This window comes from Nonomuraea sp. NPDC049684, assembly GCF_044465345.1.
Lineage (GTDB): Bacteria > Actinomycetota > Actinomycetes > Streptosporangiales > Streptosporangiaceae > Nonomuraea.
The window spans coordinates 337,583-441,061 of sequence record NZ_JBITLO010000007.1 but is presented as its reverse complement, the minus strand read 5'-3'; the positions used below and the strand labels follow the sequence as shown (position 1 = coordinate 441,061).

Here is a 103,479-nt window from a genome sequence, read left to right as displayed (position 1 = left end):
TTTTTACCGGGTTGTTGTTGTGTTTTTGGGTGTCGGGGGGGGGGGGGGGTTTTTTTTGGGGGGGGGGGGGGGGGGGGGGGCCCCCCCCCCCCCCCCCGACGGTGCGAGAAGGCGGTCTCAGGTCAGCGCCGGCCGGCGCAGGGTCGGGTAGCCGGTGTAGCCGGCGTGATCGCCGCCGTACCAGTGCTCGACGCGGACGGGGTTGAGCGGGGCCCCGGCGGCCAGCCTCTCGGGCAGGTCGGGGTTGGCCAGGAAGGCCTGTCCGAGCGACACCAGGTCGGCGCCCGCGTCGAGCAGCCGTTCCGCCTCGCGCCGGGTGGCGCGGTCGTGCCGGGGCGGCTGGCCTGGCTGTACGCCTACGTCCTGTTCAGCGCCGGCGACCCCGGCACGGGCGCGCTCGACGTCGCCGCCGCCTCCGGCGACCGGCGGACCGCCGCCGCCACGCTCGCCCTGCGCGCACCGCGCCCGCGACCTGCACGAGCGCGCGCGGGACCTGGCCGCGCGGCAGGGCCGCCTCTACGGCGAGGTGCACGCGGTGATGGGCCTGGCCCTGGGCGCCCGGCGGTCCGGGGCTCTCGACGCCGCCGAGTCCTTCCTGGCCCGCCTGCGCGACGTCCATCCCTCCTCACCGGCGGGGCGCGCACCTGGTCCACGCCGAGCTGGGGTTCGTGGCCGAGCTGCGCGGCGATCACGCGTCGGCCGCCGCCCGCCACCGGCGCGGCCTGGAGATCGCCCGCTCGGCCGGTGAGCCCCGGACCCTGGCGCTCTCCCTGGAGGGGCCGGCCGGGGCGGCGGCACGGGCCGCGCTGCTGCTGGGCGCGGCCGACGGGTCGCGCGGCAGCGTGGGCGCCCCGCCGCCGGCCGCCGAACGCGGCGACGTGGAGAGGATCACCGCGTCCGCCGTCATCGTGCTGGGCCGGGACATGTTCGCCGCGACGTTCCTGCACGGCACAAACAACTTTCTTGACATCGCCGAAAATGCCGGGTCGAACTTTTCATGAGTCCTGCTCGGGCCGATGCGATCTCATTCGCCGGAACATAAGGCCAGGTAAGGGGCGCGCCTGAGGGGACGACGCCCCTTCCTTGATCTATTACTCCCGGTCAAAAAATCAGTATGACAGCCCCTTGCCCTCCCTGGGGATTTTGTTCATATTTGCGGGCAAGTCACCCCACCCTCAGGAGGCTCCAGTGAGCATCCATGGCTTACGGATCCGGCGCGCCGCACTGATCGTCGCCACCGCCGGGCTCCTCACCGGCGCGGTCACGGGCGTACCCGCCCAGGCGTCGCCCGCGCCGGCCCAGCCCGCCGCCGACCCGGCCGCCGCCGCGGCCAGGCTGGAGGGGCAGCTCGGCGCCCGCACCGCCGGCTCCTACTTCGACCAGGCACAGGGCAAGATGGTGGTCACCACCACCGATCCGGCCGACGCCGAGGCCATCACCGCCTCGGGCGCCGTGCCGCGCGTCGTGTCCCGCAGCGGCCCCGCGCTTGAGGCCATCATGTCCTTCCTCGACCGCACGGCCGCCGTCCCCGGCACCGCGTGGGCTGTCGACCCGGCCTCCAACCAGGTCGTCGTCTGGGTGGACAGCACCGTCGCGAGCAGCGCGCGCACCAAGGTCCAGATCGCGGTCCAGCAGGCCAACACCCAGGCGGCCGCCGCGCAGGGCCAGAGCGCCGAGGCGGCCACGCCCGCGGTGCGCGTCGAGAACGAGCCCGGCAGGTTCAGCCTCTTCATCCAGGGCGGCGACGCCATCTACGGCGGCCAGTACCGCTGCTCGCTGGGCTTCAACGTGGTCAGCGGTTCGACCTACTACTTCCTGACCGCCGGCCACTGCGGCAACATCGCCTCCACGTGGTACGCCAACTCCGCGAAGACCACGACCCTGGGCAACACGACGGGCTCCAGCTTCCCGGGCAACGACTACGCGATCGTCAAGTACACCAACACCAGCATCGCCCACCCGGGCGGCGTGGACCTCTACAGCGGCTCGCGGGACATCACCAGCGCGGGCAACGCCTACGTCGGCCAGTCCGTGCAGCGCAGCGGCAGCACGACGCACGTGCACAGCGGCTCGGTGACGGCGCTCAACGCCACCGTGAACTACGCCGAGGGCACCGTACGCCAGATGATCAAGACCAATGTCTGCGCCGAGGGCGGCGACAGCGGCGGCGCGCTGTTCTCCGGCGGCGTCGCGCTCGGCCTGACCTCCGGCGGCAGCGGCAACTGCTCCAGCGGCGGGACGACCTTCTTCCAGCCGGTCACCGAGGCGCTGAGCGCCTACGGCGTGAACGTCTTCTGATCGGCCGCTGACGGCGGGTGAAGCCGATCACCGTGCGGGCCGCGCCCAGACGCGGCCCGCACGTGTGCGTAAAGGAACCTATACAAAACAGACAAAACGCCCTAATGTGGGCATCGCCCCGGTCGGCAACGACCGGGGCGCCAAACCCCCTCCGCCGGCGCGCGCGACGACCGCCCACGGCGCCCCTTTTCCGGACAATTCCCCTTGCGGCCGCCGTCCGCCCCCCTTCCTTACGCTTCGTAACGACTGTGTTACTGTCCGCGTTATGAACAAATCGGCCACTGAGCGGCAGATCGAAATTCTCTGGCCCACCATCGGCGTATCGGTCACAGCAGACCTCGACGGACGCAACCGCGACCTCGCCGACGCGTTGTGGCAGACCCTGCCCTACCGCAGCCTGCAAGGCCACGCCCTCGTGGCGGGGCACCACCTCTACCACCTGGCCCCGATGCCCGAGTTGCTGCACGTCCCGGGCGTCCACAAGATCGACCGGCGGATCGCGCCCGACGGATCGGTGTTCTGCTCCCGCCTCCAGCACCTCGGCATCAAGTACGGCCCGCTGAGCGAGCCCATGCCCGCCACTCCCATCGGCACCGTCCGCGAGGAGGACCTCGACGCGCTCGCCGAGGCCGGGCAGGCGGTGTGGCAGTCGGTGTACTCCGGCGGCGAGCCCGTGATCGTCGAGGTGCGCAGGGCCGGCGACAGCGGCGGCCACCAGCTGCGGCGCCCGACGGCCCGGCACGCCGAGGCCGAGCAGCTCCTCGCCGAGCTGCACGACGAGATCGAGCGCATCTGGCTCGACCCGCCCCAGGAGCTGGTCGACCTGCACGAGGGCCGGATCGCCTCGGGCGCGGGCAGCTTCGGCACCACGCTGACCACCATGCTGTTCGTCAACGGCGAGACCCGCCCGCTCGGCTACTGCTGCTACTCCGGCCTGGTCAGGGCCGCCCAGCAGCAGCAGCTCCCGCTGGAGTTCCTGCAGCAGATGGCGCGCATCATGGCCGCCACCCCGGCCGAGTTCCTGGGCTACTGCGGGCTGAACAAGCTGCACCAGTTCACCGAGCGCGCGCTGGAGGTCGCCGACCAGCTCCAGGACCGCGAGGACTTCGTCGCGCTCATGAGCCACATGGCTCTGTACGTCAACTGCCTGGGCGCCTGGAACCTCCAGCTCTTCCCGTGGCAGGTCGACGAGCACCTGCGCGCGGACGGCTCGGTGGCCCCGATCTCCGGCTCGATGCTGGCGCCCTTCGAGAGCGGGACGGTGGCCCCGGCATGAGCCAGGCCGACCGGGCCGAGGTGGTGGTCATCGGCGGCGGCGTGATCGGCCTGTCGATCGCGGCCCACCTGGCCGAGGCAGGGGTCGAGACCGTCGTCCTGGAACGCGACGACCTGGCCTCCGGCGCCTCGCGGGCCACCGCGGACGTGCTGCGCTCCTACTTCTCCGGCGACCCGGTCAGCTCCGCGATGGCGGTGCGCAGCCTGTCGGCCTACCGGTCGTTCCCACGCTGGCCCGGCGCCGACCTGCCGATGCGGCAGGTGGGCTACCTCGTGCTGTTCACCGAACGGGAGCAGGTGAACAGGTTCGAGGACGAGCTGCCGGCGCAGCGGGCCGCGGGCGTGGACGTGTCGCTGATCGGCGCCGAGGAGGCCCGGCGGCTCAACCCGCTGGTCGAGGAGCCGTCGCTGCTGGCGGCCGCGTGGTCGCCGCAGGCGTTCGTGAGCGACACGGCCGCCATCGTGGAGGCGTACGCGGAGGGGGCGGCGCGGGCGGGGGCCTCGCTGCGCACCGGCTGCCCGGTCACCGCCGTCGACCCGGCCACCGGGCGGGTCGAGACCGCGGACGGCACGCTCACCGCGCAGGCGATCGTGTGCGCGGCCGGGGCCTGGTCGGGCTGGATCGCCTCGACGGCGGGCGTGGACCTGCCGCTGACCGGGCCGGCGGTGCAGGAGCTGCTCACCACGGGCCCGCTGCCCGAGGTGCCCGACATGCCGGTCACCCTGCACGCCGCCAGCGGGCTGCTGATCCGCCGGCGCGGCGACCGGGTCCTGATCGGCATGGGCAACCCGGGCACCGACCGGGACGCCTGGTTCGTCAAGGCCAGGGCCCAGCTCGCCGCCACCTACCCCGGCCTGGACCTGTCCGGGCTGGAGACGGCGGTGCGCGGCCCCAGGGACGCCAGCCCCGACCGGTCGGCGTTCATCGGCCGGCTGCCCGGATCGCCGGCCTTCCTGTACGCCACCGGCTTCTCCGGCCACGGGCTGTGCAATGCCCCGGCGGCCGGCGAGCTGGTCCGTGACCTGTACCTGGGCCACGACCCGGCGGACACGTTCGGCTTCGACCCGATGGAGCTGGCGGCCGGGTCGCGGCGACGCTCGCGCTGACACCGGGCCCGGAGTCGCGCCGCCCGCGCCGACGTCGCATCCTTTCCGTGATCGAGGCGTGGCGTTGCCGCGGGTTGGCACGGCAGCGGGTACGACCGGCACCGGGGGAGGCAACGATGACCACGAATCCGTACGCCACTGCGCCCGTCGGCTACGCGGCCGAGCCGACGGCCGCGCCGTACTCGATCGTCGAGCTCATGCCCGGCGCCCGCAACCTGGTGCACTACCTGCGGGTGGCGCCGGGCGAGCGGGTGCTGGTGCTGGCCGAGCACACCGTGGACCCGGTGGTCGTGCAGGCCATCGCGGCCGCGGCGGCCTACCGTGACGCCGACGTGCACATCCTGTCGGTGGCGCCGTTCAGCCCGGGGGGCTGGGACAGCGGCGCCGGGCACCACGTCGAGCGGGCCGCCGTCGGGGCGTCCGACGTCGTCATCGCCTGCACCTGGTGGGGCGAGGTGCACACCGCGCCGCTGTTCTTCGACGAGATCGCGGCCCTGCCGGTCCGGTTCGCGTCCCTGCACATGAGCGCCACGGCGGGCGCGCTGCTCACCGGCGCCCGCCTGCCCAACGAGGTCTTCTACGCCCTGGCGCACCGCACGCTGGAGAAGCTGGCCGCGACGAGCAGGATCCGGGTCACCTCCACGGCCGGCACGGACCTGACGCTGTCCGGGCTGACCCTCATGCCGGACGCCGAGCCGCCGGGCCCCGGCCAGTGGCGGCCCTTCCCGTACGGGGGCGTCAACTTCTGGCCCGCCGACACCGAGGGCGTGCTCGTCGTCGAGGACTGCACGGTGACCGGCGTGCCCGAGGAGCCGCTGAGCGTGCACCTGGCCGGCAACGTCGTGCAGAAGATCGAGGGCGGGACGGCCGCCGACCGGCTGCGCCGCTTCTCCCCCGGCGGCTTCTACCTGCGGCACGCCCTGATCGGGCTGAACCCGAAGGTCCGGGTGGCGGGCGGCAGCCAGTTCGAGCGGGAGAAGCACGCCGGCGCGTTCTACTGCGGGCTCGACGCGCTCACCGACGGCGTGGCCGTCACCACCGCGCCCGGCTTCGCCCACTGCGACTGCCAGGTCGACCGGCCCACCCTGTACGCCGACGACGAGCCGCTCGTCCTCGACGGCCGGCTGCTGCTGCTCGACGACCCCGAGATCCGCAGGGTGGCCGAACGCTTCGGGCCGCCGGACGTGATCCTCGACGACAACCCGGTCATGGTCCTCCCCCGCCGCTACAGCGGGGCGACGTCGAGCCGATGACCGCCCGACCGCACCAGACAGACAGGATGACCATGGAACCCGAGTTCGTCCTCGACCCGGCCACCCTCGACCTGCACGACAGCGACGAGCGGCTGCGCCGGGCCGGCCCGCTCGTCCCGGTACGGGTCGAGGGGGTGCTGGCCTGGGCCGCCACCAGCCACGCGACGCTGGAGGCGGTGCTGTCGCACCCGGCGATGACGCGCGACATCCGGTACTGGGACCCCGAGGCCCGCGCCGCGGCCCCTCAGGGCACGTCGCTGATGCGGCTCGTCACCGACGCGTCCATGCTCAACGCCGACGGCGAGGACCACCGGCGGCTGCGCGGCCCGCTGGTCAAGCTGTTCAGCGCGCGCCAGGTGCAGCGGATGGAGCCGTGGATCACCTCCATCGTCGGCGACCTGCTGGAGGACCTGGCGGCCAGGCCGCCGGGCGAGCCGGTGGACCTGCGCGCCGAGTACGCCTACCCGCTGCCGTTGCGCGTCATCGTCGAGATGCTGGGCGTGCCCGACTCCCACCGCGAGCGCCTGCGCGCGCTCACCGACGAGGTGGTGCAGCTCGACCAGAGCCCGCCGGACAGCCCGGAGGGACGCAGGGCGCTGTTCGAGCTGGTCGGCGAGATCATCGAGGTGCGGCGCGGCACGCCCGGCGAGGACCTGACGAGCGAGCTGATCGCGCTGCACGCCCAGGGCCGGCTGGACGACGCCGAGCTGCGCGACACCGTGCAGGTGCTGCTGATCGCCGGCCACGTCACGACGATCAACCTCATCGCGCACGCGGTGCGCGCCCTGCTGGGCCGTCCGGAGCAGCTCGCACTGCTGCGCTCGGGGGCCGTGCCGTGGAGCGCGGCGGTGGAGGAGGCGCTGCGCTGGGAGTCGCCCAACGCCTACTTCCCGATGCGCTACGCCATGGAGGACCTGGAGATCGAGGGCGTCCGGCTGCGGGCGGGCGAGGCGGTGCTGGCCTGCTTCTCCGCCGCCGGGCGCGACCCCGAGCGGTTCGGCGAGAACGCCGCCGACTTCGACGTGACCAGGCCGGCCGTGCCGCATCTGGCGTTCGGGCACGGGCCGCACTTCTGCCTGGGCGCGCCGCTGGCCCGGTTGCAGGCCGAGGTGGCGCTGCCGGCCCTGTTCGCGACGTTCCCCGAGATGCGGGCCGCCGGGCCGCTCGACGACCTGCCCCGGCTCACCTCGCTGCTGGACAACGGGGTGCGGGCCCTGCCGGTGCTGCTCGGCCCGCGCGCCGCCGGCTGAGCTCCGCCGGTTTCTCCGTGCGTGCGGATCTTCGCGGGCGGCTTTCTCGGAGAGTGCCGCATGTGAACGGGTCCGTTGCGGCGGGCGTGCCGGGCGTTCTTTGCTGAATATCCAGGTTCGGACAAGACCAGGATCGACCTTCCAGGGGTATTCATGCAGACGCCCATCGCCCCCATCGGCGCGCACGGCATGCTCGTGTTCCTGCTGCAGATCGGCTTGATGCTCGCCCTCGCCCTGGGGCTCGGGGCGCTGGCGGCCCGGTTCCGGCTGCCCGCCGTGGTGGGCGAGCTGTTCGCCGGGGTCGTGCTCGGGCCGTCGATCCTGGCGCACGTCGCGCCGGACCTCCACCGCTGGCTCTTCCCCGCCGACCCCGGCCAGTTCCACCTGCTGGACGCCGTCGGGCAGGTCGGCGTGCTGCTGCTGGTCGGGCTGACCGGCATCCACATGGACCTGAACCTGGTGCGGCGGCGGGCGGGCACCGCGGCCGGGGTCAGCGCGGGCGGTCTGATCATCCCGCTCGGGCTCGGCATCGCCACCGGGTTCCTGCTGCCCCGGATGATCGTGCCCGACGGCACCGACGAGACGGTGTTCGCGCTGTTCATGGGCGTGGCGATGTGCGTGAGCGCGATCCCCGTGCTGGCCAAGACGCTGATGGACATGCGGCTGCTGCACCGCAACATCGGCCAGCTCACGCTCACCGCCGGGATGATCGACGACGCGTTCGGCTGGTTCATGCTCTCGATCGTCAGCGCCATGGCCGTCAACGCGGTCAGCACCGGCACCGTGATCACCTCGCTGGCCTACCTCCTGGCCATCGTCGTGGTGGCCCTGACCGTCGGGCGGCCGCTGGTGCGCGGCGCGATGCGGCTGGCGGCCCGCTCGCCCGAGGCCGGCCCGACGGTCGGCATGGCGATCGTGCTGCTCGTGCTGGCCTCGGCCGGGACGCACGCGCTCGGCCTGGAGTCGGTCTTCGGCGCGTTCGTGATGGGCATGCTCATCGGCGGCGCGGGACGGGTGGACCCGGCCCGGCTGGCCCCGCTGCGCACGGTGACGCTGTACGGCTTCGCCCCCGTCTTCTTCGCCACCGCCGGGCTGCGGATGGACCTGACCGCGCTGACCCGTCCGCCGGTGCTGCTGGCCGGGCTCGCGGTGCTGGCGGTCGCGATCGTCGGCAAGTTCGTCGGCGCGTACGCCGGCGCCCGGCTGAGCCGGCTCAACCGCTGGGAGGCGCTGGCCCTGGGCGCCGGGCTCAACGCGCGCGGCGTGATCGAGGTCGTGGTGGCCATGGTCGGCCTGCGGCTGGGCATCCTCAGCGTCGAGGCGTACACGCTGGTGGTGCTGGTCGCGATCGTCACCTCGCTGATGACGCCGCCCATCCTGCGCGCGGCGATGGCCCGGGTGGAGCAGACGGCCGACGAGGAGATCCGCGAGACGGCCCACCGCGCCTGGACCACCACGGCGAGCTGACGGAGACGACGCTTCTCGCGGCACGCCCTACAGTTGCCCCATGTCCGAAATGCCGTCACGGGTGGAGCTGCACCCGCTCACCCTCTCCGACCAGGACGAGTTCTGCTCGCTCGTCCGGGCCAGCGCCGAACTGCACCGGCCGTGGATGCAGCTGCCCTCGACCGCCGAGGAGTTCCGTACCTGGATGCGCCGCTTCGACGACGGCCTCAACCTGGGCTTCCTGATCCGCGTCCGGGAGAGCGGCGCCACCGCGGGCACGGTCAACATCAACTCGATCATCCGGGGCCGCTACCAGGGGGCCTCCCTCGGCTACGCGGCCTTCGCCCCGTCCGCCGGGCGCGGCTACATGACCGACGGGCTCGCCCTTGCCCTGCGGCACGCGTTCGGCGACCTGCGGCTGCACCGGCTGGAGGCCAACATCCAGCCGGCGAACAAGGCGTCCCTGGCCCTGGCCCGGCGGCTGGGCTTCCGCTACGAGGGGCTGTCGCCCGACTACCTCTACATCGACGGCGCCTGGCGCGACCACGAACGCTGGTCCATCACCGCGCCGAACCCCTGGCAGCCCGATCCCTCCCTGCCGGAGGTGTGATCGGCTCGGGGCCCGTCAGGGCGCCGGCACCACCCGGGTGGCCGTCACGAGGTCGTGCAGGGCGGCCCGGTCGCGGCGGGTCAGCACCAGCACGACCGAGGCCCCGGCCAGGGTGTACGCCGCGACCAGCAGCGGCATGGCGACGGCCGACTCCGGCTCGCGGACCAGCCGGGAGACCGCCATGTGAGCGCACTGCCACGGGAGCAGCTTCACCAGGGCGCGCGCCACGATCCGAGCCGCGCCGGGCCGCCCCCCGCCGGCCAGTGCCACGACGAGCCCCGCGCGCCGCTTGCCCCACGTGGCCTGCCGCCGCCCCGCCTCCCTCCCGACCAGGTACGCCCCGAGTGGCAGCACGCTCAGCGCGGTGATCAGCAGGTCGGTGCCCAGGGCGCCGACCCCGCCGAACCCCGCTCCGGCCCGGCTCAGCGGCACGAACACGCCGGCCAGCGCCGTGAGCCAGGCGGCGATCACGAGATAGTCCCACCCGGCCGCCACCAGCCTCGGACGTAACGCCGTCCGGCCGCCTCGCGTCCGCTCCCGCTCGTTCAGCACGTGTCGCCTCCTTGACCATGATCCTCGAACGGCGGCGACGCCCCCGCGGGCCTCTCGTCTCAGCCGGAGACGTACGTGATGGAGCCGGTCCAGCGGTTGGCCGCGTCCTGGTAGACCTGGAACAGCCCCGTGTCGAAGTACGGGGAGATGCCGGTGTCGTACCGCCCGTCGGCGTCGGTGTCGGCGACGCTGATCGTCAGGCCGCTCAGGTAGCCGGCGCGGGTCCCGGCGTCGTACCCGGTGACCCACGCCGCGCCGGGCGAGGCCGTGAACGGCGAGTCCACCCCGACGGGCCGGTCCGCGCGCAGGCCGGCGGGCTTCACCGCGAAGGTCGGCCCGCTCGAGCGTTCGAGGCTCTGGCCCGTGTACGGGCCGGTGCCGTCGGGGTGGAGCCCGGAGGGGTGGCCGAGGACGTCGGCCGCGGGCGGGAGCGGCTGGTTGGCCGCGATCCCGAGGCCGCCGACGCTGTCGCCGAGGCGGGCGACGGTGGTCAGCGTGTCCGGGGCGGACAGGACGACGCCGTTGTAGACGGTGGCGAAGGCGTAGCCCCGGTCGAAGTCGTGGAGGTCTTCGAAGTCGTAGTGGGTGATGCCCTGCTTGCCGACGTACAGGCCGTAGGGAGTGGCGCCGTCGGCGTAGGCCGGGACGAAGACCCACTTGCCGAGCGCGCCCATCGGGGCCTCGATGTCGAACACGCAGTGGCCCGCGGTGGCCACCAGGTTGCGGTACTTCGACTGCACGGAGGTGCCGGTGCACCAGTGGGGCCGGCCGTCGCTCCCGATGAAGAACACCTTGCCGGACGTCGCGAACTCCTCGCCGGGCGGCGGGTTCTCGGCCCCGATCGGCTGGACTGCGATCGCGGGCCCGTCCGGGACGATCCCGGTGGACAGGCGTTCGCCCCCCGCCGCCGTGGCCAGCACGGTGTACGGCGTGGCGGCCCGCAGGTTGGCGGCGTCGTCGGCGAGCCAGAACCCGGCCACCTCCCGGGCCTTGTCCACGACGGTGGCCAGCGGGACCGTCGCGACGGTGGCCGCCCGCGCGGGCCCGGCCGCGACGAGGGGGGCCAGCAGGCTCAGCGCGGCGGCTGACACGATCGTTGCACGCCTCAAGGACATCTCCGTCCGGTAGAGCCGGCCGGACGGCCCGGCCGGCGAACACCAAGATCGTAAGCACGGCCGGCGGAAGAAGCCCACAAGTTTTAGATCACATGTTCGAAACGACGCGACGCTCGACACACGGACGGCCCGCCACCCGGAGGTGACGGGCCATCCCGGAAGGGGAGCCGCGCGGGTCAGGACCGCTTGCGGCCCACCGCGCACAGGTGGTAGTCGCCGTCGATCGGGGACGGGTCGGTGTCGGGGTCGGGACGCCACTCGCGGGTGTTGACGATGCCCGGCTCCAGCAGGTCGAAGCCGTCCAGCATGGAGGCGAACACCGACCGCCTGCGGGCGGTGAACGGCGAGGTCGCGTTGCGGTAGACGGCGCTGACGTCGTCGGCCTTGCTCGGCATGGTGTCGGGGGCGACGTGCGTCAGCACGATGTGGCTGCCCGCGGGCAGCAGGTCGCGGTAGCGGTGGACGACGCCGACCGGGTCCTCGGCGTCGGTGACGAAGTGCAGCAGCGAGACCACCAGCAGCGCGATCGGCCGGGAGAAGTCCAGCACCTCCGCCGCCCGCTCCATGACGGCCTCCGGCCGCCGCAGGTCGCCCTCCTGGACGGTGACGTCGGGCGAGTGGCCGAGCAGGGCGCGGGAGTGGGTGAGCACGACCGAGTCGTTGTCCACGTAGACGATCTTCGCGCCCTCGATCACCTCGTGCACGTGGCCCGCGGTCGGCAGCCCCGAGCCGATGTCGAGGAACTGGTCGACGCCCGTCTGCCGCAGGTGGCGCACGGCGCGCTGCAGGAAGGCCCGGCTGTTGCGGGCGTCGCCCCTGATCTCGGGGATGATCGACAGCACCTTCTCCGCGGCGGCCCGGTCGGACGCGAAGTTGTCCTTCCCGCCGAGGTAGTAGTCGTACATCCGCGCCACGTTGGGCACCGCGGCGCTGACGCCCGGCGGGACTCGGTCACTCATCATGTGCCAAACCTAGACGATCTAGGGCGAACGTTGGGATGATCTCTGCCATGTTAGGTCTCGACCCCGCGACGGGCATCAGCAGGACCAACCTCTGGGCGTGCATGGGGCTCGGGCTCCTCGGCACGGCGGTCATCACGTTCCTGCCGGCCGCGCAGCCGTACCTGCTCACCGACGCGCTGGGGCTGTCCGGCGACGACCTGGGCCGCACGACCGGCTACCTCCAGGTCGCCGCGGAGGCGGCGCTCATCCTGAGCCTGGCCTGGTACGGCGCGCTCGCCGACCGGATCGGCCGGCGGCCGGTCGCCGTGGCGGGGCTGCTGCTGTGCGCGCTCGGCGCGGCGCTCTACCCGTTCGCGGGGAACGTCGCCGTCCTGGTCGCGCTGCGGGTCGTGTTCGCCCTCGGGATCGCCGCCCTGAACGTCACCATGTCCGCGATCACCGCCGACTACGTGCGCGACCGGGCGCGTGGCAAGGCCTACGGCTGGCTCGGCCTGTTCAGCGGCATCGGCGCGGTGGTCGCGGTGCTGGTGCTGGTACGCCTGCCGAACATGCTGGAGGCCGGCGGCATGGCCCCGGCCACGGCGGCCCAGGTGGGCTTCCTGGTGGTCGCCGGGCTGGTGCTGCTGGGCGCGCTGGCCCTGCGCGGCACGCTGGCCCCCGGCCTGGCCACGCCCGCCGAGCCGCCCGCCGGGCAGCCGTCCGGGCAGCCGTCCGGAGAGCGGGCCGGAGAGCGGGCCGGAGAGCGGGCCGGGCTGGCGCGGCTGGTCGTCGAGGGGGTGCGGCTGGCCCGCGACCCCGGCGTGGCGCTGTCGTACGCGGCGTCCTTCGTGGCCAGGGCCGACCTGGCGCTGGTGGCGAGCTTCCTGTCGTTGTGGATCGTGGACTACGCCAAGGCCGTGCGCGGCATGTCCGCCACCGAGGCCCTGGCCAAGAGCGGCGCGATCGTGGGCGTCGCGTACATGGTGATCGTGGTGGGCGCGCCGCTGTTCGGCTGGCTCGGCGACCGGATGCGGCGCCAGGACGTCGTGATCCTGGCCCAGGCGCTGGCCGGGGCCGCGTACCTGTCGACGCTGCTGGTCAGCGACCCGCTCGGGCCGGGGATGATGCTGGTGGCGGCGGCCGTCGGGCTGGGCGAGATCGGCGTCATCACCACGGCGGGCCCGCTGCTGGCCCAGCAGGTGCCGGCCCGCTACCGGGGTTCCAGCTTCGGCGTCCAGACGCTCTGCGGCGCGATCGGCATCTTCGTCATCTCCGGCGTCGGCGGCTGGCTCTACGACCTGTGGCGGCCCGCGGCCCCCTTCGCGCTGGCGGGCGCGTGCGGCCTGCTGGTCGCCCTGTTCGGCCTGGCCGTGCGCCGCCGGGTGACCCCCGTCCCCGAGGCGGTCCCGGGGGCCGTGCCCGCGGCCTGACGGAAGGAAGAGGGCGCCCCGCGCAGGAGGCGCCCTCTTCGCGGTCAGGCGACCAGCCGGCGGTCGGCCGCCCGGACGGTCTCGCGCACCACGCGGCAGATGCCGGCGATGTGCCCGGCGTCCACCGTGGGCCCGGTGGGCAGGGACAGGACGCGGGCGGCCAGGCCCTCGGCCCGGGGCAGGGGCAGCGGGAAGTGCCTGCCCGGGTCCGACCGGTACGGCTCGACCTGGTGGCAGATCGGGGAGAAGTAGCGGCGGGCGTGCACGTTCTCCACCAGCAGCGCCTCCAGCACCGCGTCCCGCGACACGCCGGCGACGGCCTCGTCCACCTCGATGACCAGGTACTGGTGGTTGGCCCGTTCGCCGGGCGCCTGGCCGCGCACCACGACGCCCGGCAGCCCGGCGAGCAGTTCCTCGTAGACCCGCTGGTTGCGCCGGTTGGCCTCGACGATCGTGTCGATGGCCTCCAGCGAGGTCAGCCCCATGGCCGCGTGAAACTCGCTCATCCGGGCCACCGTGCCGGCCCCGGAGATCTTCCCGGCCGCGTCGATGCCCTGGTTGCGCAGCTCCCTGACCCGGGCGGCCAGGTCGTCGTCGTCGGTGACGATCGCGCCGCCCTCGACGCTGTTGACGAACTTGGTGGCGTGGAAGCTGAAGATCTCGGCGTCCCCTGACGTCCCGATCGGCCTGCCCCGGTAGGTGCAGCCGAGCGCGTGCGCCGCGTCGAACAGCAGGACCAGCCCGTGGTCGCGGGCCAGGCGCTCCAGCGCGTCCACGTCGCACGGGTAGCCGAAGACGTGCACGCCGAGGATGCCGCGGGTGCGCGGGCCGATCAGGCGCTCGACGTGGTCGGGGTCGGCGTTGCCGGTGATCTCGTCGGAGTCGCAGAAGACCGGGACGATGCCGATCCACTCCAGCGCGTGGGCGGTGGCCACCCACGTGAAGGAGGGGACGATCACCTCGTCGCCCGGCCGCAGCCCGGCGGCCCTGGCCGCGATCTGGATGCCGGTGGTGGCGTTGCACGTCGCCACGGCGTGCCGGGCGCCGGTCAGGTCGGCCAGGCGCGCCTCGAACTCGCGCACCAGCGGGCCGTTGTTGGTCAGCCAGAGCCGGTCGAGCACGCCGCCGAGCCGTTCCAGCAGGCGCGCCCGCTCCCCCGCGTTCGGCCGGCCGACGACGAGGGGCTCACCGGGGGCCATCGCCGTCCCCCTCCTCGCGCACGCCGACGAACAGCCCGGGGCTGTTGGGCCGGCCGTCGGCCAGCTTGAACGCGGGCCGGAACTCGGCCCGGCAGCCCGCCTCGGCGAACGCCTCCAGGTACTGGTCGCAGGTGAACAGGCTGGAGTACAGGACCTCGGCGAACTCCTTGAAACCCGAGGCGTCGGCGACCCTGAACCGCACCTCCAGCCGGCTCTTGCCGCCCTCCCTGCGCGAGTGCGTCATGCGGGAGATGACGAGCCCCTCCTCCACCAGCGTGTGGCCGCCGACGTGCCCGTCGAGGAAGTTCTCCGGGAAGTACCAGGGCTCGACGACGAGGACGCCGCCGGGCGCCAGGTGGGCCGCCATCCGGCCGACGGCCTCCACCAGCTCGTCGTAGGAGCCCAGTTCGCCGACGGCGTTGCCCATGCAGGTCACGGCGTCGAAGGTGCGTCCGAGGTCGAAGGTGCGCATGTCGCCGGCGTGCAGCGGCACGCCGGGCAGCCGCCGTCCGGCGACCTCCCGCATGTCGGGTGACAGCTCGACCCCTTCGACGTGGTCGAACAGCTTGGCGAAGGTCTCCAGGTGCGCGCCGGTGCCGCAGGCGACGTCGAGCAGCGAGGCCGCGTGCGGCGACCGTTCCCTGATGATCCTGTCGAGCTCGCGGGCCTCGCCCTCGAAGCTCTTGCCGCGGCTGCGGAAGACGCGGTCGTAGTACTCGGCGTGGTCGGATCCGTATTCCATGCAGATCTCCTTCAGGCCACCGCCGGGACGGGCTCGGCCGTCACGACCCTCGGCTGCGGGATGGGGATGATGAACTTGCCGCCGCGGCGCAGGAAGTCCTGTTCCTTGGAGATGATCTCGTCGGCGTAGTTCCAGGCGAGCAGCAGGTAGTAGTCGGGCTGCTGGTCGCGGGCCTGCTCGGGCGAGCGGCACGGGATGCGGGTGCCGGGCAGCAGCCGGCCGTGCTTGAGGCTGGTGGTGTCGCTGCAGAAGCGCACCTCGGCCGGTCCGAGCTCGCAGAACTGCAGCAGGGTGGTGCCCTTGGAGGGCGCGCCGTACCCGGCGACGGTCAGGCCGCGGCCGGCCAGGTCGCGGACGAGGTCGCCGATCTGCTTGATCACCTGGTGGGCGCGCCCGGCGAAGGCCAGGTAGGCCTCGTCGGAGTCGAGGCCGCTCTGCCGCTCCAGTGACAGCAGCCGGTTGACCGAGGGGCGGGTGGGGTGGTCCGAGCCCTCCCTGGCGGCGAAGACGACGATCGAGCCGCCGTGCACGGCCGCCCGCTCGACGTCCACGACGCGCAGGCCGTGCCGCGCGAACAGGTGGCTCAGCGTGGTGACCGAGTAGTACGACAGGTGCTCGTGGTAGATCGTGTCGAACTGGTTCTCCTCCAGCAGGTCCAGCAGGTACGGCACCTCGATCGCGACCAGCCCGTCGGGGGCCAGCACGGCGGTGGCGCCCTCCAGCACGTTGTGCACGTCGTCGATGTGGGCGAAGCACTGGCGGCCGAGCACCAGCTTGGCCTCGCCCTGCTCGGCGTGGATGCGGCGGCCCTGGTCGGCGCCGAAGAACTCGGGCAGCGTGCGCACGCCGCGGGCGTTGGCGATCTCGGCCAGGTTCTCGGCCGGGTCCACGCCGACGACGCGCTGCCCCTGCTCCTGGAAGAGCGCGAGCTGCAGGCCGACGTTGCTGCCCAGCTCGACGACCAGCTCGCCGGGCGCCAGGCCGGCCCGGCGGGTGCACCAGCCGACGATGCGCCGCATGTGGCCGGTCATCTGGTCGGACTCGGAGGTGACGTACACATAGTGCCGGAACAGCACGTCGGGCCTGATCACGTGGCGGATGGCCATCAGCCGGCAGTTGCGGCACACGATGACGTCCACGGGATAGGCGGGCTCCTCGGCCGGCAGGTCGGCGGGGTCGAGGAAGCCGTTGGCCAGCGGCACGGACCCGAAGGAGGTGACCTCCAGCCAGTCGTCGCGCCCGCAGACCCGGCACGTGTCAAGACGTCGGACAATGTCCTGCATGGCTTCTCCTCATGATCTTCAGTGGGCGGCCACGGCGAGCTCGCGGTGCTTGAGCGGTTCCCACCAGGACCGGTTGTCCCGGTACCACGCGACGGTCGCGGCCAGCCCGGTCTCGAAGTCGACCGATGGCGCGTAGCCCAGCTCCCGCTCGATCTTGGAGATGTCGAGGGAGTAGCGCAGGTCGTGCCCCGGCCGGTCGGGGACGTGCTCGACCATGTCCCAGCCCGCGCCGCACGCCTCCAGCAGGCGGGCGGTCAGCTCCAGGTTGCTCAGCTCGCTGCCGCCGCCGATGTGGTAGACCTCGCCGGCCCGGCCGCGGTCGAGGACCATGCGGATGGCCCGGCAGTGGTCGGAGACGTGCAGCCAGTCGCGCCGGTTGCCGCCGTCGCCGTACAGGGGCACCCGGCGGCCTTCGAGCAGGTTGGTGACGAACAGCGGGATGACCTTCTCGGGGAACTGGTAGTGGCCGTAGTTGTTGGTGCAGCGGGTGATCACGACGTCCAGGCCGAGGGTGCGGTGGAAGGCCAGCGCGAGCAGGTCCGAGCCGGCCTTGGAGGCCGCGTACGGCACGTTCGGCGCGAGCGGCGTCTCCTCGGTCCACGAGCCCTCGGCGATGGAGCCGTACACCTCGTCGGTGGAGACGTGCACGAAGCGGCCGACGCCGTGCCGCAGGGCCGCCTCCAGCAGGGTCTGGGTGCCCAGCACGTTGGAGCGCACGAAGCCGGTCGCGCTGACGATCGACCGGTCGACGTGCGTCTCGGCGGCGAAGTGCACGATCGCGTCCTGCCCGGCCACCACCTCGTCGGCCACGAGCGGGTCGGCGGTGTCGCCCTGCACGAAGCGCAGCCCCGGGTGGCCGGCCACCGGGTCGAGGTTCTCCAGGTTGCCGGAATAGGTGAGCTTGTCCAGGACGGTGACCCGCGTGCCCGGCGAGTCGCGCAACGTGGCTCTGACGAACTCCGAGCCGATGAAACCGGCGCCGCCGGTGACCAGGATCCGCAACTGTCCGCCTCCTGTCTGAGGGGTCGACGGCTACCGGGCGGCGGCGGTCAGCCGCTCCAGCTCCGCGACGATGTCGGTCGGGCTCGGCGTGGCCAGCCAGTCCTCGTGGATGGCGGCCGCGCCCTTGGTGAACGAGGGGTCCTTCAGCACGCGCAGCAGCTCGTCGCGGATCTCGGCCGCGGACTGCGTCTGGTGGTTGATCCGCACGCCGGCGCCGCGCGTGGTGACGTACCGGGAGGTTCGGGTCGAGGTGAGCTGTTTCTGGCACTGGAGCTGCCAGTCGATGCCGTCCTCGACGGGGGTGCCGACGAGCCGGTTGTGCTCGTCGGTGTCGCAGACGACCTGCGGGACGTTCATGGCCGAGGCGGCCGCGAAGGTGCCGATCGAGCCGTGGTGGATGATCGCCGAGCAGGTCGGCAGGAGCTGGTCGAGCGGCACGTAGTCGAACACGCGCACGTTGGCGGGCAGCGGGCGGTCCAGGTCGAGGAGCTGGTTGGCGTCCAGGGTGGCGACGACCTCGGCGTCCAGGCCGTCCACGGCCTCCATCAGCTTGGCGGTGCGGCCCCAGTCGCCCTTGAAGAACGTGCGCATCGACACGCCCAGCGAGATCGCCACCCGCGGCCGCTCCGGCGGTCGCCGCAGCCACTCGGGGACGACGCTCGCCCCGGTGTAGGGGACGTACCGGACGGGCACGCGATGCACGCCGGGGGTGGGCAGGCTCATCCCGGGCGGGAACGGGTCCACCGTCCAGTCGCCGAGCAGCAGGTTGTCGTCGACGGTCACGCCGTACCTGTCGGCCAGCGGGCCGATCACCCCGGTCATGGGGTTCCGCTCGCCGCTGCCGGCGAACCTGTCCGCGGCCCAGGCGGTGTAGTCGGGGGCCAGCAGCGTACGGGCGTGGGCGGCGCCGCAGACCCGGGCCGCCACCGCGCCGCACGGGAACCACGGGTCCCACAGGACGAGGTCGGGCCGCCACTCGCGGGCGAACTCGACGACGGCCTGCACGTCCTGGCGGGGCTCCGGCGGATGGTAGTTGCGCATGGTGAGCAGCGCGAAGTGGTAGAAGACGTCCCAGGGCGGGCGTTCGGCCTCGGTGATGCCGAGCGCGGCGACCAGGCGCTCCGACTCCTCGATCGTCGGGATGAGGCCGGCGAACCCGGGGTAGCCGCGGTCGTGCACCGACAGCGGCTCGGGCGCGCCGCAGGAGACCGCGGTCAGCCCGGCCGCGTTCACCGACCGGTGGAAGTCGGGCACCGAGACCCCGGTGTCGACGCCCGGCGGGGCGGCCACCACCACCTGGTGCCCGGCCGCCTGCAACGCCCAGGCGTAGGGCACGATCGGCAGGAAGTGCGCCGTCGCGGGGAAGACGGTGAACATCACGCGCATGGCGATCACTCCAGCGGCGAGTCGGGGGCGGCCAGGCCGGCGCGCAGGATCTCGCCGAAGTCGGCCACCATCGTCACGATCGTGCTCTCGGTGAACAGGTTGCTGTTGTAGGCGAAGTTGCCGAAGATCTCGCCGGAGGGGGCGATGTCGAAGGTGAGCAGCGCGCCGTCGGGGATGTCGGTGCCGTTGGGCTGGTCCAGCAGGCGTTCGCGGACCTCGGCGATCTCCAGGTCGCCGACGCGCTCACCGTCCATGCCGGTGGCGAACTGCCAGACCTGCAGCGCGCACAGCGCCTTGCTCTCCAGCGCGGCGTCGGCCATCAGCTCGGGCGCCTCGGCCACGATCTGCAGGAACGGGATCTCGTTGGCGTAGGAGTCCATGCAGGTCCGGCGGGAGCGCTCGACGACCTGCCGGAAGGTGGCGCAGCCGTCGAGGCCGGTGCGCAGCGGCAGGAAGTTGAAGAACGGCCCCACGGTCTCCTGGAACTCCGGCTGCCCGCGTCCGGAGCTGATCACCGGGACGACCAGGTCGGTGGCCCCGGTGATCCGGCTGAGCAGCACGTTGTAGGCCGCCAGCAGCACCATGAACGGCGAGCTGCGCATCGTCCTGGCGTAGCCGATCACCCGGGCGGAGACGTCCTTGGGCAGCGAGAACCGGTGGACCGGGCAGACCTTGGCCAGCCCGGCCGACCTGGCGTGGTCGGTGGGGACGGCCAGCATGCGCGCGCCGCGCAGCCGCTGCGCCCAGAAGTCGCGGGCGGCCTGGGTCTCGGCGCTTGCGGCCTGCTCCTGCTGCCGTCCGGCGTACTCGTGGTAGGGGCGGGGCTCGGGCAGCGGCGGCACGGCGTGGCCGCGGCGCTCGGCGTAGCGGGTGACGATGTCGCGGATGAGCAGCTGCATGGACCAGCCGTCGCCCGCGGTGTGGTGCACGATCAGCGCCAGCACCGCGTCCTCGTCGTCGAACCGGCCGAGGATGGCGCGCAGGTGCGGCAGCTCCTGAAGGCTGTAGGAGCCGGCCTCGACCTCGGTGAGCAGCTCCTCGGCCCGCAGCGCGCGCTCCTCGGGGGCGGCGGCCGGCAGGTCGACCACCAGCAGCCGGGCCGGCGCGGACGGCTGCCGCACCTGGTACGCCTCCCCCTCGCCCCGGGTGATCGTCATGTTGAGCGCGTCGTGCCGGTCGGCGACGTCGTCCATGGCGAGCTGGAGGGTGTCGACGTCGATGCGGCCGCGCAGGCGCCAGCCGACGACGATGTTGTAGCGGGCGCTGAAGGGCCCCTGGGCGTCGCCCTGGTCGAACAGGCGCAGGAAGTGCTGGGTGTAGGACAGGGGGTACCGGATCGCCGGCGGGGAAATGGTCATGCTGCCGCCTCCGTGCGGGCATCGCGTCGGCCGCTGCGCTGGAGCTCCACGGCCCGGTAGAGGGCGCTGATGTTGCCGCTGCCGAAGCTGCGGGCGCCCAGTCGCTCGATGAGTTCGAAGAAGAAGGTGTCGCGGGGGTGGGTGGAGCGGGCGAAGATCTGGTAGAGCTGCCCGTCGTGGTCCTCGTCGACGAGGATGTCGAGCCGGGCCAGGTCCTCCACCCGGTACTTCACCGGCCGGACCCGCTCGGCGAGCAGGCTGTAGTAGACGTCGGGGGCGGTCAGGAACTCCACCCCGCGGGCCGCGGTGCCCTCCACCGCGGCCACGATGTCGGCGGCGGCCAGCGCCAGGTGCTGCACGCCCGCGCCGCCGTGGTCGCGCAGGAACTCGTCGATGTGGCCGGGCGTCCTGGTCACGTCCGGCTCGATCAGCGTGAACGTCACCTCGCCGCCGCGGCTGCGGACGACCTTGGTGGTCATGGCCTGCGAGCCGACGGCGATGCGCTCGGCGAAGGTCAGGTCGAAGCCGAGCACCCGCCGGTACCACTCGACGGTGGCGTCGAGCTCCCCGGCCGGGACGCACACGGCCAGGTGGTCCACCTCCCGCAGCCCGAGGGCGGAGCCGGCCGGCCCCGGCCCGGCGGACGCGGTGTCGCGGAAGCCGGGCAGGGCGTGCTCGCGTGCCCCGGCCGGGCGCTGCACGAAGGTGTGCAGCACGTCGCCGAAGCCGTAGATGGCGGCCGTGACGAAGCCGTCGCGCCCGGCGGGGGCCGAGACCGGACGCGCGCCGCGCCGCACCGCCTCGTGGTAGGCGGCCGCGGCGTCGGGCACGCCCAGCGCGATGTCGGACACGCCGTCGCCGTGCCGGTCGAGGTAGCCGGCGCCGGGGTGGTCGGCGGCCAGCGGCTGGGTGAGCACGAACCTGATCCGGTTCGCGCCCAGGACGGCCGCGCGGGCCCGGCCGTCCTGGACCGTGGCGTAGGCCGAAAGGCCCAGGGAGCCGGTCAGCCGGGCGGTCTCGCCGTCCAGGTCGCCGACGTAGAAGCCGATGTGGTCCAGGCGCAGGTCGTCGAAGATCGTCGTGGTGGTCATGGGCTATCCGGCGTCCGTCCGGGCGGCGAGACCGCGCGGGCGCAGGTCCGTCCAGTGGGCGGTGACGTACTCGGTGCAGGCGTCGCGGACGGCCGGGCCGAAGGCGACCTCCCACCCCGCGGGCACGTCGGCGAAGGCGGGCCACAGGCAGTGCCGGCCCTCGTGGTTCACCAGCACGCGGAAGGCCGCGTCCCGGTCGTCGAATGGGTTGCTCATCTCGTCCCTCTCACTGGGTGCGCGCGCCGGCCTCTAGCCATTCGTCCAGGCCGGCCACGGTCGCCGCGTCGAACAGGTCGCCGATGGACAGGTTCACGCCCAGCGCCGCGCGGATCCGGCTGACCAGCCGCATCGCCAGCAGCGACTGGACGTCCAGGTCGAAGATGCTGTCGTCCACGCCGACCCGCTCGACGCCGAACACCTCGGCGAACACCGTGCACAGGACCTCCTGGCGGGGGTTCTGCGGCGCGCGGTAGGCCGAGCCGGGCTCGTTGTCGGGGTCGGGCAGGGCCGCGCGGTCCACCTTGCCGTTGGCGGTCAGGGGCAGCGCGTCCAGCACGACGAACGCCGTGGGCACCATGTAGTCCGGCAGCGACGTGCGCACGTGGGCGCGCAGCGCGGCCGGGTCGGGGGCCTCGCCGACCGGCACGACGTAGGCGACCAGACGCTTGTCGCCCTGCCGCGACTGCCCGGCCACGACGGCGACGTGCGCCAGCCCGGGATAGCCGGCCAGGACGGCCTCCACCTCGGCCAGCTCCACCCGGAAGCCCAGGATCTTGACCTGGTCGCCGGCCCGCCCGATGAACTCGATCTGCCCGTCGTCGTTCCGCCGGACCAGGTCGCCGGTGCGGTACATGCGCTCGCCGGGCCCGCCGAACGGGTCGGCGACGAAGCGCTCGGCGGTCAGGTCGGGGCGGCCGTAGTAGCCCCGGGCCACTCCCCGGCCGGCGATGTACAGCTCGCCCTCCAGGTCGCCGGGGACCGGGCTGAGGCGGTCGTCGAGCACGTAGAGCCGCACGTCCCGCATCGGGCCGCCGACCGGCACGCTGGTGCCCAGCTCGGTCCCGGCGGTCAGGGGGGCGTGGGTGGAGAACAGGGTCACCTCGGTCGCGCCGTACATGGCCCGCACGGTCGTCCCCGGGCAGGCGGCCAGCACCTGGCGGACGGCGGCGGGCACGATCACGTCGCCGCCGGTGAGCACCTCGCGGACGCCGGCCAGGCAGTCCGCCCCCTCCTCGGCCACGACGCGGAACAGCCCGGCGGTCAGGTGCAGCCCGGTGATCCGCTCCTCGCGGATCAGCCGGCGCAAGGTGTCGAGGTCCGGCTCGCCGGGCGGCGCGACGACGATCGTGCCGCCGTGCAGCAGCGGCACCCACAGCTCGTACGTCGAGACGTTGAACGCGTACGGCGCGACCATCAGGACGCGCTCGTGGGCGCCGGTGTCCCAGCAGGGGTCGAGGGCCAGGCCGAGCACGTCCCAGTGGGTGACCGCGACGCCCTTGGGGTGCCCGGTCGAGCCCGAGGTGTAGATGACGTAGGCCAGGTCGTCCGGGCCGGTGGCGACGCCCGGCTCGGTGGCCGGTTGCTGCGCGGTGGCGGGGTCGTCGTCGGCCAGCAGGGTCGCGGGGGCGGCCGGCAGGCCCGCGGCGGCCTTGGCCCGGTCGGCGACCAGGACGGGCGTCCCGGACGAGTCGACGATCCACTGCCGGCGGTCGGCCGGGTAGGCGCTGTGGACGGGCAGGTAGCAGCCGCCCGTCTTGAGGATCGCGAGGAGCGTGACGACCAGCTCGGCCGAGCGCTCCATCAGCACCGCGACCGGCGTCTCGGGGCCGGCGCCGAGCCCGCGCAGGCGGTGGGCGAGGCGGTTGGCCCGCTCGTCGAGCTCCCGGTAGGTCAGCCGCACCGGGCCCGCCGACACCGCGACCGCGTCGGGCGTGCGCCTGGCCTGCTCGGCGACGTGTCCGTGCACAGTTGTAGGCGACATCAGCGGGTTCCTCAGTCGTCGTGGAAGATGGCGTGGATGCCGGAGACGCCCGAGAGCATCGTGGCGAAGTCGATCTTGCGGGGGCGGAGCTTGCTGGGGTCGAGCGTCTTCTGCGCCCTGTCCCAGTACTCCTCCTTGTGCTTGGTGCGGTCGTAGAAGAAGCGCACGAAGTCCAGCAGGGAGTCCAGGAACTCGCGGTAGTCCTTCTCGTAGCGCGCCAGCACGGCCTCCTCCGAGGCCGGGTCGTTCAGGATCTCGTCCACCGCGCCGGCCAGCCCGTGGGCGCCGCGCAGCGCCAGGCCGACGCCGGTGGACAGCAGCGGGTCGATGAAGGCCGCCGCGTCGCCCACCAGGGCCCAGCCGGGGCCGTGGAAGCGGGTGCAGGTGTAGGACCAGTCGCGGATGCTGCGGAAGCCGCTGACCCGGGTGGCGCCCTCGGTCAGGGCCCGCACCTCCTCGGCGGCGGCCAGCTCCGAGGCGTACAGGTCCTCCAGGCTCTTGCCGGACTTCTTGTACTCCTCGATGGGGGTGACGTAGCCGACGCTCACCGTGCCGTCGTGCAGGGGGATGAACCAGAACCAGCCCGCGGGGCGGTTCTCGGTGACGGTGTCGCCGAAGCGCGTGCCGCCGTAGCGCTTGCACCCCTGCCAGTACGACCAGACCGCGATGTTGCGCAGGTCGTCGTGGTACTCGATGAGGTCGAAGCGGCGGGCCAGGAGGTGCTGCTGCCCGGTGGCGTCGATCAGCAGGCGGCAGCGGGCGGTGCGCTGCTCGGCGTCGCCCTTCACCGTGTACGTCACGCCGGTGACGCGCTCGCCGTCGAACACCAGGTCCTTGACCGTGGCCTCCTCGAACACCGTGGCGCCCAGCTCCCTGGCCCTGGCCAGCAGGAGGGAGTCGAAGTCGGCGCGGCGCACCTGGTAGGCGTACTCGTAGTTGGACGCCTCGGCGAAGCGGAAATCCCAGGTGCCCTGGTTCCTGCCCCACAACAGGGTGCCGCCGTACTTCTTGACGAACCCCATCTGGTCGAGCCGCTCCTTCAGGCCCAGTTCCTCCAGCGTGGGCATGGACCCCGTGATCAGCGACTCACCGATGTGGTAGCGCGGGAACTTCTCCCGCTCCAGCACCAGAACCCGGTGCCCGCGCTGGGCCAGCAGTCCCGCCGTACCCGAGCCGCCAGGGCCTCCGCCGATCACGACAACGTCGAACTCGTCATGAGTGTTGATCACCGTGCTCCTCCGTTTCGCCGCTCTGCGACTCGCAGTCAGGGTCACATTCACGTCGCGGGGCCCACATCCTTTGAATTGCTGTCTGAGCTCACGAAACACCGCATTTCACAAGATGTGCGGCGGGGTGGCCGCGTTCATCATGAGGCGAATGAGAACGGTCATCAGCGTCTGGATCGCCGAGCATCCCCTGCCGGACTACCTGGGCCCGATCAGGAGGATGGCCGCCGACTTCGAGGCCGTGCACCCGGACCTCCGGATCGAGATCACCGGGCACGGCTTCCGCGAGCTGCCCGCCGAGGTGGCCCGCGCGGCCGGCCGGGGGGAGCCGCCGGACCTGGCGGAGTACTACGCCACGGCCACCCGGCTCGCGCTGGACACCCGGGCGCGTTCCGGCGCGCCGCTGTTCACGCCGATCGAGCGCGCCGTCGGGGGGCGCGCGGAGATCCTCGGCGAGCCGGTCGTGCTCGCCGACCTCGAACCGGCCGTACGCGGCCACTACACCTACCGCGGCGAGCTCGTCGCCGCGCCCGCGACGGCGACCACGGCGGTGCTGCTCACCAACGCCACCCTGCTGCGCGCGGCCGGGATCGACGCGCCGCCGCGCACCTGGGAGGAGCTGGAGCGCGCCTGCGCCGCCGTGCGGGCGCTGCCCGGCGGCCCGCCGCACGGCGTCTCCTGGGCCAACCACGGCTGGCTGTTCCAGCAGGCCGTCGCCGGGCAGGGCGGCCTGCTGGCCGACCACGACAACGGCCGCGCCGGCCGCGCCGGACGGGTGGACCTGGCCTCCAAGGAGCTGCTGGCCTACGCCGCCTGGTGGCGGCGCCTGCACGCCGAGGGCCACTACCTGCGCGCGGGCGAGCCCGGCGACTGGGGGCCGGCGCTGGGGGCGTTCCTGGGGCAGCGGGTGGCGTTCACGATCGCGTCCTCGGTGGTGGTGGGCATGATCGCCGAGCGCGGGCGGGAGTCCGGGTTCGAGGTGACGGCGAGCCCGCTGCCGCACAACGAGAGCCTGCCGCGCGCCGGGCACCTGGTCTCCGGCCAGGCGCTCTGGCTGACCGACGGGCTGCCGCCGGAGCGGCGGGACGGCGCGCTGGCGTTCGTCCAGCACCTGCTGAGCGCGGGCAACGCGGCGCGGTGGCACCGGGAGGCCGGTTTCCTGCCGGTCACCGGGGCCGCGGCCGGCCTGCTGGAGCAGGAGGGCTGGTTCGACCGGCACCCGGTGCACCGGGCCGCGACCGCCCAGCTCCGCGCGGCCGACGGCTCCCCCGCCGCGCTGGGCGCGGTGCTCGGGGACTTCGCCGGGATCCAGGACCTGATGACGCAGGCCATGACCCGGGTGCTGGACGGCGCCGACCCCGACGACTGCTTCGCCGACGCCTCGCAGCGGGCTCAGGGCCTGCTCGACGCCTACAACGCCGACTGCCTGGACGGGCGCACCCCGCGCCGCCTGTCGGTGGGCTGAACCACCGCCGCCTTCCGGGCGGCGGCACCGCTCCCACGGCATCCGCCCGTGAAGTGAGCACTTCAGAAGAAGACCGTGCCGGCGGGCGATGCCACGCTCGGACATGGCGATGGGAGTTCCCGTATGTTAAGCCGACGGCGCTTGATCGTTCTCGGTGGCCTGGCAGGAGGCGCCGCGCTCACCCCGGTGTCCCGCGGGCTGTTCGGCGAGCCGGAACAGCAGGCGCAGCAACAGCACATGATGCGCATGCACGACCACGGGGGCCGGGTCCCCGCGGTCCGCACCGGCGCCACCGCGGCGCCCTTCAGCGTCGCGATGCCGGTGCCCCCGGTGCTGGCCCCCGTGGCCACCCTGCCGGGCATCGACTTCTACCGGCTGTCCATCCAGCAGGCGACCACCGAGATCCTGCCGGGCGTGAGCACGCCCGTGCTGACGTACGGCGGCCAGTTCACCGCCCCCACCATCCGCGCCCGCCAGGGCCGCAGGGCGCTGGTCACCTTCGACAACAAGCTCGGCCACGAGGCGAACGTGCACCTGCACGGCGGCCGGGTGCCGGCGGCCAGCGACGGGTACCCGATGGACCTGATCGCCGACGGCAAGTCGAAGACCTACGACTACCCGAACGCCCAGGCCGGCGCCACGCTGTGGTACCACGACCACACCCACCACATGGAGGCCGAGCACGTCTACCGCGGCATGCACGGCTTCTACCTGGTCGAGGGCGCCGACGAGCAGCAGCTCGGCCTGCCGTCCGGGGCCTACGACGTGCCCATCCTGCTGCGCGACGCGCTCTTCGACGACCAGGGCGGGCTGGTCTTCGACCCGGCCGACCCCTACAACCGGCCGACGCTGATCGCCAACGGCAAGGCCCAGCCGTACTTCAAGGTCGCGGCCCGCAAGTACCGGCTGCGCCTGCTCAACGGCTCCACCCACCGGATCTTCGAGCTGTCGCTGAGCAACGGCGCCCAGATGACCCAGATCGCCACCGACTGCGGCCTGCTGGCGGCGCCGGTGCCGACGTCCAAGCTGGTGCTCTCCTCGGGCGAGCGGGCCGAGGTCGTGATCGACTTCGGCGCGTTCCCGCTGGGCACGCAGGTGACGCTGGAGGACGTGAGCGGGTCCGTGCTCCGCTTCGACGTCGTACGGCGGGCCGTCGACCGCAGCCGCGTCCCCAGCCAGTTGCGCGCGATGGTCCCGCTGGCCGCGGCCACGCAGACCCGGCAGCTCACGCTCAGCCTGGACCCGGTCAACATCCAGGCCCTGATCAACAACCGGGCGTTCGACGCCAACCGGGTGGACATGCAGGTCAAGCGGGGAACCAGCGAGGTGTGGGAGGTCACGAACTCCGACACCAACGTCGGCGGCTCGGGCTTCGGCGTCCCGCACAACTTCCACACCCACCTCGCCCAGTTCCGGATCCTGGACCGCGACGGCACGCCGCCGCAGCCGGGCGAGGCGGGGTGGAAGGACACGGTGCTCATCCAGCCGGGCGAGACCGTGCGCTTCCAGGCCAGCTTCGGCGACTACCTGGGGCGATACGTCTACCACTGTCACATGTTGGAGCACTCGGCCATCGGGATGATGGGCCAGATGGAGATCATCAACTAGTTCCTCAAGGAGGACTGCATGAGCACCACGAACAGCACGACCGCCGTCGGCCGGTCCACCGGTCGCGGCGTCAACATCGCCCTCTGGGTCGCCCAGGTCCTTCTGGCGTTCCAGGTCGGCCTGGGCGGCGTGCTCAAGCTCGCCGGCGACCCGACCATGGTCGCCATGTTCGAGGACATCGGCGCCGGCCAGTGGTTCCGCTACGTGGTCGGCGTGCTGGAGATCGCCGGCGCGATCGGGCTGCTGATCCCGCGGCTGAGCGGCGTGGCGGCCCTCGCGCTGATCGGCCTGATGATCGGCGCGGCCGGCACCAACGCGATCGTGCTGGGCGGCGTCCCCGTGATCGAGGCCGTCCTGCTGGTCGTCCTGGCGCTGGTCGTCTGGGGTCGCTGGTCCCGGGTCAAGGCGTTCTTCGGCGCCAAGTGAGCTCACCCCCGCCCGGTACGCGATCGGCGTACCGGGCATCGACCTGTCCCGTGGAGGGAACATGACAGAGACGGCCAACCCGCAGAACCAGCTCCCCACCCCCGACCCCTCGCTGCAGACCCTGCAGCCGCTGGTCGGCACGTGGGAGATGACGGGCAAGGACTTCGGCACCGGCGAGGCGACCGGCGGCCGGCTCGTCTTCGAGTGGATGGACGGCGGCTTCTTCCTCGTCCAGCGCGTCGAGATGAGCCACGGCGGCGGCACGATGACCGGCGTGGAGTACATCGGCCACGACCCCGAGAGCGGCGCGCTGCGCTCGCACTACTTCGACAGCACCGGCAACAACTTCGTCTACGTGTGGAAGCTCGACGGGCGCGACCTCAACATCTGGTTCGGCGCGGAGGGCTCGCCGGCCGGGTTCAGCGGCGCCTTCAGCGAGGACGGCCGGACCATCAGCGGCCGGTGGGAGTGGCCGGGCGGCGGCTACGAGGCCACCATGACCCGGGCCGGCTAGCCCGGACCGATCTCGTGACGGCCGGGACGGGCCCGCCCGTCCCGGCCGACGCCGGTCCGCCTGCTCACTCCAGGTCGTCGCCGGGACCGGCGGCGGGGCGGGTGAGGCGGACCATGGCCCGATACAGGGCGGTGGGCGCGGGGGTCGGCTCCAGCGGGGGCAGGTCGGCGCCGGGGGCGGCGTAGGCGCGCAGCATCTGGCCGACGAGGCGGCGCCAGGTGTCCGGGGCGGCGTCCCCCGTGGCGGCGATGACACCGGCGTTGGCCATCAGCAGGATGACCATGTCCTGGTCGGTGAAGTCGGCCCGCAGCCGGCCGGTGGCCTTGGCGCGGGCGATGAGGTCGAGGAAGCCGTGATAGGCCGCGGCCCGGCGCTTCTCCAGGGCCTTGGCCGCGGGGAAGGTCATGGCCAGCACGTCGGCGAAGCCGCGGTCGGCGGCCTGCATGGCGCACACGGCCTGGACGTAGCCGACGAAGCCGTGCCAGGGGTCGGGGTCGGCCAGCGCCTGCGCGACGGCGGCGGCGTAGGCGTCCATGCGGTCGGCGAAGACGGCGTTGATGAGCTCTTCTCGGGTGGCGAAGCGGCGCGACAGGGTGGCCTTGCCGACCCCGGCGGCGCGGGCGATGCAGGCCATGGAGACGCCGAGGCCGTGGCTGGCGTACAGGCGGCGGGCGGTGGCCACGATGCGTTCGCGGTTGCGTTCGGCGTCGGCGCGCAGGCCCGGCCCTGGCTGCTCACCGGAGGGTGCGGAGGCGTGATCCATGCCCCCATCCTACCCAAGTGGAACGACCTACCCACTTTCTTTGTTACGCTGGCGGCACGAAACGGGTAGCCCGTTCCACTTTTCTGAGAGGTGCAGCTCATGCGTGCTGTCATGCTGAACTCCGTCCCCGCCGACCCGGCCGTGGCCGACCTGCCCGTCCCGCGGCCGGCGGCCGGCGAGGTGCTGGTGAGGGTCGCCGGCTCCTCCGTCAACGGCTTCGACCTGGCCGTGGCCGCCGGCTATCTGCAGCAGATGATGGAGCACCGTTTCCCGCTGGTGGTGGGCAAGGACTTCGCCGGCACCGTCGAGGCGCTCGGCGAGGGCGTCGAGGGCTTCACCGCCGGGCAGCCGGTCTTCGGCGTGGTGATGACGCCGTTCCTCGGCCCCGGCGCGATGGCCGAGTACGTGACCGTGTCCGCCGGTTACGGCATCGCCCCGCTCCCCCAGGGGCAGGCCACCGCCGAGGCGGGCGCGCTGGGCCTGGCCGGCACCGCGGCGCTGGACAGCCTCGACGCCGTGGCCCCGGCCGAGGGCGAGACCATGCTGATCTCCGGCGCCACCGGCGGCGTGGGCGCGCTGGCCGTGCAGCTGGCCGCCGCCCGCGGAGCCCGGGTGATCGCCACCGCCCGTCCCGGCGCCGAGGCCGGCTTCGTCACCGGGCTCACCGCGGCCGAGGTCGAGCTGGTCGACCACGGCGGCGACCTGCCCGCCCAGGTCCGCGCGCTGGCCCCGGCGGGCGTGGACGCCGTGCTGCACCTGGCGGGTGACGGCGCCGAGCTGGCGGGGCTGCTGCGCGGCGGCGGCCGGATCGCCTCGACCCTCGGCCTGACCCCGGACGCCGTCCAGGGTGTGCCGGTCACCGTGCACACCGTCATGGCCGACCCGAACCCGCGGACCCTGGGCGAGCTGGCGGCCCGGGTCGCGTCCGGTGCGCTGCGCGTGCCGATCAGCGCCACCTACCCGCTGGAGCAGGCCCCCGAGGCGTTCGCCGCCTTCCGCGCGGGCACGCTCGGCAAGATCGCCGTCACCTGCTCCTGACGTCCCCGGCCTGAGCTGAACAGCCGCCTCGGCCACCCCCCAGGCGCTAGACCGGGACGCGCGGGCTCTCGGCCGGCCGGCGCGGCTCGGTCTCGGCGCGCCGGGCCACCAGGCGCTCGCGCAGCCGCATCGCGGGCAGCTCGACCAGGTAGTAGCTGACCGTCGCGACGGCGACCGTGCCCACGAGCACGACCGCCAGCAGCTCCCAGAAGCCGGACTTGCCCATCACCATCGGCATCGGCACCGGCGGCGCGCCGAAGACGCTGCCGTTCTGCAGCCAGAGGTACTGCAGGATGAAGTGCCACAGGTAGACGCCGTAGGAGATGCGGCCGAAGAAGCGCATCGGACGGTTGGTGAGCACCGCGTCGATGACCTTCGAGTGCACGCCGGGCACCACCACCGGGGCGATGATCAGCAGCGCGAAGATCAGGAACAGCACCATCTCGGCCATCGCCTCGGGCACCGTGGCGTAGTCGGCCATGCCGGGCTTGCCGAACGGCCGGATGCAGTTGATCACGTAGACGACGGCCGCGCCCAGCCAGAACAGCAGCGGCCGGCGGGCCACCAGGCGGTAGAAGGCGGGCGTGGTGTCCTTGGCCTCCGCGTACGCCGACAGGATCGCCAGGCCCATGCCGATGGCCAGGAAGCCGGTGAAGCCGATCACCCAGAAGTACTCGTACGGGAAGGGACCCATCGACTCCAGGTGCGTGTACGCGGTCCAGGCCAGGCCGACGAGCACGAAGACGCCCAGCGGGACCAGCAGGCGGCGGGCCTTGGCGCCGGGGTCGGCGGCCTTCCTGGCGTACCGGTCGAAGATCCAGGCCAGGATGGGCAGCGCCAGGTAGAAGGTGACCTCGGCGGGCACGGTCCAGGTGGGCTCCAGCCCCGCGTAGCCCGCTTCGGGGCCCGGCACGTAGTAGTGCATGAGCAGCAGGGGGCTGAGCACGTACCAGAGGCCGTCGACGCTCTTGAGGTTGAGCAGCAGCAGCGCCGCCACGGCCACCAGCCAGTACGCGGGCAGGATCCGCAGCATCCGCTTGATCAGGTAGCCCTTGAGCTCAGGACGCGGCGTGCCGACGATCGTCGCCCTGGCGAACGGCCGGTACAACAGCAGGCCGGACATCACGAAGAAGGGCGGCAGCAGCACGTTGAGCCCCTGGATCAGCACGGGCCAGATGCCGACGGACGGTTTGTCGTAGAAGCCGATGACGCCGGCGGCGAAGGCGACGTGCACCACGATCACGCCCAGTGCCAGATATCCGCGCAGCCCGTCGAGCCGAGGGGCACGTTTGCCGGGGCCGCCCCTCTTGATGATCTCCGGTGAGGTCATGGCATGTTTCCTCGCAGTTCGCTCGCTGATGGGGCTCGGCGCCCCCTCGGCGCCATCGTCACGCGGGGCCGCGGGCGGCCGCATCTCGTGTCGTGCGCAATTTCCGGTGCCGCCGGACGGCCTTTTCCACACCTTCCTGAATGCCTTTCCCGCGAATTGCAGGAAGCGGTCCCGGCGGGGCAGGTAGCTGCCCGCGAATGCCCTGTCGTCCGTTCCTGGGGGCGCGCATCGTTGGGGCCATGAGAGAAGACACCGTCCTGACGTACTCGTCCTACCTGGCGCTGGAGGAGATCCTCACGGCGCAGCGACCGGTTTCCGAGAGCCATGACGAGACGCTGTTCATCATCGTCCACCAGGTGTACGAGCTGTGGTTCAAACAATTGCTGCACGAATTCGCCGAGCTGCAACTCGAACTCGCCGGCGGATTCACCGCGCACGCCATGCGGACTTTGCACCGGTCCTTGAAGCTGATGCGGCTCGCGGTTTCCCAGATGGACGTCATGGAGACGATGACGCCGTTCCAGTTCGCCGCCTTCCGCGGCAAGCTGGGCACCAGCAGCGGCTTCCAGTCGGCGCAGTTCCGCGAGATCGAGGCGGTGCTGGGCCGGCGCGACGAGCGCATGCTGCTCGGCCAGGCCGAGGGCACCCCGGCCCGCGCCCGGATCGAGGCGGCGATGGCCAGGCCCACGCTGTACGACTCGCTGCTGACGTACCTGTACCTGCGCGGCTACGAGGTGCCGCAGGACCGGCTGCACCGCGACGTACGGCTGCCGCTGGAGCCGTCGGAGTCGCTGCAGGAGCTGCTGCTGCGGGTCTACCGGGACGACACCGGCGCGGCCCAGCTCTGCGAGCGGCTGGTGGACCTGGACGAATGCCTTCAGGAGTGGCGGTACCGGCACCTGAAGATGGTCGAGCGCACCATCGGCGCCCGGCCGGGTACCGGCGGCTCCAGCGGCGGGGCGTACCTGCGGGCCTCGCTGACGCCGTCGTTCCCCGACCTGTGGGCGGTCAGGAGCATGGCATGAACGACATCTCCGGACGCCTGGCGCCGCACTACTCGGCCTTCCGCGCGGCGGACCGGCTGCTGCTCACCGGCCACTCCCACCAGGCCTGGCCGGACGTGGCGCTGGCCGGGCAGATCGAGGCGTTCGACGACGCCGCCAGGGACGTGGACGACAAGTGGGCCGCCGCGTTCAAGAAGGCCGACCGGGTCAGGGAGGGGTTCCGGCTCTTCCTCGGCGACCCGTACGCCGAGCTGGCCCTCGGGTCCAGCACGCACGAGCTGGTGCTGCGCTTCCTGTCGGCGCTGGACCTGCGCGGCCGGCCCCGGCTGGTCACCTCCGGCGGGGAGTTCCACACGCTGCGGCGCCAGCTCGCCCGCCTGGCCGAGGAGGAGGTGGAGGTGGTCGTCGTCCCGCCGGAGCCGGTGGGCACGCTGGCCGCGCGGCTGGCGGACGCGGCCGACGGGCGCACGGCCGCCGTCCTGGTCTCGGCGGTGCTGTTCGAGACGGCCAGGATCGTGCCGGAGCTGGACGCGCTCGCCGCCGCCTGCCGCCTGCAAGGGGCCGAGCTGCTGGTGGACGCCTACCACGCGCTCGGCGTGGTGCCGTTCTCGACGGCGGGCCTGGAGTCGGCGTGGGTGGTGGCGGGCGGGTACAAGTACCTGCAGCTCGGGGAGGGCAACTGCGTGCTGCGGCTGCCGGCGCACGCCGACCGGCTGCGGCCGGTGGTGACCGGGTGGTACTCGGAGTTCGCCGAGCTCGCCGAGGACCCGCGGGCGGGCGGCCGGGTCGGCTACCCGGCGGGGGCGGCCCGGTTCGCGGGGGCCACCTACGACCCGGTGAGCCACTACCGGGCGGCCCGGGTGTTCGACTTCTTCGCCGCGCAGGGGCTGACGCCGCAGGTGCTGCGGGCGGTCTCGCTGCGGCAGCGCGGGCTGCTGGCGGCGCGCTTCGACGAGATCGGCGCGCCCGCGCACGTGGTCAGCCGGGACCTGGACGCCGCGCCCGAGGAGTTCGGCGGGTTCCTGGCGCTGCGCTCGCCGTACGCGGGGCGGCTGCGGGCGGGGCTGGCGGCCCGGGGGGTGCAGGCCGACAGCCGGGGCGAGTACCTGCGGCTCGGGCCGGCGCCCTACCTGTCGGACGCGCTGCTGCACGCGGCCATGGACCGGCTCGCCGCCGAGATCCGCTCGCTGCCGTCCGACGGGACGGCCGGCGCGAGGCGGGCGGCGTGAACCGGCGGGGACGGCGGAGGCGAGGCGGGCGGCGTGAACCGGCGGGGGCGGCGGCGCACAACCGGCCACCCGCCCCCGGCCCTGGCGCCGGTCGCCTGTGTGCCGGTTTGTGGTGGTCAGGGGCGGAAGAGGGCCGGGTCCATGGGGACGAGCGACGGCGAGACGCGGACCGGGAAGCCGATCTGGTCGAGCACGTCGCGGCGCAGGTCCACGCCGGGCGCGAGCTCCACCAGCTCCAGCCCGCCGGCGGTGACGTCGAAGACGGCCCGCTCGGTGACGACCCGGGCCCACTGCCCGCGCCGCACGCCCTCGCCCAGCCGGTACGTGACGTGACCGGCCCGCGGCACCAGCTTGCGCACCCGCCCTTCGGCCAGGATCCGCAGCCCGCCGTCGGCGCAGCTCACCCGCAGGCCGTCGGTGGTCAGCGTGCCGGCGAAGACCAGCCGCGTGGCGTTGTGCGCGATGTCCACGAACCCGCCGGCGCCGGGGTTGGCCGCGCCGAACCGGCTGACGTTCACGTTGCCCTCGGCGTCGATCTGGGCGAAGGCGAGCGCGGCGAACGGGCAGCCGCCGCCGTCGATGAAGTCGAACTGCGAGGGCCCGTCGAGCAGCGCCCGCGGCGAGTAGTTCGCCGAGAACTGCCAGCCGCTCATCACGATGCCGCCGAACGAGCCGTGCTCGGTGGTGAACAGATGCTCCTCCAGGCGGCCGTCGTCCAGCAGGCCGTCCTCGGCCATGGCCAGGACGGCGTCGGAGGAGGCGCCGAACCCGAAGATCGACGTCTCCCCCGGCCTGACCTCCCTGGCGACCCGGCGGGCGATCACCTTGTCCGGGCCGGACGGCAGCCGCGGCACCCGCGCGACGGCGTCGGGCACGTGCCGCAGATAGCCGGGGTCGTGCCGTACGCCGGTGGTCATGGGCGCGTCAGGAACCACGACGACCCGGTCGACGAGCGCCCCCGGCACGCGCATCTCCCGCGCGGGCGACGAGCCCGCGGGCACGATCCGCGACACCTGCGCGATCACGGTGCCGCCGCACGCCTTCACCGCGAGGGCGATCGCCAGCGCGCTGGAGAACAGCGGCTGGTCCTCGAAGGACAGGTTGCCGTCGGGGTCGGCGGCGCTCGCCCGGATCAGCCCGGCGTGCAGCGGCCAGGTCGGGTAGAACAGGTACTCCTCGCCGCCCAGCTCGACCAGCTCCACCAGGTCGTCCCGGGCCAGGCCGGTGAACCTGCCGCCGCCGTGCCGGGGATCGGCGTACGTGCCGAGGCCGACGCGGGTCAGGTAGCCGGGGCCGCGCCGGGCCACCTCGCGCAGCCAGTGCATGGCGGCGCCCATGGGCCAGCTGTACGCCTCGACGAGGTCGTTCTGGATCAGCTCGGTCAGGGCGGGGCGCGCGCCGGTCACCGGGTGGCGCGGGTTGATGAACGAGGCGGACACGATGCGGCGCATCAGGCCCTTCCTGGCCACGTGGTCCATGCCGCCGATGCCGACGGCGTCCCCGGTGGCGCAGGGGAAGTAGAAGGTCAGCTCGCGCGGGGCGCCGGTGGTGGCGAAGCGCTCGCCGAGCGCGGCCAGCAGGGCGTCGGGGGTGAGCCAGCCGATGACGCCGGTGCTGGCGACGGCCTGGTGGTCCTCGATGAGCGCGACGGCCTCGGCCGCCCCGCACACCTTGCCCGTCCGTCCGCCCGCGACCGTTCCCGGGGCCTGGCCCCGGGACTGGCCCGAGGGCTGGTCCGGGAACGGGGTCGGGCCGGTCATGGGCGGGCTCCGAAGCGGGCCAGGCTCTCGCGGGCCGCGGCGGAGGCGCAGTCGGCGCCGAACATCCAGGCCGTGCGGGCGTCGAGCGTCTCGGCGGGCCCGCTCACCGCGTCGGTCAGCGCCCGCTTGGCGGAGGCGACCGCGTGCGGGGGCAGCGCGGCGAGCCCCGCCGCCACCTCCAGCGCGCACGCCAAAGCCTGCCCCGGCTCGGTCAGCTCGTCGGCGCCGCCGAGCGCGTGCAGCTCGCGGCCGGTCAGCGGGCGGTCGCCCCAGACCAGCCGCCGCGCGGCGACCGGCCCGACCCGGGCGGCCAGGCTCTGGATGCCCCAGGGCGGCACCCAGCCGAGCCGCACCTCCGGCAGGTGCCAGCGGGCGTCCTCGGCGGTGACCACCACGTCGCAGCCGGTGGCCAGCAGGAAGCCGCCGCCGAGCGCGAAGCCCTCGACGGCGGCCACCACGGGGATGCCGAGATGCTGGACGGCCCTGGCCACGCGCCCGGTGTCGGCCTCGTGCCGCACCATGCCCTCACGCGTCATCCCGGACAGCTCCTTCAGGTCCGAACCCGCGCAGAACCCCGGCGGCGCGCCCGTCAGCACGGCGGCGCGCACCCCCGGGTCGTCGTCCAGCTCGGTCAGCGCGGAGCCGAGCGCCGCGACCAGCCCGGACCCGAGCGCGTTGCGCACGCGGGGCCGGTCGAGCCGCAGGACGGCCACCGCACCCCGGCGCTCGCACGCCAGGCCCCCGTCCGACGGCCGGTCCATCAGAACGGGGTGGGCCAGGGGGCCAGCCAGGCGACGTCCACGACGCCGGGACGCAGGTGCGGCCAGGCGGCCACCTCGCGCCAGCCGTGCGCCGTCATGTGCTCGGCGATGCTGTCGAGGGTCGAGCCGCCGCTGTAGCGGGCCGTCACGCTGCCCTCGATGACGGCGAGCCGCAGCCGGCTCAGGTCGGTCCCGGCCAGCACCTCCAGCTCGGCGCCCTGGGCGTCCACCACCATCACGTTGCAGCCGTGCTGGATCTCGCTGACGGGGATCACCGGGACGACGTCCTGCCGGACGACGGCCATGGGCAGCAGCGGCGGCAGCATGCTGGACTGCTTGTCGTAGGGGGTGACGTTGAGCGTGGCCTGGCCGCGTTCCCGGCCGGCGCACGCGGCCACGACCTCGCGGGCCGGGTGGCCGTGCTCGGGCTCGGGCAGCCCGGCGGCCAGGTGGTGCAGCCGGAGCTGCTCGCGCAGCGCGGGCAGGTGGTCGCCGTTGGGCTCCATCATGACCAGGCGGCGGAACCCGCACCTGGTGAGCGCCTCCACCTCCTGGCCCCGGTGCGCGCCCACCTGGATCGCCCCTTCGGCCGGCAATCCCAGCTTGTCCAGCAGGTCGGGCAGGTGATCCTCCCATCGGGCGCTCACCCGCTCCGGTGCGACAGTCTGGTTGCGCATCTGGTCGTCTCCTCCCGGTGAACCGCTCAGGGCAGCGTCATCGTGGTCATCGTCGGTCGCGGCCGCGCGCCGCCGCATCTCGTGGATTGCGCGGTACGTCCGCCCGCCGTCCCGCATCGCCGTCCCGCATCGCCGTCCTGCATCGCCGTCTGAGGAGCAATCCGCGAGGTGCGGGACGGCCGCGCGGCGGACCACGATGGACGCGGCGACCGAAGGGAGGGCCCATGCGGCGAACTCGTGACCGTGACCTGAACGCCTACCTCGACCGGCTGGACGTCGGCGACCCCGGCGAGCCGTCGCTCCCGGCGCTGCGCGCCCTGCACCGCGCGCACGTGGAGCGGGTGCCGTACGAGACCTTGGAGGTTCAGCTCGGCCGGCGGATCACCGTGGACCCGCGCGAGTCGGTCGAGCGGGTGCTGCGCGGGCGCGGCGGCTACTGCGTCCAGCTCAACGGGGCGTTCGCCACGCTGCTGACCGCGCTCGGCTACGACGTCACCTGGCATCGGGCCGGGGTGCAGGCCGCCGTCCGGGCGCCCGCCTCGCCGGCGTCGTTCGCGCCGCACCTCGCGCTCACCGTCGCCCTCGACGGGCAGGACTGGCTGGTGGACATCGGGCTCGGCGACGGGCTGCACGAGCCGCTGCCGCTGCGGGCGGGGACGTACCGGCAGGGGCCGTTCGAGTTCCGGCTGTCCGCCTCGGACGTGGAGCCCGGCGGCTGGCGGTTCGACCACGACCCGCGCGGGTCGATCGCCGGGCTGGACGTCGAGCGGGCCCCCGCCGAGCCAGGGGACTTCGTGGAGTGGCATCCGTACCTGTGCACGTCGCCCGAGTCCCGGCTGGTGCGGGCCGCCGTCGTGCTGCGGCGCGACGCGACGGGCGCCGACTGCCTGGTGGGCTGCATGCTGCGCCGGATCGGCGCGGACGGCAGGACCGAGCGGGAGCTGTCCACCCGGCGGGAGTGGTTCGGGGCCCTGGAGGAGGTGTTCGGGCTGCGCCTCGACGACGTCAACGGCGCCGAGCGCGAGGCCCTGTGGACCAAGGTCCACGACGCCCACCTGGCCTGGCAGTCCCGCCGCCGCACCCCCGCCGCCTGACCCCGCCTGCTGACCCGCTGGTCAGCGGGCGGACGCGACCGGGGTGAAGAAGTTGACGAGATTGCCGTCGGGGTCGCGGAACAGCAGCGACCGGTTGCCCCAGGGCATCGTGGTGGGCTCGTTGACGAAGTCGGTGACGAAGCCGGTCAGGTTCTCGTACACGCGGTCCACGTCGTCCACCAGGAACTCGACGATCACGCTGTGGTTGTCGGCCGGGCGGGAGGATCCCGGGGCGAACAGCGGGACGGTCCGGGTGCCCGCGATCGCCAGCGTGGCGGTGCCCGTCCTGATCTCGGCGAAGTCCTCGGTGGACCAGGTCGCCGGCGTCCCGGTGGCCTGCTCGTAGAACCCGGCGAGGCGGGCGACGTCACCGGTGATGATGCGGATCGATACGAAGTTCATGACGTTCCTTCGGTGTTCGTGCAGCTCTTGGCACCCCGCACGGTACGACTGATACTGGACAGGTTCGGTCCACTATTCGCCATAGGCTCGGATTCATGTCGCCACCCACCGGTCGTGTGCTCACGCTCCTGGAGTTGTTGCAGTCGGGCGGCGTCCGGACGATGGCTGAGCTGGCCGACCGGCTCGGCGTGGACGGCCGTACCGTGCGGCGGTACGTCGGTCAGCTCGTCGACCTCGGGCTGCCGGTCGAGTCGGTGCGCGGCCGTTACGGCGGCTACCGCCTCGCCCGCGGCTACCGCCTGCCGCCGCTCATGCTCGACGACGACGAGGCCCTGGCCGTGCTGCTCGGCCTGATCGCCAACCGCCGTGCGAGCGGCGACGCGGGCGACACCGCGAGCGAGACGGCGAGCGGCGCAGTGAGTGGCACGGCGAGCGAGACGGCGGCCGCGAAGATCCGCCGGGTGCTGCCCGAACGGCTCGTCCGCAGGCTCGACGCGCTCATGGAGTCCCTCGCCTTCACCGGCCCGCCCGCCGGGCCCGCCGGCCCGGACGCCGCCGTCCTGCTCACGATCGCCGACGCCGTACGCCACCGCCGGCCCGTCTCGATCCGGTACGCCGACCGCGCTGGCCGGCGCAGCGACCGCACGCTGCACCCGTACGGGATCGTCAGCCACGCGGGCCGCTGGTACGTCACCGGCGAGGACCCCGGCGTCGGCGAGAACCGGATCTTCCGCCTGGACCGCGTCGCGGACGCCCGGGCCCTTCCCGGCTCGTTCGAGGCGCCGGCCGGACGCGCCGCGCCGGATCCGGCGCAGCAGGTCCTGTCAGGGTTCGCCACCGCGTCCTACCGGCACGAGGTGACCCTGCGGATCCACGGGACGGCCGAGCACCTCCGCACCCGCCTGCCCGCCTCTGTCGCCACCCTGGAAGAGATCGCCGCCGGCACCGCGGACGGCACCGCCGACGAGCCCGCCGGGGAGCCCGCGGACGGCACCGCAGTCGCCCCCGCCGACGAGCCCGCCGGGGAGGCCGGGGAGGCCGGGTCGGCTGGCGAGCGCTGGTGGCGTGTCGAGCTACGGGCCGAGCGGCTCGACTGGCTGCCCGCCGTGCTCGCCGCGCTCGACCGGCCGTTCGTCATCGAGCGTCCCGGCGAACTGCGCGACCTCGTCCTCGCCGCCGCCGACCGCCTCGCCGCCCGCGCCCGCCGAGCCTGACCGCCCGGCGTCACACTCCGACGAAGCTCACCGTCTCCGCCAGGTCCGCCCGCCCGGTACGCAGCCGCGGCACGCCCTCCCGCTCGAACCCCACCGCGACACCACAGAATCCTCCCGGGCCGGTCGGGGTCGTCGCGCTCGATCCCCAGCGCCCTGTACCGCTGGTCGGCCGCGGCGGCGAAGCGGTCCAGGTACGGCGAGGTCAGTCCGGCCGGGTACATCGGGTACTCCCGCTCGTCACCCGGGTCCCCGGCCTGCGCCCTGGCCGTCGCCCGCCGTTTCAGCTCGGCCAGCGGCTCGCCGGCCACGACGTACAGCCGCCACGGCTGGAGGCTCCCGCTCGACGGTGCCCGCGCCGCGGCGGTCAGCACCGTTCGAGCACCTCCTTGGGGACCGGCTCGTCGCTGAACGCCCGCACCGCCCGGCGGCCGTCCACGGCTTCGTACACGTCCATGCCCTCACGCCCTCTCGCCCGCTCGCTCAGCTGCCCGTGCGGGCGACGGCGTGGAGCCGTACGGCCGTCACCGTCGTGCCCGCGACCGCGGCCGTCACCAACCAGATCATGAACGTCGGGTAGCGACAGACCACCTGGATCCACATGATGTCGCCACCCCGCAGGAGCACCCGCGTGATCGGGACGATCGTGACGCACAGCGCGAGCGGGGCCGGCAGCGGCAGCAGCCGCCACCGCCGCCACCCCGCGCACACGACGGCCCAGCGCCGGGAGCGGGCCACGCCCCGCACGGCCAGCCCGACGGTCGCCAGGGCCAGCAGGACGAACACGATGTCGGTGGCGAGGTAGGGCGGCGAGGAGGGGATCTCGGGTGTGCCTCCCTCGACCAGGGCGACCAGGCCGTCCATGAGGGCGCGGGCGTCACCGAAGGCCGTCCCGGTGTTCGCCATGACCGCGATGCCGTATCCCCGATCCGGGGGCACGGCCGGGCCGGACGCGAGCGGCAGCGCGAGGCAGACCGCGGCGACGATGTCTGTGAGCACCCGCCCAACGCTATGGACCACCCGCGTTCCGCGACCATGGCGAAGTCCCTCCGCCTTTCCTGTGGAAAACCGCCATTCCCTCGCGCACCTCGACGACCAGCACCACGCCCCGGAAGCCCCTTCGCCGACCCGGGCGATTCCGCCCCCGACTGACGATTAATCCGTTTCGCCGGAAATGAAACCCTCGGTGCGCGAGTGCCGGTGATGGCTACCGTGGCGGAGTGCACACAGTGATCACGCGAGACGGCCGCGCCCTTGCCGTGGAGCAGTGGGGCGTCCCCGACGGGACCCCCGTCTTCTACCTGCACGGCACCCCCGTGGGACGCCTGGCCCGCCACCCCGACGACTCCCTGTACACCAGGCTCGGCATCCGGCTGATCACCTTCGACCGCCCCGGCCTCGGCGGCTCGACCCCGCTGCCGGGGCGGCGCGTCGTGGACGGCGCGGACGACGTCGCCGCCGTGGCCGACGCGCTCGGCCTCGACGAGTTCGCCGTCTACGGGGTCTCCGGCGGCGGGCCGCACGCGCTGGCGTTCGCCGCCCGCCATCCAGGCCGGGCCGTCCGGGTCGCCACGCTGGCGTCCCTGGCCCCGCGTGACGCCGAGGGCCTGGACTGGACGGCCGGGATGATGGAGGGCAACCGGCGCAGCGCCGCCGTCGCGCTCCAGGACCGCGACGCCATGATCGCCCACCTGGGGGCGGACTCGTCCGGGCCGCCGCAGTTGCCGCCGTTCGAGGCCGCCGTCCTGACGCGTCCGGAGGTCAGCGCCATGTTGAGTGCCGCGTACGCCGAGGCGGTCCGTCCGGGGCTCGGCGGCTGGGCCGACGACGTCATCGCCCTCTTCGGCACCCCCTGGGGGGTGGACCCCGCCTCCATCACCGTTCCGGTCCGGCTGTGGCACGGCGAGCTGGACGGGGTCGTGCCGGTCGCGCACGCCCGCTGGCTCGCCGCCCGCATCCCCACCGCCACCCTCACCGTCCAGCCCGGCGCCGGGCACGCCGGGCACTTCGACGCCACCCCCGCCACGCTGGAGTGGCTGCTGCACGGCGACGAACCCCTCCGCGACCAGGACGCGCTGGCGGCCGGCACCGCGTAGGCGGCCCGCCGTCAGTGGGGGATGGTGTCGATCAGTTCCCGGGCGCCCTGGCGGAGCAGCGCGACCGCGACGGACGTGCCGAGCGTCGCCGGGTCGAGCGGGCCGGCCCACTCGTGCGCGTCGAGCACGCGCTTGCCGTCGGGGGAGAAGACCCGGGCGCGCAACGACAGCCGGCCGTCGCGCTCGGCGCGGGCGTGACCGGCGATGGGCGAGTTGCAGTGGCCCTGGAGCACGTGCAGCAGCATGCGCTCCGCCGTGATCTCCCGCCACGTGTCGGCATGCCCCAGCCCGGCGACCGCGTCGACGGTCGCCGGATCGTCCTCCCGGCACTGCAGGGCCAGCACGCCCGCGCCGATCGGCGGGCACATCGTCTCCAGCGACAGCGCCTCGGTGATCCGGTCCGGCCGGCCGATGCGCTCCAGCCCGGCCACCGCCAGCAGCAGCGCGTCGGCCTCGCCCGCGTCCAGCTTCTCCAGACGCCGGTTGGCGTTGCCGCGCATCGGCACGCAGCGCAGCCGCGGGTGCGACGCGGCGAGCTGGGCCACGCGCCGCACCGACGACGTGCCGATCCGGGTGCCCTCGGGCAGCGCGTCCAGCTTCAGGCCGCCGGGGTGCACGAGCGCGTCGCGCAGGTCGTCACGCTTGAGGAAGGCCGCGAACACCGTGCCGGCCGGCAGCGGGCGGTCGGCGGGCACGTCCTTCATGCAGTGGACCGCCAGGTCGGCCCGGCCGGCCAGGAGCGCCTCGTCGACCTCTTTGGTGAAGGCGCCCTTGCCGCCGAGCGCCGACAGCGCCCCCTGCCACCGGTCGCCGGACGTGGTGACCGGCACGACCTCGGTGCGGATGCCGGGATGCAGGCCGGCCAGCTCCCGCCGGACGCGCTCGACCTGGGCGAGCGCCATGGGAGAGGAACGCGTCACGATGCGGATCAGCTCAGGGACGGCCATCCCCCGATCGTAGGGCGTCGCCCCCTGCGCCGCGGGCCGATCCGGCAGCTCGCCATGGATGGCCCGCCGAGGGGACGGCGGCTTAGGGTACGGATCACCAGATGTCACGGGGAAGAGGACGGGGACGTACATGATGGCCAATGATCCGGCGCGGCCGACGCTGATGACGCGGATGCTCGCGGCGTACAAGGGCGAGGTCCGCGCGGACGAGCTGGAGGCCTACCGGCGGGCCGGGGGCCTGGTCTACACCGAGCTGGAGCGCGCCGAGGAGCTGCGCTTACGCCTGGTTCAGGAAGGCGTCAACCTCTGGCACGGCCCGCAGTCCGCCTCCGGGCAGCTGCTGTGCACCTGGAACGCGTTCGTGCTGCAGACCATCGGCGAGCAGCTGCTCGACTCCGACTACAGCGCCGACCCGCGCACCGCCGGCTACGTGCCGCCGGTCACCAGCCGGCAGGTGGCCGCCTGCTTCGCCCAGGTGGAAGGCTGGGTGTCGCGCGCCCGGCAGGCCGCCGGCAACACCCGCTATCTGGTCGAGACAGAGCTCCAGCTACCCGCCGACCTGCCCGAATGGGCCGAGGCGGACCCGTGCCCGCTGCCCCACCTGCACGGCATGCTGGCCGCCACCCGCGCGATCCGGCAGCACGCCGAAGTGGCCTTCGGCGTGTTCGAGCAGACCGTCGCCGACGACCACGACCACCAGGCCGACCTGCAGCGGCTGCGCCAGCTCGTGGCCGAGGCCGCCACCGCCGCCGACTACGCCGAGGGGCTGCTCAAGGCCGATCCGCAGCCGAGCCTGCACGAGGCGATCGAGCAACGGCTGCAGCGGTCCCTGGAGCTCTACTACCACGTGGGCCAGCTCATCGCCATGCCCAGGCACATCGCCACCTACCGGACCACCGCCACCAGGCCCGCGGCGACGTACCGGTCTCTTGAGGCGAACCTGCGCGACCTCGACCCCTGGTGCCTGACCGACCCGCAACGGCGGGACTACTGGCAGGCCGACCCCAAGGCCCGGCAGGCCGTCAAGGAGATGTGGGAGTACGACCCCGACCCGGCCGCCACGCTGCACATCCAGGCGCAGATCGACGCCGCCTTCCGGGACGGCGCCATCGCCTACGCCGTCGACGCGGCGGGCAAGCCGCTCGGGAGCTACTACTGCTGCCCGTTCCCCGCCATCTATTCGGTGCGCAGGCCGGTGGTCATCGCCGGCAGGCTGCTGCGGCCCATGCAGCGCTTCACCTTCGAGGCGTCCGCCGAGGAGATGCCGAGCGGCGGGCCGTTCCGGCGCGAGATCATCGTGGCCGACTTCAAGCCGACGGACGAGATCGACTACTGCGACCCCGACGGGCTCCACGGCGACTAGTCATCGGACGGGCCACGGGAGAAAGGCGCCGCGAGACGGGCCGGGCCGGGCGTATCCAAGGACATCCGGCATCGGAGCTGCCTATATTTCTGGCAACGGAATTCTCCTGTTGGAGGCCTAGGTGTCCGATGCGTTCGCCAAGGATCTCAGCCGCCGGGTCGTGACCAGGATCGCTCCCGCCGAACTGCCGCTGTTCGACCAGACCTGGGACGCGCTCGGCAGCCGGAGCAGGCCGAGGTCGCATCGGGATCCGCTCGGTTTCGGGTTGCCGGGGGTGGACGAGCTGCTGGTGACGGCGATCGTCTCCGGCGTCGTCACCACGGTGCTGGCGGACGTGGGCAAGGACGTCGGCTCGTGGACCGGCCGGCTGATCGGCCGGTTGCGCCGCCGTCCGCGGGAGCTGCCCGACGCGCCGGCGTCGGGGCCGCCGCCGTTGCCGCCGGCCCGGCTGACGGAGATCCGCAAGGTCGCCTACCAGAAGGCGCGCCGGATGGGCATGTCGCAGGCGCAGGCCGACGCGCTGGCCGACGCGGTGGTGAGCGAGCTGGCCCGCAACCCGTCATGAGCGGCCGTCTGCCGTCGGCCACCACGTCCGCGTTCGTCCTGCTGATCAGCCTGGCGTTCGCGACGACCGCGATCTACCGGCCGGGGATCTTCGACCTGCTGTCGGTGCAGGGGGCGGAGGTCCCGGCGAAGGTCAGGGAGGCGTGCCAGCTCGCGGCGCTGAAGGGCCTGGACGATCCCGCCTGCGAGGTGATCAGCCGCGGGGCCCACCAGGATCTCCGGCTCGGCGTGCTGCTCTGCTTCGCGACGCTCGTCCTGCTCACCGGGCTGCAGTACTGGTTCGGGCCGGCCTGGCGGATCCGCCGCCGGCGGCTGCGTCCGGTCGGCGGCGAGGTCGGCGAGGAGTTGCGGCGGATGGCGGCGGAGGTGCTCGGCGGGCGCCGGGTCGTCTTCCTGCTCGACGTGCTCGACCCCGCGGTGGCCGGGCTGGCCTTCGGCCGGGCCGGGCGCCGGTACGTGGTGATCAGCCGGGGCACCTGGCTGTCGTTCGAGCGCGACCGGCCGCTGTTCCGGGCGGTGGTGCTGCACGAGCTGGCGCACGTGCGCAACCGGGACCTGAACATCACGGCGGTGACGCTGGCGATGTGGCGGTCCTACGCCGCGGTGATCCTCGTGCCGGGCCTGCTGGCCGCCGTGAACGGGGTGCTGTCGGGGCAGGCGCCGTTCCTGCGGTCGGAGCAGATGCCGTTCGGGGCGCGCGCGGCGCTGTCATGGCTGTTCGCCGCCCAGATCGCCGGGCTGGCGGTGTTGTCGTGGCTGACCCGTTCGGTGGTGCTGCAGTCGCGCGAGCTGATGGCCGACGCCCGCGTGTTGTCCTGGGAGCGGGACGCGACGCCGCTGCGCCGCGTGTTCGACCGGGCGCCGGCGCCGCGCCGGTGGCCGGTGTCGCTGCGGGTGCGCACCCATCCGCATCTCGCCGTCCGCCGGGCCGCGCTGGAGGACCAGGAGCCGCTGGTGCGCCAGGGCTTCGTCTTCCCGCTGGCGCTGGGCGGCTGTTTCTCCCTGACCATGGATCCGGCCGCGTCGCTGACCGCGCAGGGACGCACCAACACGCTGCCGTGGCCGGCGGAGGTGTTCGCCCTGCTGCTGGCCGTCGCGCTGGGGTTGCGGGCGTTGCGGGCCGTGGGGGCGCGCACCGACGCGGTGCACGTGCCGCTGGGCCTGGCCGTGGGGCTGGCGGGCGGCTGGGTGCTGGCCCCGAGCAGGATGACGGACCACGCGCTGGCGCCCTTCCCCGTGTCGGTGCAGCTCGCCGGGCTGGTGGTGCTGGCGATGGCGGGCCTGCTGCTGGGGGTGTGGGTGCGGTGGGTGGCGCGGGTGTGGGCGCCGCGGGTGCACGGGCTGCGGTCGGCGCTCGGGCCGCTGTCGCTGATCGCGGTGGTCGTGACGCTGGGCGCGCGGGCGTTCTACGACCTCCAGGCCGACATCATCATCGCCCACGTCCAGCGGTATCCCGCTGTTTCCGACCCGCTGGCGCAGGTACTGATCAGCGCGCAGATCATGATGGACTCCCGCCTGTCGGCGGGCGTCCTGCTGCTGCTCGCCGTCGTCCTGCTCATGCTGGCCCCGATGGCGGTACGGTTCCTCACCCTCGGCGAACGCCGCCCGCCCGCGCCCCGGCGCACCGGCCGCGTCGCCCTGGCGGTGGGCTGCGCGGCCGCCGCGGCACTGGTCACGGCGATGGTGTCGGGCACGGTCAACGGCTACGTCTTCCAGAGCTCCGGCACCGCGTTGTCGGACGTCATCGCGACCGGAGCCGCCGCGGGCGCCGCCCTGGCGGCCTGCGTGGCCGGGTTGTCCGGCACGTCGCCCGTCGCGAAGGGCATGCTGGCGGGGCTGGCCGCGGCGGTGCTCTACGCCCTCGCGCTGGAGCTGGTGTGGCTGCCCTTGCGGTCGGCGCTGCCGTGGCAGATCCACATGATCATCCTGGCGCGCATGCTGGAGGCCGCGCTGATCGCCGCGCTGGCCACCGCCCTGCCGGCCCGCCTGCTGCCCGTACGCGGCGACCCGGCCCCGGTCCCCGGTGTGCCCGCACCAGGGTGAGCACTGGCGGGCCCACCGGACACTACCAAGTGCTCACGCAGGTGACCGTATCCATCGGGGCCGGCGTTCGGTCCTGGCCGGTGGTTGGGATGATGGCGGCATGGACGCCCCCATCCCGATCGACACCGTGACCTGGCCGCGCCGGCAGCACTTCGAGCACTACCGCCGGGCCGTGCCGTGCACGTACTCCATGACGGTGGAGATCGACGTCACCGCGTTCGCGGCGGCGCTCGGCCGGTCGCGGCGCAAGTCCTACCTCGCGCAGGTCTGGGCGATCGCCACGGTCGTCAACCGGCACGACGAGTTCCGGATGTGCCTGACCGCCTCGGGCGACCCGGCCGTCTGGCCCGTCGTGCATCCGGCCTTCACGGTCTTCAACCCCGACCGTGAGACGTTCGCGTGCGTGTGGGCGCCCTACGACCCCGACTTCGCCGCCTTCCACGACGTCGCCGCTCCCCTGCTCGCCGAGCACGCCCGCGCCACCGAGTTCTTCCCGCAGGGGACGCTGCCGGCCAACACGTTCGACGTGTCGAGCCTGCCGTGGACGTCCTTCACCGGGTTCAACCTCAACATCGGCGACAACTGGGACCACCTCGCACCCATCTTCACCCTCGGCCGGTACACCGAGCGCGACGGCCGGGTGCTGCTCCCCCTCGCGCTCCAGGTGCACCACGCCGCCGCCGACGGGTTCCACTCCGCCCGGCTCGTGAACGAGCTCCGGACCCTGGTCGCGGACCCGTCCTGGGTCGACGGGAGCCCGGCCTCCTGAACCGGCGCTGACCTGCCACTGACCTCCGCCCCGGCCAGTGGCCGCCGGACGAGATCGCCGCACGTTACGACCGGCTCGCCGAGGTGGCGGAGCCCCGGCTCCGGTTCCTCCAGGAGCACGCCGAACCGTCGGACCCGTCCGGGGCGTCCGCGCCGCGGAGTTCACCCGGGCGATGGAGGCCGACCCGCTGCTTCCCCCCGAGCTGCTCCCCCGGCCCTGGCCCGGCACCCGGGCCAGGTCGCCGGCCGTCGGCGCCTGACGGGCCGTCACGCCGTCTCCACGGCGACCCGCATCGAACCGGTCCACCGGGCCAGGTCGGCGAAGAGCCGCTCGTGGTCGATCGCCGCCTCGGGCGGGTGGACGCCGGGTTCGCGCCCCGGGTCGTCGATCAGCTGCGCCAGGCTCAGCGCGGCCGGCCCCTCGAAGCCGAAGGCCCGTACGGCGGTGCGCACGGCCCGCCGCATGGTGGGCCATGCCGCGCCCGGCCTGCCTGCCTACTCCCGATGAGGGTGATCTTGGCTTTGGTCGCCGGTCAGTGCCGTGCGCGCGGCGGCGAGGATGTCCTCCGACAGCGGGTGGCCCGCGGTGGCGCGGGCCAGGACGAGGGCGCCGACCATGGTGCACAGCCGTGCCAGGCCGTCCTGGTCGGCGGTTTCGAGCCAGGCCGCGGTGTCGCCGACCTGCTCGGTGAACACGCGGCGCGCCTCGGCGTCCCCGTGACCGCGGGCGATGTCGGCGGCGAGTCCGGCGACGGGGCAGCCGTCGGCGGCGTTGTCGCGGTGCGCGGCGGAGAGATAGCCGTCCACGAACGCCCGCTGAGCGGCTTCGCGATCTCCCGCGTGCCGTTCGAGCGCGGCGGCCCGGACGTCGGCCTGCTCGTCGAAGGCGTGCGCGGTCGCCTCGCCGATGAGGGCCTCCTTGGAGGCGAACTGCTTGTAGAAGCCGCCGTGGGTCAGACCCGCGGCCTTCATCAGGTCGGCGACGCTGACCTCGGTGCCCTGCTCACGGAAGAGCCGGGACGCCGTGTCGACGACCCGCAGGCGGTTCTGCCGCGCCTGCGCCTGTGATCCGCGTCCCATCTGCGCCTCCTTGCCGGATGTCAGTCGTCATCTATTCTATGCTGCGACAGATAGATTGCGTTCATAATCTATCTTCTCTCAAGGAGGCAGCATGAATCTGAACGGCGCAGTCGCGGTGGTCACCGGCGCGAACCGGGGTCTGGGACGCCACCTGGCCGCACAACTGCTGGAACGCGGCGCATCGGTCTACGCGGCCGTCCGCCGTCCCGGCGACCTGGACCTGCCAGGAGTCACCCCGCTGCTCCTCGACGTCACCGACCACGCGTCCATCCGGGCCGCCGCGCGGATCGCCACCGACGCGAACCTCCTGATCAACAACGCCGGGATCTCCACCGGCACGCCGCTCATCGGCGGCGACCTCGACGCGGTGCGCCGCGAACTGGAGACGAACTTCTACGGCCCCCTCGCCGTCACCAGAGCCTTCGCACCGGTCCTCGAGGCCAACGGCGGGGGCGCGATCCTGAACATCCTGTCGGTGATCTCGTGGCTGCACCCGGCGCGGGCCGGTGCGTACGCGGCGGCGAAGGCGGCCGCGTGGGCACTGACCGACGCGACCCGCGAGGAACTCCAGCCCAGGGGGATCAGCGTCTCGGCACTCCATGTCGGCTTCATGGACACCGACATGACCGCCGGACTGGACGGCGTCCCCAAGGCCGACCCCGCCGACGTCGCCACCCAGGCCCTCGACGGAATCGCCACCGGCCAGGCCGAGATCCTGGCCGACGACCTCACCCGCCGGATCCGTCAGGCTCTGGCGCGAGGACCCGTCCCGACCGGCGGCTGATCGCCCGCGCGAGCCGGCCGGCTTCGACCCCGTCGATCAGCGCGCAGCCGTGCGGGCCGTAATGCGTCTCGCAGTGCAGGCTCATCAGGTCGGCGAGCCGGGTGGCCGCGTGCGCGACGCCCTCTTCCGCGACCTCCACTGCCCTCCTCGACGGGCGCCGCTGACCATCCGGGGGCCTCGGCGGCCTCGGCCCGGAGGTCGATCTCCCCCGGGTGGGGGAGGCTGCTCACCCGCTCAGGTGATCTTCCGGGGCGGCGGCCCGGACACGGTTGCAGCATGCCGATCAGACTCCTGCACCGGGCTCCCGCCGAGAGCGACACCGAGCGGCAGGTCCCGCGCTGGGCGCTGCGGGTCGCCTACGCGCTGCCGCTTCTGGTGCTGCCCTCCTGCCTCTGGCGGCTGCCGTTCGTCCTCGATTTCGACATGGGCCAGATCCACGACACGGACATGCCGGCGTTGTGGATCAGAATTCCGTACATCTTCGGGCTCAGCACGCTGTCGGAGCTGGCGGCGTTGCTGAGCATCGGGCTGGTACGCCGGTGGGGCGAGGTCTTCCCGTCCTGGGTGCCTCTTGCCGGGGGGCGGCCCGTCCCGCCGATGGCTGCGGTGGTTCCCGCGGCGGCCGGGGGCGCGATCCTGTCGGTGTTGCCGGTGCAGACGGTGCTCCACTGGGCGGGGGTCGTCGATGAGGTCGCCTACGACAACGTCTGGTGGGAGATCCTGGCGAAGGTGTGCATCAGCCCGCTCAACCTGTGGGGGCCCATGGTGCTGGCACTGACCTGCGCGTACTACGTGCGCCGCTGCCGTCCTGGCGTGAAGGCCGCCGCCTGATGCGACGACCTTGCCCGGCGCGCGCCCGTTCCCGACAGTGGCAGTGAGCGCGGACTCGCGGACGGACGGGGGCGTCGGAGGTACGGGTTCTTCCCGGGGGCCTGTCGGGGGCATCCCTGATGCGGGCCGCGGGACGTCCGGACAGGATTGACGGCATGAAGATCACTGCGATCGCGGGCGGCCTGCTGGCCTCCGCGGTGCTCCTGACCGGGTGCGGCCTTGACGCCATCGGCAAACCGAAGAACGAGGAGACCAGCACGTACCAGGTCAAGGAGAAGGTGCAGCGGCTTCACCTCAGAAGCGGCAGCGGGAACGTGACCGTCACCGAGTCGGACGCGACGTACGTCAGCGTGACCGAGAGGCTCTACTGGAGCAACGACAAGCCGCGCGCCGCGCACAAGGTGGAGGGCGGCACGCTGTCCGTCTTCTACGACTGCGAGAAGTCGTGGGGAACGTGCGGGGTCGAGTACCAGGTGCAGGTGCCCAAGGGGATGCCGGTCGACGTGGACGCCGGCTCGGGTGATCTGATGCTGAGGTCGCTCACCGGCCCTCTGGACCTGAAGGCCGGCTCCGGCGACATCAAGGGCGACGGCCTGGGCGGCAAGAAGCTCCTGGTCAAGGAGGGGTCCGGCAAGGTCGCCCTGAAGTACACGGTCGCGCCGGAGAGCGTCGAGCTGTCGGCCGGGTCGGGTGACGTCGAGCTGACCGTCCCCGACGAGACCTTCGACGTGAAGGCGAGCACGGCCTCCGGTGACGCCGACGTCTCGGTCAAGAAGGACGGCTCCTCGCCGCGCAAGATGTCGCTGACCACGGGTTCCGGCAACATCACTGTCTCCGCCGGGTAACCGGCTCCCCCGTGCACGCCACCTTCTTCGCCGGGTAACGGGCTCCCCCTCCCGGGCGTTGACTTTGTCGCAAGTGATGACGCACCATGTTGCTACAAAGCTTGCGACAAAAGGAGGAGGCATGACGAACGCTTCCACGTCCGACGCCGGGCCGCCGCCCGCGGACATCCGGTGCGCCGAGACCTGGCTGCGGCGGCACGGCCTGAGCGACGGCCCGCCGACGCCGTTGCTGGCCACGCGGCTGGCGGTGCGGCGTCGGGTGCGGCTGCTGGGCAGCGTCCTGCTGGCCGTGCTGATCATCGCGGCCTCCCTGGCGCAGGTCGCCGCCCTGCCAGGAGCCGCCGACGGGTCCGGGTCCGGGTCGGACCGGCTGGCGCCGATGCTGGTGCTGAGCGGGTCGATCGTCGCGCTGCTGCTGACCCAGGTCCTGCTGGACGCCTGGGTGCGGCGCGTCGACCGGCGCGCCGGAGCCGCGCTGCCGCGACGGGTGACCCATCCGGTGCAGCTCGGCTGGGCCGCCCTGCTCGGACGGCCCTACGCCGTCATGGCGGGCGCCACCTTCGCCTGCGCCTTCGCGCTGGGGGTGAGCGCGCTGGCCGTCACCGAGGGCACCGCACGGCACGCCGCCGTCGTGCTGCTGGTCGCCGTGACCGGAGTCGCCCTCGGCGCCGTCCTGCAACTGCGCGAGATGCTGGCCCGTCCCGTCGTGGCCGAGGACGAGGTCTCGCTGACGGCCGACGTCGTCATGCGGATCGAGGACGCGCGTGAGAGTTCCGCGCCGCCCGTTTTGTGGGCGCTGCCGGTGGTGCTGCTGGCCGGGTTCGCGCCCGGGTGGTGGAGCGCCGCCTCGGTGGGCTTCCTGGTGCTGGGAGTGCTCGCCCTGGTCGCCGTCCAGGTCAGGACGCCGTCGTACGCGGCCACGGCCCGGCGCGCGGTGGGCCTGCGATGATCGTCATCGATGCGGGCTCACCGGTCCCGCCGTTCGAGCAGTTGCGGGCCCAGCTCGCCCGGCAGATCCAGAACCGCACGCTGGCCGTGGGCGCCCGGCTGCCGACCATCCGCCACCTGGCGGCCGACCTCGGTCTCGCCGTCAACACGGTCGGCCGGGCGTACCGGGAGCTGGAGGAGGCGGGTCTGATCGAGACGCGCGGGCGGGCGGGCTCGTTCGTGTCGGCCGCCGGCGAGGAAGGCCGGGAACGGGCCCGCCGGGCCGCCGCCGACTACGCCGCCGTGATCGCCAGCGTCGGCCTCGACGCGGCCGAGGCGCTCCGCATCGTGCAGGCGGCTCTGACGTCCGGCGCGGTGGCGGCGGCCTCGCCATGACCGCGCTCCGGCCGCGGGGCCACGCCACCAGACACTGCGGCCGAGAGCGCATGACGCCGACGCACCGGGGGGAGGTTCAGCTCCTTGTGAACCTGGTTTCCTCGTCCGGATAGCGCTCACACCGTTTCGGACGCTCCCACAGGGGCCACGGCGCGGGCTGCCGACAACGCCGACGGATCTTGTGACAGGATCGCCGAATGCTGCGACTCACCGACTTCATCATCGACTGCCCGGACGCGATGAAACTCGCGGCCTTCTACTCCGCGGTGACGGGACGCCCGGTCAAGGAGGGCAGCCACGAGAACTGGGCCGGCATCCAGTTCGGCGAGATCGAGCTGGCCTTCAACCCCGTGGAGGACTACCGCGCCCCGCAGTGGCCCGACAGCGAGCACCCCAAGCAGTTCCACCTCGACTTCGAGGTCGACGACGTCGAGACCGAGCAGAGCCGCGTCCTGGCCCTCGGGGCGTCCCTGCAGCAGGATTTCATCGGGCCCAACGGCTACGGGTGGCGCGTCTACACCGACCCCGTCGGGCACCCGTTCTGTCTGTGCCGCAACAAGGGGGTCGTCTGGACCGACCAGGGCCCCGTCTGGCCCAAGCGCGCCTAGCAGTGCTGTGTGACTCGCGCATGACCTTGTAGCGGAAGGGTCTGCGCCACCCGGTTCGTGCCGGTCGTCGGCACGCGGTTGGCCGGGCCGCCCGGTGCGCCGGGGAGCACGCGCCCCCTTGCCGTCGTGCGTGTTCCGTGGCGTCCCCACGTGCGGGGAACCGGGTCCCTGTCGTCGGCAGTTCTCCGGTCCCCCGCCGGCGTCAATCGCGAGACGAGGAGACGGCCGGATGCGGCGGCGTCGAGCCGAGCGTGACGGGCTTGTCCGGCATCCGTACCCGCAGGTCGCGGGCCGGCGCGCGCCGGTCGGGCGCCGCGGCGGGCGCCGGGGCGCCACCGGGCATCCCGCCCGTGGTGAAGTCCCACCACACGCCCGGCACCTCGTGCGCCACGACGGTGTCGGCCGTGGCCGTGCCGCCGTCGTAGCCGAGGGTGTAGATCAGGCGCTGGTCGTCGTCGGTGATGAACGCCGTCACCGGCCACGACTGCCCCGGCGCGCCGCCCGCCAGATGGGTGGCGCCGCCCCGGTAGCTGCGCAGGCTGTGCACCGAGTCGTCGTCGGTGTACTCGTAGGCCAGCGCGGTGCCCTTCTGGCTGAGGAACAGCGCCTTGCCGCGGCCGTTGCCGTCCTCGGGGACCAGGCAGTTGCCCGCGCCCGGCGTGGCGCCGCCGATCCTGGCGACCATCAGGCACGCGGTCTGGGACGGATGCGCGGTGAACCGCAGGGCCACCACCTGCCCGTCGCCGGAGATGATCGGGTCGCCGACGTCCGTGCCAGGGAAGATCTCCGTCGTGCCGCCGGCGACGGCGTCGTACAGCCAGGTGCGGTACTTCTGGACGGTGACGTCGTAGGTGGACCAGGTCACCCGGTTGCCGTCGCCGGACAGGACGCCGTCGCCCGTCGAGGTCGGGCAGTCGCCGTCGGTCTGGGAGTCGCAGGAGGTCAGCTTCTGCGCCGCGCCGCCCTTGACCTGCCGGTAGAGGTTCCACCGGGAGGTGGCCGAGTTCACGTCCAGCTTCTTCCAGTAGACGACCGCGTGCCCGTCGTCGCTGACGGCGGAGACGTAGCCGTGCTCCTCCAGCGTCCAGGAGGTCCTGGCGGCGATGTCGTGCACGACCGACCTCGGGGTCAGCACGCCGGTCCACTCCAGCGAGGTGAAGGCGACCACGTTGCCGTTCCGGCTGGCCAGCGGGCCGCCGACGAAACCGGTGACCGGGGTGACGCCGTCGGCGCCCATCGACACGACCTGCGTGCCGCCGCCCTGCGTGTCCTTGCGCAGGATGAACGGCGCCGTGCTGGAGGGCGCGCGCCGGTCGTCCGGCATGAGGTTGCTGCGCGCCTGGGTCATGAAGAAGATGTAGCGGCCGTCGCCGGAGGCCGCGGCGCCGGTGGCGCCGCCGGCCGTTCCGGAGGAGTCGGGCCGGCCCTGCGTCTCGGTGCTGCCCGCGAGGTCCGCGCCGAGCGTGGAGGGCGGGCCGAAGAAGATCACGTCCGTCGGCGTCAGCTTCAGCGGCGCGGACGGCTCGCCACTACCCTGCGCGTTCTGCGCGATCACGGTGACGCTGTACGTCACCCCTGGCGTGAGCCCCTGGACGAGCTGGTGCGTCGCGTCGCCGCCGTAGGCGTACGTCCGCGCGGTCTGGCTGCCGTCCTCGGCCGTCGCGGTCACCACGTAGCCGGAGATGTCGCTCGTGCCGGTGTCGGCCGGCGGCGACCAGCTCACGGTGGCCCCGCGCAGCGTCGGCGCGGTGAAGGTGTCGAGCTTGGGCGGGCCCGGCGTCCCGTACTGCGCGCCGACCTCGACGCCGCCGCGGGCCTGCAGCTGCGGGTGCCCGCCGGTCGCGGGGCTGGTCACCTCGACCTCGGCGAGGCCCTCCTGCGAGGAGTTGAACAGGCCGTCGGCGGTGAGCGTGCCGGGGCCGCCGACCAGCTTCCACTGGGTGACGACGTCGTCGGGATAGCCGGAGACGGCGACCTTGAACTGGTAGTTCTGGCCCGGTCCCACCTTGCCGTGCTGCGGGACGACCTTGATGCCCTGGAAGGCGCCCGGGGCGTGGGTGACCGTCCAGAACGCGCTGATGATGTCGTCCTTGCGCCAGACCGAGTAGTCCTTGCCGATCGCGCCCAGGTCGATGGCGGCCCCGAGCCGGGCCAGCACCCGCAGTTCCCACCACGGGTTCTGCGTGGTGTCGGCCTTGAACTGCGCGCCCGGCACGTCCACCACCAGGGCGGGGCCCACCACCCCGTACAGCAGGAGCTCGATGTCGGTGGAGATGGCGGTGGTGACCGTGCCGTCGCCGTAGGCCCCGACGCCGCCGTCGCTGTAGAAGCCAGGGCCGCCGTCGTTGGGGGTGCAGGACGTGCCGCTCTTGCCGGTGTGGCAGCGCGTGCCGAACTGCTTGTCCCAGTGGACGGCGAAGCTCAGCCCGACCGTCGCGGACGCCTCGAACGCCAGCGCGACCGAGAAGCGCACGCACACCACGACCGGCACCTTGCCCACCATGAACGAGAAGCACGGCCCGTTGACGTGCCCGAGGTGCGTCCGCCTCTTGTACTCGAACGCGAGACCCTGCTTCACCCGCACCTCGGAGCTGATCTTCGTGGTGTTGCTGATGTCCACGCCGCGGCCGGCGGAGTCGGTGCTGGCGCCCATCTTGGTGTCCTGGTCGATCACCGCCCAGCCCTCGACCTTCGTGACCGAGCGGCCCTTCTGCTCGAACGACTGCTCGAACTCGATGACCAGGTTCCCGTCCCGCAGGCCGACCCGCGGCCCGGCCGCCCGGTGACTGGTGTTCTCGACGGGTTCGACGAGCCGCGCCCCCGGCACCGACGGCACGAACTCCACCTGGTCGCCGGTGTCCACGCGGCCGTCGGTGGCGAAGCCGGCGTCGGTGAAGGCGTCGCTCAGCGAGGCGGCCGTGGTCGAGACGACGAACCGCCCGTTCTGCAGCGCGGTGCCGGACACCTTGCCGAAGAACCCTTCGGGGGTGCGTTCGGTCTGGCCGATGACGAGCAGCGTGCCCGCGGTGAGCCCGGTGACCTCCGCCGGCGGGTTCTCGAACTCCAGGGCCCGCCCCCGTACGGCCCGCAGCGTGGCCGCCGCCTGTGGGGACAGCACCCGCGGCTCGCTCTTGACCGTGAGCTTCGGCGTGATCGCCTCGGTCGGGGCGCTGGCCGTGCCGGTGCCCGCGGCGTTGGTGGCGCGCACGGTGAAGGTGTAGGCCGTGGCCGGGTCCAGCCCCGCGATCGTGGCGGTGGTGGCGGTGACCGTCGCGGCCTTGCCGCCGGGGCTGGCCGTCACCGTGTAGCCGGTTACGGGGCCGGTGCCGACGTCGGCGGGCGCGTCCCAGGTGACCTGGACGCTGCCGGAGGCCGGGAGCCCGGCCCGCAGGTGCGTCGGCGCGCCGGGCGGCCGGCTCGCCGCCGGGGTGACCGCCGCCGCGGTGCTCGGGGCGCTCGCGCCCACCGCGTTCCTGGCGACGACCGAGACCGTGTACGCGGTGCCGTTGGCCAGCCCGGTCACCGAGGTGACCGTCGTGTCGGGCGGCGTGTCGACGGTCCGGCCGCCGGGCTGGACGGTCACCGTGTACCCGGTGATCGGCGAGCCGCCGTCCACCGCGGGCGCCCACTGCACGTCCACGCGCTGGTCGAGGGGGGTCACCAGCAGCGCGGGCGGGGACATGGGCACCTCGGCGGGCACCGGGCGCACCGCGTCCGAGGGCGGCGACGGGTCTCCGGCGCCCGCCGCGCCGACCGCGGTGACGGTGAAGGAGTAGTCGGTGCCGTTGGTCAGGCCGGTGACCGTGGCCTCCGTGGCCGTCGTGTTCACGGTGGCGCCGCCGGGGGCGGCCGTCACGACGTAGCCGGTCACGCCCGCGGCGCCGGTCTCGGGCGGGGCCCAGGTGACGCGTGCCGCGCCGTCCCTGCCGTACACGCCGGTGACGAACGGGCGGCCGGGCCGGCCCGGGACGCCGGGGGTGACCGGGTCGCCGGGCGCGGAGGCGTCGGAGACGCCGTTCGCGTTGGCCGCCGTGACGGTGAAGGTGTACGCGGTGCCGTTGGTCAGGCCGGTGACCGTGGCCTGTAACCGGTCGCCGGCGACGGTCGCGGTCGCGCCGCCGGGGGCGGCCGTCACGACGTACCCGGTGATCGCCGACCCGCCGTCGGAGGCGGGCGCGCGCCAGGTGACCTTCGCCGAACGGTCGCCCGGCGTCGCGGACACCCCGAGCGGCGGCGAGGGACGGGTGACCGTCCCGGCCGGCGTCACCGGCGCGGACGCGGCCGACCTGGCCGAACTGCCCACCGCGTTGGCGGCGGTCACGGTGAAGGTGTACGCCGTGCCGTTGGCCAGGCCGGTGACCGTGGCCTTCAGCAGGTCGCCGGAGACCGTCGCGGTCCCGCCACCGGGGCTGGAGGTGACCGTGTAGCCGGTGATGGGCGCGCCGCCGTCCGCGGGACGCTGCCAGGAGACGGTCGCCGACGTGTCGCCCGCCGTCGCGCTCACGCCGGCCGGGGCGGACGGCACGGACGCCGATCCGTAGTAGTCGAAGGTGTCGACGGTCACGTTGACGCTCGCGCCGCCGGTGTTCAGGATCACGAACGTGCCGCCGGTGCCCACCTTGACCGGCACCAGGCTCGACCAGAAGTCGTTCGGCTGGTACGCGATCGAGCCGCCGCCCGGGATGCTCGCCTGGCCGGTGGGGTAGACGCGCAGCAGGCCGTTCGCCGTGCCCTTGGCGGTGATGTTGACGCCGACCGCGCTCACCCCGGAGGCCGGCACACCGCCCTTGCCCAGCGGGGCGACCGTGTACGAGGCGCCCGCCGCCACCGTCACGGAGGCGAGGGTCCGTGACGGGGCGACGGGCGCCAGGACCGAGGAGGCGACCGTGGCGGCGGGCGTCGCGAAGTAGCCGGCCACGTCGGCGTACACCGTCAGCGCGGCGGCCCCGTTGTTGTTGACGGCGATCTTGCCGTCCGCGCCGAGGGCGGCGATGACCAGGTTCGACTGGAAGTAGGAGGGCCGGTAGTCGATGTTCGACCCGACGGGCGGCGTGCCGCCGGACGGGTAGGCGATCATCTTGCCGGACCCGGTGCTCTTCACCGCGAACGTCAGCGCCACGTACGCCACCCCGGAGGCCGGCACGCCGCCCACCCCCGCCACCGCGAACGTGGCGGTCGAGTTGGCCGCCACGGTCTGGTTGCCGATGACCCGGCCGGTGTTCAGCGGCACGTACCGGGCTCCCGCCGTCGCGGCGGCCGTCGCGGTGTAGTACCCGTGCACGTCGGCGTAGACGCTGACGGCGGCCGTGCCGGTGTTCTTGACCTTGAGGGAGCCGTCCGGGCCGAGCTTGACCGTCAGGAGCTGGTCGTCCCACACGCCGGAGCGGTAGCGGGTGCCCGTCACCGCGGGCGCGGCGGCCAGGTCGGAGGGGAAGACGATGAGGCCGCCGGCCGCGCTCGCGCCCTTGGCCGCGACGTTCACCGCGGCGCTCGCGACCCCGCTAGCGGGCACCGCGCCCACCCCCGCCACCTTGACCGTGGTGGTGGCCCCCGCCGCGATCGACACGTTGCTCAGCACCCGGGCCCGGACCCCGTAGAACTGGCCCGGCCCGGGTTGGACCGACGCGGCGGCGGCCGGGGGCGCCCCCGTCACCACGAGGACCCCGGAGAAGACCAGGATGAGCGCTGACAACCATCGCATGACCACACCGGCCTCCTGGGGCAGGATCACTCCGTGTTGCGCGGCTGACGCTACCAATGGCCCTGAGCTCGTGAAATACGGCGAAAAATAGAGATTTTTCGTCTATCAACCGCTGTACGGCGGTATATCCGCCTGCAACTTCGGCGGTAGCCGACGTCCCCCCGTCAGGGGTGGGGCTTACTCGAACGCCTCGGCCGTCAGGTGATAAATGTCGCGATGTTGGTAGATGAGGTCGCCGTCTTCCGCGTCGCAGGCGATCCCGAAGGGCTCCTCGGGCGTTCCCTTCAGTTCTTTCCCCAGCGGCTCGTCCACTTCCAGGAACCATGTGACGCCCGCGATCGGCACCCCGGAAGGGAAGGGGAAGGGGATTCGGTCGCCGTTGGCGTGCATGATCTCGTAAATGGCGCTGTGCAGGTCCGGCACGGCGTCGTTCACTTCTTCCGGGGTCGCGTCCGGCTGTGTCCGGCGGTAGGACTTGCGTCCCTCTTCGAGAAGCCGGTCGAAGTCTTCGATGCGGTAATCGATGCGGGACAGGATCGAAATCGTCCCTCCGCTCCCGGGTTCGCCTTTCTCCATCTGATCATCTTGGTGTACGGGTTTCGCCGGCTCAACGACTTCTCGATGCCGTCCCTTCGGTCGCCCGGGCCGGGCGGGCGGCGGCGGCGTGGGCGCGGGCGGCGTCCTCGTCCCCGAGGCGGCGGGCCAGCTCGGCCAGCACGAGATGGGTGGACCCCCAGCAGGCGGTGCCCATCCCGGCCACCACCAGCAGGTCCGCGTACGGAAGCAGCCGCTCGTAGAGCGCGCGCGGATCGGGCACGCCCAGGCGTGCGGCGACCAGGCCCCAGACGGGCACGAGGAAGTCGGCCACCCAGTCGTCGGGGACGTCGGTCCCCCAGCGCGCCACCAGCTCGTGCGCCAGCTCGGCGCGGCCGGACTCGACGGCGGCGAGCACGGCGACGGGCCGCAGCGGCACGAACCGCGGCTCCTCCGCGGCGGCCACCAGCTCCTCCAGGATCTCGCCCACCCGCCCCTGGCCACGCCGGCAGGTGAACGTGGTCACCAGCCGGTGGAACCCGCGGCCCCACATGGTCGGGGCGAACCGCATGTCGCCGTACCGGGCGAGCAGGTCCTCGGCCTCCTCCCACCGGCCGTCGAGGGTGGCACGGGGTGTCTGGGCGATGCGCACCATCGACTCCAGCTCCGGGCGCGGCGCCATGGCCAGCAGCGCCTCGCAGCGGGCCAGCTCGCGGTCCCAGCCGGGCAGGTCGCCGTCGCGCAGCAGGCAGGACATGAGGGAGACCCGCGCCAGCACCTCGCCGCTCACCGGCAGGCCGGGCAGGGCCGCCAGCTCCTCGGCCATCGCCCGCCGCGCGGCGTTGCCTCCGGGGCGGAACGCGGCCAGCAGGTAGTTGTTCATCGTGCGGGCCAGGAGCGGCGTGTCACCCGTCCGCCTGGCCAGGGCGACGGCCTCGGCGGCGTGGCGTTCGCCCTCGGCGCCGCGGGGACCGTAGTGCAGCTCCAGGGCGAGGGTGCCCAGGAGGGTGGCGCGGTCGGCGTCCGGCAGCGGGCCGTCGAGCAGCTCTTCGATGACGGCGACCAGGCCGGAGTCGACGACGCCGTACGGGCGCCAGTTCCACAGGGCCGGGCCGCCGATGGCGGTGACCGCGGAGATGAGCGCCGCCCGGTCGCCGGCGGCTCTGGCCAGGACGATCGCCTCCTCCCAGTCGCGGTGCGCGTCCTCGGGCCGGCCGGCGGCGCGGTGGGCGTGGCCGAGCTCGGTGAGCAGGCAGGCGCGTTCGGCGTCGTGGCCGGGTTCGAGCGCCGACAGGGCCAGCGTCCAGAAACCGGCCGCCTCGGTGTGGGCGAGCTGCGCGGCGGCGTGCCGGGCGGCGCGGGAGGCGTACCGGACGGTTCTGCCCGCGACGTCCAGGCGGCCCGCCTGGGAGAAGTGGTGGGCGAGCGTGGCCGACCGCGACTCGGGCAGGACGCCTTCCAGCGCCTCGCCCGTACGCAGGTGCAGGCGCGAACGGTCGAGCTTGCCGAGCCCGGCGTACAGGGCCTCCTGGACGAGGGCGTGCGAGAAGCGGTAGTCGGGCCCGGCGGGCGGCTCGGCCAGCAGGCCGGTGGCGACGGCCGGCTCCAGCGCGGCCATCACCTGCTCGGCGGTGCTGCCGGTGACGCTCTCCAGCAGGCCGGCGTCCACGTCGCGGCCGGCCACGGCGGCGGCGGCGAGCAGGGCACGGGTCTCCTGGGGCAGGCGCGCGACCCGGCGCTCGATCACGTCACGGGCGCCGCTGGGGACCGTACGCTCGCCGCGCGGCAGGCGCAGCACCTCGCCCAGGTAGAAGGGGTTGCCGCCGGTCCTGTCGAGCAGGTCGCCGACCAGGCCGGGCTCGTCGGCGACCTGCTTGGCCCGCAGGAAGGCGGCCACGTCGCCGGAGGTGAACGGCGGCAGCTCCAGGCGCTCACCCGACCGCGTCAGCGCCGCCAGCGTCCCGCGCAGCTCGGCGGGGTGGTCGCCGGGCTCGGGACGGCAGGTGACCAGGACGAGCAGCGGACGCCGCAGCGCGGACTCGGCGACGAACTCCAGCAGCCGCAGCGAGGACACGTCGGCCCAGTGGAGGTCTTCCAGGACGACGGCCAGCGGCTCCTGCGCCCGGGTCAGGACGTCCAGGACCTGCTCGTACAGGCCGAACAGATCCTGCTCGGGGTCACGGGCGCGGCCGGACAGCAACCCGGTGGCGTCACCCGCCTCGCGCAGGATCTGCGTCCAGGGCCAGAAGGCCGAGGCGGCGCGGTCGGCGCAACTCCCCCACACGACCTCGAACCCGCGCGCGGCGGCCAGATCGGCGACGGCCCGGACGAACCGGGTCTTGCCGATGCCCGCCTCCCCCATGACCAGCACGGCGCCACCGTCGCCGCGCCGCGCGGCGGCCAGCCGCCGCGCCACCAGCTCCAGTTCGGCCGAGCGGGCGATGAGGGCCTCGCTCTCCGGTTCGGGGGCGGCCGGGACTAACGGCGCCACCGGCTCGGGCACCGGCGGGCGCAGCTCGGGCGCCTGGTCGAACACCGCGCGTTCCAGCTCCCGCAGATCGGGGCCGGGGCTCAGCCCGAGATCGGCCGACAGCCGCTCACGCACCCGGCGCAGCGCGGCCAGCGCGTCGGCCTGCCGTCCGGCCCGGTAGAGCGCGCGCACGAGCAGCGACCAGGCCCGCTCCCGGTACGGCTCGGCCGCGACCAGCGCCTCCAGCCCGGGGATCAGGGGCGCGTCCTCCCCCAGAGCCAGGCGGGCGTCGAAACGGTCCTCCAGGGCGGTGACGCGGGTCTCGGCGAGCCGCGCGGCGACCGGCTGGGCGAACTCCTGACCGGCGAACTCCCCCAGCGGTTCGCCCCGCCACAGCCCGAGCGCCCGGTCGAGCAGCTCGACGGCCCGGCCGGGCGCGCCACCCGCCAGCGCCGCGCGGCCCTCACCGGCCCAGGAGGCGAACCGCCACAGGTCCACCTGGCCGGGCGCGACGGCGAGCAGGTAGCCCGGCTCGCGGGTGAGCAGGACACGCGGCGGGGTACGCGGCGGCCGGTCGGGCTCCAGCACCCGGCGCAGGTGGGCGATGTACGCCTGAAGGGTACGGGTCGCCCCGGCGGGCGGCTCCCCGGCCCACAGCTCGTCGATGAGCCGGTCGAGCGACACCACCCGGCCGGGCTCCAGCGCCAGCATCGTGACCAGGGCACGCTGCTTGCGCGTACCGAGATCCAGCACACCCTGCTCGCCGGTGACCTCAAGCGGCCCGAACAGCCGAATCTCCAACCCTGCCATGTCCGTCCCCACCCTACGGCACCTCAACTCGATCCCAGCTCGACCCCAGCCCCCACCCGACAAAGTGGAGCCATCGACGAGAGAGGCGTGAACATGAACATCGGGGACGAACTGCGCGGCGTGGTCCGGGGCACGGTGCTCGCAGCCGGCGACGAAGGGTTCGAGCAGGCCCGGCGGCCCTGGAACCTGGCGATCGACCAGCCCGTGCGGGCCGTGGTCGAGGCCGCCGACGCCGAGGACGTGGCCGCGCTCGTCCGGCACGCCCACCTGGCAGGACTGACCATCACCACCCAGCCGAGCGGCCACGGAGCCACCGGCGACACCGCCGAGACGATCCTGCTGCGCACCAACCGCCTCGACCACCTGCACGTGGACCCCGCCGAACGCGTCGCCCGCGCGGGGGCCGGCGTGAAGTGGGGCCGCGTCCAGGAGGCCGCGAGCCCGCACGGGCTGACCGGGCTCGCGGGCAGCAGCCCGGCGGTGACCGTCACCGGCTACACCCTGGGCGGCGGCCTGAGCTGGTTCGGCCGCCGGCACGGCTGGGCGGCGGGCGGCGTGCGCGCCTTCGACATCGTGGACGCCACCGGCACGCGCGCCCGGATCACCGCCGACGACGACCCCGACCTGTTCTGGGCCCTGCGCGGCGGCGGCGGCGACTTCGCCATCGTCACCGCGCTCGAATTCGACCTGCATCCGGCCCCTGACCTCTACGGCGGCCGCATGTTGTGGCCCGCCGCGATGGCCCCCGCCGTCCTGGAGGCCTACCGCGAGATCACCGCCACCGCACCCGACGAGCTGACCCTCTGGTACGACCTCCTGCAGTTCCCCGGCGCCGCCCCGCTGGTGGCCGTGGACGCCACCCACCTCGGCGCGGGCGGCGACGCCGAGGCGCTGATGCGGCCGCTGGAGAAGATCGCGGGGCGGCTGTCCGACTCCCGCGCCGTGCTGCCGGTCGCCGGGCTGGGCGCCATCACCGCCGAGCCCACCGACCCCGGCCCCGGCAGGTCCCGCGCCGAGCTCCTGACCGGGCTGACCGACGAGGTGGCCGCCGTGCTGCTGGAGCAGCCCATCGACCCGCTCCTCAGCGTCCAGGTCCGGCACCTGGGCGGCGCGCTGGCCCGGCCGTCCGGCATCCCGGCCGGACACCTGGCCGAGCCGTACGCGCTGTACCTGTTCGGCATCCCCGGGCAGGACGGGGGCGCCGCCGTCCGCGAGCGCATGGACCGGCTGACGGGGGCGCTGGTGCCGTGCACGTCGGGGCGCAAACCGTTCACCTTCCTCGCGCCGGGCGAGCGCGCCGCCGCCGCCTTCGCCCCCGACGACCTGGCCCGCCTCCGGGACGTCAAGCGCTCCCGCGACCCCCGCGGCACCTTCCGCAGCAACTTCCCCGTCCTGGCCTGACGACCACCGGGGAGCCGCGGCGAGCAGAGCGCGCCGCCGGGCCGCGGGCACGGCCTCACCGCGGCCCGGACTCCTCGGGCACGATCTCACCGCAGCCCGGACTCCTCGGGCACGGCCTCACCGCGGCCCGGACTTCTCGGGCCGCTCGGGGCGGCGTCCCCATGCCGAGATCAGCGGCGCGAGGGTGAGGTCGAGCTCGCCGGCCTCGACGGCGGCCAGGTGCGCGTCGATCTCGGCGTCGTCGGCCAGCCCGGCGGCGAGCAGCTCGGCGCGTACCATGCGCACCGTCGCGGCCTCCAGCCGGTCGCAGGCCACCCCGCCGACCGGGAAGCACCCGGCCGCCGCGACGTCGGCCAGGCCGGCCGCGCGCAACGCCCTCGGCAGCGTACGGCCGTAGCGCAGGTCGGCGCCGCGACGGGTCATCAACTCCCGGACGGCGCGCCGCAGCCGGTTGGCTCGCCGCTGTGCCGGGCCGGCCTCGTCGAGGCAGGCCAGCGGCTGCAGCTCGGTGTCGGCGTCCTCGATGAGCAACCGGCCGCCGGGACGCAGCGCCGCCACCATCGTCGCCAGCGCCCGGTCCCGGTCGGGCACGTGGACGAGCACCAGCCGGGCGTGCACCAGGTCGAACGTGCCCGGCTGCGGCGGCGGGTCCTTGACGACGTCGTGCCGGAGCACCTCGTACCCGGCGTGCGGGTCCAGCCAGGTGGGGTTGATGTCCGTGGCCAGCACGTAGCCGGTCGGCCCGACGGCCGTGGCGAGCGCCTCGGGGATGCTCGGGCCGCCCGCGCCGACTTCCCAGCACCGCCAGCCCGGCTTCACGCCGAGCCGGTCGAAGTGGCCCCGGGTGACGCCGTCGAACAGCTCGGCCAGCCAGGTGAACCGCTCGCCCGCCTCTACCCGGGCGTTGTCCAGCAAGTAGCGGTGATCCGGGGCAGATCCATCCGGCTCTGGCCCGTGGTCGGCGAAGGGCTGCGATGAACTCATGCCTACATCTTCACGATCTTCCACGTGCCGTGTCAGCACGACATGGGATGAGATCGGACGACCTTCCGGGACTGGTGAGGACCGCGCCGGATCTGCCCGGGATCGTCGTCCTGCCGCAACCGGCGAGAGCCGCCCGCCCACGGAGGGGCCGGCCGTCCCCGGGGGCTGACGTCGTTCAGACGCCGAGCGAGGCCAGGGCCCGGCGGGTGACGTCGGCCGGGGCCGCGGCGATGACGTCGTCGAGCGCGTCCATGGAGGTCTGAAGGTCGCTGATGGCCTGGGCGATGCGGTCGCGCTCCTGGTGGAGGTCGGCGAGCAGGTCCGGACAGGTGGGGACGAGACGGTCGCCGGCGTCCCGCAGGCACGGCAGAACCGTCATGATCGTCGAGGTGTTCAGGCCGGCGGCCAGCAGGCTGCGGATGCGGCGGACGACGGCCACGTCCTCCTCGACGTACTCCCGGTAGCCGCTGGGGCGCCGCTGCGGGTTGAGCAGACCCTGCTCTCCGTAGTAGCGCAGCAGGTGCACGGCCACGCCGGTCCGCCGGGACAGCTCACCGATGCGCACGACGACCTCCTGACGGCGGGCCGGTCACCGCCCCGCCAGACTTGACTCTCATATCGATGTGAGACTTTAGCGTCTACGGCGTGAAGATGAACAAGGGTTTCGCGACGCTCGCGGCATTGTGCGCAAGCGTCTTCGTCGTGGGCACCTCGGAGTACCTGATCGCCGGGTTGCTGCCGCAGGTCGGAGCTGATCTCGATGTCTCCGTGGGCACCGCCGGACAGGCCGTGACCGCGTACGCGCTCGGTGTGGTGGCCGGAGGGCCGCTCATGGCCCTGCTGACCTCGCGGCTGCCGCGCAAGGGGCTCGCCCTAGGGCTGATGCTGCTGTTCGCGGCGGGCAGCGCGATCAGCGCGGCGGCGCCGTCGTTCGGCCTGCTCCTGGCGGGCCGCGTGGTGTCCTCGCTCAGCCACGCCGCCTTCCTGGCGCTGGCGCTGGTGACGGCGACCCGGGTGGTCCCGGCCGAGCGGACGGGCTCGGCCATCGCCACCGTGGCCTCGGGCATCACGGTGGCCACGCTCCTCGGGGTGCCCCTGGGCGCGCTGCTCGGAGAGAGCGCCGGTTGGCGGGCCCCGTTCGCCGTGCTGACCGTTCTGTCCCTGGTGGGCACCATGCTGCTGGCCGCCGTCCTGCCCCGGCAGGAGGCGCCGTCCACGCGGCTGCGTGACGAGATCCGCGTGGTGACGCGCCGGCCCGTCATGCTCGCCATCGCCACCACCGCGGTGGGCTTCTCCGGGGTCGCCACGGTGTTCACCTACATCGCGCCGCTGCTGATCCGCGTCTCCGGCTTCTCCGCCGCGGCGGTCTCCGGTCTGCTGCTCGCCTACGGCGCGGGCAGCTTCATCGGCAACCTCACTGCCGGCAGGCTGACCGACAGGTCGATGAGCGCCACCGTACGGGGGGTCTTCGGCGGGCTGGCGGGGACGCTCCTGCTGGTCCCGTTCGCCGTGGTGTGGCAGCCGACCGCCGTGATCGCGGTCCTGGTGCTCGGCCTGCTCGCCACCGCGACCATCGCCCCGCTGCAGGGGCTGATCCTGCACCACGCGGGCGCCGCCCCGAACCTGGCGGTCTCCGCCAACGTCGGCGCCTTCAACCTCGGGGCCGCAGCCGGCTCGGTCATCGGCGGCACGATCGTCGCCGCCGGCGCCCTGCGGTGGACCGGCCTGGCCGGCGCGCTACTGAGCCTGATCGGACTGGCCCTCACCTACCTCGTCCTGCCCCGGACACGCAGGCTGCCGAAGAACACCGAACACCAAACCCCGCTGGCCGCCTGACTCCCACCTCGCAGGTGCAGGCACCGGGAGGCCGGGGGTCAGGCATCGGCGCGTCGCGGGGCTGCGCGGGGAGGAGCTGGCGCCGCTGGCGAGGCGGCCGCGCGGCCCCAGTCGCGGGGTCGTGTCCCGGGTCGTCGGGTCGTGAGTCTCTGTCGTCATGCGGCCAGGCTGGGGCAGGCCGCGAAGATCAACCAGAGCCCTGCTGCAGGTACATCTGCCAGATGCAGGACCAGCGCTCGAACAATGCGCTAAGGACGGGACAGAATCACCGAGCTGGAGAGCTGAGTGAGCAGCTCCAGTTGATCGAAATAAAGCCGCAGACTCGTAATGAGTCCGTCTTCAACCGTGCAGACATAACAGCACCGCAAACGAATGGGGCGACCCGTCGCGGTGAGCACCTGACCGTCGGGCATGGCGTACGGCCCTCGGTGGGTTCCCACCATGAGAAGCTCGTCGACGGTCGTGGCCTCGCCTTCCGAGGACTCCGTGATCACCGCCCGGACGTCGGGAAACGCCCTCCAGAACTCCTCCAGGTAGGAGGCCAGCTCGCTGTGCCCCTGGGACACGCCCTCGGGGCTGATGGACACTCCGGACGGGCTGACGGTGTGAAGCAGCGCCTTCATATCGTGTGCGTTGAACGCGTCCGTATAGCGGTCGCGCATTTCGCGGGCAACATTCATGGCACCGGTTCCTCCCACTCGCTCGATGCCCGGCACGGCTGCCGATATGCGGTTCACCTACCAACGCACGCTAAATCCCTGCACTCGGCCGGGTAGAATTCCGGGCGCTTCGTCAAGGCGCGCGGTCGCGTGAGCGCCTGGGGCGGCGCGTGCCCGACCGGTGACGGCGGGCCATCGTTCGCATATTGACGTGAACGTGAGGAAAGGATACGTTCCGGTAGATTTCACGGTTGTCCAAGGGAAATCCGGTGAGATGCCGGTGCGGACGCGCCACTGTATCCGGGACGTAGATCCCGGGAGCCAGGTCGCTTGGCAGCCGTGACCTCGTGATATGGGACGCGTGACCCCTGAGGAGGCTTGACATGACCGGGCTGTCCACCCCGTCGACGATTCCCTTTCCGCGCCTGCGCCCTTGGCTGCTGCTGGCCGTGCCCGTGCTGCTGCTGGTCGCCTACCTGGTTCTGATGGACAACGGCGCCATCTCCCAGACCGGCACCTTCCTGCACGAGCTGATGCACGACGGGCGCCACCTGCTCGGCGTGCCCTGCCACTGAGCGCCGGGCATGGTACGCACCTTCCTGGCCAGAGGTCTGCTCATCGGACTCCTGGCCGGACTGATCGCGGGCGCCTTCGCCTTCGCCTTCGGTGAATCTCGCGTGGACCACGCGATCGCCCTGGAGGAGGCCGCCGCCCAGTCCGAGGCGCCCGGCCAAGAAGCCGGGACGGCCGGGCACAGTCACGGCGAAGCGGCCGAGCACAGTCACGGCGAGGACGCCGTGGTCGGCAGGCCCGTGCAGAAGGCGGGGCTGTTCCTGGCCACCGGGCTCTACGGGCTGGCCGTGGGCGGGGTGTTCGCCCTGGTGTTCGCCGGGCTGCGCGGCCGGGTCGGCCCGCGTTCGGACGGGCTGCTGGCGGTGGCCGCGGCCGGTACGGCGTTCGCCGCGATCATCCTCGTGCCTTTCGTGAAATATCCGGCCAACCCGCCTGCGGTGGGCGACCCGGACACCATCAACAGCCGCACGCTGCTCTACGTGGTGATGATCCTCGTCGGGCTGGCGGCGACGGCGATCGCGGTGGCGACGGCCCGCCTCGTCGACGGCGGCCCGTGGGCTCGCTGGACGGCGGCGGCGGTCGCCTTCCTCGTGCCCGTCGTCGCCGCGTGGTGGTTGCTGCCGGCGGTCGACGAGGTGCCCGACGGGTTCCCCGCCACGCTGCTGTGGGAGTTCCGGGTCGTCTCGCTCGGCACGCAGCTCGTCTTCTGGGCGGTGTTCGGCGGGCTGTTCGGCTGGGCGAGCGACCGGGCGGAGCGGCGCGCGGCGGCTCGTCCGCTGGTCGCGGCGCCGAGCTGAGCAAGGTGCTGTTCGTCCGGCATGCCACGACACCGGGGATGCGGGCCGGGTGCTTCCCCGCCGACGAGGACGCCGACGCGGCGAGCCTGACCAGGGCCGCCGCGTCGGGGCCCGTCGAGGCGCCGGCGGCATGGGCCGCTCCCGGCAGGGCCGCCCGGCAGACGGCCGCCGCCATGGGGCTGGCGGCACGCGTGGTGCCCGCCCTGGCGGAGGCGGACTGCGGCCGGTGGCGGGGCCTGCCGTACGGGCGGGTCGCGCTGGAGGAGCCGGACGCGCTGGCGAGCTGGCTGGCCGACCCGCACGCCGCCCCGCACGGCGGCGAGTCACTGAGCGCGCTCGCCGCCAGGGTGGCGGGCTGGCTCGATGCGGCACGGGACGAGCCGCGGGCCGTCGTGGTCTGCGACGCGGGCGTCATCCGGGCGGCGCTCGGCCACGTCCTGGGGCTGGATCCGCTGCGCGCGGCCCGTTTCGACCTGGCTCCTCTGTCCACCACCGAGCTGACCGTCGCGCGGGACGGCTGGCGGGTGGTCCACGTCAACCGGAAGGCTGAGTCTTGATCGTCACCTATCCGTTCAGCGCCGTCGTCGGGCTCGGCGACCTGAAGCTGGCGCTGGTGCTGAACGCGGTGTCGCCCCGGGTGGGCGGGGTGCTCGTACGCGGGGAGAAGGGAACGGCGAAGTCCACGATCGTGCGGGCGCTGGCGGCCCAGTTGCCCACGGTGGCCGTGGTGCCGGGCTGCCGGTTCGCCTGCGACCCCGTCGTCCCCGACCCCGGGTGTCCGGACGGGCCGCACGAGCCCGGCGCCGAGCGGGTGGAACGGCCGGCCGCGCTGGTGGAGCTGCCGGTCGGCGCGTCGGAGGACCGGCTGGCCGGCTCGCTCGACGTCGAGCGGGCGCTGACGGAGGGGGTGAAGGCGTTCGAGCCGGGGCTGCTGGCGGCCGCCCACCGCGGCGTCCTGTACGTGGACGAGGTGAACCTCCTGCACGACCACCTCGTGGACCTGCTGCTCGACGCGGCCGCGCTGGGCACGTGCTACGTCGAGCGCGAGTCGGTGTCGGTGCGCCATGCCGCCCGCTTCCTGCTGGTGGGCACCATGAACCCGGAGGAGGGCGAGCTGCGTCCGCAGCTCCTGGACAGGTTCGGGCTGACGGTCGAGGTCAGGGCGTCCCGCGACCCGGGGGAGCGCGCGGAGGTGGTGCGGCGGCGGCTGGCCTTCGAGGCGGACGCGGCGGCGTTCGCGCATCGATGGGCCGGGGAGGAATCGGCGTTGTCGGCCCGCATCGCCGCCGCGCGGTCCCGGGTTCCGGGCGTGCGGCTGCCGGACGCCCGGCTGCGGCAGATCGCGACGGTCTGCGCCGCCTTCGAGGTGGACGGCCTGCGCGCCGACCTGGTGACGGCGAACGCGGCCATCGCCCACGCCGCCTGGCAGGGCCGCGACACGGTGACGACCGAGGACGTGCGGGCCGCGGCCCGGCTGTCCCTGCCGCACCGCAGGCGGCGGGATCCGTTCGACGCTCCGGGGCTGGACGAGGCGCTCCTCGACGAGCTGCTGGAACGCACGTCGGCCGACGACGACCCGGACGACTCCGGTCCCGGCGGCGACGGCGGACCCGCCGGGACGCCGCCACCGGGCGACGGCGCCGGACCGGAAGCACGCAACCAGCCGACCGGCGCCGAGTCACCCCCGGATGACACGACCGCGCCCGCTGACGCGCGATCGGCGGCCGGAGAATCCGGTGAGGCGGCACTGCCAGGGGCGGAGGCGCCTGGGGAATCCGGTCCGGAGGCGGCAGGGGCGGAGGCGGCCGGGGGATCCGGTCCGGAGGCGGCCGCGCCGCAGGCGGCCTCGCAGGTGGCGGGCGTGGCAGCGCCGTACCGGGTGCCGCTGCTGGAGGTGCCGGGGGTCGGCGAGGGAGCGGTGGGCCGGCGGTCGCGGTCCCGGACCCGGCGCGGCCGCAGCGCCGGCGCGCGCCGCCCGCACGGTCCCGTCCGCGACCTCCACGTGCCGGCGACGCTGCTGGCAGCGGCGCCCCACCAGCGGGAACGCGGCCACCAGGGCCCCGGCCTGACGCTGCGCGGCGACGACCTGCGCGAGGTGGTGCGCGAGGGCAGGGAGGGCAACCTCGTGCTCTTCGTGGTGGACGCGAGCGGCTCGATGGCGGCGCGCAAGCGGATGACCGCGGTCAAGACGGCCGTGCTCAGCCTGCTCCTGGACGCCTACCAGCGGCGGGACAAGATAGGACTGATCACTTTCCGGGGCGCCGGCGCGGAGGTGGCGCTGCCGCCCACGTCGTCGGTGGAGGCGGGCGCGGCCCGGCTGCGCTCCCTGCCCACCGGAGGGCGCACGCCGCTGGCGGCGGGGCTGGTGCGCGCGGCGGAGGTGCTGCGGGTGGAACGGCTGCGCGACCCAGCCAGGCGTCCGCTGCTGGTGCTGGTCACCGACGGACGGGCCACGGCCGGCCGCGACATGGGCAGGCCCGCCGGTGGCATGGGCACGACCGGCGGTGATGTGGACAGGGCCGCCGCGCTGCTGGCCGGCACCGCGGCGGTGGTCGTGGACTGCGAGAGCGGGCCGGTCAGGCTCGGCCTGGCCGTCCGGCTGGCGTCCCGGCTGGGCGCGCGGCTCGTGCCTCTCGACTCTCTGGCCGAGCTCGGCTCGGTCGTCCGTGACCACAGGAAGGCGGTCTGACCATGCCTCAGGGAAAGCCGGCTGTCGTGCCCGACGACGGCCTGACCACGCGCCAGCGGCGGACGCGTCCGCTGCTGATGGTGCACACCGGGCCGGGCAAGGGCAAGTCCACGGCCGCCTTCGGGATGGCGTTGCGGGCCTGGAACCAGGGCTGGCCGGTCGGGGTGTTCCAGTTCGTGAAGTCGGCCAAGTGGCGCATCGGCGAGGAACGGGCGCTCAAGGTGCTCGGCGAGACGGGCGAGGGCGGCCCGGTGGCCTGGCACAAGATGGGCGAGGGCTGGTCGTGGATCCAGCGGCCCGGCGCCGAGGAGGACCACGCGGCCGACGCCCGTGAGGGCTGGGAGCAGATCAAGCGCGACCTGGCGGCGCAGACGTACCGGTTCTACGTGCTGGACGAGTTCACCTACCCGCTGAAGTGGGGGTGGCTGGACCTGGACGACGTCCTGAAGGCACTGACGGACCGGCCGGGCAGCCAGCACGTCGTGATCACCGGCAGGGACGCGCCCGAACGGCTGATCGAGGTCGCCGACCTGGTGACGGAGATGGGCAAGGTCCGCCACCCCATGGATGCCGGCCAGAAAGGACAGAAGGGCATCGAGTGGTAGTTCCCCGGCTGGTGATCGCCGCGCCGTCGTCGGGCAGCGGCAAGACGACGGTGGCCACCGGGCTCATGGCGGCGTTGCGGGCGCGCGGGCTGCGGGTCTCGCCGCACAAGGTGGGGCCCGACTACATCGACCCGGGCTATCACGCGCTGGCCGCCGGGCGTCCCGGACGCAACCTGGATCCGTGGCTCGTCGGGGAGGAGCTCGTCGCCCCGCTGTTCCTGCACGGCGCGGCCGGGTGCGACGTGGCGGTGGTCGAGGGCGTGATGGGCCTGTTCGACGGCAGGGGTGACACCGGCTTCGCCTCGACCGCGCACGTCGCGACGCTGCTGGACGCGCCGGTGGTGCTGGTCGTGGACGCGGCCCGGCAGAGCAGGTCGGTGGCGGCGGTGGTGCACGGGTTCGCCACCTTCGACCCGGACGTGCGGGTGGGCGGGGTGGTGCTCAACCGGGTGGGCTCCGACCGGCACGAGGAGCTGTGCCGGTCGGCGCTGGCGGCGGCGGGCGTGCCGGTGCTGGGGGCGATCCGCCGCGACGACGCCGTGGCCACGCCCTCCCGGCACCTGGGGCTGGTGCCGGCCGCCGAGCGCCGGGCCGAGGCGGTCGCCGCCGTGGACCGGCTGGCCGCCTTGGTGGCGCGTTCGTGCGACCTGGACGCGCTGCTGCGGCTGGCGCGCTCCGCTCCCCCGCTGGGCGGCCCCACCTGGACACCGCCGCCGCCCCCGATGACGCCGCCGACCCCCGGCGCGTCGGGCGGCCGGCCGGTGGTGGCCGTGGCCGGTGGGGCGGCGTTCACCTTCGGGTACGCCGAGCAGGTCGAGCTGCTGCGCGCGGCGGGGGCGGAGGTGGCGGTCTTCGACCCGCTGCGCGACACGCGGCTGCCGGACGGGACCGGCGCGATCGTGATCGGCGGCGGCTTCCCTGAGGTGTACGCCGCCGAGCTGGCCGCCAACGAGCCCCTGCGGCAACAGGTCGCCGCCTTCCCAGGCCCGATCGCCGCCGAGTGCGCGGGGCTGCTGTACCTGTGCGACGAGCTGGACGGCCAGCGCATGTGCGGGCGCGTCCCAGGGCGGGCGCGGATGACGTCCCGGCTGACGCTCGGCTACCGGGACGCCGTCGCGCTGCGCCGCTCGCCGCTCACCAGGACGGGCGAGCGGCTGCGCGGGCACGAGTTCCACCGGACGGCCGTCACCTACGCGGGCGAGCCGCTGTTCCGCTGGGACGGCGGCCACGACGGGTACGGCGATCCCGGCGTGACCGCGTCCTACCTGCATCTGCACTGGGCGGGCGCGCCGCGCCTGGCTCAGCGGCTGGTGTCGTCCTCCAGGTCGCCCTCGGTCTTGAGGTAGACCTCCTGGAGCCCGCGCAACACCTCCGGGTCCGGGTGCTGCCACATGCCGCGCTCGGCGGCCTCCAGCAGGCGTTCGGCGATGCCGTGCAGCGCCCAGGGGTTCGAGCGGGCCATGAACGCCTGGTTCTCGGGGTCGAGCACGTACGTCTGCGTGAGCCTGTCGTACATCCAGTCGGCCACCACGCCGGTGGTGGCGTCGTAGCCGAACAGGTAGTCGACGGTGGCGGCCAGCTCGAAGGCGCCCTTGTAGCCGTGGCGGCGCATGGCGGCCAGCCAGCGCGGGTTGACCACCCTGGCGCGGAAGATCCGTGAGGTCTCCTCCGACAGGGTCCGGGTGCGCACGGCGTCGGGACGGGTGCTGTCGCCGACGTAGGCGGCCGGGGCCCTGCCGGTGAGCGCCCGCACGGTGGCGATCATGCCGCCGTGGTACTGGAAGTAGTCGTCGGAGTCGGCGATGTCGTGCTCGCGGGTGTCGACGTTCTTGGCGGCGACGGCGATGCGGCGGTAGGCGTCCTCCATCTGGGGGCGGGCGGCGACGCCGTCGAGGTCGCGGCCGTAGGCGTAGCCGCCCCACACGGCGTACACCTCGGCCAGGTCGGCGTCGTCGCGCCAGTTGCGGCTGTCGATGAGCGGCAGCAGCCCGGCCCCGTACGCGCCGGGCGCGGAGCCGAAGACGCGCATCGTGGCCAGCCGCTCGTCGCCGCCCGTCGCGGCCACGTGGGCGCGGACGTAGTTCTCCTCGGCCGGCTCGTCCAGCGAGGCGACCAGCCGTACGGCGTCGTCGAGCATGCCGACCACGTGCGGGAAGGCGTCGCGGAAGAAGCCGCTGATGCGGACCGTCACGTCGATGCGCGGGCGGCCCAGCTCGGCGGGCGGGATCGGCTCCAGGCGGACGACGCGCCGCGACGCCTCGTCCCATTCGGGGCGGACGCCGAGCAGGGCCAGCACCTCGGCGACGTCGTCGCCCGCCGTGCGCATGGCGCTGGTCCCCCACACCGACAGCCCGACCGAGCGCGGCCACTCGCCGGTGTCGGCGCGATAGCGCTCCAGCAGCGACTCCGCCATCGCCTGGCCGGTCTCCCAGGCCAGGCGGCTGGGCACCGCCCGGGGGTCGACGGAGTAGAAGTTGCGGCCGGTCGGCAGCACGTTGACCAGGCCGCGCAGCGGGGAGCCGCTGGGGCCGGCGGGCACGTAGCCGCCGTCCAGGGCGTGCAGGACGTGGTCCAGCTCGTCGGTGGTGCGGGCCAGGCGCGGCACCATCTCGGTGGCGGCGAAGGCCAGCACCCGCGCCACGAGCTCCACCCGTTCCTCGTCCGCGCGGGTGACGGCGGGCGTCCCGTCCAGCACCGCGCGGGCGACGGCGGGGGCTGCCTCCGGGGCCCAGGCGTGCTCCTCCATGGCCTCGACCAGGGCGCGGGCGGTCGTCTCCGCGCGGTCCACCTCGCCCAGCCCCGCCGTGCCGTCCTCGGCCAGGCCGAGCGCCTCACGCAGGCCGGGCAGCGTCTCCCGGCCGGCCCACATCTGCCGGGCCCGCAACATGGCCAGCACCAGGTCCACCCGCACCTGGCCGGTGGGCGCCTGGCCGAGGACGTGCAGGCCGTCGCGGATCTGCGCGTCCTTCACCTCGCACAGCCAGCCGTCCACGTGCAGGATGAGGTCGTCGAACTCGCTGTCGTGCGGCCGGTCGGCCAGCCCGAGGTCGTGGTCGAGCCGGGCGGCCTGGATCAGCGTCCAGATCTGCGCCCTGATCGCGGGCAGCTTGGCGGGGTCCATGGCGGCGATCGTGGCGTGCTCGTCCAGGAGCTGCTCCAGCCGGGCGATGTCGCCGTAGGTGTCGGCGCGGGCCATCGGCGGCACCAGATGGTCCACCAGCACGGCGTGCGCGCGCCGCTTGGCCTGTGTGCCCTCCCCCGGGTCGTTGACGAGGAAGGGGTAGACCAGCGGCAGGTCGCCGATGGCGGCGTCGGTGCCGCAGGCGGCCGACATCCCCGCCGACTTGCCGGGCAGCCACTCCAGGTTGCCGTGCTTGCCGACGTGCACCATCGCGTGCGCGCCGAACTCGGCCGACAGCCAGCGGTAGGCGGCCAGGTAGTGGTGGCTGGGCGGCAGGTCGGGGTCGTGGTAGATGGCGATCGGGTTCTCCCCGAAGCCGCGCGGCGGCTGCACCATGACCACCAGGTTCCCGGCCCGCAGCGCGGCCAGCACGATGTCGGGCCCGTCGTCGCCCTCGTGCACGAACAGCTCGCCCGGCGGCGGCCCCCAGTGGCGTTCCATGTCCTCCCGCAGTCGCGCGGGCAGCGTCCGGTACCACCGCTCGTAGGAGGCGGCGGAGATGCGGACCGGGTTGCCCGCCAGGTGCTCCTCGGTCAGCCAGTCCTGGTCCTGGCCGCCGGCGGCGATCAGCGCGTGGACGAGCGCGTCGCCGTCCTGGTCGGCCACGCCGGGGAAGCCGTCGCCCAGGTCGTAACCGGCCTCGGCGAGCCGGGCCAGCAGCCGTACGGTGCTCGCCGGGGTGTCCAGCCCGACCGCGTTGCCGACGCGGGAGTGCTTGGTCGGGTACGCCGACAACATCACCACCAGCCGCCGTCCGGCGGGCGGGGTGTGCCGCAGCAGGCCGTGGCGCACCGCGATGCCCGCCACCCGGGCGGCCCGCTCGGGGTCGGCGACGTAGACGGTCAGCCCGTCGGGGTCGATCTCCTTGAACGAGAACGGCACCGTGATGATCCGGCCGTCGAACTCCGGGATCGCCACCTGGGAGGCGGCGTCCAGCGGCGACAGGCCGTCGTCGTTCTCCTCCCAGGCCTGCCGGGTGGTGGTCAGGCAGAGTCCCTGCAGGATCGGCACGTCGAGCTCGGCCAGGGCGCCGACGTCCCAGGCCTCGTCGTCGCCGCCCGCCCCCGCGGTGGCCGGACGGGAGCCGCCCGCCGCCAGCACCGTGACGACCAGGGCGTCCGCCGCGCGCAGCGTGTCCAGCAGCTCCGGCTCGGCCGCGCGCAGCGACGAGCAGAAGACCGGCAGCGCCTGCCCGCCCGCGTCCTCGACGGCGTCGCACAACGCCTCGACGAACGCGGTGTTGCCCGCCACGTGGTGGGCCCGGTAGTAGAGCACCCCCACCACGGGACCGGCGGTGTTCCTGGCGGGACGGTCCAGCCGTCCCCAGGCGGGCGCTGCGGCGGGCGGCTCGAACCCGTGCCCGGTCAGCAGGACGGTGTCGGACAGGAACGCGTGCAGCTCGGCCAGGTTGGCCGGGCCGCCATGGGCCAGGTAGGCGTGCGCCTCGGCGCACACCCCGCCGCTGACCGTGGACAGCTCCATCAGCTCGGCGTCGGGGGCCTGCTCCCCGCCCAGCACCACCACCGGGCGCGGCCCGGCCAGCAGCGCGTCGAGCCCGTCCGGCCAGGCCCGCCGCCCGCCCAGCAGGCGCACCACGACCAGGTCGGTCCCCTCTGTCAGGCCGGGGACGTCCTCGGCGGTCAGCCGGGCGGGATTGCCCAGGCGGTAGCCCGCCCCGCAGGCGCGGGCGCTCAGCAGGTCGGTGTCGGAGGTGGAGAGCAGCAGAACGGTACGGCTGTCGCCAGGCACGGCGCATTCCTCCCTCGGGGTCCTCGCCCCGGTCGCGGGTGACACGACGGCAGGAGTCTCCTGGCTCCCGGATCGACGCTCACCCGGCCTTCCCGCCCGTCGCCGGACAGTGGCCTCGTGGTGGGGTTCGCTCCCCGGTCACAGTGGCGGGACCGCGCCGGTTTCGCACCGGCTTCCTCCCATTGCCATCGCCTACGCCGAAGCTTACGACAGGAGCGACCCGTCCCAGAAGTGGCGTTACGATCCCTTCGTGCCCGTAGGTGAATCTTCCGGACGTACGCGTCCCGATGCCTGTCCGGGGGCGCTCCAGGTGCACGAGGCCGCGGACGGCCCGCTCGCCCGTGTGCGCCTGCCCGGCGGCGCGGTGTCGGCCGCGCAGCTCCGCGTGCTCGCCGGGTGCGCGGCCGAGCTGGGAACGGGCGTGATCGAGCTGACGTCGCGGGCGAACGTCCAGGTGCGGGGGCTGCGCGCGCCCGAGGTCTTCGCCGGGCGGATCGCGGCGGCCGGGCTGCTGCCGTCGCCCGCGCACGAGCGGGTGCGCAACATCCTCGCCTCGCCGCTGAGCGGGCGCGGTCCTGACGGGCTGCTGGACGTGCTGGCGATGGCGGACGCCCTGGACCGGGCCCTGTGCGCGCGGCCCCGGCTGGCCGCGCTGCCGGGACGCTTCCTGTTCGCCCTGGACGACGGCACCCGGGACGTCGCCGGGCTCGGCGCGGACGTCACCTACCTGGCGACCGGACGGCTGCTGCTGGCCGGCGCCGACACCGGGCTGACCGTCGCCCCCGACGCGGCCGTCCCGCTCATGATCGACGCCGCCGAGGCGTTCCTGGACGAGCTGTCCCCCGGCGGCCCGCGCGCCTGGCGCATCCGCGACCTGCCGGACGGCCCCGCCGGAATCGCCGCCCGCCTGCGCCACGCCCGACCCGGCCGGCCGGACGCCCCGGAAACCCGGGAGGCCCCGGACACCCCGGCCGCCTCCGCGCGGCGCCCGTCCGCGGGCAGGATCGCCCAGCGGGACGGCCGGGTGGCGATCGAGGCGCTCGTGCCGCTCGGCCGTCTGACGTCCGCCCAGGCCGCAGCCCTCGCCGGCCTCGGGCGGCCGGTGCGCCTGACGCCCTGGCGGACCGTCGTCCTGCCGGACCTCTCCCCCGGCGAGGCGGACCGGGCCGAGCGGGCGCTGGCCGCCGCCGGGCTCGCCACCGACCCGGACTCCCCCTGGGCCGGGGTCACCGCCTGCACCGGCCGTCCCGGCTGCGCGAAGGCGCTCGCCGACGTGCGGGCGGACGCCCTGCGATGGGTGCGGGGCCTCGGCCGCGCGCCCGCCACGCCCGTCCACTGGGCCGGTTGCGAGCGGCGCTGCGGCCTGCCACGCGGCCCGGTCCGCCAGCTGATCGCAACCATCAACGGATACGAGGAACGCCAGGAGTGAGCGACTACATCCGCGACGGCGCCGAGATCTACCGGCGCTCGTTCGCGACCATCCGCGCCGAGACCGACCTCACGGGCCTGCCGCCCGAGGTCGCCCAGGTGGCGGTGCGCATGATCCACGCGTGCGGCATGACCGACCTCGTCACCGACCTGGCCTGGTCGCCGCAGGTGGTCGCGCGGGCCAGGGAGGCGCTGCGCGGCGGCGCGCCGGTGTTGTGCGACGCCATGATGGTCGCCTCCGGCGTGACCCGGCGCAGGCTGCCCGCGGGCAACGAGGTGCTGTGCACGCTGGGCGATCCGCGCGTGCCCGAGCTGGCCGAACGCCTCGGCACCACCCGCAGCGCCGCGGCCCTGGAGCTGTGGCGCGACCGCCTGGCGGGCGCGGTGGTGGCGATCGGCAACGCGCCGACCGCCCTGTTCCGGCTGCTGGAGCTGGTGGCCGCAGGCGCGGGACGCCCAGCGGCGGTGCTCGGCATCCCGGTCGGCTTCATCGGCGCGGCCGAGTCCAAGCAGGCGCTGGCCGGCAGCGACCTGGAGTACCTGGTGGTGCACGGCCGTCGCGGCGGCAGTGCGATGACGGCCGCCGCGATCAACGCCATCGCGAACGAGACGGAGTGACGACCATGTCAGGACGCCTGTACGGAGTCGGCCTCGGCCCCGGCGACCCCGAGCTGGTCACGGTCAGGACGGCCCGGCTGATCGGCGAGGCCGACGTGATCGCCTACCACGCCGCCCGGCACGGCCGGAGCATCGCCCGGTCGATCGCGCTGCCGTACATGCGCGAAGGCCAGATCGAGGAGCTGCTGCTCTACCCGCTGACCACGGAGACCACCGACCACCCCGGCGGCTACCAGGGAGCGCTCGACGACTTCTACGCCGACTGCGCCGAACGCCTGGCCGCCCACCTGGACGCGGGCCGCACCGTGGTCGTGCTGGCCGAGGGCGACCCGCTGTTCTACGGCTCCTACATGCACATGCACAAGCGGCTCGCCCACCGCTACCCGACCGAGGTGGTGCCCGGCGTGACCTCGGTCAGCGCCGCCGCCGCCGTGCTGGGACGGCCGCTGGTCGAGCGGGACGAGGTGCTGACCGTGCTGCCCGGCACGCTGCCCGCGCACGTGCTGGCCGAGCGGCTGCGCGACACCGACTCGGCCGCCGTCCTCAAGCTGGGCCGTACGTTCGGGAAGGTGCGCGACGCGCTGGCCGAGGCGGGCCGCCTCGACGACGCCTGGTACGTCGAGCGGGCCACCATGGGCGCCGAGAGGGTCGCCCCGCTCAAGGACGTGGACCCGGACGGCGTCCCGTACTTCTCGCTGGCCCTGCTCGCCAGCCCGGCCGAGCGCACCTTCGTCCCCGAGCGCCCGGCGGACGAGGTGCGGGGCGAGGTGGCCGTCGTCGGCCTGGGCCCGGCCGGGCGGCCGTGGCTGACGCCGGAGGCGCAGGAGGCGCTGGCCGCGGCCACCGACCTCGTCGGCTACGGCCCGTACGTGGACCGGGTGGCGCCGAACCCGCGCCAGCGCCGCCACCGCACCGACAACCGGGTGGAGGCCGAACGCGCCAGGCACGCCCTTGAGCTGGCCCGGGACGGGGCCCGCGTGGCGGTCGTGTCGTCCGGCGACCCGGGCGTGTTCGCCATGGCCAGCGCCGTGCTCGAAGCCGCCGCCGACTTCCCGGACGTGCCGGTACGGGTCGTGCCGGGACTGACCGCCGCCCAGGCGGTCGCCGCCAGGGCGGGCGCGCCGCTCGGTCACGACTACTGCGTGCTGTCGCTGTCCGACCTGCTCAAGCCGTGGGAGGTGGTGGCCGACCGGCTGTCCGCCGCCGCGCGGGCGGACCTGGTGCTGGCGATCTACAACCCGGCCTCGCGCAGCCGTACGTGGCAGGTCGCCGCCGCCCGGGACCTGCTGCTGGAGCACCGCGCGCCGGACACCCCCGTGGTGATCGGCCGCGACGTCGGCGGCCCGCGGGAGAGCGTCACGGTCACCACGCTCGGCGAGCTGGACCCCGGCCAGGTGGACATGCGCTGCCTGCTGATCATCGGCTCGTCCACGACCCGGGCCACCGAGGGCGGCGTCGTCTACACCCCGCGCCGCTATCCCTGAACCCAGGCTGCCGCCGCCGCCACGCTGTCCGTCGCCCGGACGCCCGCCGGCAGCGGCGGCCGGTCCACCATGATCACCGGCAGGCCGAGCTCACGCGCCGCGCCGAGCTTGGCCGTGGTCATGCCGCCGCCGCTGTCCTTGGTCACCAGCACGTCCAGGCGGTGCTCCCGGATCAGCGCGCGCTCGCCCTCGACGGTGTACGGCCCCCGGTCGAGCAGGACGTGCGTGTTCGCCGGCACGGGCCCCTCCGGCGGGTCCACCGACCTGGCCAGCAGCCACACGCCGGGCAGCGGCGCGAACACCGGCAGGCTCCGGCGTCCGGTCGTCAGGAAGACCCGGGTCTCACGGCCGGCCGCGAACCGGGCCGTGGTCAGCAGCCCGGCCGCCGCCTGGAGTGAGCCGACCCGCAGCCAGGCGTCGCCCGGCCCCTCCCGCCACCCCGGACGCCGCAGCACCAGCAGCGGCACCCCGGTCGCCGACGAGGCCGCGACCCCCGAGGCGGTCATCCGCTCCGCGAACGGATGCGTGGCGTCGACCAGCACGTCGATGCGCTCCTTCAGCAGCCACGCGGCCAGGCCCGACGGCCCGCCGAACCCGCCTTCCCGCACCTCGCCCACCGGCAGCCGCGGGTTGTTCACCCGTCCCGCCAGCGAGGACACCACGTGCAGCCCGGGATCGGCGGCCAGCTCGGCGGCCAGGGCCCGCGCCTCGGCGGTGCCGCCGAGGATCAGGACCCGTCGCATGCCCGCTCCCTGGCGGCGCTGTAGAGGTGGCTGTCGGGGAACTGCGTCGCCGACAACACCCGGCCCACGACGATCACGGCCGTCCGCCGGATCCCGGCGTCGCGGACCTGTCCGGCGATGTCGGCCAGCGTCCCGCGCAGGATCACCTCGTCGGCCCGGCTCGCCCGCGCGACCACGGCCACCGGGCAGTCCGGGCCGTAGGAGGGCAGCAGCTCGGCCACCACCGCGTCGATCCGCTGCACGGCCAGGTGCAGCACCATCGTGGCCCGGCTCGCGCCGAGCGTCCCGAGGTCCTCGCCGTCCGGCATGGGGGTGGCGCGGGCGGAGGTGCGCGTCAGGATGACCGTCTGGCCGACGCCGGGCACGGTCAGCTCCCGGCCCAGCGCGGCGGCCGCCGCCGCGAATGCCGGAACCCCCGGCACCACCTCGTACGGCACGCCCAGGGCGTCCAGCCGGCGCATCTGCTCGGCCACGGCGCTGAACACCGACGGGTCGCCCGAGTGCAGCCGCGTCACGTCGAGCCCGTCGCGGTGGGCGGCGGCCAGCTCGGCGACGATCTCGTCGAGCGTGAGGTCCGCCGTGTCCACCAGCCTGGCGCCCGGCGGGCAGGCGTCGAGCAGCTCGCGCGGCACCAGCGACCCGGCATAGAGGCAGACGGGCGACGCCTCCAGCCGCCGCAGGCCGCGCAGCGTGATCAGGTCGGCGGCGCCGGGCCCGGCCCCGACGAAGTACACGGTCACGGCCGGCCCTCCTGCGTCATCGACCACACGGTCACGGTTCGTCCTTCCTGGTGATCGACCACACGGTCACGGTTCGTCCGTCCTCGTGATCGACCACACGGTCACCGGCATCGCCGCCCGCCAGCCGGTGAACCCGCCGACCGGCGAGGCCCGCTGGACGCTCAGGCGCACCAGGTCGCCGCCGAGCCTGCCGTACCAGTGGGCGAGGACGGCCTCGGACTCCAGGGTCACGGCGTTCACCACCAGCCGGCCGCCGGGGCGCAGCGCCGTCCAGCAGCGTTCCAGCAGGCCGGGGGCGGTCGCGCCGCCGCCGACGAACACCGCGTCCGGCTCGGGCAGCCCGTCCAGCGCCCCGGGAGCCTTGCCCTCGACCACGCGCATCGACGGCACGCCGAGCCGCTCGGCGTTGCGCCGGACGGCGGCGGCCCGGTCGGCCCTGCTCTCGATCGCCACGGCCGCGCACGACGGGTGGCTGCGCATCCACTCGACGGCGATGCTGCCCGCCCCCGCGCCCACGTCCCACAGCAGCTCGCCGGGCATCGGGGCCAGCCGGGACAGGCTGACGGCGCGGACCTCCCGCTTGGTGAGCTGCCCGTCGTGCTCGTACGCGCCGTCGGGCAGCCCCGGCACCCTGGCCAGGGGCTCGGCGTCCCGGGCCAGGACGCATTCGACGGCGATCACGTGGAGCGCGGATGCCTGGCCCTCCCCCCAGCTCTCCGCCGTGCCCCGCCGCTCGGACTCCCCCGGGCCGCCCAGCTCCGACAGCACCGTCATCGGGCTCGGGCCGTACCCGTGTCGGACGAGCAGCCCGGCGACCAGCGGCGGAGAGTCCGGCCCCGCGCCAAGCACGACGACGCGGCGGCCCGGCTGGAGCGCGGCGGCCAGCGCCGCGGGCGGACGGCCCACCAGGCTGACGACGTCCACCCGCTCGGCCGGCCAGCCCAGCCGGGCGCAGGCCAGCGCCAACGACGACACGTGCGGCAGCACCAGGACGCGCTCCGCGCCCAGCAGCCGGACCAGCGTCGAGCCGATGCCGTAGAACATCGGATCGCCGCTGGCCAGCACGCACACCTCGCGGCCGGCGTACCGGTCCACGAGCGCGGGCAGGGCGGGCAGCAGCGGCGAGGGCCACCTCACGCGTTCGGCGGCCGTCGCGGGCACGAGGTCGAGCTGCCGCGCGCCGCCCATGAGCACGTCGGCGGCCTCCACGGCGCGGCGCGAGCCCGGGGTCAGCCCGTCCCAGCCGTCCGCGCCGATCCCGACGACCGTGATCACGCGTCGCGCCGGGTCAGCCGGCTCTCCTCGGCAAGCCGCTCCCGACGGGAAGCGGCGCGGGCGTCGCCCTGCTCGGCCAGGTTCACGATCCTCCTCTATGGCAAAGTGCGAGGGATATCGTATATCTGCCTATCTGGCAGACTTTGGCGGGTGAAACGGCTTCTCGTCATCGGGATCGGCGCCGGCGATCCGGACCATCTCACCCTCCAGGCGGTCAAGGCCATCGCCGCCACGGACGTGTTCTTCATCGTCGACAAGGGCGAGATCAAGCACGAGTTGATCCAGCTCCGCCTCGACCTGATCGCCGAGCACGGGCGCGAGCCGTACCGGATCGCCGAGGCCCGCGACCCGGAACGCGACCGCACCTCCCCCGCCTACACCGCCGCCGTCGAGGACTGGCGCTCGCGCCGCTCGCTCGCCTGCGAGGCGCTCATCCGCGACGAGCTGGGCGCCGGCGAGACCGGCGCCTTCCTGGTGTGGGGCGACCCGGCCGTCTACGACAGCACGCTGGCCGTCCTCGACGAGATCCAGGGACGCGGGAACGTCGCCTTCGACGTCGAGGTCGTCCCCGGCATCAGCAGCGTGGCCGCCCTCACCGCCCGGCACCGCATCGGCCTGACCCAGGTCGGCCGGCCCACGCACCTGACCACCGGCCGCCGCCTGGCCGAGCAGGGCCCCACCGCCGACGACGTGGTGGTCATGCTCGACGCCCACACCTCCTTCGCCGGCCTCGACGACTTCCACATCTACTGGGGCGCCTACCTCGGGACGCCGGACGAGATCCTGGTGTCGGGGCCGGTGTCCGAGGTCGGTGAACGCATCCGGCGGCTGCGCGCCGAGGCCCGTGACCGCAAGGGCTGGATCATGGACACGTACCTGCTGCGCCGCCTGGCACCGGGGGACCGCTGACCTGACGGCGAGGTCGCGCCGCCAGGCCGGCGGGCCCCCTCGCGTCATGCCAGCAGGCTCTGCCCGATCCAGCCGCCGGGCCCGCAGCCCGGCGGGATGGCGAACACCGCCGACCCGATCGGCGTGGTCCACTCGTTGAGCAGGTCGGCCTCGGCCAGCCGGCGCTGCATCGGCAGGAACTGCGCGCCGACATCGGCCTGGTAGGAGGCGAAGAGCAGGCCGCTGTCGGAGTGTCCGGCCGCGGTGAGCCCTTCGTCGTAGTTGTAGGGGCGGCGGAAGATCCCCTTGGCCGGGTCGGCGCTGTGCGCCCGCCTGATGTGGGCGTACTCGGAGATGACCGGGAACCCCACGGGCGTCAGCTTGGCGAAGTCGGGCGGGTCGTGCTCGGCGGCGCCGGTCAGCGGGGCGCCGGTGTCCAGGCGGCGGCCGACCGTGAACTCCTTGGCGACCCGGTCGGCGGCGTCCCAGGTCTCCAGCTCGACCCGGATCCGCCGCAGCACCAGCGTGGTGCCGCCGCGGAGCCACGCGGGCGCGTCCGCGCCCGCCCACACCACCCGGTCGAAGACGGGGGTTCCGGGGACGGCGTTGGCGGTCCCGTCGAGCTGCCCCATGATGTTGTGCTGGGTCAGCCCCGACGCCTGCACCCCGGCGGCCCGCCGGAACCCGCGCTGGACCCACCGGACGCGGGTGAAGGCGCGGGCGTCCTTGATGATCATGCGGAGGGCGTGAGCCACGGTCAGCGGGTCGTCGGCGCAGATCTGCACCAGCACGTCGCCGCCGTTCCACCGGCTCTGCAGCCTGTCGATGGAGAAGCGGGGCAACGCCTTCAGCGAGGACGGGCGCGCCTCCGCCAGGCCCACCGCGTCGAACAGGCCGGGCCCGAACCCGAAGGTGACGGTCAACCGGGCGGGCAGCACCGCCAGTTCCGGCTCGGTGTCGGCCAGGGCCGGACCGCCCGCGCTCAGGCGGCGGGCGTCGTCGGTGAGCAGCCGCATCATCCGGGCCACCGCCTCGCGGCCGACGCCGTCGCGCAGGTCCAGCCCGGCGAAGACAGCGTGGGCCTGCGGGACGGTGGCGATCCCGGCCTGGTGCGGGCCGTGGAAGGGCTCCACCGCCGAGCCGGGCGGAGTGGGCTGTGCCGCGGCCGGGCCCGTCGAGGCGGCCTGCGTCGCGAGCGCGCCGGCCGCGGCGGCCGCGGCGGCCGCGGTCGAGGCCAGCAGGCCCCGCCGGGTCAGGCGGGACCTGCCGCCGGTGTGCGCGTCCATCAGTGCTTGCCCTCGCCCGGCTGGTAGTTCTCCTTGCCGCCGGCGAAGTCCTTGCCGATCGCGGTGAACTCGACGGTGGAACCGTCGGCGAGGGTCAGGGTGAAGGGCACCTCGGCTCCTGGCTCCACCTTGCCCGTGACCCCCATCAGCATGATGTGGTCGCCACCGGGCGTCAGCGGGTGGGAACCGCGAGCGGGCACCACGAAGCCGCCCTTCTTGGGGCGCATCACCATCTTGCCCCCGGAGTCCACCACTTCGTGCAGCTCGACCGTCGGGGACAGCGGCGAGGTGGCGGAGACGACCGTCAGCTCGGCGTCGCTGTTGTTGACCAGGGTGCCGAAGGCGGCGGTCATCCCCTTCCCGCCGGTCTTGATCCAGGGGTCGGTGATGGTCAGAGCGGGCGAAGGGGTGGCGGCGGCAGTGGCAGTGGCGGTGGCGGCAGCCGGTGACGCCGACGCGGTCGTCGCGGTCGTGCCCTGGCCGCCGCAGCCGGACACGAGCGCGGCCACGGCCAGCGCCGCGGCGGGAAGAAGCGGAGAACGCGAACGGAGAGAGTGCATGGTGGGCCTTTCCAGGCAGGCCTCGGCGCACGGCGGGCTTTCCCACCGCGCCGAAGGCGGATCAGGCAGGGACGCTTGACGCGGCCGCGACGTCGGCGGCCACGCGGACCCGGACGGAGCCGGGCATGACGACGTACTCCGGCCTCACCATGAGGGTCAGCCGGAGAGAGCGATCACCTGCGTGAAGGGCGGGCCGCGCGTGGGCGCGGCGTGTGCCGGCACCGCCGAGCGCAGCCGGTCCGGCTCGGGCGCCACCACGACGACCGGCTCGTGGACCGCATGCGGGAAGAGCGCCAGAAGGACCCGGCACAGCCGCGCGTACAGGCGGTGCAGCAGCCCCCACAGAGCGGCCTCGCCGCAGGCAAGCCACAGGGCGACCAGCCCGGTGGCACCGGCGTGCGTGACGAGCATGCCGACGCCGGGCACCAGCCCCGAATGGCCGTGGACGAGCGTGGCGTAGGCGTCCGCGGCATGGCTGAGGGAGAACAGCACATGCAGCACCACCTGCATGCCGGCCAGCAAGGGCAGGATCACCGCCGGCGTGCGCTCACGCGCCGAGGCCGCGACCCCGCCCCCGAACGCCAGCAGCAGCCCACCGGCCGCCACCGGCCCCGTGACCGATCCCCCGCCGAACAGGTGCGCCAGCACGCCCAGCGCCACGCAGACCACGGCGAACACCGCGGCACGGGCAAGACGGAACGGCAAGGAGGCGGTCATAACGCGCCCATCATCCCATCTCACCCCTTCGCCCTGGCATCCGCCATCGTGCCCACCGGCGGCCCGTCTGAAGGACGGCCGCCGGCGACGGCGATGCCGGCCAGACCGAAGGCGACACCGAGAGGTTCCCCCCTTCGACACGCGCCTCGTCGCTGACGTTCTGCCCCGGACGCGGAGGCCCGCCCGTGCCCGCTCGACGGCGGGCACGGGCGCGCTCTGTTCGCCTACCGGCTCAGCGGGCGAGCGGGCGACTGCCCTGAAGCGGCACTCTTCTGCGGTGCACGGCGACCGCCGCCCCCAAGGCGACGACGGCATATCCGCAGGTCACGGCCAAGCCCGCCCACGGTGGGAGCGGGTAGTAGCCAACCAGCAGTGACGGGTCCACGTCCACATGGGCGAACGACGGGATGCTCTGCGTGATCGCGAACCCGGCGGCCGGGGTGATCATCAGCAGCCACGGCGCCAGCCCCGCGACCCCCAGCAGGCACGGCACGACGACCACCACGGCCTTGCCCACCAACAGCCCCCTCGAATGCGCCCCGGCCGGTTCGTGCCGGTGGTCGGTCGGGCTGGTTCGGGTCGGTTCGCGTCGGTGGCCGGTGGTGCGGAAGGTGGCCGCCGCCGCGAGCAGCGAGATCAGGCCCACGGCCCCGCCGAGCAGCATGAGGTCGGCGCGCACGCCGCCCTACACCGTGGCGGGCCCGATGTCGCCCTCCCCGGTCACGACGAGCTTCCCGCCGGACTCGACGCCCCCGCCCGGATGGTGCGGGGTCCTCCCGTCGGACTCCATGGAGACGCCGACGTCGTCGCGGCGCCACGGGCCGTCCGCCCCCTGCACCTTGATCTGGTCGGAGGTGGCGGTGGCGTTGGCGAACGCTCTCGCCAGACACCCTCGACCTCGCCCACGTCGTCGGGACCGTGCTCGCCGCCCGCCGCCGGCAGGCCGCCGAACGCGGCATCGACCTCGCCGAACGCCTGAGCCCCGCGGTGACGGCCGGGGACCCGAGGCTGATCGGGAGCCTCGTCGCCAACCTCGTCGACAACGCCCTCCGCCACAACCACCCGGACGGGCACGTGGAGGTCACCACCCAGACCTCCGGCACGCAGGCGGTCCTCACGGTCACCGACAGCGGGCCGGTCGTCCCCGGCGACGAGCTCCAGCGCCTGTGTCAGCCCTTCCAGAGGCTGGCCCCCGACCGTCACGGCCGCGGCGACGGCCACGGCCTCGGTCTGGCCATCGTCGACGCCGTCACGCGAGCGCACCGCGCCACCCTCGCCGCCGCCGCACGCCCAGAAGGCGGCCTGTCGGTCACCGTACGGTTCGCGCGGGCGTCGCGTCCCTGACGTCAGGCCGCCGGCACGCGCCGCCGGACGAGCCGGTGCGCGCCGACGGGGTTGAGCAGCCGGGCACGGGGGAAAGTCTCCGTCCTGCGGGCCGCCGACTGGAGTGCGGGCCCCTGCGACGCGAGCATCCGCTCGCCGGGAGCAGGGGGATCTTCAGGGATGGGGTGGATGCATGGTGGAACGACGCATGTCGGTCGCGACGCACTGGGGCAGTCTCATCGCAGTGGTCGATTCCGGGCGATTAGTACGAATTGAGCCGAGGAGCGACGACCCCGTGCCGTCCCCCATCGGCCCCGGCATGGTGACGGCCGCCGACGACGGCGCCCGCGTGCTGCGCCCCGCGGTGCGCAAGGGCTGGCTCGACGGCGAGCCGCGCGTCCACGACGCCGCCAGAGGCTCGGCCGCCTTCGTGGAGGTGACCTGGGACGACGCGATCACGCTGGTGAGCGACGAACTCCGCCGGGTGCGTTCGCAGCACGGGGACAGCGCGGTGTTCGGCGGGTCCTACGGCTGGGCGAGCGCCGGCGTGTTCCACAACGCGCAGAGTCAGCTCCACCGGTTCCTGGCGCTGGGCGGCGGGTTCACCGACTCGCGCAACACCTACAGCACCGCGGCCCTGGAGGTCATCCTTCCCCATGTGATCGGCGGGCATCCGTGGAGCTACCAGTCGCGGATGCCGATGTGGGACGAGATAGCCGAAAACTGTGAGCTCGTGGTGGCGTTCGGCGGGCTGGCCCTCAAGAACAGCCAGATCAACCCCGGCGGGCTGGCCCGGCACCAGACGCAGATCCTGCAACGACAGTGCCGCGCGGCCGGGGTGCGGTTCGTGAACGTCAGCCCCATCCGCAGCGACGTTGCCGGCTTCCTCGACGCCGAGTGGCTGCCCGTCGTCCCCAACACCGACACCGCCGCGATGCTGGGCCTCGCCCACACGATGCTGGTCAACGGGTGGCACGACGAGGACTTCCTCCGCCGATGCTGCGCCGGGTTCGACCGCTTCGCCGCCTACCTGACCGGCGAGCTCGACGGCGTCCCCAAGGACGCCGCCTGGGCGGCGGGCATCACGGGCATCGGCCGCGAGGCGATCGTCGACCTCGCCCGCCGCCTGACCGAGCGGCGTTCGCTCATCATGGTCAACTACGCGGTGCAACGGGCGGACCACGGCGAACAGCCGATCTGGATGTCGGTCGTGCTGGCCGCCATGGCGGGGTCGATGGGCCGGCCCGGCTGCGGCTGGGGAGCGGGGTACGCGACGATGGACGCGACCGGCGTGGCCAGAGGCCGCCCCTCCGTGGCGAAGCTGCCCGAGGTCGCCAACCCCGTCCCGGACTTCATCCCCGTCGCCAGGATCGCCGACACCCTGCTGCATCCGGGCAGGACCATCGGCTACGACGGCCGGCGCCTCACGCTGCCGGAGCTCCGCTTCATCTACTGGTGCGGCGGGAACCCGTTCCACCACCACCAGGATCTCCACCGGCTGGCCCGGGCCTGGCAGACCCCTGACACGGTGGTGGTGCACGAAGCCTGGTGGAACACCACGGCCAAGTTCGCGGACATCGTCCTGCCCGTCGCCACGAGCCTGGAGCGCGACGACTTCGCCGCCGGATTCTCCGATCCGCACCTCGTCGCGATGCCCAAGGTCCGCGAGCCGGCGGGCGAGTCGCGCACCGACCATCACATCTTCGCCGCGCTGGCCTCCCGGCTCGGGTACGGGCAGGAGTTCACGCAGTCGCGCTCCGAGCTCGAATGGGTCCGGCACCTGTACGAGCAGACGAGGGCCGCACTCGGCGACGATGCCGCGCTGCCGGGCTTCGACGACTTCTGGCGCAGCTCCACCGCCGAGCTGCCGCCGTTGACCGGGCCGTTTCCCGGCAGCTTCGAGGCGCTTCGCGCAGACCCGCAGCGGTTCCCGCTGCCGACGCCGTCGGGCCGGATCGAGATCTTCTCCGAGGAGATCGACTCGTTCGGCTACGACGACTGCGCCGGGCATCCGACGTGGTACGAACCGGCAGAGTGGCTCGGCGCCGATCTGTCGAGCCGGTTCCCGCTGCACCTGATCTCGAACCAGCCCGCCGCCCGCCTGCACAGCCAGTACGACAACGGCGGCCACAGCCTCGATTCCAAGATCAGCGGCCGTGAGCCGGTGACGATGAACCCGTCGGACGCCGCGTCGCGCGGCATCGAGAACGGCATGATCGTACGCGTGCACAACGACCGGGGCAGCTGCCTGGCGGGCGCGGTCCTGTCGGACGACGTCATGCCGGGCGTCGTGCAACTGTCCACCGGAGCGTGGTGGGACCCGGTCCGGCCAGGGGTGAGCGGAACACTGGACCGCCACGGCAACCCCAACGTCCTCACGGCGGATCGGCCGTGCTCGCGGCTGTCCCAGGGGCCGAGCGCCCTCAGCGCGCTGGTCGACGTCGAGGTCTACGACGGCCCTCATCCCGAGGTGCTCGCCTTCACCCCGCCACGCTTTGAGCGTTGACACCGGACGCCCTCCGGCGGCTTGCTTTACCGTAGTCGATCGAATACTTTGCGTAATCGTGACTCGACTGCAAAACCTCAAGTACGGCCAGTGGTTCAGGGGCGCCGACGTCGACGGCGACGGGTTCATCACTCAGCGGGACGTCCGGCTGATGAGCGAGCGTTACATCGCCGTCCGCGGCGCCGCGCCGGACTCCGAGACCGCCCGCCTGCTCACCGAGAGGATGGACGCGTTCTGGACGCACGTGATCGCCCCGATGGATCGCGACGGTGACGGGAAGGTCGATCTGTCGGAGATGACCGAAGGGTTCAGGCAGGCCCTGACCGACCGCGCCCTGTACCCGGCACAGATCGAGCCGGTGACCGACTGCTTCTTCGACCTCGCCGACCTCAACGGAGACGGCCGGATCGACCAGGCGGAGTTCCAGCAGATGTTCGACTCCGTCGGCGGCGTCCCCGGCGACGACTGCGCCGCGGTCTTCGCCGCCCTGGACCACGACGGCTCCGGCGTCCTCGACCGCGCCGAGTTCCATCAGGCGGTCACGGAGTTCTTCTACGGCGACGACCCGGACGCTCCCGCCAATCACCTGTTCGGCAGGTTCACCGGCTGACGGCCCATTACCCGCACGCCCGCACCACTTCCGGTGCGGGCGTGCGGCGTGCGCCCCCCAGGCCGGGCGGCCCCTGACCCGGGCCCGGATCGTCGCAGGCGACCGCCGGCGTACGGGCGGAGAAGAACCTTGAGGAAGCCGATGGTTCGCTCTTGCCCGACGTCGAGCAGGACCAGCATCGATCCGATGTGCCCGATGAGGGGAGTACCAATGGGGCAGAGCATCAAGGGGCCGATGGTCCTGCGCATCACCGAGGGCGAGATCGTCGACAGCCAGCTCTCCGAGGACGATCTGAGGGCGTTGAGCGACAAGAGCGAGGGGTCCGCCGCCACGGCCAGGATCAGGTGTCCCGTTCTGTACTGCGCCGCCATGTACGACTCCGGCGTCGCGCGCTGAGGCGCCCGGTGAACACCGCTCAGGGGCGGCGGCAGATGGAGGAGATCCTCGCCGGCGACCGCCCGTTCGGCGACTGCGACTACATCCGCCGGCGCACCCGCCTGCACTACCGCCACCGCCTGCTCCTGCTCAAGGAGCACTCCAAGGGCGCGCATCTGCTGCTCGCCGCGCAGGAGGACGCCTCCGACGCCTGGCACCACCAGGTGCTGGGCGATCCGGCGGTCCGGGTGGCGACCGACACCTGGCTGAGCGCCGTGCTCGGCGGCCGGGAGCTGCCCTGGCCCGAGGAGGAGCTGGACGCCGTCCTGGAGACCGCGGCGGCTCAGAGCCCTCGCGCGGCCGTGCCGCCGCTGGCCGAGGGGGCCGCGGACCTGGTGAGGCTGCACGAGGCCGGCCGGCCGTGGGTGTGGACCGAGCCGCGGGCGGAGGCGGACCCGCTGGGTAAGTTCTTCCGCCGCGTCTTCTCCGCGAGCTTCCACGGGCTCACCCTGACGAGCCCCGAGGGCCGCGTGCGCGAGACGCTCCTGCGGGGTGCGGAGCTGCTGCACGAGCTCTGCCCGGTGCTCGCGCGCAGCGCGCTGAGCCACGTGCACCTGGTCGTCGTCGCGGGCAAGGAGACTCCCGGGTCGGCGTCGTCCGGGTCGGCGTCGCCAGGGTTCGCGTCGCTCACGCATCCTCGCATCCCGGGGGTGATCTTCCTGTCGGCCGCCGTGCTGGGCAGTGCGTGGCAGGCCGCCGAGTATCTCCTGCACGAGGCGATGCACGCCAAGTTCACCGACCTCGAACACACCCACTCGCTGCTGGACGAGGACTACGACGCGGCGGCCTCGCCGCTGATCCGTCCGCACTGGAACCGGGCCAGGCCGGAGGCGGGCGAGGGCTGGCCGGTCGATCGCGCCCTCACCGTGAGCCACGTCTACACCACCCTCGCGCTGTTCCACTCCACCGTGTCCGCCAGGCACGCGGAACTGGCCGGCCGGTACGGGCCGATCACCGGCGCGGACCCCGCCCGGCAGGCGCGGCGGTCCTTCGACCGGGCCCAGTACCTCCTGCACCGTCTCGGCGGGCACACGGAACAGCTCGGCACCGGCGGCCGGCTCTTCCTGCGCTGGCTGGGCGGGATCAACGAGGCGTTCGACCCGTCGCCCGCGCCGGAGGGCGCGTACGCGCACCTCGTGCTCGACCTGTACGAGCGTGAGGCCGACACCATCCGCACGGCCCTGTCCCGGCCGGACGCCGGGCACCCCGACGAGGACGCCGACCGGGACGCCGACCGGGACGCCGACCGGGACGCCGCCGCCCTGCGGAGCGCCGCGCGGCAGGAGATCAGCGGTTGCCTCGCCGCCCTGGCCGCGACCGGCGAGCCGAGCGGTCAGCGGCAGGAGCTGGCGGACCAGGACAGTGTGCTCGCGCAGCTCGAATCCTCGGGGGCGTCGTTCCGCGACAGCGCCGAGGCGTTCCTGCGGACGAGGGACCTGGTGCTGCGGGCACTGGGCCCGCTGCCGGCCGCCGCGTTCCTGGGCCCCGTGCCCGGCCGGCCGGAGGAGACCGTCGCCGAGATGGTACGGGCGATGGCCGAGGAGTCCGGCCGCCGCCTGGGCGCCCTGCTGGAGCGCTGATCAAGGGGTCGCGGGGCCACGTCCCCGCGACCCGGCAACCGCGGACGTCAAGGAGCGCGTGCGATGCCCGACGAGGACGAGCAGGCACCGGGGAGTGCCCGCAGATCACAGGACCCGATCGTGGAGCGGCTGCGTCCCGATCCGGCGCAGGCGCCCGCGGCGGTTCTGCGCATGACCGGCTTCCTCGGCGACAGCGACCGGCCCGGCCACCGGCGGCTGTACTTCACGCGCGGGCTCGACTACTACGCCGAGTTCCGCACCGGCGACGTCGTCGACATGACCCCGATCGCCCGCCACGAGGAGCCGTTCCGGGGCGAGGAGGCCACCCGGGTGTCCCTGCGCCGCGACGCGATGGTGGAGTTCACCAGAACCCGCACGGCCCGCTCCCCCGACGAGTTCGACCTCGACGTGCGGATCGGCCGGTCGAGCAGCGGCCAGTGCGTCCCGGGCCTGACCGACACCCGCGAGCACGACTGCCAGGAGCCGACGGGGGCGGACGGCGGGGACTGCGTGACGCCGGGCACCTGCGCGCCGACCTGCGAGACGTGCGTGACGAACTGCGGGTCCTGCTACGAGACCTGCGTCATCCCCACCAACTGCGGCAGCTGCGTGACGTGCGACGCTTGGTGCGGTGAGAACCGGTGAGCGCCGTCACGTCCGGGCCGGCGCAGCAGTGTGACACCGCCTGGCAGAGCCCGCTCGGCCCCGACCGGCGGGCGTCGGCCCTCCGCGTCGCCCGCGACGTCGCCGCGCGGGTGACCGACCCGGGCCGGCTGGCGGCGGCGCTCGCCGCGTCCGTCGACCAGACCCGGTTCCCGAAATCCCTGGCCCGCAGGCCCTACGCGGTGGCGGACGGCGACGCGGGCCTCGCGCTGACCTGCGCCTGCCTGGACGCCTGCCTGCCCGGCGAAGGCGGGGACGCGGTGGGCCACCAGTTCCTCACGGCGGCCGCGGCGGACGTGGAGGGGGCGCCGTCTGGCCTGTTCATCGGGTTGAGCGGGCTGGCGTTCGCCACCGTGTCGCTGAGCCGGGACGGGACGCGCTACCGGCGGATGCTCGCCACGCTGGACGACGCCCTCGCGCCCCGGGCCGCGGCGATCGGCACGCGGCTCGGCGAGACCCGCGAGCCGGGCCCGGTGAGCGCGTTCGACCTGATCTCCGGAGCCTGCGGGACGGGCGCCCACCTGCTGAGGCACGACCCGCACGAGGTCCTGCCCGCGATCCTCACGGGGCTCGTGACGCTCGCCCGGGAGCAGGAGCCGCCCGCCTGGATGACGCCCGCCCACCTGATGGGCGACGAGACGATGGCGCGGCTGCACCCGCACGGCGCGCTGGACTGCGGTCTCGCGCACGGCATCCCGGGGCCGCTCGCCCTGCTGTCGCTCGCCCTGCGCGCGGGCGTCGAGGTGCCGGGCCAGGCCGACGCCGTCAGGCGGATCACCGGCTGGCTGGTCGCCCATCGTGCCGGGGACGGCTGGCCCGCGCTCGTCCCGCTGACCGGCGAGGGACGGCCGGGCCCGGCCACCCCGTCAAGGACCGCGTGGTGCTACGGGACGCCCGGGATCGCCCGCGCCTTGTGGCTGGCGGCCCAGGCGCTCGACGACGGCCTCCTGGGCGAGCTGGCGCTGGAGGCGATGGACGCCGTCCTGCGCCGCCCGGCCGCGCGACGCGCGATCCCGTCGCCGACGTTCTGCCACGGGGTCGGCGGCCTGCTGCAGGTCGTGCTCCGCTTCACCCGCGACACCGGCCTGTTCCGCCAGGAGGCGGCCGAGCTCGTGGACGAGCTGCTGGCCGCCTACCAGCCGGAACGTCCGCTCGGGTACGCCTCGCTGGAGCCGCAGGGCAACGCCGTGGACCGCGCCGGGGTCCTGGACGGCGCGGCGGGCGTCGTCCTGGTGCTGCTGGCCGCGGCGACCGACGTCGAACCGGCCTGGGATCGGCTCTTCCTGCTGTCATGACCCGCGCGAAACCTGCCGTGCTCCGCGGGGACCGGAGCCTGTACGCGCCGATGGACTGGGCGCTGGTGCGCGCCCCGCTCCTGCCGGTGGACGCCGCCGGGCGAGCGGGCGAGCCGGCGGATCCGGGCCGCCTGCTGCCCGGCGACCCGGCGGTGGTGGCGGCCGTCCAGGTGGCCAGCGGCGATCTGGCCGCCGCTCTGGCGCGGACGGCGCCCGGCCATCCCAAGGCCCCGCGGGTCGGCCGCAAGCTGCTGCGCTACCTCATCCGCATGAGCACCCGGCCGACGCCGTTCGGTCTCTTCGCGGGCGTCGCCCTGGCCGGCTGGGGAGATTGCACCGATCTGGCTCTCGCCAAGCAGGAGCCGCGCACCCGCACCCGTCCGGACCTGGGCTGGCTCACGGACCTGGTCGCGCACCTCGAAGCCGACCCCGGGGTCCGCGCCCGGCTGCGCCTGGTGGCCGACCCGTCCGTGCTGGTCCGCGCCGGGCGGGCGTTCCCGGCGGGCGGCGCGGCCTCCGTACGGGCCACCTCGGCGGTACGGCGGGCGCTCGCCCTCGCCCGCGCGCCCGTCCCGCGTGCGGAGCTCGTCGAAGCGCTGATCACGCTGCCCGGCGCCACGCCGGAGAAGGCGGACGGGCTGGTCGAGGAGCTGCTCCGGCAGGGGTTCCTGCACCACGACCTGCGTCCGCCGCTCACCCGCGACCCGCTCGGCCACGTGCGGGAACGGCTCGCCGGCCATCCCGTCGCGGACGACCTCGCCGGGTTGCGCGCGGCCCTGCGGCAGTGGGACGCCCGCCCGCTCGGCGAACGGGCCCGCGCGTGGCCGGGCCTGCTGGACCGGATGACCACGATCGCGTCCCCCGCCGACCCGCGCAACCTCCTGCAGACGGACCTCGCGCTGCCGCTGTCCGGGACCGGCCTGAACAGGCGGATCGGGGCGGAGGCGGCGGTCGCGGCCGAGCTGCTGCTCCGGCTGAGCCCGCACCCCGCCGGACCGCCGCACCTCGACGCCTGCCGCCGGGCGTTCGAGAGCCGCTACGGCGCGGACCGCGAGGTCCCGCTGCTGGAACTGGTCGATCCGGACGTCGGGCTGGGCCGCCCCGCCGACGGCGGCCAGGCCCACGCGCCGGCCGCCCGGCACCGGCTGCTGACCGACCTGGCGGTGAACGCCTGCCGTGACCGGGTGACCGCCGTCGAACTCGACGACGACCTGCTGGCCCGCCTCCAGACCTGGACCCCGGCGGACGCGCCGGCCCCGCCGACCCTCGACCTGGCGGTCCTGGTGGCGGGCTCCAGCGCCGAGGCCGTGGACAAGGGCGACTTCCTGCTCGTCGTCGGCCCGAACCTGGGCGCGCACGCGGCCGGGCGCACCCTCGGGCGCTTCGCCGACCTGCTCGGCCCCCCGGCGGCCACCGCGCTGGCGCGGGCGGCCGAGGCCCAGTCGCGGCACGCGCCCGGCCGGCTCCTCGCCGAGGTGGTCTACACGCCGGAGCGGGCCCGTTCCGGCAACGTCGCCGTACGCCGGTGCGGGCACCGCCACGAGATCCGGTTCGGCCCTTCCGCCGGCCTCGCGGAAGAGTGGGCCGTACCGGTCGACGAGCTGGTCGTGGGCCTGCGCGACGGCCGGTTCACCGTCCGGTGGCCCGCCCGGGACGTGGAGGTCGTCGCCACGCAGTGCCACATGCTCAACCCGTCGCACGCGCCCCCGGCGGCCCGCTTCCTGCTGGACGCCGCCCGCGACGGCCGGTGCGCGTTCACCTCGTTCGACTGGGGGCCGGCCGCCGGTCTGCCGTTCCTGCCCCGGATCCAGCGAGGTCGCGTCGTCCTGTCCCTGGCCCGCTGGCGGGTCGATCCCGCCGCCCTGAGCGCGGCGGGCGGCCCGGCCGCCTGGCGGCGGGCGCACGGCGTGCCGCGCCACGTGTACCTGGCCGGTGGCGACAACCGGCTGCTGCTCGACCTGGACGACCCCGAGCACGCCGGACTGCTGCGCGAGGAACCGCAGGGACGTCCCGTCACGCTCCAGGAGGCCCTGCCCCACCCGGATCACGCCTGGCTGCCGGGACCGGCGGGCTTCCACCTCAGCGAGGTGGTGGTGCCGCTCGCGCTCAGGGAGCGGCGGGACGTCCCGCCGCGCCGCCGGAGCCCCGGCGTCGTGCCTGCCGGCGCCCGCGTGCGGCCGCCCGGCAGCGACTGGCTCTACCTCAAGCTGTACGGCCCCCGCCGGTTCCAGGACGAGCTGATCGTCGACTCGCTGCGCCCCTTCGGGCAGTTCGTCACCGGAGCCGGGCTGGCCGACGGCTGGTTCTTCCTGCGTTACGCCGATCCCGGCCCGCACCTGCGCGTCCGCTTCCACGGCGACCCCGCCACGCTGCTCGGCCCGCTCATGCGCCACGTCTGCGACTGGGCGGCCGAGCTGATCTCCACGGGCGCGTGCGCGACCTTCGCCTTCGACACCTACGAACGCGAGATCGAGCGGTACGGCGGCCTGGACGACATGCCGGCCGCCGAGGACGTCTTCATCGCGGACAGCGCGGCCGTGGCCGGTCTGCTCGCCCTGTCCAGAGGCCACGGGTTCCCCTACGCCCCGGCCACCGTGGCCGCGCTCAGCGTCGACGACCTGCTCGACGGCCTCGGACTGGACGTCGAGCGGCGCACGCGCTTCTACCGCGACGCCGTCTCCCTCTCCCCGGACGGCGGCCGGGACCATCGCCGGCGCTCCCGCGAGCTGCGCCGGCTCCTGGGCGATCCGGGTTCGCGCGACCGGGCCCTGACGTCCCTGCTGGCCGCCCGCCGCCGGGGCCTGCCGTCCACCCGCCCCTCTCCCGAGGTGTGCCGCAGCCATGTGCACCTGCACTGCAACCGCTTGCTCGGCACCGGTCACGAGCTCGAACACCGCGTCCTGGAGCTCCTTCGCCGCACCCGCGAAGGTCTCGCCCGCCGGTGACGGTTGGACAGCGTCATCCCTGATGGGTAGTTTCTCCGGGTCCCGTCCGAGCTGCCCGACACCGGAGGCGCCGCCTCAGGCCGGGTGACCCGCCCCCGCCTCCAAGGAAGACGCGCCGTGACCGACCTCGTCCCGCTGCGCAGGAACCTGCGCTTCCAACTGCTGTGGGTCGGCAGCGCGATCTCCGAGCTGGGGTCGCAGCTCACCGCGCTCGCCATGCCGCTGCTGGTGCTGGCGCTCACCGGGTCGCCCGGGGCCGCGGGCGTCGTCGCCGGGGCCCGTACCGTCGCTTTCCTGGCGGTCCAGATGCCGGCCGGCGTCTGGGTGGACCGGTGGGACCGCCGCCGTACGCTCGTCACGGCCCAGAGCGTGCAGGCGGTCGTCTCCGCGCTGCTGACGGCGCTGGTCATCACCGGTCAGGCACAGGTCTGGCAGTTCGTCACGCTGGCGGTGCTGGACGGGCTGTGCGCGGCGTTCCTCGGTCCCGTCCAGGACACGGCGCTGCGCGGCGTCGTCCCCCCGGGCCAGTTGCACGGCGCGTACGCGCAGGAGGAGGCCCGTACCCACGCGGCCGGGCTGATCGGCCCTCCGCTCGGCGGCCTGCTGTACGGCCTCGGACGGGCGGTGCCCTTCGTCGTCGACACCGTCACCTTCGTCGCCGCCACGCTCTTCTACGCCCTGGCCAAGGTGCCCCGCCGCCCGGCGGAGGAGCCGCAGCCGTCCGCCCCGGACGACGGCGAGGGGCAGCGGCCGGTCCGGCGCAGCATGCGCCGGGAGGCGGCCGAGGCCGTCAGGTGGCTGTGGCGGCGGCATGGCCTGCGGGAGGTCACCGCGGCGGTGACGGTGCTCAACCTGCTCGGCGGGGCGTTCCTCATCCCGCTGATCGTGCTCGTCGGCGAACGCGGCGGTGACGCCCGCGTCACCGGCACGGTCCTGGCCGGTCTCGGCATCGGCGGGCTGACCGGCGCGCTGCTGTCGGGCCGCATCAGCAGGCTGCTGCCGCCCGGAAGGCTCCTGCTCGCCGTCGTCACGGTCTTCGGGGCCGCGCTGGCGGCCACGGCACTGCCCTGGGGGGCGTGGTGGCCGATGATCCCGCTCGTGTTCATCACCTTGTCCACGCCGTCGCTGAACGTGGTGATGAACGTCGTGGTCGCACGGATGGTGCCGGAAGCGATGCTCGGCCGGATGGGCGCGGTCCTGAGCACGAGCGCGATGGCGCTCAAGCCGCTCGGGCCCGTACTCGGCGGGGCGCTGGCCGCGGCGCTGGGCGGTGCCGGGGCCCTCGTCGTGCTGGGCGGACTGCTCGTCCTGACCGCCGCCGTGGCCGCGCTCAGCCCGGAGCTGCGCCACTTCACCGGAGAACCCGCCCCGGCCGGGGACGACACCCCGACCGGCGGCAAGGCCCCGCACTCCCCCGCCTGACGCCGCCTTGACGACGGTGGCGCTCACCGGCTCCTTGCGTCCGGGGGCCGCGGTCCCGCACTCCCCCGCAGCGCCGCGAACCATGCGCCGTTCTCGATCGTTGTCCGGGTGTTGCCGATTTCTGGGGGACCGCCGTGGAGCAAGTCTTCGAGTACCTGCCCTTGTTGTTCGTGGCGTTCGGCGCCGTGATCGTGCTGGTGTCGGTCAGGGGGATCGTGCAAGGCAGGCGGTTCGTCCGCGGGGCGCGGCGGGTGCCGGGCGTGGTCACCGACGTGGCCACCACGTTCACCGGACGCGGCGAGCATCTGAAGGCGAGCCGGCGTCCGGTGCTGACCTTCACGACCGAGGAAGGGCGGGAGGTGACCGCCGAGTCCTGGGCCGAGTCGAAGCTGGGCATCGGCAGGGAGACCGACGTCCTCTACGACCCGGAGGACCCGACGAAGGCCGCGCCCGCCGGTGACGCCGGCGTCGGGGGCGGTTACGGCGGCATCGTCGTCGGGCTCCTGGCCGCCGCCGTCGGCCTGGCCGTCTTCGCCGGCTTCCCCGGACATGCCGGCCCGTTCGGCGGCACGGAGAACGGCTGCCAGATCGAACACGCCGACGGCACCTCCGAGCCCGTCGACTGCCCTCCGGGCCTGGACGCCGAGTGACCGCCTTTTTCAGCGAATACAAAGACCTATGATGGACGAATGCGGCTTTGGGGACGTCACCCAACCCAGAATCATGTCATCGCCAGACATATGCAGAAATTCTTCCGCAGCCTGTATCAAGATGAGCAACCAGAACAAGTAGCGAAAAAGTACGCGGCCTACTTCTGGGACCGGGACGCGGACACCCTGCGCGACATGAGCTCACTCACCCAGCACGAGTTCGACGTGAGCCTCGGCCTCAGAGCAAGCGACCTGGCCGCCGTCACAAAGCGCGTCTCGCTCATCTCCGACACCCTCCTTCTTTCCGACGGCATAGGCGGGACATATCACGAAATCGGACAGACCGGAATCAACTGGGACGACCCGGGGAGACGCTCAGGAAACAAACCGCGGCTCCCGCCCGGGACGCCGCCCGACCTACCGGCCTCGATGCTCCATATGGCAGCCGCCCCCGAGCCTCGCGAGAACTGGCGGGAGGACCACTTCGGCATCAGGACGCTCGATCTGGCGCAGCTCGGCGCCTGGATCCTTCAGGCCCGGCCCCTCCTGCAAGCCGGGCTGACCTGGTACCTGCCCACCTACTGCCTGCGCACGCAGCAGGTCAAGAAGGGACGCCCCGTACAGAGGAGCAGGTCGATCCGTGACGCTCGGGCCGTCGACTTCCTCCTCAAAGGGCGGCGCGCGATCGAGGCGTCCGGCGAAGAGCCGGTCAAGAGCCGGATCGTCCGGCCGATCCTGGACATCAGACTGCCCTACATCGACGGCGTCGGACTTGGGGACTTCAGCAGGATCACCGTCGAGGAGTTCGGATCCTACGACCGTTTCCGCACCTACCTGCGCGGCAAGTTCCTCCAGCTCGACGAGGCCCAGGACGCCGTCCAGTCCGAAGTGGCCCTGACCCGGATCGGCCTGGAGATCCGGGAGCAGATTCAGGAATGCCAGGCCGAAATGGCCAAGATCCAGAGGACCAGAGCCCTTGCCGCCACCGGCGCCGTCCTCGGAACCACGGGAGCGACCCTCACCGCCGTGTACGGTCCGGCGCTGACCGCTGCGCTCGGCGTCCTGGGCGCCACCGGTGGGATATGGAGCGTCGTCCAAGCGATCAGCCAGAACAGCGTCCGGACACTCCGTGAGGGCAGGTGGTACTACATCTGGACCCTCGATCAGGCGTACGAGCGGAACCGGCGTTAGGGCGTGGGCCGCGCCGTCCTGACGCGAGCCACCGGGGCATGCGAGAGCGGCCCGAGAGGAAGGAAGCCATCATGACGATCACGGAAGAGTCGGAGCTCGTCGAGGTCCCGTTCTGGTTCGATCCGCTGTGCCCCTGGGCGTGGGTCACCTCGCGCTGGCTGCTGGAGGTCGAGAAGGTACGGCCGGTGCGCGCCGACTGGCGGCTCATGTCGCTGGCCCACCTGAACCTCGTCCAGCGCAAGGGCGAAGGGTTGAGCGACGACTACCGGAAGGGGATGGAGGAGGCCTGGGGGCCGGTACGCGTCTGCGCGGCCGCCGCCGAGCACGCCGGCCACGCGGTTCTCGGCCCGTTGTACACCGCTGTCGGCACCCGCTTCCACAACCAGAGACGCCGCGATGACCCCACGGTCATCACCGAAGCCCTCGCCGAGGTGGGCCTGCCCGCCGCGTTGGCGGCCGCCGCCGACAGCGATGAGCTGGACCAGCTCGTCAGGGACTCCCACGACGAGGCTTTCGACGAGGTGGGGCTCGATGTCGGAACGCCCGTTCTCCGCATCGCCGGAATGGCCCTGTTCGGCCCGGTGATCAGGCAGGCGCCCCGCGGCGAGGCAGCCGGCCGGCTCTGGGACGGCCTGGTCCTGGTCGCCGGGACGCAGGACTTCTTCGAGCTCAAGCGGAGCCGGCCGCAGGGCGTCAGACCGTCCTTCGACTGAGGCACGTCCGACGCTTTCTACTCGCGGGCCTGCGCGTTCCACCCACGGGCGGGCGCGTTCTGCTCGCGGGCCGGCACGGCTCGGGCGATGCGAGGGCCGACGAGGCGTTCGGCCTCGTCGAGGGGGTACCAGGCCGCGTCCGTCACCTCCGACTCCTGGATCGGCCCCGTGTCGGCGTGCGTCACGAACGCGTACCCGATGTCGAGGTGACGGTGCGCCGGCTCGTCCTTCCGCGGTCGTGCCGGCACGCGGCCGTACTCGATGTAGACGGGGGTCCGCGACGCCGGCACGACCTGCGCGGGATCGATGCCGGTCTCCTCCGCCAGCTCGCGCACCGCTGCGTCGATCAGCGAAGTGTCGTCCGGCTCCAGATGCCCGCCGGGCTGCAACAGCATCCCGTAAGCGCGGTGCCGGACGAGCAGGACCTCGGCGCCACCTCTGACGAGCAGCGCGCCGACGGTCACATGCATCCGGAGATTCCGCCGCGAGGCGAAATCCCGGCACTCGGCCAGCAGGCGAAGCGGCTCGGACAGGAGCGCGGCCTCGTCCGGGAATCGCGCGAGGTAGTCCCGGACGACACTCGACAGATCCGCGTCAGTGATCGCCACAGGTCACCCCCGCACCTGCCCGGCAGCACACGTCAGCCGGTCCGACGACGGGGGCGGCGAACCCAAGCCGCACTTCGCGAGAGGTGGGACCATGTACGCACCTGCTGGATCGCGGCCTGCATCTCCTCGGCCGGGCGAGCTGATCGCCCAGGCCCACGAGCCGCCGGGGATCCCGCGGGAGCAGCTCAGCCGGGTGATCGCCACCTCTTCGGTCGCCGGCAGGGTGCTGGTACCGCTGTTCTCCGCGTTCGCCGATCCGCTCGCCGACGCCGTCGGGGTGCGAGTGGTGCTCGCCGGCTGCGCGACGGTCGTCGTCGCCGGTGCGGCGGCCGCGTCCGGTGTTCATGACGTACGCCGTCTCGGCACCGCCGACGGTCGAAGCCGGTGAGCCGGGCATCTGACCTCCGAGGCGCCGACTGGCCCTGGCCGACGGCGTCCCGCAGCAGCTCCAGACACCGTTGCACCCCCTGTCGTTTCGATGTCCTGGCGCAGTGCAGCTAGGCGCCGCTTCTGCAGTCGGTGGTCAGCGTCACGGGCAGTTGGAGCACGTCGGTGCCGATGAAGGAGGGCAGCGGCTGGAGATCCGGCAGGCCGGTGGCCAGCCGCAGATCGGGGAAGCGGTCGAACAGCGCGGGCAGAGCGATGCGCGCCTCCAGCCGGGCCAGCGGCGCGCCCAGGCAGTAGTGCATGCCGTGGCCGAAGGCCAGGTGCGCACGGTCGTGCCGGTCGAT

96 protein-coding genes, 1 pseudogene and 2 riboswitches (1 of these 99 running past the window's edge) are annotated in these 103,479 nt (G+C 73.7%); of the genes and pseudogenes, 55 read left to right on the top strand and 42 right to left on the bottom strand.

Features of this window, described 5'->3' with window-relative positions; translation table 11 throughout:
- Positions 1 to 117: 117 nt before the first annotated feature.
- Positions 118 to 273, bottom strand: a complete 156-nt coding sequence (locus ACIBST_RS24635; RefSeq protein WP_397174860.1) for a hypothetical protein — start codon at positions 271 to 273, stop codon at positions 118 to 120.
- Between the two features lie 395 nt (positions 274 to 668).
- Between ACIBST_RS24635 and ACIBST_RS24630 the strand changes: the two genes are divergently transcribed.
- The 8 genes from ACIBST_RS24630 to ACIBST_RS24595 all read left to right on the top strand — a co-directional run bounded on the left by ACIBST_RS24630 (position 669) and on the right by ACIBST_RS24595 (position 9,239).
- Positions 669 to 1,001: a hypothetical protein gene (locus tag ACIBST_RS24630; protein WP_397174859.1), complete on the top strand. Its 333-nt coding sequence runs from the start codon at positions 669 to 671 to the stop codon at positions 999 to 1,001.
- 187 nt (positions 1,002 to 1,188) lie between these two features.
- Entirely contained in the window at positions 1,189 to 2,298 is a 1,110-nt protein-coding gene (locus tag ACIBST_RS24625; protein WP_352330681.1) for a S1 family peptidase, read from the top strand.
- A 265-nt stretch (positions 2,299 to 2,563) separates the two neighbouring features.
- A complete protein-coding gene (locus tag ACIBST_RS24620; protein WP_397174858.1) occupies positions 2,564 to 3,574 on the top strand; it encodes a hypothetical protein in 1,011 nt (336 codons plus the stop codon).
- Positions 3,571 to 4,680 (top strand): NAD(P)/FAD-dependent oxidoreductase, encoded by a 1,110-nt coding sequence (locus tag ACIBST_RS24615; protein ID WP_397174857.1) that lies wholly within the window; start codon positions 3,571 to 3,573, stop codon positions 4,678 to 4,680. The genes ACIBST_RS24620 and ACIBST_RS24615 overlap by 4 nt, the downstream gene beginning before the upstream one ends.
- Before the next feature lie 116 nt (positions 4,681 to 4,796).
- Positions 4,797 to 5,933, top strand: coding sequence for a hypothetical protein (locus ACIBST_RS24610; protein WP_397174855.1), 1,137 nt, complete (start codon positions 4,797 to 4,799; stop codon positions 5,931 to 5,933).
- Between the two features lie 32 nt (positions 5,934 to 5,965).
- Positions 5,966 to 7,183, top strand: coding sequence for a cytochrome P450 (locus tag ACIBST_RS24605; protein WP_397174853.1), 1,218 nt, complete (start codon positions 5,966 to 5,968; stop codon positions 7,181 to 7,183).
- A 153-nt stretch (positions 7,184 to 7,336) separates the two neighbouring features.
- Entirely contained in the window at positions 7,337 to 8,650 is a 1,314-nt protein-coding gene (locus tag ACIBST_RS24600; RefSeq protein WP_397174852.1) for a cation:proton antiporter, read from the top strand.
- Positions 8,651 to 8,690: 40 nt separating this feature from the next.
- Positions 8,691 to 9,239: a GNAT family N-acetyltransferase gene (locus tag ACIBST_RS24595; RefSeq protein WP_397174850.1), complete on the top strand. Its 549-nt coding sequence runs from the start codon at positions 8,691 to 8,693 to the stop codon at positions 9,237 to 9,239.
- Between the two features lie 15 nt (positions 9,240 to 9,254).
- Here the strand turns inward: ACIBST_RS24595 and ACIBST_RS24590 are convergent, their stop codons facing one another.
- The 3 genes from ACIBST_RS24590 to ACIBST_RS24580 form a co-directional block, all read right to left on the bottom strand.
- Positions 9,255 to 9,791, bottom strand: a complete 537-nt coding sequence (locus ACIBST_RS24590; protein WP_397174849.1) for an RDD family protein — start codon at positions 9,789 to 9,791, stop codon at positions 9,255 to 9,257.
- A gap of 59 nt (positions 9,792 to 9,850) precedes the next feature.
- Positions 9,851 to 10,900, bottom strand: a complete 1,050-nt coding sequence (locus ACIBST_RS24585; protein ID WP_397174847.1) for a trypsin-like serine peptidase — start codon at positions 10,898 to 10,900, stop codon at positions 9,851 to 9,853.
- 182 nt (positions 10,901 to 11,082) lie between these two features.
- Positions 11,083 to 11,868: an SAM-dependent methyltransferase gene (locus tag ACIBST_RS24580; protein ID WP_397174846.1), complete on the bottom strand. Its 786-nt coding sequence runs from the start codon at positions 11,866 to 11,868 to the stop codon at positions 11,083 to 11,085.
- 47 nt (positions 11,869 to 11,915) lie between these two features.
- Here ACIBST_RS24580 and ACIBST_RS24575 point away from each other — a divergent pair, with 47 nt between their 5' ends.
- Complete coding sequence (locus ACIBST_RS24575) at positions 11,916 to 13,277, top strand: MFS transporter (protein ID WP_397174844.1); 1,362 nt, start codon at positions 11,916 to 11,918, stop codon at positions 13,275 to 13,277.
- 44 nt (positions 13,278 to 13,321) lie between these two features.
- On the opposite strand, the gene ACIBST_RS24570 is transcribed toward ACIBST_RS24575, so the two are convergent.
- From ACIBST_RS24570 to ACIBST_RS24525, 10 genes are read right to left on the bottom strand one after another with little or no spacing between them, the layout of a single operon-like run.
- Positions 13,322 to 14,476: an aminotransferase class I/II-fold pyridoxal phosphate-dependent enzyme gene (locus ACIBST_RS24570; protein ID WP_397174843.1), complete on the bottom strand. Its 1,155-nt coding sequence runs from the start codon at positions 14,474 to 14,476 to the stop codon at positions 13,322 to 13,324.
- Positions 14,463 to 15,218 (bottom strand): class I SAM-dependent methyltransferase, encoded by a 756-nt coding sequence (locus ACIBST_RS24565; RefSeq protein WP_397174841.1) that lies wholly within the window; start codon positions 15,216 to 15,218, stop codon positions 14,463 to 14,465. Before ACIBST_RS24565 ends, ACIBST_RS24570 begins: the two co-directional genes overlap by 14 nt.
- Before the next feature lie 11 nt (positions 15,219 to 15,229).
- Positions 15,230 to 16,501, bottom strand: a complete 1,272-nt coding sequence (locus tag ACIBST_RS24560; RefSeq protein ID WP_397174840.1) for a class I SAM-dependent methyltransferase — start codon at positions 16,499 to 16,501, stop codon at positions 15,230 to 15,232.
- Between the two features lie 18 nt (positions 16,502 to 16,519).
- Positions 16,520 to 17,503, bottom strand: a complete 984-nt coding sequence (gene rfbB, locus ACIBST_RS24555) for a dTDP-glucose 4,6-dehydratase (RefSeq protein ID WP_352327799.1) — start codon at positions 17,501 to 17,503, stop codon at positions 16,520 to 16,522.
- Positions 17,504 to 17,533: 30 nt separating this feature from the next.
- Positions 17,534 to 18,889: a nucleotide disphospho-sugar-binding domain-containing protein gene (locus tag ACIBST_RS24550; protein WP_397174838.1), complete on the bottom strand. Its 1,356-nt coding sequence runs from the start codon at positions 18,887 to 18,889 to the stop codon at positions 17,534 to 17,536.
- 5 nt (positions 18,890 to 18,894) lie between these two features.
- Positions 18,895 to 20,247: a condensation domain-containing protein gene (locus ACIBST_RS24545; RefSeq protein ID WP_397174837.1), complete on the bottom strand. Its 1,353-nt coding sequence runs from the start codon at positions 20,245 to 20,247 to the stop codon at positions 18,895 to 18,897.
- Positions 20,244 to 21,338 carry a 4-hydroxyphenylpyruvate dioxygenase gene (gene hppD, locus ACIBST_RS24540; protein ID WP_397174835.1) on the bottom strand — a complete coding sequence of 365 codons (1,095 nt, stop codon included), beginning with the start codon at positions 21,336 to 21,338 and terminating at the stop codon, positions 20,244 to 20,246. The genes ACIBST_RS24545 and hppD overlap by 4 nt, the downstream gene beginning before the upstream one ends.
- A gap of 3 nt (positions 21,339 to 21,341) precedes the next feature.
- Positions 21,342 to 21,554 (bottom strand): MbtH family protein, encoded by a 213-nt coding sequence (locus ACIBST_RS24535; RefSeq protein ID WP_352359912.1) that lies wholly within the window; start codon positions 21,552 to 21,554, stop codon positions 21,342 to 21,344.
- A gap of 10 nt (positions 21,555 to 21,564) precedes the next feature.
- Positions 21,565 to 23,319, bottom strand: coding sequence for an amino acid adenylation domain-containing protein (locus ACIBST_RS24530; RefSeq protein ID WP_397174833.1), 1,755 nt, complete (start codon positions 23,317 to 23,319; stop codon positions 21,565 to 21,567).
- Between the two features lie 11 nt (positions 23,320 to 23,330).
- Positions 23,331 to 24,548: an NAD(P)/FAD-dependent oxidoreductase gene (locus ACIBST_RS24525; protein WP_397174832.1), complete on the bottom strand. Its 1,218-nt coding sequence runs from the start codon at positions 24,546 to 24,548 to the stop codon at positions 23,331 to 23,333.
- Between the two features lie 148 nt (positions 24,549 to 24,696).
- Between ACIBST_RS24525 and ACIBST_RS24520 the strand changes: the two genes are divergently transcribed.
- From ACIBST_RS24520 to ACIBST_RS24505, 4 genes are all read left to right on the top strand, one after another.
- The gene (locus tag ACIBST_RS24520; RefSeq protein ID WP_397174830.1) at positions 24,697 to 26,010 is read left to right on the top strand and encodes an extracellular solute-binding protein; all 1,314 of its coding nucleotides are present in this window, start codon (positions 24,697 to 24,699) and stop codon (positions 26,008 to 26,010) included.
- 141 nt (positions 26,011 to 26,151) lie between these two features.
- Positions 26,152 to 27,618 (top strand): multicopper oxidase family protein, encoded by a 1,467-nt coding sequence (locus ACIBST_RS24515; protein WP_397174828.1) that lies wholly within the window; start codon positions 26,152 to 26,154, stop codon positions 27,616 to 27,618.
- Positions 27,619 to 27,636: 18 nt separating this feature from the next.
- Positions 27,637 to 28,044, top strand: a complete 408-nt coding sequence (locus ACIBST_RS24510; protein WP_397174827.1) for a DoxX family protein — start codon at positions 27,637 to 27,639, stop codon at positions 28,042 to 28,044.
- A 61-nt stretch (positions 28,045 to 28,105) separates the two neighbouring features.
- Positions 28,106 to 28,558: a DUF1579 family protein gene (locus ACIBST_RS24505; RefSeq protein ID WP_352359900.1), complete on the top strand. Its 453-nt coding sequence runs from the start codon at positions 28,106 to 28,108 to the stop codon at positions 28,556 to 28,558.
- A gap of 64 nt (positions 28,559 to 28,622) precedes the next feature.
- On the opposite strand, the gene ACIBST_RS24500 is transcribed toward ACIBST_RS24505, so the two are convergent.
- Positions 28,623 to 29,321 carry a TetR/AcrR family transcriptional regulator gene (locus ACIBST_RS24500; protein WP_397174825.1) on the bottom strand — a complete coding sequence of 233 codons (699 nt, stop codon included), beginning with the start codon at positions 29,319 to 29,321 and terminating at the stop codon, positions 28,623 to 28,625.
- Positions 29,322 to 29,420: 99 nt separating this feature from the next.
- Here ACIBST_RS24500 and ACIBST_RS24495 point away from each other — a divergent pair, with 99 nt between their 5' ends.
- Entirely contained in the window at positions 29,421 to 30,359 is a 939-nt protein-coding gene (locus tag ACIBST_RS24495; RefSeq protein WP_397174823.1) for an NADP-dependent oxidoreductase, read from the top strand.
- A 46-nt stretch (positions 30,360 to 30,405) separates the two neighbouring features.
- On the opposite strand, the gene ACIBST_RS24490 is transcribed toward ACIBST_RS24495, so the two are convergent.
- Positions 30,406 to 31,689: an acyltransferase family protein gene (locus ACIBST_RS24490; RefSeq protein WP_397174821.1), complete on the bottom strand. Its 1,284-nt coding sequence runs from the start codon at positions 31,687 to 31,689 to the stop codon at positions 30,406 to 30,408.
- A gap of 239 nt (positions 31,690 to 31,928) precedes the next feature.
- Between ACIBST_RS24490 and ACIBST_RS24485 the strand changes: the two genes are divergently transcribed.
- Both ACIBST_RS24485 and ACIBST_RS24480 read left to right on the top strand, forming a co-directional pair.
- Positions 31,929 to 32,714, top strand: a complete 786-nt coding sequence (locus tag ACIBST_RS24485) for a tryptophan 2,3-dioxygenase (RefSeq protein WP_397174820.1) — start codon at positions 31,929 to 31,931, stop codon at positions 32,712 to 32,714.
- Positions 32,711 to 33,922, top strand: coding sequence for a kynureninase (locus ACIBST_RS24480; RefSeq protein WP_397174818.1), 1,212 nt, complete (start codon positions 32,711 to 32,713; stop codon positions 33,920 to 33,922). Before ACIBST_RS24485 ends, ACIBST_RS24480 begins: the two co-directional genes overlap by 4 nt.
- Positions 33,923 to 34,038: 116 nt before the next feature.
- Here ACIBST_RS24480 and ACIBST_RS24475 read toward each other — a convergent pair whose 3' ends face one another.
- The 3 genes from ACIBST_RS24475 to ACIBST_RS24465 are packed head-to-tail and all read right to left on the bottom strand — an operon-like array spanning position 34,039 to position 37,120.
- Complete coding sequence (locus tag ACIBST_RS24475; protein WP_397174816.1) at positions 34,039 to 35,682, bottom strand: CoA-transferase; 1,644 nt, start codon at positions 35,680 to 35,682, stop codon at positions 34,039 to 34,041.
- The gene (locus tag ACIBST_RS24470) at positions 35,679 to 36,443 is read right to left on the bottom strand and encodes an enoyl-CoA hydratase/isomerase family protein (protein ID WP_397174814.1); all 765 of its coding nucleotides are present in this window, start codon (positions 36,441 to 36,443) and stop codon (positions 35,679 to 35,681) included. The genes ACIBST_RS24475 and ACIBST_RS24470 overlap by 4 nt, the downstream gene beginning before the upstream one ends.
- Positions 36,443 to 37,120 (bottom strand): FkbM family methyltransferase, encoded by a 678-nt coding sequence (locus ACIBST_RS24465; protein ID WP_397174813.1) that lies wholly within the window; start codon positions 37,118 to 37,120, stop codon positions 36,443 to 36,445. The genes ACIBST_RS24470 and ACIBST_RS24465 overlap by 1 nt, the downstream gene beginning before the upstream one ends.
- A 224-nt stretch (positions 37,121 to 37,344) precedes the next feature.
- Here ACIBST_RS24465 and ACIBST_RS24460 point away from each other — a divergent pair, with 224 nt between their 5' ends.
- On the top strand, positions 37,345 to 38,214 hold the full coding sequence (locus ACIBST_RS24460; RefSeq protein WP_397174811.1) for an arylamine N-acetyltransferase: 870 nt from the start codon (positions 37,345 to 37,347) through the stop codon (positions 38,212 to 38,214).
- A 21-nt stretch (positions 38,215 to 38,235) separates the two neighbouring features.
- Here ACIBST_RS24460 and ACIBST_RS24455 read toward each other — a convergent pair whose 3' ends face one another.
- On the bottom strand, positions 38,236 to 38,616 hold the full coding sequence (locus tag ACIBST_RS24455) for a VOC family protein (RefSeq protein ID WP_397174809.1): 381 nt from the start codon (positions 38,614 to 38,616) through the stop codon (positions 38,236 to 38,238).
- 95 nt (positions 38,617 to 38,711) lie between these two features.
- Between ACIBST_RS24455 and ACIBST_RS24450 the strand changes: the two genes are divergently transcribed.
- Positions 38,712 to 39,830, top strand: a complete 1,119-nt coding sequence (locus ACIBST_RS24450; RefSeq protein ID WP_397174808.1) for a helix-turn-helix transcriptional regulator — start codon at positions 38,712 to 38,714, stop codon at positions 39,828 to 39,830.
- A gap of 302 nt (positions 39,831 to 40,132) precedes the next feature.
- Here ACIBST_RS24450 and ACIBST_RS24445 read toward each other — a convergent pair.
- A pseudogene (locus tag ACIBST_RS24445) lies at positions 40,133 to 40,201 on the bottom strand (nitroreductase family protein); the annotation flags it as partial.
- A 109-nt stretch (positions 40,202 to 40,310) separates the two neighbouring features.
- Positions 40,311 to 40,826, bottom strand: a complete 516-nt coding sequence (locus ACIBST_RS24440; RefSeq protein ID WP_397174807.1) for a hypothetical protein — start codon at positions 40,824 to 40,826, stop codon at positions 40,311 to 40,313.
- A 221-nt stretch (positions 40,827 to 41,047) separates the two neighbouring features.
- Between ACIBST_RS24440 and ACIBST_RS24435 the strand changes: the two genes are divergently transcribed.
- Positions 41,048 to 41,923 (top strand): alpha/beta fold hydrolase, encoded by an 876-nt coding sequence (locus ACIBST_RS24435; RefSeq protein WP_397174806.1) that lies wholly within the window; start codon positions 41,048 to 41,050, stop codon positions 41,921 to 41,923.
- An 11-nt stretch (positions 41,924 to 41,934) separates the two neighbouring features.
- On the opposite strand, the gene hemC is transcribed toward ACIBST_RS24435, so the two are convergent.
- Positions 41,935 to 42,870, bottom strand: a complete 936-nt coding sequence (gene hemC / locus ACIBST_RS24430; protein WP_397174804.1) for a hydroxymethylbilane synthase — start codon at positions 42,868 to 42,870, stop codon at positions 41,935 to 41,937.
- A gap of 130 nt (positions 42,871 to 43,000) precedes the next feature.
- Between hemC and ACIBST_RS24425 the strand changes: the two genes are divergently transcribed.
- From ACIBST_RS24425 to ACIBST_RS24405, 5 genes are all read left to right on the top strand, one after another.
- Entirely contained in the window at positions 43,001 to 44,233 is a 1,233-nt protein-coding gene (locus ACIBST_RS24425) for a hypothetical protein (protein WP_397174803.1), read from the top strand.
- A 121-nt stretch (positions 44,234 to 44,354) separates the two neighbouring features.
- Entirely contained in the window at positions 44,355 to 44,798 is a 444-nt protein-coding gene (locus ACIBST_RS24420) for a hypothetical protein (RefSeq protein WP_397174801.1), read from the top strand.
- The gene (locus ACIBST_RS24415; protein WP_397174799.1) at positions 44,795 to 46,840 is read left to right on the top strand and encodes a M48 family metalloprotease; all 2,046 of its coding nucleotides are present in this window, start codon (positions 44,795 to 44,797) and stop codon (positions 46,838 to 46,840) included. Before ACIBST_RS24420 ends, ACIBST_RS24415 begins: the two co-directional genes overlap by 4 nt.
- A gap of 100 nt (positions 46,841 to 46,940) precedes the next feature.
- The gene (gene catA, locus ACIBST_RS24410) at positions 46,941 to 47,609 is read left to right on the top strand and encodes a type A chloramphenicol O-acetyltransferase (protein ID WP_397174797.1); all 669 of its coding nucleotides are present in this window, start codon (positions 46,941 to 46,943) and stop codon (positions 47,607 to 47,609) included.
- A 37-nt stretch (positions 47,610 to 47,646) separates the two neighbouring features.
- Positions 47,647 to 47,868 carry a PaaX family transcriptional regulator C-terminal domain-containing protein gene (locus ACIBST_RS24405; protein WP_397174795.1) on the top strand — a complete coding sequence of 74 codons (222 nt, stop codon included), beginning with the start codon at positions 47,647 to 47,649 and terminating at the stop codon, positions 47,866 to 47,868.
- 7 nt (positions 47,869 to 47,875) lie between these two features.
- Here ACIBST_RS24405 and ACIBST_RS24400 read toward each other — a convergent pair whose 3' ends face one another.
- Complete coding sequence (locus ACIBST_RS24400) at positions 47,876 to 48,073, bottom strand: hypothetical protein (RefSeq protein ID WP_397174793.1); 198 nt, start codon at positions 48,071 to 48,073, stop codon at positions 47,876 to 47,878.
- 30 nt (positions 48,074 to 48,103) lie between these two features.
- Entirely contained in the window at positions 48,104 to 48,688 is a 585-nt protein-coding gene (locus ACIBST_RS24395) for a TetR/AcrR family transcriptional regulator (protein WP_397174791.1), read from the bottom strand.
- A 91-nt stretch (positions 48,689 to 48,779) separates the two neighbouring features.
- Between ACIBST_RS24395 and ACIBST_RS24390 the strand changes: the two genes are divergently transcribed.
- From ACIBST_RS24390 to ACIBST_RS24365, 6 genes are all read left to right on the top strand, one after another.
- Positions 48,780 to 49,472, top strand: coding sequence for an SDR family oxidoreductase (locus ACIBST_RS24390; protein ID WP_397174789.1), 693 nt, complete (start codon positions 48,780 to 48,782; stop codon positions 49,470 to 49,472).
- Between the two features lie 276 nt (positions 49,473 to 49,748).
- Positions 49,749 to 50,303, top strand: a complete 555-nt coding sequence (locus tag ACIBST_RS24385; RefSeq protein WP_397174787.1) for a hypothetical protein — start codon at positions 49,749 to 49,751, stop codon at positions 50,301 to 50,303.
- Positions 50,304 to 50,458: 155 nt separating this feature from the next.
- Positions 50,459 to 51,148 (top strand): DUF4097 family beta strand repeat-containing protein, encoded by a 690-nt coding sequence (locus tag ACIBST_RS24380; RefSeq protein ID WP_397174785.1) that lies wholly within the window; start codon positions 50,459 to 50,461, stop codon positions 51,146 to 51,148.
- A gap of 121 nt (positions 51,149 to 51,269) precedes the next feature.
- The gene (locus tag ACIBST_RS24375) at positions 51,270 to 52,097 is read left to right on the top strand and encodes a hypothetical protein (protein ID WP_397174783.1); all 828 of its coding nucleotides are present in this window, start codon (positions 51,270 to 51,272) and stop codon (positions 52,095 to 52,097) included.
- Complete coding sequence (locus ACIBST_RS24370; RefSeq protein ID WP_397174781.1) at positions 52,094 to 52,471, top strand: GntR family transcriptional regulator; 378 nt, start codon at positions 52,094 to 52,096, stop codon at positions 52,469 to 52,471. Before ACIBST_RS24375 ends, ACIBST_RS24370 begins: the two co-directional genes overlap by 4 nt.
- A 197-nt stretch (positions 52,472 to 52,668) precedes the next feature.
- Positions 52,669 to 53,079: a VOC family protein gene (locus ACIBST_RS24365; RefSeq protein WP_397174779.1), complete on the top strand. Its 411-nt coding sequence runs from the start codon at positions 52,669 to 52,671 to the stop codon at positions 53,077 to 53,079.
- Between the two features lie 202 nt (positions 53,080 to 53,281).
- Here the strand turns inward: ACIBST_RS24365 and ACIBST_RS24360 are convergent, their stop codons facing one another.
- The 3 genes from ACIBST_RS24360 to ACIBST_RS24350 form a co-directional block, all read right to left on the bottom strand.
- Positions 53,282 to 58,780, bottom strand: coding sequence for a fibronectin type III domain-containing protein (locus ACIBST_RS24360; protein ID WP_397174777.1), 5,499 nt, complete (start codon positions 58,778 to 58,780; stop codon positions 53,282 to 53,284).
- A 177-nt stretch (positions 58,781 to 58,957) separates the two neighbouring features.
- Complete coding sequence (locus ACIBST_RS24355) at positions 58,958 to 59,356, bottom strand: hypothetical protein (protein ID WP_397174776.1); 399 nt, start codon at positions 59,354 to 59,356, stop codon at positions 58,958 to 58,960.
- Positions 59,357 to 59,387: 31 nt separating this feature from the next.
- The gene (locus ACIBST_RS24350; protein ID WP_397174775.1) at positions 59,388 to 62,594 is read right to left on the bottom strand and encodes a BTAD domain-containing putative transcriptional regulator; all 3,207 of its coding nucleotides are present in this window, start codon (positions 62,592 to 62,594) and stop codon (positions 59,388 to 59,390) included.
- A gap of 93 nt (positions 62,595 to 62,687) precedes the next feature.
- Between ACIBST_RS24350 and ACIBST_RS24345 the strand changes: the two genes are divergently transcribed.
- Positions 62,688 to 63,995, top strand: a complete 1,308-nt coding sequence (locus ACIBST_RS24345) for an FAD-binding oxidoreductase (protein ID WP_397174774.1) — start codon at positions 62,688 to 62,690, stop codon at positions 63,993 to 63,995.
- A 117-nt stretch (positions 63,996 to 64,112) separates the two neighbouring features.
- Here the strand turns inward: ACIBST_RS24345 and ACIBST_RS24340 are convergent, their stop codons facing one another.
- Positions 64,113 to 64,910, bottom strand: a complete 798-nt coding sequence (locus tag ACIBST_RS24340; protein ID WP_397174773.1) for a class I SAM-dependent methyltransferase — start codon at positions 64,908 to 64,910, stop codon at positions 64,113 to 64,115.
- Positions 64,911 to 65,154: 244 nt separating this feature from the next.
- On the bottom strand, positions 65,155 to 65,544 hold the full coding sequence (locus ACIBST_RS24335; RefSeq protein WP_397174771.1) for a MerR family transcriptional regulator: 390 nt from the start codon (positions 65,542 to 65,544) through the stop codon (positions 65,155 to 65,157).
- 86 nt (positions 65,545 to 65,630) lie between these two features.
- Here ACIBST_RS24335 and ACIBST_RS24330 point away from each other — a divergent pair, with 86 nt between their 5' ends.
- Entirely contained in the window at positions 65,631 to 66,815 is a 1,185-nt protein-coding gene (locus ACIBST_RS24330) for an MFS transporter (RefSeq protein ID WP_397174877.1), read from the top strand.
- Positions 66,816 to 67,063: 248 nt separating this feature from the next.
- On the opposite strand, the gene ACIBST_RS24325 is transcribed toward ACIBST_RS24330, so the two are convergent.
- A complete protein-coding gene (locus ACIBST_RS24325) occupies positions 67,064 to 67,552 on the bottom strand; it encodes an ester cyclase (RefSeq protein WP_397174770.1) in 489 nt (162 codons plus the stop codon).
- A 141-nt stretch (positions 67,553 to 67,693) separates the two neighbouring features.
- Positions 67,694 to 67,823, top strand: a riboswitch (cobalamin riboswitch).
- 34 nt (positions 67,824 to 67,857) lie between these two features.
- Between ACIBST_RS24325 and ACIBST_RS24320 the strand changes: the two genes are divergently transcribed.
- From ACIBST_RS24320 to ACIBST_RS24295, 6 genes are read left to right on the top strand one after another with little or no spacing between them, the layout of a single operon-like run.
- Positions 67,858 to 68,049 (top strand): CbtB domain-containing protein, encoded by a 192-nt coding sequence (locus ACIBST_RS24320; RefSeq protein WP_352320001.1) that lies wholly within the window; start codon positions 67,858 to 67,860, stop codon positions 68,047 to 68,049.
- 9 nt (positions 68,050 to 68,058) lie between these two features.
- Entirely contained in the window at positions 68,059 to 68,844 is a 786-nt protein-coding gene (locus ACIBST_RS24315; RefSeq protein ID WP_397174769.1) for a CbtA family protein, read from the top strand.
- 5 nt (positions 68,845 to 68,849) lie between these two features.
- The gene (locus ACIBST_RS24310) at positions 68,850 to 69,401 is read left to right on the top strand and encodes a histidine phosphatase family protein (RefSeq protein WP_397174767.1); all 552 of its coding nucleotides are present in this window, start codon (positions 68,850 to 68,852) and stop codon (positions 69,399 to 69,401) included.
- Positions 69,398 to 71,533 (top strand): VWA domain-containing protein, encoded by a 2,136-nt coding sequence (locus ACIBST_RS24305; protein ID WP_397174766.1) that lies wholly within the window; start codon positions 69,398 to 69,400, stop codon positions 71,531 to 71,533. Before ACIBST_RS24310 ends, ACIBST_RS24305 begins: the two co-directional genes overlap by 4 nt.
- Positions 71,534 to 71,535: 2 nt before the next feature.
- Complete coding sequence (gene cobO, locus ACIBST_RS24300) at positions 71,536 to 72,138, top strand: cob(I)yrinic acid a,c-diamide adenosyltransferase (protein WP_397174765.1); 603 nt, start codon at positions 71,536 to 71,538, stop codon at positions 72,136 to 72,138.
- A gap of 8 nt (positions 72,139 to 72,146) precedes the next feature.
- The gene (locus ACIBST_RS24295; protein WP_397174875.1) at positions 72,147 to 73,484 is read left to right on the top strand and encodes a cobyrinate a,c-diamide synthase; all 1,338 of its coding nucleotides are present in this window, start codon (positions 72,147 to 72,149) and stop codon (positions 73,482 to 73,484) included.
- Here ACIBST_RS24295 and cobN read toward each other — a convergent pair.
- Positions 73,439 to 77,068, bottom strand: a complete 3,630-nt coding sequence (gene cobN / locus ACIBST_RS24290; RefSeq protein WP_397174763.1) for a cobaltochelatase subunit CobN — start codon at positions 77,066 to 77,068, stop codon at positions 73,439 to 73,441. The two genes, ACIBST_RS24295 and cobN, sit on opposite strands and share 46 nt — an antisense overlap.
- 34 nt (positions 77,069 to 77,102) lie before the next feature.
- A riboswitch (cobalamin riboswitch) is annotated at positions 77,103 to 77,279 on the bottom strand.
- Between the two features lie 39 nt (positions 77,280 to 77,318).
- Between cobN and cobG the strand changes: the two genes are divergently transcribed.
- The 3 genes from cobG to ACIBST_RS24275 are packed head-to-tail and all read left to right on the top strand — an operon-like array spanning position 77,319 to position 80,598.
- Positions 77,319 to 78,497: a precorrin-3B synthase gene (cobG, locus tag ACIBST_RS24285; protein WP_397174761.1), complete on the top strand. Its 1,179-nt coding sequence runs from the start codon at positions 77,319 to 77,321 to the stop codon at positions 78,495 to 78,497.
- Positions 78,494 to 79,114, top strand: coding sequence for a precorrin-8X methylmutase (locus ACIBST_RS24280; RefSeq protein ID WP_397174760.1), 621 nt, complete (start codon positions 78,494 to 78,496; stop codon positions 79,112 to 79,114). The genes cobG and ACIBST_RS24280 overlap by 4 nt, the downstream gene beginning before the upstream one ends.
- 5 nt (positions 79,115 to 79,119) lie before the next feature.
- Positions 79,120 to 80,598: a precorrin-2 C(20)-methyltransferase gene (locus ACIBST_RS24275; RefSeq protein WP_397174758.1), complete on the top strand. Its 1,479-nt coding sequence runs from the start codon at positions 79,120 to 79,122 to the stop codon at positions 80,596 to 80,598.
- Here ACIBST_RS24275 and ACIBST_RS24270 read toward each other — a convergent pair.
- From ACIBST_RS24270 to cbiE, 3 genes are all read right to left on the bottom strand, one after another.
- Complete coding sequence (locus ACIBST_RS24270) at positions 80,589 to 81,341, bottom strand: cobalt-precorrin-6A reductase (protein WP_397174756.1); 753 nt, start codon at positions 81,339 to 81,341, stop codon at positions 80,589 to 80,591. The two genes, ACIBST_RS24275 and ACIBST_RS24270, sit on opposite strands and share 10 nt — an antisense overlap.
- Entirely contained in the window at positions 81,326 to 82,081 is a 756-nt protein-coding gene (gene cobM / locus ACIBST_RS24265; protein ID WP_397174755.1) for a precorrin-4 C(11)-methyltransferase, read from the bottom strand. Before cobM ends, ACIBST_RS24270 begins: the two co-directional genes overlap by 16 nt.
- A gap of 66 nt (positions 82,082 to 82,147) precedes the next feature.
- Positions 82,148 to 83,356: a precorrin-6y C5,15-methyltransferase (decarboxylating) subunit CbiE gene (gene cbiE / locus ACIBST_RS24260; RefSeq protein WP_397174754.1), complete on the bottom strand. Its 1,209-nt coding sequence runs from the start codon at positions 83,354 to 83,356 to the stop codon at positions 82,148 to 82,150.
- A gap of 150 nt (positions 83,357 to 83,506) precedes the next feature.
- Here cbiE and cobF point away from each other — a divergent pair, with 150 nt between their 5' ends.
- Positions 83,507 to 84,265 carry a precorrin-6A synthase (deacetylating) gene (cobF, locus tag ACIBST_RS24255; protein WP_397174752.1) on the top strand — a complete coding sequence of 253 codons (759 nt, stop codon included), beginning with the start codon at positions 83,507 to 83,509 and terminating at the stop codon, positions 84,263 to 84,265.
- Between the two features lie 44 nt (positions 84,266 to 84,309).
- On the opposite strand, the gene ACIBST_RS24250 is transcribed toward cobF, so the two are convergent.
- The 5 genes from ACIBST_RS24250 to ACIBST_RS24230 form a co-directional block, all read right to left on the bottom strand.
- Positions 84,310 to 85,530 (bottom strand): Dyp-type peroxidase, encoded by a 1,221-nt coding sequence (locus tag ACIBST_RS24250; protein ID WP_397174751.1) that lies wholly within the window; start codon positions 85,528 to 85,530, stop codon positions 84,310 to 84,312.
- Positions 85,530 to 86,090 carry a copper chaperone PCu(A)C gene (locus ACIBST_RS24245; protein WP_397174749.1) on the bottom strand — a complete coding sequence of 187 codons (561 nt, stop codon included), beginning with the start codon at positions 86,088 to 86,090 and terminating at the stop codon, positions 85,530 to 85,532. Before ACIBST_RS24245 ends, ACIBST_RS24250 begins: the two co-directional genes overlap by 1 nt.
- A gap of 156 nt (positions 86,091 to 86,246) precedes the next feature.
- Positions 86,247 to 86,795, bottom strand: coding sequence for an MFS transporter (locus ACIBST_RS24240; RefSeq protein WP_397174748.1), 549 nt, complete (start codon positions 86,793 to 86,795; stop codon positions 86,247 to 86,249).
- 244 nt (positions 86,796 to 87,039) lie between these two features.
- Positions 87,040 to 87,486, bottom strand: coding sequence for a hypothetical protein (locus tag ACIBST_RS24235; protein ID WP_397174747.1), 447 nt, complete (start codon positions 87,484 to 87,486; stop codon positions 87,040 to 87,042).
- 6 nt (positions 87,487 to 87,492) lie between these two features.
- Positions 87,493 to 87,645 carry a hypothetical protein gene (locus ACIBST_RS24230; RefSeq protein ID WP_397174745.1) on the bottom strand — a complete coding sequence of 51 codons (153 nt, stop codon included), beginning with the start codon at positions 87,643 to 87,645 and terminating at the stop codon, positions 87,493 to 87,495.
- Between the two features lie 80 nt (positions 87,646 to 87,725).
- On the opposite strand from ACIBST_RS24230, the gene ACIBST_RS24225 reads away from it, so the two are divergent.
- The 12 genes from ACIBST_RS24225 (at position 87,726) to ACIBST_RS24170 (ending at position 102,140) form a co-directional block, all read left to right on the top strand.
- Entirely contained in the window at positions 87,726 to 88,151 is a 426-nt protein-coding gene (locus ACIBST_RS24225; protein ID WP_397174744.1) for a sensor histidine kinase, read from the top strand.
- A 172-nt stretch (positions 88,152 to 88,323) separates the two neighbouring features.
- Positions 88,324 to 90,636: a molybdopterin-dependent oxidoreductase gene (locus ACIBST_RS24220; protein ID WP_397174742.1), complete on the top strand. Its 2,313-nt coding sequence runs from the start codon at positions 88,324 to 88,326 to the stop codon at positions 90,634 to 90,636.
- Positions 90,637 to 90,694: 58 nt separating this feature from the next.
- A complete protein-coding gene (locus ACIBST_RS24215) occupies positions 90,695 to 91,246 on the top strand; it encodes an EF-hand domain-containing protein (RefSeq protein WP_397174741.1) in 552 nt (183 codons plus the stop codon).
- A gap of 210 nt (positions 91,247 to 91,456) precedes the next feature.
- The gene (locus ACIBST_RS24210; protein ID WP_397174739.1) at positions 91,457 to 91,642 is read left to right on the top strand and encodes a hypothetical protein; all 186 of its coding nucleotides are present in this window, start codon (positions 91,457 to 91,459) and stop codon (positions 91,640 to 91,642) included.
- Between the two features lie 8 nt (positions 91,643 to 91,650).
- Positions 91,651 to 93,261: a hypothetical protein gene (locus ACIBST_RS24205; RefSeq protein WP_397174737.1), complete on the top strand. Its 1,611-nt coding sequence runs from the start codon at positions 91,651 to 91,653 to the stop codon at positions 93,259 to 93,261.
- 63 nt (positions 93,262 to 93,324) lie between these two features.
- Positions 93,325 to 93,906 carry a hypothetical protein gene (locus tag ACIBST_RS24200; protein ID WP_397174736.1) on the top strand — a complete coding sequence of 194 codons (582 nt, stop codon included), beginning with the start codon at positions 93,325 to 93,327 and terminating at the stop codon, positions 93,904 to 93,906.
- The gene (locus ACIBST_RS24195; RefSeq protein ID WP_397174734.1) at positions 93,903 to 95,219 is read left to right on the top strand and encodes a lanthionine synthetase C family protein; all 1,317 of its coding nucleotides are present in this window, start codon (positions 93,903 to 93,905) and stop codon (positions 95,217 to 95,219) included. The genes ACIBST_RS24200 and ACIBST_RS24195 overlap by 4 nt, the downstream gene beginning before the upstream one ends.
- Positions 95,216 to 98,164 (top strand): lantibiotic dehydratase, encoded by a 2,949-nt coding sequence (locus ACIBST_RS24190; RefSeq protein ID WP_397174733.1) that lies wholly within the window; start codon positions 95,216 to 95,218, stop codon positions 98,162 to 98,164. The genes ACIBST_RS24195 and ACIBST_RS24190 overlap by 4 nt, the downstream gene beginning before the upstream one ends.
- Before the next feature lie 117 nt (positions 98,165 to 98,281).
- A complete protein-coding gene (locus ACIBST_RS24185) occupies positions 98,282 to 99,586 on the top strand; it encodes an MFS transporter (protein WP_397174731.1) in 1,305 nt (434 codons plus the stop codon).
- Positions 99,587 to 99,720: 134 nt separating this feature from the next.
- Positions 99,721 to 100,236, top strand: a complete 516-nt coding sequence (locus tag ACIBST_RS24180) for a DUF3592 domain-containing protein (RefSeq protein WP_397174730.1) — start codon at positions 99,721 to 99,723, stop codon at positions 100,234 to 100,236.
- A gap of 90 nt (positions 100,237 to 100,326) precedes the next feature.
- Positions 100,327 to 101,427, top strand: coding sequence for a hypothetical protein (locus ACIBST_RS24175; RefSeq protein WP_397174728.1), 1,101 nt, complete (start codon positions 100,327 to 100,329; stop codon positions 101,425 to 101,427).
- A gap of 71 nt (positions 101,428 to 101,498) precedes the next feature.
- Complete coding sequence (locus ACIBST_RS24170; protein WP_397174726.1) at positions 101,499 to 102,140, top strand: DsbA family protein; 642 nt, start codon at positions 101,499 to 101,501, stop codon at positions 102,138 to 102,140.
- A gap of 17 nt (positions 102,141 to 102,157) precedes the next feature.
- Here the strand turns inward: ACIBST_RS24170 and ACIBST_RS24165 are convergent, their stop codons facing one another.
- Positions 102,158 to 102,748 carry an NUDIX hydrolase gene (locus tag ACIBST_RS24165; protein WP_397174725.1) on the bottom strand — a complete coding sequence of 197 codons (591 nt, stop codon included), beginning with the start codon at positions 102,746 to 102,748 and terminating at the stop codon, positions 102,158 to 102,160.
- 91 nt (positions 102,749 to 102,839) lie between these two features.
- Here ACIBST_RS24165 and ACIBST_RS24160 point away from each other — a divergent pair, with 91 nt between their 5' ends.
- Positions 102,840 to 103,136: a hypothetical protein gene (locus tag ACIBST_RS24160; RefSeq protein WP_397174723.1), complete on the top strand. Its 297-nt coding sequence runs from the start codon at positions 102,840 to 102,842 to the stop codon at positions 103,134 to 103,136.
- Positions 103,137 to 103,245: 109 nt separating this feature from the next.
- Here ACIBST_RS24160 and ACIBST_RS24155 read toward each other — a convergent pair whose 3' ends face one another.
- Positions 103,246 to 103,479 carry the final stretch of a cytochrome P450 gene (locus ACIBST_RS24155; protein ID WP_397174721.1) on the bottom strand. 996 nt of this gene lie beyond the right edge of the window, so the window shows 234 of its 1,230 coding nt (coding positions 997-1,230); the start codon falls outside the window, past its right edge — the gene reads right to left on this strand; it ends in the stop codon at positions 103,246 to 103,248.

Coding starts and splice junctions, on each gene's coding strand:
- ACIBST_RS24620 (WP_397174858.1), top strand. CDS start 2,564: ATGAACAAATCGGCCACTGAGCGGCAGATCGAAATTCTCTGGCCCACC.
- ACIBST_RS24615 (WP_397174857.1), top strand. CDS start 3,571: ATGAGCCAGGCCGACCGGGCCGAGGTGGTGGTCATCGGCGGCGGCGTG.
- ACIBST_RS24610 (WP_397174855.1), top strand. CDS start 4,797: ATGACCACGAATCCGTACGCCACTGCGCCCGTCGGCTACGCGGCCGAG.
- ACIBST_RS24605 (WP_397174853.1), top strand. CDS start 5,966: ATGGAACCCGAGTTCGTCCTCGACCCGGCCACCCTCGACCTGCACGAC.
- ACIBST_RS24600 (WP_397174852.1), top strand. CDS start 7,337: ATGCAGACGCCCATCGCCCCCATCGGCGCGCACGGCATGCTCGTGTTC.
- ACIBST_RS24595 (WP_397174850.1), top strand. CDS start 8,691: ATGTCCGAAATGCCGTCACGGGTGGAGCTGCACCCGCTCACCCTCTCC.
- ACIBST_RS24580 (WP_397174846.1), bottom strand. CDS start 11,868: ATGATGAGTGACCGAGTCCCGCCGGGCGTCAGCGCCGCGGTGCCCAAC.
- ACIBST_RS24575 (WP_397174844.1), top strand. CDS start 11,916: ATGTTAGGTCTCGACCCCGCGACGGGCATCAGCAGGACCAACCTCTGG.
- ACIBST_RS24570 (WP_397174843.1), bottom strand. CDS start 14,476: ATGGCCCCCGGTGAGCCCCTCGTCGTCGGCCGGCCGAACGCGGGGGAG.
- ACIBST_RS24565 (WP_397174841.1), bottom strand. CDS start 15,218: ATGGAATACGGATCCGACCACGCCGAGTACTACGACCGCGTCTTCCGC.
- ACIBST_RS24560 (WP_397174840.1), bottom strand. CDS start 16,501: ATGCAGGACATTGTCCGACGTCTTGACACGTGCCGGGTCTGCGGGCGC.
- ACIBST_RS24550 (WP_397174838.1), bottom strand. CDS start 18,889: ATGCGCGTGATGTTCACCGTCTTCCCCGCGACGGCGCACTTCCTGCCG.
- ACIBST_RS24545 (WP_397174837.1), bottom strand. CDS start 20,247: ATGACCATTTCCCCGCCGGCGATCCGGTACCCCCTGTCCTACACCCAG.
- hppD (WP_397174835.1), bottom strand. CDS start 21,338: ATGACCACCACGACGATCTTCGACGACCTGCGCCTGGACCACATCGGC.
- ACIBST_RS24535 (WP_352359912.1), bottom strand. CDS start 21,554: ATGAGCAACCCATTCGACGACCGGGACGCGGCCTTCCGCGTGCTGGTG.
- ACIBST_RS24530 (WP_397174833.1), bottom strand. CDS start 23,319: ATGTCGCCTACAACTGTGCACGGACACGTCGCCGAGCAGGCCAGGCGC.
- ACIBST_RS24520 (WP_397174830.1), top strand. CDS start 24,697: ATGAGAACGGTCATCAGCGTCTGGATCGCCGAGCATCCCCTGCCGGAC.
- ACIBST_RS24510 (WP_397174827.1), top strand. CDS start 27,637: ATGAGCACCACGAACAGCACGACCGCCGTCGGCCGGTCCACCGGTCGC.
- ACIBST_RS24505 (WP_352359900.1), top strand. CDS start 28,106: ATGACAGAGACGGCCAACCCGCAGAACCAGCTCCCCACCCCCGACCCC.
- ACIBST_RS24500 (WP_397174825.1), bottom strand. CDS start 29,321: ATGGATCACGCCTCCGCACCCTCCGGTGAGCAGCCAGGGCCGGGCCTG.
- ACIBST_RS24495 (WP_397174823.1), top strand. CDS start 29,421: ATGCGTGCTGTCATGCTGAACTCCGTCCCCGCCGACCCGGCCGTGGCC.
- ACIBST_RS24490 (WP_397174821.1), bottom strand. CDS start 31,689: ATGACCTCACCGGAGATCATCAAGAGGGGCGGCCCCGGCAAACGTGCC.
- ACIBST_RS24485 (WP_397174820.1), top strand. CDS start 31,929: ATGAGAGAAGACACCGTCCTGACGTACTCGTCCTACCTGGCGCTGGAG.
- ACIBST_RS24480 (WP_397174818.1), top strand. CDS start 32,711: ATGAACGACATCTCCGGACGCCTGGCGCCGCACTACTCGGCCTTCCGC.
- ACIBST_RS24475 (WP_397174816.1), bottom strand. CDS start 35,682: ATGACCGGCCCGACCCCGTTCCCGGACCAGCCCTCGGGCCAGTCCCGG.
- ACIBST_RS24470 (WP_397174814.1), bottom strand. CDS start 36,443: ATGGACCGGCCGTCGGACGGGGGCCTGGCGTGCGAGCGCCGGGGTGCG.
- ACIBST_RS24465 (WP_397174813.1), bottom strand. CDS start 37,120: ATGCGCAACCAGACTGTCGCACCGGAGCGGGTGAGCGCCCGATGGGAG.
- ACIBST_RS24460 (WP_397174811.1), top strand. CDS start 37,345: ATGCGGCGAACTCGTGACCGTGACCTGAACGCCTACCTCGACCGGCTG.
- ACIBST_RS24455 (WP_397174809.1), bottom strand. CDS start 38,616: ATGAACTTCGTATCGATCCGCATCATCACCGGTGACGTCGCCCGCCTC.
- ACIBST_RS24450 (WP_397174808.1), top strand. CDS start 38,712: ATGTCGCCACCCACCGGTCGTGTGCTCACGCTCCTGGAGTTGTTGCAG.
- hemC (WP_397174804.1), bottom strand. CDS start 42,870: ATGGCCGTCCCTGAGCTGATCCGCATCGTGACGCGTTCCTCTCCCATG.
- ACIBST_RS24425 (WP_397174803.1), top strand. CDS start 43,001: ATGATGGCCAATGATCCGGCGCGGCCGACGCTGATGACGCGGATGCTC.
- ACIBST_RS24415 (WP_397174799.1), top strand. CDS start 44,795: ATGAGCGGCCGTCTGCCGTCGGCCACCACGTCCGCGTTCGTCCTGCTG.
- catA (WP_397174797.1), top strand. CDS start 46,941: ATGGACGCCCCCATCCCGATCGACACCGTGACCTGGCCGCGCCGGCAG.
- ACIBST_RS24400 (WP_397174793.1), bottom strand. CDS start 48,073: ATGCGGCGGGCCGTGCGCACCGCCGTACGGGCCTTCGGCTTCGAGGGG.
- ACIBST_RS24395 (WP_397174791.1), bottom strand. CDS start 48,688: ATGGGACGCGGATCACAGGCGCAGGCGCGGCAGAACCGCCTGCGGGTC.
- ACIBST_RS24390 (WP_397174789.1), top strand. CDS start 48,780: ATGAATCTGAACGGCGCAGTCGCGGTGGTCACCGGCGCGAACCGGGGT.
- ACIBST_RS24385 (WP_397174787.1), top strand. CDS start 49,749: ATGCCGATCAGACTCCTGCACCGGGCTCCCGCCGAGAGCGACACCGAG.
- ACIBST_RS24380 (WP_397174785.1), top strand. CDS start 50,459: ATGAAGATCACTGCGATCGCGGGCGGCCTGCTGGCCTCCGCGGTGCTC.
- ACIBST_RS24375 (WP_397174783.1), top strand. CDS start 51,270: ATGACGAACGCTTCCACGTCCGACGCCGGGCCGCCGCCCGCGGACATC.
- ACIBST_RS24370 (WP_397174781.1), top strand. CDS start 52,094: ATGATCGTCATCGATGCGGGCTCACCGGTCCCGCCGTTCGAGCAGTTG.
- ACIBST_RS24365 (WP_397174779.1), top strand. CDS start 52,669: ATGCTGCGACTCACCGACTTCATCATCGACTGCCCGGACGCGATGAAA.
- ACIBST_RS24360 (WP_397174777.1), bottom strand. CDS start 58,780: ATGCGATGGTTGTCAGCGCTCATCCTGGTCTTCTCCGGGGTCCTCGTG.
- ACIBST_RS24355 (WP_397174776.1), bottom strand. CDS start 59,356: ATGGAGAAAGGCGAACCCGGGAGCGGAGGGACGATTTCGATCCTGTCC.
- ACIBST_RS24350 (WP_397174775.1), bottom strand. CDS start 62,594: ATGGCAGGGTTGGAGATTCGGCTGTTCGGGCCGCTTGAGGTCACCGGC.
- ACIBST_RS24345 (WP_397174774.1), top strand. CDS start 62,688: ATGAACATCGGGGACGAACTGCGCGGCGTGGTCCGGGGCACGGTGCTC.
- ACIBST_RS24330 (WP_397174877.1), top strand. CDS start 65,631: ATGAACAAGGGTTTCGCGACGCTCGCGGCATTGTGCGCAAGCGTCTTC.
- ACIBST_RS24320 (WP_352320001.1), top strand. CDS start 67,858: ATGACCGGGCTGTCCACCCCGTCGACGATTCCCTTTCCGCGCCTGCGC.
- ACIBST_RS24315 (WP_397174769.1), top strand. CDS start 68,059: ATGGTACGCACCTTCCTGGCCAGAGGTCTGCTCATCGGACTCCTGGCC.
- cobO (WP_397174765.1), top strand. CDS start 71,536: ATGCCTCAGGGAAAGCCGGCTGTCGTGCCCGACGACGGCCTGACCACG.
- ACIBST_RS24275 (WP_397174758.1), top strand. CDS start 79,120: ATGTCAGGACGCCTGTACGGAGTCGGCCTCGGCCCCGGCGACCCCGAG.
- ACIBST_RS24270 (WP_397174756.1), bottom strand. CDS start 81,341: ATGCGACGGGTCCTGATCCTCGGCGGCACCGCCGAGGCGCGGGCCCTG.
- ACIBST_RS24250 (WP_397174751.1), bottom strand. CDS start 85,530: ATGGACGCGCACACCGGCGGCAGGTCCCGCCTGACCCGGCGGGGCCTG.
- ACIBST_RS24245 (WP_397174749.1), bottom strand. CDS start 86,090: ATGCACTCTCTCCGTTCGCGTTCTCCGCTTCTTCCCGCCGCGGCGCTG.
- ACIBST_RS24220 (WP_397174742.1), top strand. CDS start 88,324: ATGGTGGAACGACGCATGTCGGTCGCGACGCACTGGGGCAGTCTCATC.
- ACIBST_RS24210 (WP_397174739.1), top strand. CDS start 91,457: ATGGGGCAGAGCATCAAGGGGCCGATGGTCCTGCGCATCACCGAGGGC.
- ACIBST_RS24200 (WP_397174736.1), top strand. CDS start 93,325: ATGCCCGACGAGGACGAGCAGGCACCGGGGAGTGCCCGCAGATCACAG.
- ACIBST_RS24190 (WP_397174733.1), top strand. CDS start 95,216: ATGACCCGCGCGAAACCTGCCGTGCTCCGCGGGGACCGGAGCCTGTAC.
- ACIBST_RS24175 (WP_397174728.1), top strand. CDS start 100,327: ATGCAGAAATTCTTCCGCAGCCTGTATCAAGATGAGCAACCAGAACAA.
- ACIBST_RS24170 (WP_397174726.1), top strand. CDS start 101,499: ATGACGATCACGGAAGAGTCGGAGCTCGTCGAGGTCCCGTTCTGGTTC.
- ACIBST_RS24160 (WP_397174723.1), top strand. CDS start 102,840: ATGTACGCACCTGCTGGATCGCGGCCTGCATCTCCTCGGCCGGGCGAG.